The sequence below is a fragment of the Pseudomonas moorei genome (genome assembly GCF_008801475.1).
GTDB classification, from domain to species: domain Bacteria; phylum Pseudomonadota; class Gammaproteobacteria; order Pseudomonadales; family Pseudomonadaceae; genus Aquipseudomonas; species Aquipseudomonas moorei.
The window spans coordinates 286,638-401,980 of the sequence record NZ_VZPP01000005.1; the positions used below are offsets into that span (position 1 = coordinate 286,638).

At 60.4% G+C, this 115,343-nt stretch carries 94 protein-coding genes, 4 pseudogenes and 1 riboswitch (2 of these 99 cut by a window edge); of the genes and pseudogenes, 60 read left to right on the top strand and 38 right to left on the bottom strand.

Annotated features, from left to right (window positions below; genetic code table 11):
* The 11 genes from F7R06_RS11560 to F7R06_RS11610 form a co-directional block, all read right to left on the bottom strand.
* Positions 1–491, bottom strand: the 5' portion of a protein-coding gene (locus tag F7R06_RS11560; protein ID WP_090328301.1) for an outer membrane lipoprotein carrier protein LolA. The gene continues 229 nt to the left of window position 1, outside the view; 491 of the gene's 720 nt are visible here — the first part of the coding sequence; its start codon is at positions 489–491; its stop codon lies beyond the left edge, outside the window.
* Entirely contained in the window at positions 488–913 is a 426-nt protein-coding gene (locus tag F7R06_RS11565) for an acyl-CoA thioesterase (protein WP_090328303.1), read from the bottom strand. The genes F7R06_RS11560 and F7R06_RS11565 overlap by 4 nt, the downstream gene beginning before the upstream one ends.
* The gene (locus F7R06_RS11570) at positions 906–2,450 is read right to left on the bottom strand and encodes an HAL/PAL/TAL family ammonia-lyase (protein ID WP_090328304.1); all 1,545 of its coding nucleotides are present in this window, start codon (positions 2,448–2,450) and stop codon (positions 906–908) included. Before F7R06_RS11570 ends, F7R06_RS11565 begins: the two co-directional genes overlap by 8 nt.
* Complete coding sequence (locus tag F7R06_RS11575) at positions 2,431–3,372, bottom strand: lysophospholipid acyltransferase family protein (RefSeq protein WP_090328306.1); 942 nt, start codon at positions 3,370–3,372, stop codon at positions 2,431–2,433. The genes F7R06_RS11570 and F7R06_RS11575 overlap by 20 nt, the downstream gene beginning before the upstream one ends.
* Positions 3,369–4,103, bottom strand: coding sequence for a glycosyltransferase family 2 protein (locus F7R06_RS11580; protein ID WP_090328308.1), 735 nt, complete (start codon positions 4,101–4,103; stop codon positions 3,369–3,371). The genes F7R06_RS11575 and F7R06_RS11580 overlap by 4 nt, the downstream gene beginning before the upstream one ends.
* A gap of 155 nt (positions 4,104–4,258) precedes the next feature.
* On the bottom strand, positions 4,259–5,938 hold the full coding sequence (locus F7R06_RS11585; protein ID WP_090328309.1) for an acyl-CoA synthetase family protein: 1,680 nt from the start codon (positions 5,936–5,938) through the stop codon (positions 4,259–4,261).
* Complete coding sequence (locus tag F7R06_RS11590) at positions 5,935–6,480, bottom strand: COG4648 family protein (RefSeq protein ID WP_090328311.1); 546 nt, start codon at positions 6,478–6,480, stop codon at positions 5,935–5,937. Before F7R06_RS11590 ends, F7R06_RS11585 begins: the two co-directional genes overlap by 4 nt.
* On the bottom strand, positions 6,477–6,731 hold the full coding sequence (locus F7R06_RS11595; RefSeq protein ID WP_090328312.1) for an acyl carrier protein: 255 nt from the start codon (positions 6,729–6,731) through the stop codon (positions 6,477–6,479). Before F7R06_RS11595 ends, F7R06_RS11590 begins: the two co-directional genes overlap by 4 nt.
* A gap of 9 nt (positions 6,732–6,740) precedes the next feature.
* Positions 6,741–7,016, bottom strand: a complete 276-nt coding sequence (locus F7R06_RS11600) for a phosphopantetheine-binding protein (RefSeq protein ID WP_090328314.1) — start codon at positions 7,014–7,016, stop codon at positions 6,741–6,743.
* Positions 6,997–7,806, bottom strand: coding sequence for a lysophospholipid acyltransferase family protein (locus F7R06_RS11605; RefSeq protein WP_090328317.1), 810 nt, complete (start codon positions 7,804–7,806; stop codon positions 6,997–6,999). The genes F7R06_RS11600 and F7R06_RS11605 overlap by 20 nt, the downstream gene beginning before the upstream one ends.
* Positions 7,782–8,507: a beta-ketoacyl synthase chain length factor gene (locus F7R06_RS11610; RefSeq protein WP_090328319.1), complete on the bottom strand. Its 726-nt coding sequence runs from the start codon at positions 8,505–8,507 to the stop codon at positions 7,782–7,784. The genes F7R06_RS11605 and F7R06_RS11610 overlap by 25 nt, the downstream gene beginning before the upstream one ends.
* Positions 8,508–8,861: 354 nt before the next feature.
* Here F7R06_RS11610 and F7R06_RS11615 point away from each other — a divergent pair, with 354 nt between their 5' ends.
* Entirely contained in the window at positions 8,862–9,632 is a 771-nt protein-coding gene (locus F7R06_RS11615; RefSeq protein ID WP_090328322.1) for a ParA family protein, read from the top strand.
* A 130-nt stretch (positions 9,633–9,762) separates the two neighbouring features.
* Here the strand turns inward: F7R06_RS11615 and trxC are convergent, their stop codons facing one another.
* Positions 9,763–10,197: a thioredoxin TrxC gene (gene trxC, locus F7R06_RS11620; protein ID WP_090328324.1), complete on the bottom strand. Its 435-nt coding sequence runs from the start codon at positions 10,195–10,197 to the stop codon at positions 9,763–9,765.
* Between the two features lie 215 nt (positions 10,198–10,412).
* Between trxC and F7R06_RS11625 the strand changes: the two genes are divergently transcribed.
* Positions 10,413–10,811 carry a hypothetical protein gene (locus F7R06_RS11625; protein WP_090328327.1) on the top strand — a complete coding sequence of 133 codons (399 nt, stop codon included), beginning with the start codon at positions 10,413–10,415 and terminating at the stop codon, positions 10,809–10,811.
* 42 nt (positions 10,812–10,853) lie between these two features.
* Here F7R06_RS11625 and selO read toward each other — a convergent pair whose 3' ends face one another.
* The 3 genes from selO to F7R06_RS11640 are packed head-to-tail and all read right to left on the bottom strand — an operon-like array spanning position 10,854 to position 17,494.
* Positions 10,854–12,317 (bottom strand): protein adenylyltransferase SelO, encoded by a 1,464-nt coding sequence (selO, locus tag F7R06_RS11630; RefSeq protein WP_090328329.1) that lies wholly within the window; start codon positions 12,315–12,317, stop codon positions 10,854–10,856.
* Positions 12,318–12,365: 48 nt separating this feature from the next.
* Entirely contained in the window at positions 12,366–15,716 is a 3,351-nt protein-coding gene (gene mscK / locus F7R06_RS11635; protein WP_090328332.1) for a mechanosensitive channel MscK, read from the bottom strand.
* A 35-nt stretch (positions 15,717–15,751) separates the two neighbouring features.
* The gene (locus F7R06_RS11640) at positions 15,752–17,494 is read right to left on the bottom strand and encodes a potassium/proton antiporter (RefSeq protein WP_090328335.1); all 1,743 of its coding nucleotides are present in this window, start codon (positions 17,492–17,494) and stop codon (positions 15,752–15,754) included.
* 389 nt (positions 17,495–17,883) lie between these two features.
* On the opposite strand from F7R06_RS11640, the gene F7R06_RS11645 reads away from it, so the two are divergent.
* The 4 genes and pseudogenes from F7R06_RS11645 to F7R06_RS31440 all read left to right on the top strand — a co-directional run bounded on the left by F7R06_RS11645 (position 17,884) and on the right by F7R06_RS31440 (position 20,466).
* Entirely contained in the window at positions 17,884–18,114 is a 231-nt protein-coding gene (locus F7R06_RS11645) for a hypothetical protein (protein WP_090328338.1), read from the top strand.
* Positions 18,111–18,413 (top strand): cell division protein ZapA, encoded by a 303-nt coding sequence (locus F7R06_RS11650; protein WP_090328340.1) that lies wholly within the window; start codon positions 18,111–18,113, stop codon positions 18,411–18,413. The genes F7R06_RS11645 and F7R06_RS11650 overlap by 4 nt, the downstream gene beginning before the upstream one ends.
* Positions 18,414–18,558: 145 nt before the next feature.
* Positions 18,559–19,602, top strand: a pseudogene (locus tag F7R06_RS31435) (HAMP domain-containing protein); the annotation flags it as partial.
* A gap of 132 nt (positions 19,603–19,734) precedes the next feature.
* Complete coding sequence (locus tag F7R06_RS31440; RefSeq protein WP_425415245.1) at positions 19,735–20,466, top strand: methyl-accepting chemotaxis protein; 732 nt, start codon at positions 19,735–19,737, stop codon at positions 20,464–20,466.
* Between the two features lie 124 nt (positions 20,467–20,590).
* Here the strand turns inward: F7R06_RS31440 and F7R06_RS11660 are convergent, their stop codons facing one another.
* Together F7R06_RS11660 and putA are read right to left on the bottom strand one after the other, a co-directional pair.
* Complete coding sequence (locus F7R06_RS11660; protein ID WP_090328346.1) at positions 20,591–22,393, bottom strand: acyl-CoA dehydrogenase; 1,803 nt, start codon at positions 22,391–22,393, stop codon at positions 20,591–20,593.
* 253 nt (positions 22,394–22,646) lie between these two features.
* Complete coding sequence (putA, locus tag F7R06_RS11665; RefSeq protein ID WP_090328349.1) at positions 22,647–26,600, bottom strand: trifunctional transcriptional regulator/proline dehydrogenase/L-glutamate gamma-semialdehyde dehydrogenase; 3,954 nt, start codon at positions 26,598–26,600, stop codon at positions 22,647–22,649.
* A 463-nt stretch (positions 26,601–27,063) separates the two neighbouring features.
* On the opposite strand from putA, the gene putP reads away from it, so the two are divergent.
* The 5 genes and pseudogenes from putP (at position 27,064) to F7R06_RS11690 (ending at position 32,461) form a co-directional block, all read left to right on the top strand.
* Complete coding sequence (gene putP / locus F7R06_RS11670; RefSeq protein WP_090328352.1) at positions 27,064–28,548, top strand: sodium/proline symporter PutP; 1,485 nt, start codon at positions 27,064–27,066, stop codon at positions 28,546–28,548.
* Positions 28,549–28,835: 287 nt separating this feature from the next.
* Positions 28,836–30,245, top strand: a complete 1,410-nt coding sequence (locus F7R06_RS11675) for a PAAR domain-containing protein (protein ID WP_090328354.1) — start codon at positions 28,836–28,838, stop codon at positions 30,243–30,245.
* Positions 30,242–30,625, top strand: a complete 384-nt coding sequence (locus F7R06_RS11680) for a hypothetical protein (RefSeq protein ID WP_090328357.1) — start codon at positions 30,242–30,244, stop codon at positions 30,623–30,625. Before F7R06_RS11675 ends, F7R06_RS11680 begins: the two co-directional genes overlap by 4 nt.
* Before the next feature lie 481 nt (positions 30,626–31,106).
* Positions 31,107–31,429, top strand: a pseudogene (locus F7R06_RS11685) (hypothetical protein).
* A gap of 192 nt (positions 31,430–31,621) precedes the next feature.
* Complete coding sequence (locus tag F7R06_RS11690; RefSeq protein ID WP_090328359.1) at positions 31,622–32,461, top strand: 23S rRNA (adenine(2030)-N(6))-methyltransferase RlmJ; 840 nt, start codon at positions 31,622–31,624, stop codon at positions 32,459–32,461.
* A gap of 123 nt (positions 32,462–32,584) precedes the next feature.
* Here the strand turns inward: F7R06_RS11690 and msrA are convergent, their stop codons facing one another.
* From msrA to aceE, 5 genes are all read right to left on the bottom strand, one after another.
* Positions 32,585–33,232 (bottom strand): peptide-methionine (S)-S-oxide reductase MsrA, encoded by a 648-nt coding sequence (gene msrA / locus F7R06_RS11695; protein ID WP_090328361.1) that lies wholly within the window; start codon positions 33,230–33,232, stop codon positions 32,585–32,587.
* Between the two features lie 123 nt (positions 33,233–33,355).
* Positions 33,356–36,049: a putative bifunctional diguanylate cyclase/phosphodiesterase gene (locus F7R06_RS11700; protein ID WP_090328363.1), complete on the bottom strand. Its 2,694-nt coding sequence runs from the start codon at positions 36,047–36,049 to the stop codon at positions 33,356–33,358.
* Positions 36,050–36,237: 188 nt separating this feature from the next.
* Positions 36,238–37,638, bottom strand: coding sequence for an alkaline phosphatase D family protein (locus F7R06_RS11705; protein ID WP_090328366.1), 1,401 nt, complete (start codon positions 37,636–37,638; stop codon positions 36,238–36,240).
* Between the two features lie 280 nt (positions 37,639–37,918).
* Complete coding sequence (gene aceF / locus F7R06_RS11710) at positions 37,919–39,880, bottom strand: dihydrolipoyllysine-residue acetyltransferase (RefSeq protein ID WP_090328369.1); 1,962 nt, start codon at positions 39,878–39,880, stop codon at positions 37,919–37,921.
* 11 nt (positions 39,881–39,891) lie between these two features.
* Positions 39,892–42,537, bottom strand: coding sequence for a pyruvate dehydrogenase (acetyl-transferring), homodimeric type (gene aceE / locus F7R06_RS11715; RefSeq protein ID WP_090328371.1), 2,646 nt, complete (start codon positions 42,535–42,537; stop codon positions 39,892–39,894).
* A 383-nt stretch (positions 42,538–42,920) separates the two neighbouring features.
* On the opposite strand from aceE, the gene glnE reads away from it, so the two are divergent.
* The 17 genes and pseudogenes from glnE to F7R06_RS11795 all read left to right on the top strand — a co-directional run bounded on the left by glnE (position 42,921) and on the right by F7R06_RS11795 (position 61,401).
* Positions 42,921–45,854, top strand: coding sequence for a bifunctional [glutamate--ammonia ligase]-adenylyl-L-tyrosine phosphorylase/[glutamate--ammonia-ligase] adenylyltransferase (gene glnE / locus F7R06_RS11720; RefSeq protein ID WP_090328374.1), 2,934 nt, complete (start codon positions 42,921–42,923; stop codon positions 45,852–45,854).
* Positions 45,855–46,134: 280 nt separating this feature from the next.
* Positions 46,135–47,169: a lipopolysaccharide heptosyltransferase II gene (gene waaF, locus F7R06_RS11725; RefSeq protein ID WP_090328377.1), complete on the top strand. Its 1,035-nt coding sequence runs from the start codon at positions 46,135–46,137 to the stop codon at positions 47,167–47,169.
* Position 47,170: 1 nt separating this feature from the next.
* Complete coding sequence (gene waaC / locus F7R06_RS11730) at positions 47,171–48,232, top strand: lipopolysaccharide heptosyltransferase I (RefSeq protein WP_090328380.1); 1,062 nt, start codon at positions 47,171–47,173, stop codon at positions 48,230–48,232.
* Positions 48,232–49,356 (top strand): glycosyltransferase family 4 protein, encoded by a 1,125-nt coding sequence (locus F7R06_RS11735; RefSeq protein ID WP_090328383.1) that lies wholly within the window; start codon positions 48,232–48,234, stop codon positions 49,354–49,356. Before waaC ends, F7R06_RS11735 begins: the two co-directional genes overlap by 1 nt.
* Positions 49,353–50,159, top strand: coding sequence for a lipopolysaccharide core heptose(I) kinase RfaP (gene rfaP, locus F7R06_RS11740; protein WP_090328385.1), 807 nt, complete (start codon positions 49,353–49,355; stop codon positions 50,157–50,159). Before F7R06_RS11735 ends, rfaP begins: the two co-directional genes overlap by 4 nt.
* Positions 50,159–50,893 (top strand): lipopolysaccharide kinase InaA family protein, encoded by a 735-nt coding sequence (locus F7R06_RS11745; protein WP_090328388.1) that lies wholly within the window; start codon positions 50,159–50,161, stop codon positions 50,891–50,893. The genes rfaP and F7R06_RS11745 overlap by 1 nt, the downstream gene beginning before the upstream one ends.
* A pseudogene (locus F7R06_RS31445) lies at positions 50,890–50,979 on the top strand (lipopolysaccharide kinase InaA family protein); the annotation flags it as partial. The gene F7R06_RS11745 and the pseudogene F7R06_RS31445, both read left to right, overlap by 4 nt.
* Positions 50,980–50,982: 3 nt before the next feature.
* Positions 50,983–51,087: pseudogene (locus tag F7R06_RS30900) on the top strand (lipopolysaccharide kinase InaA family protein); the annotation flags it as partial.
* A gap of 20 nt (positions 51,088–51,107) precedes the next feature.
* The gene (locus F7R06_RS11755; RefSeq protein WP_090328393.1) at positions 51,108–52,559 is read left to right on the top strand and encodes a lipopolysaccharide kinase InaA family protein; all 1,452 of its coding nucleotides are present in this window, start codon (positions 51,108–51,110) and stop codon (positions 52,557–52,559) included.
* A gap of 169 nt (positions 52,560–52,728) precedes the next feature.
* Complete coding sequence (locus F7R06_RS11760) at positions 52,729–53,064, top strand: YceK/YidQ family lipoprotein (RefSeq protein WP_090328826.1); 336 nt, start codon at positions 52,729–52,731, stop codon at positions 53,062–53,064.
* Positions 53,065–53,221: 157 nt separating this feature from the next.
* The gene (locus tag F7R06_RS11765; protein WP_090328396.1) at positions 53,222–54,979 is read left to right on the top strand and encodes a carbamoyltransferase family protein; all 1,758 of its coding nucleotides are present in this window, start codon (positions 53,222–53,224) and stop codon (positions 54,977–54,979) included.
* Complete coding sequence (locus tag F7R06_RS11770; RefSeq protein WP_090328400.1) at positions 54,963–56,093, top strand: glycosyltransferase; 1,131 nt, start codon at positions 54,963–54,965, stop codon at positions 56,091–56,093. The genes F7R06_RS11765 and F7R06_RS11770 overlap by 17 nt, the downstream gene beginning before the upstream one ends.
* Positions 56,093–56,989, top strand: coding sequence for an antimicrobial resistance protein Mig-14 (locus F7R06_RS11775; protein WP_090328402.1), 897 nt, complete (start codon positions 56,093–56,095; stop codon positions 56,987–56,989). Before F7R06_RS11770 ends, F7R06_RS11775 begins: the two co-directional genes overlap by 1 nt.
* An 8-nt stretch (positions 56,990–56,997) precedes the next feature.
* Positions 56,998–58,431, top strand: coding sequence for a PIG-L deacetylase family protein (locus F7R06_RS11780; protein ID WP_090328828.1), 1,434 nt, complete (start codon positions 56,998–57,000; stop codon positions 58,429–58,431).
* Positions 58,432–58,484: 53 nt separating this feature from the next.
* On the top strand, positions 58,485–59,369 hold the full coding sequence (locus tag F7R06_RS11785; RefSeq protein ID WP_090328404.1) for a DUF6625 family protein: 885 nt from the start codon (positions 58,485–58,487) through the stop codon (positions 59,367–59,369).
* Positions 59,366–60,520, top strand: a complete 1,155-nt coding sequence (locus F7R06_RS11790) for a glycosyltransferase family 4 protein (protein ID WP_090328407.1) — start codon at positions 59,366–59,368, stop codon at positions 60,518–60,520. Before F7R06_RS11785 ends, F7R06_RS11790 begins: the two co-directional genes overlap by 4 nt.
* The gene (locus tag F7R06_RS11795) at positions 60,517–61,401 is read left to right on the top strand and encodes a glycosyltransferase (RefSeq protein WP_090328409.1); all 885 of its coding nucleotides are present in this window, start codon (positions 60,517–60,519) and stop codon (positions 61,399–61,401) included. The genes F7R06_RS11790 and F7R06_RS11795 overlap by 4 nt, the downstream gene beginning before the upstream one ends.
* A gap of 172 nt (positions 61,402–61,573) precedes the next feature.
* Here the strand turns inward: F7R06_RS11795 and F7R06_RS11800 are convergent, their stop codons facing one another.
* Complete coding sequence (locus tag F7R06_RS11800; protein WP_090328412.1) at positions 61,574–63,439, bottom strand: bifunctional O-antigen ligase/aminoglycoside phosphotransferase family protein; 1,866 nt, start codon at positions 63,437–63,439, stop codon at positions 61,574–61,576.
* 155 nt (positions 63,440–63,594) lie between these two features.
* Between F7R06_RS11800 and msbA the strand changes: the two genes are divergently transcribed.
* The 5 genes from msbA (at position 63,595) to F7R06_RS11825 (ending at position 69,776) form a co-directional block, all read left to right on the top strand.
* Positions 63,595–65,397 (top strand): lipid A export permease/ATP-binding protein MsbA, encoded by a 1,803-nt coding sequence (gene msbA / locus F7R06_RS11805; protein WP_090328414.1) that lies wholly within the window; start codon positions 63,595–63,597, stop codon positions 65,395–65,397.
* Positions 65,398–65,683: 286 nt separating this feature from the next.
* Positions 65,684–67,105: a bifunctional D-glycero-beta-D-manno-heptose-7-phosphate kinase/D-glycero-beta-D-manno-heptose 1-phosphate adenylyltransferase HldE gene (gene hldE / locus F7R06_RS11810; RefSeq protein ID WP_090328418.1), complete on the top strand. Its 1,422-nt coding sequence runs from the start codon at positions 65,684–65,686 to the stop codon at positions 67,103–67,105.
* Positions 67,106–67,234: 129 nt separating this feature from the next.
* The gene (locus tag F7R06_RS11815; RefSeq protein ID WP_090328420.1) at positions 67,235–68,209 is read left to right on the top strand and encodes a glycosyltransferase; all 975 of its coding nucleotides are present in this window, start codon (positions 67,235–67,237) and stop codon (positions 68,207–68,209) included.
* A gap of 3 nt (positions 68,210–68,212) precedes the next feature.
* Entirely contained in the window at positions 68,213–68,917 is a 705-nt protein-coding gene (locus tag F7R06_RS11820; RefSeq protein WP_174552513.1) for a hypothetical protein, read from the top strand.
* A gap of 58 nt (positions 68,918–68,975) precedes the next feature.
* On the top strand, positions 68,976–69,776 hold the full coding sequence (locus tag F7R06_RS11825) for a hypothetical protein (protein WP_090328426.1): 801 nt from the start codon (positions 68,976–68,978) through the stop codon (positions 69,774–69,776).
* Positions 69,777–69,780: 4 nt separating this feature from the next.
* Here the strand turns inward: F7R06_RS11825 and F7R06_RS11830 are convergent, their stop codons facing one another.
* The 4 genes from F7R06_RS11830 to F7R06_RS11845 all read right to left on the bottom strand — a co-directional run bounded on the left by F7R06_RS11830 (position 69,781) and on the right by F7R06_RS11845 (position 73,208).
* Positions 69,781–70,746, bottom strand: coding sequence for a metal ABC transporter ATPase (locus F7R06_RS11830; RefSeq protein ID WP_090328429.1), 966 nt, complete (start codon positions 70,744–70,746; stop codon positions 69,781–69,783).
* 32 nt (positions 70,747–70,778) lie between these two features.
* Complete coding sequence (locus tag F7R06_RS11835) at positions 70,779–71,591, bottom strand: aldo/keto reductase (RefSeq protein ID WP_090328433.1); 813 nt, start codon at positions 71,589–71,591, stop codon at positions 70,779–70,781.
* A complete protein-coding gene (locus F7R06_RS11840) occupies positions 71,588–72,763 on the bottom strand; it encodes an NAD(P)/FAD-dependent oxidoreductase (protein ID WP_090328435.1) in 1,176 nt (391 codons plus the stop codon). The genes F7R06_RS11835 and F7R06_RS11840 overlap by 4 nt, the downstream gene beginning before the upstream one ends.
* Before the next feature lie 112 nt (positions 72,764–72,875).
* Complete coding sequence (locus F7R06_RS11845; RefSeq protein WP_007902582.1) at positions 72,876–73,208, bottom strand: DMT family transporter; 333 nt, start codon at positions 73,206–73,208, stop codon at positions 72,876–72,878.
* A gap of 102 nt (positions 73,209–73,310) precedes the next feature.
* On the opposite strand from F7R06_RS11845, the gene F7R06_RS11850 reads away from it, so the two are divergent.
* Positions 73,311–74,231: a LysR family transcriptional regulator gene (locus F7R06_RS11850; protein WP_090328438.1), complete on the top strand. Its 921-nt coding sequence runs from the start codon at positions 73,311–73,313 to the stop codon at positions 74,229–74,231.
* Positions 74,224–75,504: a lipid IV(A) 3-deoxy-D-manno-octulosonic acid transferase gene (waaA, locus tag F7R06_RS11855; RefSeq protein ID WP_090328441.1), complete on the top strand. Its 1,281-nt coding sequence runs from the start codon at positions 74,224–74,226 to the stop codon at positions 75,502–75,504. Before F7R06_RS11850 ends, waaA begins: the two co-directional genes overlap by 8 nt.
* A gap of 59 nt (positions 75,505–75,563) precedes the next feature.
* On the opposite strand, the gene F7R06_RS11860 is transcribed toward waaA, so the two are convergent.
* Positions 75,564–77,000, bottom strand: coding sequence for a TolC family outer membrane protein (locus F7R06_RS11860; protein WP_090328443.1), 1,437 nt, complete (start codon positions 76,998–77,000; stop codon positions 75,564–75,566).
* 195 nt (positions 77,001–77,195) lie between these two features.
* A riboswitch (TPP riboswitch) is annotated at positions 77,196–77,301 on the top strand.
* Positions 77,302–77,465: 164 nt separating this feature from the next.
* Here F7R06_RS11860 and thiC point away from each other — a divergent pair.
* Both thiC and cytX read left to right on the top strand, forming a co-directional pair.
* Entirely contained in the window at positions 77,466–79,355 is a 1,890-nt protein-coding gene (gene thiC, locus F7R06_RS11865) for a phosphomethylpyrimidine synthase ThiC (protein WP_090328446.1), read from the top strand.
* A gap of 92 nt (positions 79,356–79,447) precedes the next feature.
* A complete protein-coding gene (gene cytX, locus F7R06_RS11870) occupies positions 79,448–80,740 on the top strand; it encodes a putative hydroxymethylpyrimidine transporter CytX (protein WP_090328449.1) in 1,293 nt (430 codons plus the stop codon).
* Here cytX and F7R06_RS11875 read toward each other — a convergent pair.
* Entirely contained in the window at positions 80,709–81,455 is a 747-nt protein-coding gene (locus F7R06_RS11875; protein ID WP_090328451.1) for an RsiV family protein, read from the bottom strand. The two genes, cytX and F7R06_RS11875, sit on opposite strands and share 32 nt — an antisense overlap.
* 206 nt (positions 81,456–81,661) lie before the next feature.
* Between F7R06_RS11875 and F7R06_RS11880 the strand changes: the two genes are divergently transcribed.
* The 9 genes from F7R06_RS11880 (at position 81,662) to F7R06_RS11920 (ending at position 91,060) form a co-directional block, all read left to right on the top strand.
* Positions 81,662–82,279 (top strand): NUDIX domain-containing protein, encoded by a 618-nt coding sequence (locus tag F7R06_RS11880; RefSeq protein ID WP_090328454.1) that lies wholly within the window; start codon positions 81,662–81,664, stop codon positions 82,277–82,279.
* Positions 82,270–82,722, top strand: a complete 453-nt coding sequence (locus tag F7R06_RS11885) for a DUF1249 domain-containing protein (RefSeq protein ID WP_008063540.1) — start codon at positions 82,270–82,272, stop codon at positions 82,720–82,722. The genes F7R06_RS11880 and F7R06_RS11885 overlap by 10 nt, the downstream gene beginning before the upstream one ends.
* Positions 82,723–82,838: 116 nt before the next feature.
* On the top strand, positions 82,839–83,654 hold the full coding sequence (gene cpdA / locus F7R06_RS11890; RefSeq protein WP_090328457.1) for a 3',5'-cyclic-AMP phosphodiesterase: 816 nt from the start codon (positions 82,839–82,841) through the stop codon (positions 83,652–83,654).
* Between the two features lie 175 nt (positions 83,655–83,829).
* A complete protein-coding gene (locus tag F7R06_RS11895) occupies positions 83,830–84,438 on the top strand; it encodes a YqiA/YcfP family alpha/beta fold hydrolase (RefSeq protein WP_090328459.1) in 609 nt (202 codons plus the stop codon).
* A 42-nt stretch (positions 84,439–84,480) separates the two neighbouring features.
* Positions 84,481–86,385, top strand: a complete 1,905-nt coding sequence (gene parE, locus F7R06_RS11900; protein ID WP_090328462.1) for a DNA topoisomerase IV subunit B — start codon at positions 84,481–84,483, stop codon at positions 86,383–86,385.
* Positions 86,385–87,374, top strand: a complete 990-nt coding sequence (locus F7R06_RS11905) for an esterase-like activity of phytase family protein (RefSeq protein WP_090328465.1) — start codon at positions 86,385–86,387, stop codon at positions 87,372–87,374. Before parE ends, F7R06_RS11905 begins: the two co-directional genes overlap by 1 nt.
* A complete protein-coding gene (locus F7R06_RS11910) occupies positions 87,371–87,892 on the top strand; it encodes a retropepsin-like aspartic protease family protein (RefSeq protein ID WP_090328467.1) in 522 nt (173 codons plus the stop codon). Before F7R06_RS11905 ends, F7R06_RS11910 begins: the two co-directional genes overlap by 4 nt.
* 10 nt (positions 87,893–87,902) lie before the next feature.
* Entirely contained in the window at positions 87,903–90,170 is a 2,268-nt protein-coding gene (gene parC / locus F7R06_RS11915) for a DNA topoisomerase IV subunit A (protein ID WP_090328470.1), read from the top strand.
* A gap of 176 nt (positions 90,171–90,346) precedes the next feature.
* The gene (locus tag F7R06_RS11920; protein WP_090328471.1) at positions 90,347–91,060 is read left to right on the top strand and encodes a PqiC family protein; all 714 of its coding nucleotides are present in this window, start codon (positions 90,347–90,349) and stop codon (positions 91,058–91,060) included.
* A gap of 224 nt (positions 91,061–91,284) precedes the next feature.
* Here F7R06_RS11920 and F7R06_RS11925 read toward each other — a convergent pair whose 3' ends face one another.
* Positions 91,285–92,805: an AhpA/YtjB family protein gene (locus F7R06_RS11925; protein ID WP_090328474.1), complete on the bottom strand. Its 1,521-nt coding sequence runs from the start codon at positions 92,803–92,805 to the stop codon at positions 91,285–91,287.
* A gap of 135 nt (positions 92,806–92,940) precedes the next feature.
* Here F7R06_RS11925 and serB point away from each other — a divergent pair, with 135 nt between their 5' ends.
* The gene (gene serB / locus F7R06_RS11930; RefSeq protein WP_034148725.1) at positions 92,941–94,155 is read left to right on the top strand and encodes a phosphoserine phosphatase SerB; all 1,215 of its coding nucleotides are present in this window, start codon (positions 92,941–92,943) and stop codon (positions 94,153–94,155) included.
* A 127-nt stretch (positions 94,156–94,282) separates the two neighbouring features.
* Here the strand turns inward: serB and asd are convergent, their stop codons facing one another.
* From asd to F7R06_RS11945, 3 genes are read right to left on the bottom strand one after another with little or no spacing between them, the layout of a single operon-like run.
* On the bottom strand, positions 94,283–95,143 hold the full coding sequence (gene asd / locus F7R06_RS11935) for an archaetidylserine decarboxylase (RefSeq protein WP_090328476.1): 861 nt from the start codon (positions 95,141–95,143) through the stop codon (positions 94,283–94,285).
* 18 nt (positions 95,144–95,161) lie between these two features.
* Positions 95,162–95,977, bottom strand: a complete 816-nt coding sequence (locus F7R06_RS11940) for a rhodanese-like domain-containing protein (RefSeq protein WP_090328479.1) — start codon at positions 95,975–95,977, stop codon at positions 95,162–95,164.
* A gap of 42 nt (positions 95,978–96,019) precedes the next feature.
* Positions 96,020–97,558 (bottom strand): HDOD domain-containing protein, encoded by a 1,539-nt coding sequence (locus F7R06_RS11945; protein ID WP_090328481.1) that lies wholly within the window; start codon positions 97,556–97,558, stop codon positions 96,020–96,022.
* A gap of 166 nt (positions 97,559–97,724) precedes the next feature.
* On the opposite strand from F7R06_RS11945, the gene motA reads away from it, so the two are divergent.
* Together motA and motB are read left to right on the top strand one after the other, a co-directional pair.
* Positions 97,725–98,576 carry a flagellar motor stator protein MotA gene (gene motA, locus F7R06_RS11950; RefSeq protein ID WP_090328484.1) on the top strand — a complete coding sequence of 284 codons (852 nt, stop codon included), beginning with the start codon at positions 97,725–97,727 and terminating at the stop codon, positions 98,574–98,576.
* A 3-nt stretch (positions 98,577–98,579) separates the two neighbouring features.
* Positions 98,580–99,656, top strand: a complete 1,077-nt coding sequence (motB, locus tag F7R06_RS11955) for a flagellar motor protein MotB (RefSeq protein WP_090328486.1) — start codon at positions 98,580–98,582, stop codon at positions 99,654–99,656.
* 49 nt (positions 99,657–99,705) lie between these two features.
* Here motB and F7R06_RS11960 read toward each other — a convergent pair whose 3' ends face one another.
* The 4 genes from F7R06_RS11960 to rsgA all read right to left on the bottom strand — a co-directional run bounded on the left by F7R06_RS11960 (position 99,706) and on the right by rsgA (position 102,809).
* Complete coding sequence (locus tag F7R06_RS11960) at positions 99,706–100,197, bottom strand: toll/interleukin-1 receptor domain-containing protein (protein ID WP_090328488.1); 492 nt, start codon at positions 100,195–100,197, stop codon at positions 99,706–99,708.
* Entirely contained in the window at positions 100,197–101,156 is a 960-nt protein-coding gene (locus tag F7R06_RS11965; RefSeq protein ID WP_090328490.1) for a caspase family protein, read from the bottom strand. The genes F7R06_RS11960 and F7R06_RS11965 overlap by 1 nt, the downstream gene beginning before the upstream one ends.
* Before the next feature lie 2 nt (positions 101,157–101,158).
* On the bottom strand, positions 101,159–101,566 hold the full coding sequence (locus F7R06_RS11970) for a TIR domain-containing protein (protein ID WP_090328492.1): 408 nt from the start codon (positions 101,564–101,566) through the stop codon (positions 101,159–101,161).
* A 211-nt stretch (positions 101,567–101,777) separates the two neighbouring features.
* A complete protein-coding gene (gene rsgA / locus F7R06_RS11975; protein ID WP_090328495.1) occupies positions 101,778–102,809 on the bottom strand; it encodes a small ribosomal subunit biogenesis GTPase RsgA in 1,032 nt (343 codons plus the stop codon).
* A 107-nt stretch (positions 102,810–102,916) separates the two neighbouring features.
* Between rsgA and orn the strand changes: the two genes are divergently transcribed.
* Positions 102,917–103,459 carry an oligoribonuclease gene (gene orn, locus F7R06_RS11980; protein WP_090328498.1) on the top strand — a complete coding sequence of 181 codons (543 nt, stop codon included), beginning with the start codon at positions 102,917–102,919 and terminating at the stop codon, positions 103,457–103,459.
* A 151-nt stretch (positions 103,460–103,610) separates the two neighbouring features.
* Entirely contained in the window at positions 103,611–104,222 is a 612-nt protein-coding gene (locus F7R06_RS11985) for a trimeric intracellular cation channel family protein (protein WP_090328500.1), read from the top strand.
* 105 nt (positions 104,223–104,327) lie between these two features.
* On the opposite strand, the gene queG is transcribed toward F7R06_RS11985, so the two are convergent.
* The gene (queG, locus tag F7R06_RS11990; protein WP_090328504.1) at positions 104,328–105,392 is read right to left on the bottom strand and encodes a tRNA epoxyqueuosine(34) reductase QueG; all 1,065 of its coding nucleotides are present in this window, start codon (positions 105,390–105,392) and stop codon (positions 104,328–104,330) included.
* A gap of 63 nt (positions 105,393–105,455) precedes the next feature.
* On the opposite strand from queG, the gene F7R06_RS11995 reads away from it, so the two are divergent.
* The 9 genes from F7R06_RS11995 to hflC all read left to right on the top strand — a co-directional run.
* Positions 105,456–106,955, top strand: coding sequence for an NAD(P)H-hydrate dehydratase (locus F7R06_RS11995; RefSeq protein ID WP_090328507.1), 1,500 nt, complete (start codon positions 105,456–105,458; stop codon positions 106,953–106,955).
* Positions 106,943–107,413, top strand: a complete 471-nt coding sequence (tsaE, locus tag F7R06_RS12000; protein ID WP_090328509.1) for a tRNA (adenosine(37)-N6)-threonylcarbamoyltransferase complex ATPase subunit type 1 TsaE — start codon at positions 106,943–106,945, stop codon at positions 107,411–107,413. The genes F7R06_RS11995 and tsaE overlap by 13 nt, the downstream gene beginning before the upstream one ends.
* Positions 107,414–108,844, top strand: coding sequence for an N-acetylmuramoyl-L-alanine amidase (locus tag F7R06_RS12005; protein WP_090328511.1), 1,431 nt, complete (start codon positions 107,414–107,416; stop codon positions 108,842–108,844). It begins immediately after the preceding gene.
* An 8-nt stretch (positions 108,845–108,852) separates the two neighbouring features.
* Positions 108,853–110,751 (top strand): DNA mismatch repair endonuclease MutL, encoded by a 1,899-nt coding sequence (gene mutL / locus F7R06_RS12010; protein ID WP_174552514.1) that lies wholly within the window; start codon positions 108,853–108,855, stop codon positions 110,749–110,751.
* Positions 110,751–111,722 (top strand): tRNA (adenosine(37)-N6)-dimethylallyltransferase MiaA, encoded by a 972-nt coding sequence (miaA, locus tag F7R06_RS12015; protein WP_090328517.1) that lies wholly within the window; start codon positions 110,751–110,753, stop codon positions 111,720–111,722. The genes mutL and miaA overlap by 1 nt, the downstream gene beginning before the upstream one ends.
* 94 nt (positions 111,723–111,816) lie before the next feature.
* Entirely contained in the window at positions 111,817–112,077 is a 261-nt protein-coding gene (gene hfq / locus F7R06_RS12020) for an RNA chaperone Hfq (protein ID WP_030128332.1), read from the top strand.
* Between the two features lie 12 nt (positions 112,078–112,089).
* Positions 112,090–113,391 (top strand): ribosome rescue GTPase HflX, encoded by a 1,302-nt coding sequence (hflX, locus tag F7R06_RS12025; RefSeq protein WP_046819838.1) that lies wholly within the window; start codon positions 112,090–112,092, stop codon positions 113,389–113,391.
* A 96-nt stretch (positions 113,392–113,487) separates the two neighbouring features.
* Positions 113,488–114,657 carry an FtsH protease activity modulator HflK gene (gene hflK, locus F7R06_RS12030; RefSeq protein ID WP_090328520.1) on the top strand — a complete coding sequence of 390 codons (1,170 nt, stop codon included), beginning with the start codon at positions 113,488–113,490 and terminating at the stop codon, positions 114,655–114,657.
* Positions 114,657–115,343, top strand: partial view of a protease modulator HflC gene (gene hflC / locus F7R06_RS12035; protein ID WP_090328522.1) — the 5' portion only. It continues 183 nt past the right edge of the window; 687 of the gene's 870 nt are visible here — the first part of the coding sequence; its start codon is at positions 114,657–114,659; its stop codon lies beyond the right edge, outside the window. The genes hflK and hflC overlap by 1 nt, the downstream gene beginning before the upstream one ends.

The window sequence follows — 115,343 nt, forward strand, 5'->3', positions numbered from 1 at the left end:
CGTTGCAGCCCGCTGCTATCGCCTTGCAGGACGGCAAGGAACAGACGGTTCTGCTCGGCCCCGGCGCTCTTGCCCGGCAACATCTGCCAGCCGCTGGGGTCGCGCCGGGCGATGCCTTGGTCGGTGATGCGGTAATCCTGCTGCAGCGGCGTTTTGAGCAGCCACAACAGACCGTGGTTTTTCGCCAGGACAAAGGTGCCTTTGCTGGTCAGTGGTTGAGGCAGTGCGCGCAGGTGTTTTTCCTGGATGAACTGGCCATGGATCACCTCCGGTTTGGCCAGTTGATCGCTGAGCTGTTGCAGGTCAAAGGCGTTGGCCAGCCCCGGAATGCCCAGCAACACGCAGAACACTGCAGGCGCGAGCTTGCTCGCGAAAAACCTGAGGGCGCGGCGGAGTGCCAGGTGCCCAGCGTTATCGTTAACGACCATCGCGACGGTGCGACGATTCGACAGGCTTGCTCCTACAGGGGAACGGGGCAGGCAGACAATCATGCCAGCATCCTCTCGACGGCGTCGGTGAACACCTTTGGCGAGGCCAGCTGCATTTCGCGGTTGTGCATGTTGACGGCCACCTGTACGGAAACGGCGCGGGTCAAGCGTTCGCCGGTTTCCAGGTCACTGATCAGGTAGTTGATCTTCAGACGGTTTTCCCACTCCACCAGATTGGCCCGCACGTTCAGCTTCTGGCCGAACACCGCGCCGCGCACGTAGCGCAGCTGCAGGTCGATCACCGGCCAGGCGTAGCCCGAGTCAGACATGGCGCTGTAGTTGTGGCCGATCTTGTCGAGCAAGGCGCAGCGGGCGACTTCCAGGTATTTGACGTAGTGGCCGTGCCAGACGACGTTCATGCTGTCGACGTCGAAGAACGGCACGAGGATTTCCGTATCGGTGTGAAGCACTCCCTTGCTACGCATGCAGCCTCCAGTGTTGTTCAGCGATACGTTGCAGGCACAGGCGCAATTCGCCTTCCAGCGCGCGGTCTTCGATGACCGGCGGGAAGTCCTTGGCCAGTGCTTCGTGCATGGCCGCCAGGGCCGGTGGCAATGGCCGGGCGTCTTCGGCCTGGGCGCGCAGCCAGACGCCCTGGTTGGCGGCCAGCAGCGTGGCGGCGGCGACCTGTTCGGTCAGTTCCAGTACGCGGATGGCATCGCGGGCGGCAATGGTGCCCATGCTCACCTTGTCCTGGTTGTGGCACTCGGTGGAGCGCGAGAACACGCTGGCCGGCATGGTGTTTTTCAAGGCTTCGGCGGTCCAGGCGCTGGTGCCGATCTGCACCGCCTTGTAGCCGTGGTTGAGCATCGCGCGGTCGGCGCTGGCGCCGGACAGGTTGCTCGGCAGGCCGTGGTTGTAACGCTCGTCCACCAGCAGCGCGAGTTGGCGATCCAGCAGGTCGGCGACGTTGGCCACGAGGTTTTTCAGGCTGTCCATGGCGAACGCGATGTGGCCGCCGTAGAAGTGACCGCCGTGCAGCACGCGCTCGGCCTCGGCATCGATGATCGGGTTGTCGTTGGCGCTGTTGAGTTCGGTCTCGATGAACGAACGCAGCCAGTTCAGGCTGTCGGCCAGCACGCCGAGGACGTGGGGCGCGCAGCGCAGGGAATAGCGGTCCTGCAGGCGATGCAGCGGCGCGGTTGGCGCGTCGATCGCCAGGTCCTTGCGCAACCACGCGGCGACTTGCATCTGCCCCGGGTGAGGCTTGGCGGCGAACAGGCGTTCGTCGAAATGCTCCGGATTGCCTTGCAGGGCGACCACGTTCAGCGCGGTGATGCGCGTGGCCAGTTGCAGCAGGTAATCGGCACGGGCGTAGGCCAGGCAAGCGAGGCCGGTCATGACGGCGGTGCCGTTCATCAGGGCCAGGGCTTCCTTGGGCCGCAGTACCAGCGGCTGCCAACCGAGTTCGCGATGCACATCGGCGGCTTGACGGCGTTCGCCGCGGAACATCACTTCGCGCTCGCCGGACAGGGTCGCGGCGACGTAGGACAACGGCGTCAGATCGCCGCTGGCGCCCACCGAGCCTTCTTCCGGAATCAGCGGCAGGATGTCGTGTTCGAGGAACGCTTGCAGGCGTTCGAGCAATTCCACCCGAACACCGGATACGCCGTGGCACAGCGACTGCAAACGCGCCGCCAGCACGGCGCGAGTGGCCTGGGCATCGAGCAGTTTGCCCAGCCCGCAGCCATGGAAGGTGTACAGATGACGCGGCAGCGCTTCGACGTGATGCAGCGGCACCGCCACCACGCAGGAGTCGCCGTAACCGGTGGTCACGCCATAGATCACGCCTTCCTTGTCCAAAAGGGAGTCAAGGAATTGCGCGCCCTTGGCGATGCGCCGACGGAACTCGGGATCGCCTTGCAACTGCGTCGGCACCTGACGGTTGGCCAGGGCCAGCACGTCTTCGATGCGCAAAGGGAGTTCGCCGAAGGTTACCGGCTCAAGCGTTGGCGTCGTCATCGGTCTTCCAGAAAGGGTAAAAGTTGAACCATTGTTGAGGTGCTTCGAGGCAATAGTGACTCAGGCGCTCGGCATAGCGGGAGGCCCACTGATGAATGACCTGCTCGCGGTCGCTGCGTTTCCAGGTGATCGACTCGGCGAACGGCTCAATCGTCAGCCGATAGTCGCCATCGGGTTTCTTCAGGCACAGCAGCAGGTTGACCGGGCATTTCAGCAGGCCCGCCAGCAGCCACGGCCCCTGAGGGAATTTCGCCGGGTGGCCGAGGAAGTCAACGGTTACGCTGCGCCCTCCGTGCAGCGGCACGCGGTCGCCAGCGATGGCCAGCCATTCGCCGCGCTCCAGGCGCTCGTGCAGTTGCAACATGATCACCGGGTCCAGCTCGCTGACCTGAATCAGGCGCAGATTGGTCGCGCCCGCTTCGCCCAGCAGGCGGTTGAATTGCTCGGCGTGCTTGGTGTGAACGAGCACGTTCATCGTGACCTTCTCGCCGATTTCCGCCAGGGCGCGGCACACTTCGAGGTTGCCCAGGTGCGCGCCCACCAGCATCTGCCCGCGAGTGCCGCGCAACTGGTTGCGCAGCAATGCCGGGTCGATGATTTCGATCTGCTCGATGCTCAGCTTGCCGTTCCACACATCGAGCTTGTCGAGCATGGAATCGGCGAACGCCATGAACTGGCCAAACACCCGCCATTGGTTCGGCCGCAATTCGGGGCGAGCGCTCCAGTCCGCCAGTCGTTGCTGGTATTGCCAGGCGCTGTGGCGGGCGCTGCGACCGAACAGGAAGAAGTACAGCACGATGCCGTACAGCAACGGGCTCAACAGGCGTCGGCCGAGCACTTTGGCGGCGAACGCGGTGAACTTCATCAGCCAGAAACTGCCTCGCTCCTCGCGGTCGGCCCAGTGTTGCTTGTCCGCGTTCATCTGCGCCACCGTCGCCAGAGGATCAGGGGCGAGCGCAGCAACATGCCGAAGAACAGCCGGGTGTGCATGCTCGAAATCAGTACGTTGTCGTGGAACATTCGGAAGTGCGAAACGCCGTCCAGTGGGTAATGGACTTTGGTTTGCAGCCACTCCATCGGCAGATTGCGCCAGGCCAGGCGCACGAGGATGTCCGAGTCGAAATCCATGCGCTTGCCGATTTTCGTCGAATCGATCAGCGCCAGCGTCGGCGGCAACGGATAGAGGCGAAAGCCGCACATGGAGTCGCGAATCTGCAACGACAGGGTGTTGATCCAGACCATGACGTGAGTCAGGTAGCGGGCATACAAACGACCCTTCGGTACGCTCTCGTCGTATTGCGGATAACCGCAGATCACGGCCTCGGGATGGGCACGGGACAGTTCGATAAAGCGTGCGACGTCCTGCAGGTCGTGCTGGCCATCGGCATCCACCTGCAAGGCATGGCTGAAACCCAGGCGTGAAGCTTCGCGCATGCCGGTCATCACTGCGCCGCCCTTGCCCTGATTGGTGGTGAGGCGGATCAGGTGAACGTCGTCGCGCAGGGCCAGTTGATCCAGGACGTCGGCGCAGGCTTTATCGCTGGCGTCGTCTACCAGAATGCACGGCAGATGACTGGCCAGCAGGGCATCGACCACGGTGGTGATCGCGGTTTCGTGGTTGTAGACCGGGATGATGGCGCAGGGTTTATGCATGCTCCGAAACCTCTGCAAGACCCTTGTGGCGAGGGAGCTTGCTCCCGCTGGGCTGCGAAGCAGACCCAAAAAAATCAATGGCGAGCGCTTCGCACTCGAGCGGGAGCAAGCTCCCTCGCCACAAAAAGCACTCCATGAAGCTCTCTTGCCAAGGGTTATGCATGCGCAGCCTCCAGCAAAATCCGCCCGCTGGAGCAGGTGGCGGTTTCATTGCGGTAGGCGAAGTACAACTTGCTGCGCACCGGATCGAAACGCAGGTGCAACTGGACTTCATCGCCGGGGCGTACCAGTTGCTGAAACTTGAGCACTTCCATGCCGGCGAATTTTTCCGGCAGGTTCATCAATTGCTGGCCGAGCTTGAGCGCCCACTCCACTTGCACCACCCCGGGCAATACCGGCGCCCGGGGGAAATGCCCGCTGAAGTAAGCGAGGTCGGGCGGCACGGCCAGTTGCAGGCTCCACTCGCCCTGGGCTTCGACTTGCTCCAGCACCTGCGGTGCTTTGGGGCGCGGTGCCAATAGCAGGGCTTCGACATCGGCCTGGGGCAGTTTGCCCTGGCTGTTCAGCGGCAGTTGTCGCAGCAGGCGCCAGCGCCGTGGCAGGGCCAGGGCTTCGCAATGCTGGCTCAGGTGCTGGCGCAATGCCTGGGTGAGGGTACGTCGGCCTTGATTGCGCAGGGCGTGCAACCCTGATTCGCTCAGGACCAGCAGCGCGCCCAGGGAGGCGCGGTTTTCCTGAACCACGCCGAGTCGCGCTTCGACGACCCACTCATGGGCCACCAAGGCCTTTTCCAGCATCGGCAGCGAGATGCGCTTTTCTTCCAGTTTGACGATCCGGTCCAGTCGTCCGAGCAGTTCGAAACGGCCATCCGCCGAAATGCGCGCAGCGTCGGCGGTGTGTTCGACATGGCCGGCCGGCAGGTAAGGCGAGGTGATCAGCAGCGCGCCGTCGTTGTCCTGGCTCAGTTTTACGTCGGCGAAGGGCTGCCAGAGATCGTGGCCCTGACGCCAGGCAATCCCGCCGGTTTCCGAACTGCCGAAGATTTCCGTCGGCCATTGATGCAAGCGTTGTTGCAGGCTTTGTGCGGCGTCTGCCGGCAGTGCGCCGCCAGAGGAAAATACCCGGCGCACCGCGCTCAAGGCCGGCCAGTCGAGGTTGTCGCCCATGCGCTTGAGCAGCGCCGGGCTGGCGACCCAGGCAAAGGCCGGGTGCTCGCGGCTGGCGCGTTGCAGGTCTTCCGGAAAGGCCAGTTGCTTGCGCACGAACGAGCGCCCGGCGCACAGCGGCCACAGCACCCGAAACAGCAGGCCGTAAATGTGTTGAGTCGCCACGCTGCCGATGATGCAGGCCGGGCCCAGGTCGGCGCCCCACAGTTGCTCCAGTGCTTCAACTTCGTTGACCAGTTGGCGCAGGGTTTTGTCGATGCGCTTGGGGTCGCCGCTGGAGCCGGAAGTGCACAGGCTCAGCGAACACTGATCCAGGTCCAGTGCCGCGGCGCTGAGGGGGGCAGCGTTGAAATCGGACAGGTGTGCGTCATCGGGCTGATCGGTCAGCCACAAATCGACTTCGCTCGACCAGCGCTGGCGGGTCTGGGCTTGCAGATCGGTCGGCAACAAGACACTGACGCCGGCACGCCAGGCACCGAGCAGGGCGACGGCCAGGTCGGCGGCGTCTTCAAGGTGCACGGCAATGCGCCGCACACCTTGGGCTTGCAGGCCGGCGGCCAGGCTCAGGGCCTGTGTGCACAGTTGTGCGTGATTCAGCGGTGGTTCGGCCGTTACGGCACGATCCGCTTCAGCCTTGAGCAACAGGTGCTCAAGTTTTATCCAATTCATGGGCGGCCTCGTACCCGTTGTCGTATTAGCCATTCAATGGCAAACATCAGGCCTATCAATCCGTAGGAAATCAGGCCGGTGTATAACATCCACCAGCTCAGCGGCGCCCACAGTGTCAGGGCGGCAGCACACAAACCGTTGCAGAGAAAGAAAACGCTCCAGGCGATGGTCACCTGGCGGGTGTAACGAACGCCTTTGGCCGGCAGGTGCGGTTCACGCAGACGGGCAATGCGTTCGACCATGGGCGGGCCGTATATCAGGCTGAGCCCGAACAGCGCCAGCATGAAACCGCTGATCAGCACCGGATACCAGCGCAACAGCACCGGGCTGTCGAACAGCGCCAGCAACAGGCAGAACACGATCGCCACCGTGGCCATCCACTGGCTGCCGGGTCGTTGCCGTCCGGTCAGTGCGCGGGCCAGCCACAGGCCGCCCAGCAGCAGTCCGAACTGCCACGGGGCGAAGTGCTCCATGCCGAAATACACCGCAAAGGGGTACAGCAGGCCCGCCAGCAGCAGGCCGAGGCCAATCAATCGGCTCATGCGGCCGGTTGAACCAGACGGTAGACCGCCTCGACCACGTCGCTGACGGTGCGCACCGATTTGAATTCTTCGGCGGCGATTTTCTTGCCGGTCTGACGTTTGATGTGATCGATCAGGTCGACCGCGTCGATGCTGTCGATTTCCAGGTCCTGGTACAGGTTGGATTCGAGGCTCACACGCTGGGGGTCCAGTTCGAACAGCTCAACCAAGGCATCGCGCAGGGTGTTGAAAATGTCGTCACGAGTTTGCATGGTCCGGTCTCAAGCTGCCTGTTTTGCAGTGACGAACGCCGCAAGGCTCGCCACGTTGCTGAAGTGATTACGAGTGTCCTTGTCATCGGCGTCTATTTTGATGCCGTATTTTTTCTGGATCGCCAGGCCGAGTTCCAGGGCGTCTACCGAGTCCAGGCCCAGGCCTTCGCCAAACAGCGTCTGGTCGTCGCCGATGTCCTGGGCGCTCATGTCCTCGAGGCCGAGGGCTTCGATGATCAGGTCCTTTATTTCCAGCACCAGGTTCTTAGTGTGCAGATCGCTCATCTTCGGCGAGCTCCTTAATGAAGTAAGAATGCAAATAGTCGTTGAGCTTGCGCGAGGCCTGTGGAGGCGGGCCCTGCGCGGCGAAGGCCTGTGGGTCTATATCGGCCCCGACACGGAAACTGAAGTGCACGCGCCGTTTGGGAATCCGATACCAGGGCTCGGCCTTGGTCAATGTGGTCGGACTGACCTTGATAACGACCGGGGTGAGGATTTTCGCACCCCGCAGCGCTATTGCCGCAGCCCCCCGATGAAAGGCCGGCGCCTGGCCCGGTTGGGTGCGGGTGCCTTCGGGAAAGATGATCAGGGTCTGGCCGTTTTTCAGTGCGTCGGCGGCGGCATCGAGCATCTCCATGCTGCCGTCGTTGCTGATGTAGTCGGTGCGGCGCAACGGGCCACGGGTGAATGGGTTTTCCCACAGGCTTTGCTTGACCACGCAGTTGCTGTGGCGCACCAGGCCGATCAGGAACACCACGTCGATCAGCGACGGGTGATTGGCAATGATCATTTGCCCCGGACGGCCGAGTTTTTCCGCGCCTTGAATGTCGTAGGTCAGCACCCCGACACGGGTCATGAACCGGACGAAGAACCAGAAGCAACGACTGACGGTTTGCCGCGCGCGCAAGCGGTGGGTCTGGGCATCGCCCGGCAGGCAGCCCAGCAGCGGGAAAATCACCAGGCGCAGGCACATGCCGCCCACCCCGAACAGGGTAAAGCTTGCGGCGGTGGCCAGCAGGCGCCAGTAGTAGGCGTCGCGGTTTTTCTCGGTCACAGGTTGCGTTGCCAGGTCCATACACGATTTTTCCAGGCATGTTGGCAGGTGGTTTGCTGGCCCAGCAGCGTGCGCAACAGATTCAGCGCATGGGGCCAGCGAGCGTTGGACAACGCAACCGCGGGGCTGTTCAGGGACAGCTGCCAGTCATTTCCGGGGGTGACCAGCAGGCCGACGGCGTAGGGGAAGGGCACATCGTCGATCCAGGTCGAGTAAGCCTGGGGCGGCTGTTCTTCGGTGATGATCACCAATACTGCGGGCGCGCCTTCCTTCAGCAGTGCCGCAGCCTCCAGCATGCCATGCTCCAGGCCATCGCCTGCCGCAGCCAGAGCCGTCATTTCGCTGGTTTCGCCGCGCATGATCGACCACAGGCCGATGATCGCGTTGTGCACGGAAAGGCTGAAATGGGTCGGCGACAGCGGCTGGTCGGTGGCCAGGTCGCTGAGAATGTCGAGGGTGCGAGGGGTTTCGCCATGACGAGAAATAAAGACCAATGGCAGGTCCTGGCGACCTTCGGCCAATGGCCAGCCGACGCTGAACGCCATGCGTGCCAGTCGGCTGAGTCGACGGCGCTGCATGGCTGGCAGAAATGACACGTCGGGGGCCGCATCGCTGACCGGCAACACAACCGGCTGTTGGCTCCAGACCTGCCAATCGTCCACGCTTTCGAGCCCCGGGGCCCACGCGCGCCACTGGGCGATGTTGAAATTGATCACAGACATTCATCCCGCCCTTGCGGGCTTGCTTGACGCAGTGACTGGCTGAAAGCCACGACTCACTTGCGTGGCGCCTGGCGCCGAGTGGCGAGCATTATCCCGGTGCGACCAACGCGTAGCAAATACTGGTTACATTTTGCTCAATGATAAGGGATCGGCAGTGCATGAAAAATCTCATGTTTGACAATGATTCACATTGTCGAGGGTCCGTCTGTCGGTTCTGTCTTCGCGCAATACGCCTTTTGCGGCTTTTTCAGCGAGAGATATCGGCTGACCGGGTGATCTCTGTCTCTGCGAGGTAGCGAAGCACTGCCGAGGACCACTACACTCGGTCATTCTTTGATACACGGAGGTTTAGACATGCGGCGCGTGGTGTTCAATCAGAAAGGTGGTGTGGGCAAATCCAGCATTGCCTGCAATCTGGCGGCGGTCAGTGCCAGCGAAGGGTACCGTACCCTGTTGGTGGATCTCGATGCCCAGGCCAACTCCACTCAGTACCTGACGGGACTCACCGGCAACGACATCCCGATGGGCATTGCCGACTTCTTCAAGCAAACCCTGTCTTCCGGGCCGTTCGCGAAAAAGAATCAGGTCGATATCTACGAAACCCCGTTCGATAACCTCCATGTCATCACCGCCACGGCCGAACTGGCAGACCTGCAGCCAAAGCTTGAGGCCAAGCACAAGATCAACAAGCTGCGTAAGTTGCTCGAAGAGCTCGATGAGGATTACGACCGAATTTACCTCGATACGCCGCCGGCGCTGAATTTTTATGCGGTTTCGGCGCTGATTGCCGCTGACCGTGTGCTGATCCCCTTCGATTGCGACAGTTTCTCGCGTCAGGCGCTCTATGGCCTGCTGGCGGAAATAGAAGAGTTGAAGGAAGACCACAACGAGGGTCTCGAAGTCGAAGGCATCGTGGTCAACCAGTTCCAGGCCCGGGCCAGCCTGCCCCAGCAAATTCTCGACGAACTGATTGCCGAAGGCTTGCCGGTATTGCCGGTGTACCTGGCCAGCTCAGTGCGCATGCGCGAATCCCATCAGGCCAATACGCCGCTGATTCATCTCGATCCACGGCACAAGCTGACGCAACAGTTTGTTGAGTTGCATAGCCTGCTGGAAAACGCCTGATTCTTTCTGATTGCAAAAAAACTGTGGGAGCGAGCCTGCTCGCGATGAGGGCTTCACATTCAACGTCTTTGTTGACTGATCCAGCGCCATCGCGAGCAGGCTCGCTCCCACATTGGGTATTCGGGGTCTTTCAGATTCCTTGACTGCGCAACCAACTCATCAGCTGCGGCAACGGGAACGCCCCGCTCTGGCGGGCGACTTCCCGGCCGTTCTTGAACAGGATCAGGCTCGGAATCGAGCGAATGCCCAACTGCGCCGACAATTGCTGGTTCGCCTCACTGTCCAGCTTGGCCAGTCGACACTTGCCCGCCAATTGCCCGGCCGCCTGCTCGAACACCGGTGCAAAGGACTTGCACGGCCCGCACCAGTCCGCCCAAACGTCCACCAGCAACGGCAGATCGCCCTTGATCTGGCTGGCGTAGTCGCCTTGTTTCAGCTCAAACGGTTTATTCAGCAGAACCTCGGACTTGCAGCGACCGCATTTGGGGTGGTCATTCAGGCGTTCGGCCGGGATACGGTTGAGGCCGTTGCAGTGGGGGCAGGGGATGAGGAGTGGGTCGGTCATGCGCGCAGCTCCGCAAAAATCTCTGAGAAGTGGGTTAAGTGGAGGCGCGCGGGTAAATATCAAGTTACCAAGAATGCAAATTGGTGGCAGGCCTGCGTTGCTAAGATGCGCGCGTTTTTCGGCCGGTACTGTCAACTAGAGGGAATTAAACTGCCCTGACCCAAACGAATGAGCCTGCTTCGGACTCCGGTGCCACGCCATACAACGATGTGAATATGAGTTGCGGTCATTGCAATTTTTCGCTCAAGCCCACCTATCAACAAGCGTCCAATCTCGTCCAGCAGCAACCCATCCGCTGCGATCAGTGCAGTTCGAATTTGTTGCTTGATGAAGCCGACCGCCAGGTGCTGGACCATAAATTCAAGAGTGGCGCTCGCATCGGAAAGTTAGCGGTGATGATTATGGGACCGTATTTCTTGCTTGGCTTGGCCACAAGCATCCACGTCATATCCGTTGGCAGTTCGCCATTCCCTGGATTCCCCGCGGTATTGGTGGGGGTCGGTTTTGCCCTTGCATACGTCCTCAAGACCGCCGCCACGGATGACGCCGAGTACGATTTCGCGTTGTTCAGGAACGGCGAGCGACCTGACGAGACTCAGGCCCCTGACCACTGACGCCGCGACCCCGGTGATCGGTAATGCGGTATGGGGTTGGCCTCACGACGAGCAACTGATCTCCAGATGCTTGCCCCATTCCGGTGGCCGTTCGGCGTAGCTATCCATCCCCGGTTGCTCCTCGAACGGCTTGCTCAGCACCGCATGCAGGCGCCGGACTTCCGAGTAATCGCCACGTTCGGCGGCATCGATAGCCTTTTGCGCCAGGTAGTTACGCAGGACGTACAGCGGGTTGACCGCATGCATCCGGGCACGGCGTTGTTCCTGATTCAGTTCGCCCTCGCGGGCTACCCGGGTGATGTACTGCTCGCCCCAGGCATCGAAACCCTTGAGGTCGACGAAGTCATCGCGCAAACGGGCGACGGCCGCTGCAGGTGATTCTTCACCCAGGCGGCGGAAGAACAGGCTGTAATCGACGCCGCTGTTTTGCATCAGTTGCAGCAGATGCTCCAGCAGTTTCTGGTCATCGTCTTCGGCCGTGGTCAGGCCGAGGCGGCGACGCATCAGGTCGAGGTAATGGGTCTGGAATAGCGGCAGGTACAGCCCCAGTGTTTCGCGCAGGGCCTCGACGCTGATGAACGGCGTCAGGGCCTGGGCCAGGGCGCTGAGGTTCCATTGGCCGATGGGCACCTGGTTGCTGAAGGAGTAACGGCCCTGGTCATCGGAGTGGTTACAGATGAAGTTGGCGTCGAAGTCGTCGAGGAAGGCGAACGGGCCGAAGTCGAAGGTTATGCCCAGGATCGACATGTTGTCGGTGTTCATCACCCCGTGGCAAAAGCCGTACGCCTGCCACTTGGCGATCAGTTCGGCGTTGCGCTCGACGATCTCGCGGAACATCGCCAGATAAGGTTCCGGTTGTTCCAGGCACTCGGGAAAGTGCATGGCGAGGATGTGATCGCCCAGTTCTTTCTGCTGCTCGGGACGCTTGGTGTAGTAGAAATATTCGAAGTGCCCGAAACGCACATGGCTCGGTGCCAGGCGCAAGACCATGGCTGCGCGTTCCTGTTTCTCGCGCCAGACCGGTGTATCGGAGCCGATCACGCACAGCGCCCGGGTGGTCGGGATGTTCAGGGCGTGCAGGGCTTCGGAGGCGAGGAATTCACGGATCGACGAACGCAGCACCGCCCGTCCGTCGCCCATGCGCGAGAAGGGCGTCTGGCCGGCGCCTTTGAGGTGCAGGTCCCAATGTTCGCCGGCCTCGTTGTACACCTCGCCCAGCAATAATCCACGACCGTCGCCCAGTTGCGGGTTGTAGGAGCCGAACTGATGACCGGAGTAGACCATCGCCCTCGGAATGGCATCGGCCCAGAGTTTGTGGCCGCTGAACAACTCGGCGAACTCCTGGGTTTCGGCGACGGCCGGGTCGAGGTCCAGTAGCGCCATGGCGGCAGGGCTGGCCACGACCAGGCGCGGGTTGTCGATGGGCTCGGGCAACACATGGGCGGAAAACGCGTCGCCCAGGCGGTCGAAGCGATTATCGAAGGTCAGTTCGTCGAGGGCTTTCAAAGGCCGTCTCCAGCAGAATGTCCGAGCATTCTGCTGGGGAATGGCCGGTTAGTCGAGTTTGGCGGCGGGCGGCTCTTGCTGCGGTTTGCCATCAACGGGCGACGCGGTGGTTTTGGTTTCCGGCTCGATCGGCACCAACTTGTATTCCTGGCCGTGGAGGTTCTTGAGGTAGACCTCCATCTGCCGGAACGAGATGTTGATGTGCTGTTTCTTGAACTCGCGGTTGATGAAGCGGTTGACTTCATCGATCACCGGGTTTCGGTCGCCGAGATCGCGCACGTGCATGCGCAACTCGTGGTCGAGGGTACTTTCACCAAAGTTCAGGAAGTACACATGCGGTTCCGGATCCTTCAGCACGCGGGGGTTATCGCGGGCCGCTTTCAACAGCAGCTCTTTGACCAGATCCAGGTCCGATCCGTAATCGACGCCAAGCTTGAGGGTGACCCGGGTGATGGTGTCGGTCAGCGACCAGTTGATCAATTGCCCGGTAATGAACGTTTTGTTCGGGACAATGATGTCCTTGCGGTCGAAGTCGGTGATGGTCGTGGCGCGGATGCGGATCTTGCTCACCGTGCCCGACAGGTTGCCGATGGTGATGGTGTCGCCAATCCGCACCGGTCGCTCGAACAGGATCATGATGCCGGAGATGAAGTTGGCGAAGATCTCCTGCATACCGAAACCGAGGCCGACCGAGAGTGCCGCCACCAGCCATTGCAACTTGTCCCAACTCACGCCAAGGGTCGACAGGGTCGAGACAAAACCGACGCCAGCGATCACATAGGACAGCAGCGTGGTGGTGGCGTAGGCGCTGCCCTGGGCCAGGTTGAGTTTCGACAGCACCAACACTTCCAGCAGGCCCGGCAAGTTACGTGCCAGGGCAAAGGTGATGCCGATGATGATCAGCGCGCCGAGCATGTCGCCGATGCTGATCGGCACCATGCTCATGTTGGCGCCGGTGCCGCTGGTGTATTCGTAGAGGGTGATGTTGTCCAGGTACGAGAACACGGTGATCAGGTCGGCCCAGACCCAATACAGTGCCGCGATGAAGCCGCCGAGCAGTGCCAGGCGGATCAGGCGCAGGGACTGTTCGTTGACCTTCTCGATGTCCATGGTCGGTTCTTCAATGACCGCTTCGCCGTCGCCGGCCTCTTTGGCGGCCTGACGTTTGGCCAGGGCGCGCTGGTAGGCCAGACGCCGGGCGGCCACGCTGAGGCCGCGTACGAAGGTGGCCTCGATCACCAGCCAGAACATCAGCAGGTACAAGGTGTTGATCAACCGGTCGCTGAGTTTCAGCGCGGTGTAGTAGTAGCCGAAGCACACGGCGACGAACAGAGCGACCGGCAGGGCAGTGAACAGAATCCCCACCGCTTTGCGGAACAGCGAAGCGTTTTCATGGGTCGGGCTGCCGATCAGCAGGCGGCTGAGCAGCAAGGTCATCAGGGCGTAGCAGATCAGCACCACCGGCATGCCGAGCACGTCATCGGCCAGCGCCGCCGGTTGCAGTTCGGCCACGGCCACGACTGTCACCAGAGCCATGACGACCATGCCCAGACGACGGATCCAGCCGCGCAGGAACTCGACCTGGGGCTTTTCCCAGCGGAAGTGCAGTTCCGCCACACCGCGCGGCGCGAGGATGCGATAGGCGGTATAGAACACCAGCCAGGCCCCGGCCATTTGCAGCAGCGCCGCGCCCATATTGGCGTTCTGCCCGCGGGCGTCGATTTGCAGCGCCAGGCCGCACAAACCCAGGCCCAGCGAAACCGGCATGGCCAGCAGGATATTGATCAGGATCGCCTGAGGCGTGTGCCACTGGCTGTCGCGCTTGAAGTGGCCGATGTCCTGGTGAACCTTGTTCAGTCGCGCATACAGGTGCTTGCGTCGCCACAGCAGGGCACCGATCAGCAGCGCCAGTGGCAGGAACAGCAGCGGCCGCTGGGTCAGGCCATCGGTCAGTTCGCTCAGGCTTGAGGCCAGCGGCAGGCTGTCGACCTGGCGTTGCAGACGCTCCGGTACGCTGCGCATCCATTCGAGGTCCAGCGGTTTGTTGCTGGGAATCCAGAACATCTGCTCATCCAGCGTCGCCCGCAGGCTTTGCGCGGTGCTGAGCAGTTGCTTCTGATTCAGTTGCAGCGTGATCGATTCATTGAGCACCGCGCTCAGCTCGCGGTTCAGGCGTTCCAGCAGGTCGGCGCGGGTCGTGGCCAGTTCCAGCAGGCTTTTGCGCAGTTGCGGGGTGACTTGCTCGGGCGTTTGGGTCGACAGCAAGTTGTCGACATAGGTGGCCGGGTTGCTGAGCAGTTCCCGTTGCTGGCTGACTTCGAATTGATACAGGCGGATGTCGGCGATCTGGTCGGCCAGGTTGCGGTCGACCCTCAGGCGCGGCAGGGCCTGTTTCTGTTTGTAGAGAATCTTCGACAGTAGCAGGCTGCCCTTGAGCACGTTGATTTGCTCGTCCAGGGCCGAATCGCTCTGGGTCAGGCTGTCCAGTTGTTGCTTGGTCTGCAGGTTCTGCTGGGTGACCTCATTGAGGCGGTCAGTGCTTTTGAGCAGGTAGTCGGAAAGCTTCAGGTTGGCCGCGCTTTCGGTGGCCAGCAGGCTGCTGCCCCCCGCCTTCTGCGCTTCGATGGATTGCTGCGTCACCGTTTCCTGGGATTGGGCCAGGCGCTTCTGGTTGATCAGGCTTTGCAGGTCCTGAATTTCCTGGTCGAGACGGTCGGAGCGTTCCGAGAGCAGGTCATGCTGGCTGTTGCCCAGATCTTGCAGTTGGGTGTTGCCGACCAGTTCCTGGCGTCGCAGCGGGATCAGGGCGTTCAGTGCCGCCTGCTCGGCATTCAACTGGTCGCGTTGCTCGGCGCTCAACGTCTTGCCGCTGTCCTTGCCGGTCTTGAGGATGTTGTTGATCTGCTGAATGCGCGTCTGGCTTGCTGAAATCTCCGCCTGGGCGCGCTCGGGGCGGGTCTGGGCGGTAATGATCAGGGTATTGGCGTCGCCCAGGGCTTTCTGCAGATCGCTTTGCTGGGTCGAACGTTCGGTCAGCATTTGCTCAAGTTGCTGAATCGACTCTTTGGAAAAGCGTTGCGCCACCGGTACCACGCTGCTGGCCTTGAGACGCGCCAGCTCGCGCTGGTTTTCGATGGTCTGTTTGGGGGCGGTGGCCAGCTGCTGCTTGAGATCGCTGAGCTTCTGCTCGTAATCACGCCGGTTGTTGAGCTGTGTCAGCGTGTTTTGCAGGACCGATTGCAGGGCCTTTTGATCGGCTTCCGGCAGTTTGCGGTCGGCGATTTTGTCCAGGCTCGCTTGCACGGCTTCGCGGGACGGCGGTTCGGCGGCTTGTAACGTACCGACGGAGAGGCTCAGGCCCAGAAGGACCATGACAAAAAAGGTGCGCAGGCTTGACATAGAGACCGATCAAAAAGCGAAACGAAGAGTGGAGTTTAGAGGAAGAGTCCCGGACCCGGGCGACTTCCTTCGGGGAATCTGACGCCCACTTTGGCGATCTTGTTCCCGTCCATGACGGCGACGGTCCAAATGGTGTTGTTCCATTCCACCTGGTCGCCGACGATGGGGGCGCCACCGACTTTCTGGGCGATGAAGTGCCCCAGGGACATGTCCGGATCGATGCCGTCGACTTTCAACCCGTACAGGGCGGCAACCGCGGCCAACTGGGCATCTCCTTCGAGTACGAAGTCGCCGAAGAAGCGCAAATCGAGACCGCGTTGCGGTGCCTGGCTGAACAGTTTTCCGAGGGCCGGAAGGTTGTGTTCATGGCCGATGACACAGAGCAAATCATCGACTTCGAGCACCGTACTACCCGACGGATGGAGCAGTTGCTGGCCACGAAACAGGGCCGCGATACGGGTGCCCTCGGGCATTTTCAGTTCGCGAAGGGGCGAGCCGATGCACCATTTCTCGGCACCGAGGCGATAAATGAACAGCTCCCACTCGCTGGTGACGTGCACTTCCAGGGCCGAGCGGGAGATCGGCGCGGGCTCCGGCGGTACGGTCACTTTCAACAGCTTCGCCACCCACGGCAGGCTGGTGCCCTGTACCAGCAGCGAAACGAGCACGATGAAGAACGCCAGATTGAAGTAGAGCTGGGCGTTGGGCAGACCGGCCATCAGCGGGAACACTGCCAGAATGATCGGCACCGCGCCGCGCAAGCCGACCCAGGAAATGAACGCCTTTTCGCGACCGTGGAACGCCTTGAACGGCAGCAGGCCGACCACCACCGACAGCGGCCGGGCAAACAGAATCATCCACAGCGCCAGGCCCAGTGCCGGCAGTGCAATCGGCAGCAGGTCATGGGGCGTGACCAGCAGTCCCAGTACCAGGAACATGCCGATCTGTGCCAGCCAGGCCATGCCGTCGAGCATGTGCAGGATGCCGTGGCGACTGCGCACCGGGCGGTTGCCGATCACCAGGCCGCACAGGTACACCGCCAGGAACCCGCTGCCATGCAGGGCGTTGGTCAGGGCAAACACCACCAGACCGCCGGCGATGACCAGGATCGGATACAGACCGGTGGCCAGATTGATGCGGTTGACCAATTGCAGCATGAGCCAGCCGCCCGCCAGGCCAATGAAGCCGCCGATGCCGAACTCGCGCACCAGGTGGGTCAGCAGGCTCCAGTGCAGGCCGGTCTGGCCGCTGGCGAGCATGTCGATCAGGGTCACGGTGAGGAACACCGCCATCGGGTCGTTGCTACCGGATTCGATTTCCAGGCTCGCCGTCACCCGTTCGTTCAGACCTTTGCCGCCCAACAGCGAAAACACCGCCGCGGCGTCGGTAGAGCCGACGATGGCGCCGATCAACAGGCCTTGAATCAGGTTCAGGTTGAACAACCAGGCGGCGGCCATCCCGGTCAGCCCGGTGGTGATCAACACGCCGATGGTCGCCAGCGATAACGCGGGCCATAACGCCACACGGAAACTCGAGACCCGGGTGCGTAACCCGCCGTCGAGCAGGATCACCGCCAACGCGAGATTGCCGACCAGATAGGCCGTCGGGTAATTGTCGAAAATAATGCCGCCGCCATCGACGCCGGCGGTCATGCCGACGGCCAGGATGATCACCAGAATCGGGATGCCGAGGCGCGACGAAAGTGAGCTCACCAGAATGCTCGCACCTACCAGCAACGCGCCGATCAAGAACAGGCTGTTGATGGTCGTCGCATTCAAAGGCAGTACTCCGGAAAGCTGAGAGGCGGGCACAAACTGACCATGCAGTCTGCGTGCCAGCGATTCTAACCTGTTGAAATGTGATGCTGTCAAAAAGCTTTTTAAACGCAGAACCCTGTAGGAGCGAGCCTGCTCGCGATGGACGTCAACGATAACGCGTACTGCCTGACTCAACGCGTCGTCATTGAAATCATCGCCATCGAGCTCGCTCCTACACAAGTTGGGGGCGGGCGACGAAGTGCAGGAACCAGATGAGCCAATCACAGTCTTTAAAACTCGCGAGGACAGTCGCCGTCAGGGAAATCAAGGCTTTGCGCCCGTATAACCCTGGCATCCACCGTGACTTTTCTTTATCGTACGCGCCCTTTGAAAAACCCCGGAAAATCAAAATGTTGGAAGCATCCCTAAGCCAATTGGAACAACTGGTCAGCGACCTGGTGCAACAGAACCAGAGCTTGCTCAGCACCAACCAGGCCCTGAGCGCAGAACTGGCCCAGGCCAAAGATGAAAACGAAAGCCTGCAACTGAGCCTGATGGAGCAGGAAGAGAAGCAGGGCGCCACCGCGGCACGCATCCAGGCCCTGGTTGAGCGCGTCAGCGCAGGCCCAGTCAGCGCATGAGTTACAACGCCGCAGGGGTAAGAGTCATCTCGATTCTGGGGGAGGACTATTCGATCAAGGCGCCAGCCGGGGAAGAGCAAACCCTGCTGGACGCTGCAATGATGCTGAAGGCTGCCCTGGCCGACACCAAAAGAAAGTACCCGACGCTGATCGGTGACCGCCTGCTGGTGCTGGCCGCGATGAATCTGTGTTCGCAGCAGATCGAAATGCAGAAGCAACACAAGCTCGAACTCGACCGTTACCAAGAGCAAGTCAGCGCCACGGTTGAAGTGATCTCCAAGACGATCAATCAGGCCTGATCGGCTTTGCGCACAACCAAAGAATAGATTGTCGATTTGTTTGTATACAATCGGCACGGCTGTTGCAGTATTTCAGCCTCTTATTCTTTGGGGGTGCACCATGCAGTTCTGGCGACGCAGTATTCAATGGCAGTTGATCCTGAGCATGGGCACCGCCCTGCTGGTCAGCATTCTGATTGTGGTTGGCATTTATACCCTCGTGGTCAACCGCCTCGCCGAGCGCTATCTGGTCGAGCAGGCGCTGCCGTCGAGCATCGAGGCGATGCGCAACGATATCGAGCGGATCCTCGTTCAACCCCTCACCGCCGCCAAGGACATCGCCAGCAACAGCATGGTGCGCGACTGGCTGGCCGGGGGTGAAAACAGTGCCCAGACCCCAGCATTCGTGAACTATCTGGAAGGCATTCGCGCCGAGCACAAAGCCTTTACCGCGCTGATTGTCGGGGGCGCTTCCAATCACTACTACACCGAGAAAGGCCTGGATCGCACCCTCAGCCGTTCCAACCCCAAGGACGCCTGGTTCTATTCGTTTCTCGATAGCAACCAGCCGCGCACCCTCAATATCGACAACGACACGGCCACCGGAGAGTTGGCGCTTTTCATTGATCTCAAGGTCGAGCAGGCCGGCAAGGTCGTGGGCGTTGCCGGGCTTGGCCTGAGCATGAAAGAGCTGTCGGAGCTGATCCACAATTTCAGCTTCGGTGAGCGCGGCAAGGTCTATCTCGTGCGTTCCGACGGTTTGATCCAGGTCCATCCCGAGGCGCAGTTCAGCGGCAAACGCACCCTGGTCGAGCAGATTGGCGCGTCAGCCGCCCAAGCAGTGATGGGTCAACTCTCTACCTCCAAAGCTGGTGCCACCCACAGCCGTTTCCAGCGTGACGGCGAAGACTTCCTCGCGTTGAGCCTGCCGCTGCGGGATCTGGGCTGGACCCTGGTGGCCGAAGTGCCACAGTCGCAGATCTATGCTGAAGCCCGTCGCGCCCTGTGGATGAGCAGCGGTATCGGCCTGGCGGTGGCGCTGGTGTGCCTGTTGCTGGTGGTGTTGCTGGCCCGTGGGCTGGTCAGACCGATTCGTCAGGTAACAGCGGCATTGGTGGCCATTGGTAGCGGCGGTGGAGATTTGACCCATCGGCTGGATGCCAGTCGCGCCGATGAGCTGGGTGATCTGGCTCGCGGCTTCAATCGCTTCCTCGACAGTCAGCGCGACATGATTGGCGAAGTGCTGACCACCAGCGACAAATTGCGCACAGCGGTCGGTCAGGTGGCACGGGTGGTGGATAACACGGCCGAGCGCTCCGGGCGTCAGCAGGAAATGACTGACATGGTCGCCACGGCGGTCCATGAAATGGGCCTGACTGTGCAGGAAATCGCACAGAACGCCGGCAACGCGGCGCTCGCCTCGCAAAATGCGCGGGATGAGGCGATGCAGGCGCGGGAAGTGGTGGGCGGGTCCATTCGGCACATCGAAAGCATGTCCGACGAAATCGGCGTTGCAGCCAGCGCGGTGGGTGAGCTGGCCGATCAGGTGGCGTCGATCGATCAGGTGCTGGCGGTGATTCGCGGGATTTCCGAGCAGACCAATTTGCTGGCGCTCAACGCCGCCATCGAAGCGGCGCGGGCCGGCGACATGGGGCGTGGATTCGCCGTGGTGGCCGATGAGGTACGCACCCTGGCGCGGCGTACGCAGACGTCGACCGACGAGATTCAGCAGATGATCGGCAGCCTCAAGCAAGGCGCGGAGAACGCGGTGTCGTCGATGCACTCCGGGCAGGCCGCGACCGGCACCGGGGTTGAGTCGAGCCAGCGCACCGGGGCGTCGTTGACTGCGATTACCGGGCAGGTCGAGCGCATCAGCGACATGAACCACCAAGTGGCGACGGCCACGGAAGAGCAGTCGGCGGTGACCGAAGAGATCAACCGCAACGTGCAAGGCATCTCCGATCTGGCGCGGGCGACGGCGGGGGAGGTCAGGGCGTGTCGGGAGGACTGTCAGACGCTGCAGCGGTTGGCGGATGATTTGGCGCGGCAGATGGGTGGGTTTCGTCTGAGCTGAAAATCGCGTTGATCGTACCGATGCCATCGCGAGCAGGCTCGCTCCCACATGGTTCGCGCAACGCGTTCAAATGTGGGAGCGAGCCTGCTCGCGAATGGATGTCAGCTACAGCACAAGGCTTGGATCAGAACCACTCATCCTGCATGCCCAGGCAAACATCATCCCGGGCCTCAAGAATCGCCAGTTCATGATGGCAAGCCGGCACTTCCCAGGTCAGGAAGTAGCGCGCCGCTTGCAGCTTGCCTTTATAGAAGCTCACATCCGCCGCATTGCCCTTGGCCAGTCCTTCCTCGGCGCGGATCGCCTGCTCCAGCCAGCGCCAGCCAATCACCGAATGCCCGAACACTTTCAGATACAGCGCCGAGTTCGCCAGGCTGCTGTTGACCTTGCCCTGGGCCAGATCGGTCAGCAAGCCGATGGTTACGGTTTGCAGGCGCGCCACCAGTTTCTCCAGCGGCTCGCGCATTGCGGTCAGCGATTCGAACGCGTGTGCTCGTTTGCCGGTATCGGCGATCAGGCGGATCAGTTGCTTGAGCCCTGCGCCGCCGTTCTGCGCCAGTTTTCGCCCCAGCAAATCCAGCGACTGAATGCCGTGGGTGCCTTCGTGGATCGGGTTCAGGCGGTTGTCGCGGTAGTACTGCTCCACCGGGTATTCGCGGGTATAGCCGTGGCCGCCGAGGATCTGGATCGCCAGTTCGTTGGCCTTCAGGCAAAACTCCGATGGCCAGGATTTGACGATGGGCGTCAGTAAATCCAGCAGCTCATGGGCCTGCTTGCGCTCGGCTTCGGTCTCCAGGGTGGTGGTGTCGTCGAACAGTCGAGCGGCGTACAGCCCGAGGTCGAACGACCCTTCGACGTAAGCCTTTTGGGTCAGCAGCATGCGTTTGACGTCGGCGTGCTGGATGATCGCCACCGGTGCGGTGTTCGGGTCCTTGCTGTCTGGCACGCGACCCTGCGGACGCTCGCGGGCGTACTCCAGCGAGTACAGGTAGCCGGCGTAACCGAGCATCACCGCGCCCATGCCGACGCCAATCCGAGCCTCGTTCATCATCTGGAACATGTAGCTCAAGCCATGGTGCGGCTTGCCCACCAGATAGCCGACACACTCGCCGTTATCGCCGAAGTTCAGTGCAGTAGAGGTGGTACCGCGCCAGCCCATCTTGTGGAACAGCCCCGCGAGCAATACGTCGTTACGCTGGCCGAGGCTGCCGTCATCGTTGACCAGGAACTTGGGCACGATAAACAGCGAAATGCCTTTCACTCCGGCCGGTGCGTCCGGCAGCTTGGCCAGCACCATGTGCACGATGTTTTCCGACAGTGGGTGATCGCCGCCGGAGATGAAAATCTTGTTGCCCTTGAGTCGATAAGTGCCGTCAGACGCGGGTTCGGCGCGGGTACGAATGTCCGACAGCGATGAGCCGGCATGGGGTTCGGTCAGGGCCATGGTGCCGAAGAAGCGGCCGTCGATCATCGGTTGCAGGAAGCGGCGCTTCTGCTCCTCGGTACCGAAGCTTTCGATCAGGTTCGCCGCGCCCATGGTCAGGAAGGGGTACGAAGTCGACGCCGCGTTGGCCGACTGGAAATGCGCGAAGCAGGCCTGGGACAGCAGTGTCGGAAGCTGCATGCCGCCCGCTTCGAAACTGCGCGCTGCATTGAGGAAGCCGGCTTCAAGAAAGGCATCCACCGCCGGTTTCACTTCCGGAATCAGAATCGCCCGACCGTCCTCGTAGCGTGGCTCGTTCTCGTCACCCTTGCGGTTATGCGGGGCGAAGAACTTCTCGGCGATGTTGCGGGCGGTGCCAAGTGCGGCATCGAAGGTTTCGCGGTTGTGCTCGGCGAAACGCTCACGCTGGGTCAGGCCCTCGGCATCGAGGACTTCATACAGCTCGAAAGCCAGATTGCGGGAACTGAGCAACGTCTCGGACATGGCGACCTACCTTTTATTGGGATGGGCCGAGTCTAGGCGGGAGAATAAAGGCTGAACAGGATGATTGATGAGCGTGATGGTGGAGCCGAGCGCCGGCTTAGCAAACACCCCAAAACAACTGTGGGAGTGAGCTTGCTCGCGAAAGCGGTGGGTCAGGCAACATTGATGTCGACTGACACTCCGTCTTCGCAAGCAGGCTCGCACAGGGGTATTGCGTACCGGGTAGCCATTGCGGCTGCCCGGTTCATCGGTATTAACCGATGGTCATCAGGCTGGCGTTACCACCCGCCGCAGCGGTGTTGACGCTCAATGCGCGCTCAATCACCAAGCGCTCCAGCGCAATGTTGGTTTCACCTTGCGACAGACCCTGCACGCCAACGATGGCACCGGCACGCTTGGCCACTTGTTGGCAGACCGCACGCAACTGATCGGAATGGCCATGATGCAGAACGGCATCAAACACCACTTCATCCTTGTTCCAGTCGGAAACCAGTTTGATGCGCGCCTGAATCTCCTTCGGCAATCGTGCGAACAAGGCCTTGGTCAGTTCAGCTTCCGGCCATACCGCCGAACCGCCTACCGCCAATACCGCCGCCAGTTGCGTCAGCAGATCGCCTTCGACTTCCGCCAGGCACAGCACGTGCTCGCGCGGCAGGATCGCATAGCTGTTGCGCTCGCCGGTCGGGCCAGCCAGTAGGCGGGTGATGCCGCTTTGCGATTGGGCGGCGAACTGCGTGCACAGGGCGCTCAGGTCGGCGAACTTGTTGCTGTCGGCCCAGGCTTTGAGGGCGGTCAGCGGCTTGCTCATGGCTTCACGCAGGCGAGCATCCGGTGCTGCGATGGCGTCGCCGCGTGCGAAGGATTGTTCGATTGCATCCGTAGGACGCGTCGACAACAAGCGGTACAGGTACAGCGGGCCACCTGCCTTCGGACCGGTACCCGACAAGCCTTCGCCGCCGAACGGCTGGACGCCGACCACGGCACCGACGATGTTGCGGTTGACGTAGACGTTACCGGCGTTGACGTTGTCGATCACCTTGGCGATGGTCTCGTCGATGCGGGTATGCACGCCCAGCGTCAGGCCGTAACCGGAAGCGTTGATCTGAGCGATCAGTTGATCGATGTCTTTGCGCTTGTAGCGAACCACGTGCAGCACCGGGCCGAAGATCTCCCGTTGCAGTTCGTCGAAGCTTTCCAGTTCGATCAGCGTTGGCATCACGAAGGTGCCGCGTTTGATTTCTTCGGCGTCGGCGATGGCCACTTGGTACACGCTGCGACCTTTGTCGCGCATGGCCTGGATGTGCTTCTCGATGCCGGCCTTGGCTTCGGCGTCGATCACCGGGCCGATGTCCACGGACAGGCGCTCGGGGTTGCCGAGGCGACTTTCAGCCATGGCGCCCTTGAGCATTTCGATGACACGGTCGGCGGAATCTTCCTGCAGGCACAGAACCCGCAGGGCCGAGCAACGCTGGCCGGCGCTGTCGAAGGCCGACGAAACGACGTCGATCACCACTTGTTCGGTCAGTGCCGATGAGTCGACGATCATCGCGTTCTGGCCACCGGTTTCGGCGATCAGCGGAATCGGACGACCCTGGTTGTCGAGGCGGCCGGCGATGTTGCGTTGCAGCAGGCGAGCGACTTCGGTGGAACCGGTGAACATCACGCCCTTGACGCGATCATCGCCCACCAGGCCGGCACCGACGGTCTCGCCGCGGCCCGGCAGCAGTTGCAGCACGCCTTCCGGAATGCCGGCTTCGAGCAGCAAACGCACGGCTTGAGCGGCGACCAGCGGGGTCTGTTCCGCAGGCTTGGCCAATACCGGGTTGCCGGCTGCCAGCGCAGCGGCGACCTGGCCGCTGAAGATCGCCAGCGGGAAGTTCCACGGGCTGATGCACACAACCGGGCCCAGCGGACGGTGCGCGTCGTTGGTGAAATCGTTGCGCGCCTGCACTGCGTAGTAACGCAGGAAGTCCACGGCTTCACGCACTTCGGCGATGGCGTTGGCGAAGGTCTTGCCGGCTTCGCGAGCCAGCAGGCCCATCAGCGGCTGGATCTCGCCTTCCATCAAGTCGGCGGCACGTTCCAGGATCGCGGCGCGCTCGGCGGGCGGGGTGGCCTGCCAGATCGGTGCGGCGTTCAGCGCGCACTGGATGGCGTTGTCGACGTCTTCGACGGTGGCTTCCTGCACGTGGCCGACCACGTCACGTAGATCGGACGGGTTCAGGACCGGCGCAGGTGTTTCAGTGCTGGAGGCACAACCGAGCATCGGCGCGGCTTTCCAGTTGTTATGCGCAGTCGCCAGCAGGGCGCAGGACAGGGAGGCCAGGCGATGTTCGTTGGCCATGTCGATGCCGCTGGAGTTGGCGCGCTCGGTGCCGTACAGGTCACGCGGCAGCGGAATGCGCGGGTGCGGCAGGCCGAAGCCGCCTTCCAGCGTTGCCATCTGCTCGATGCTGGCCACTGGATCGGCCACCAGCTCCTGAATCGAAATCGACTGGTCGGCAATGCGGTTGACGAACGAAGTGTTCGCGCCGTTTTCCAGCAGGCGACGTACCAGGTACGCCAGCAGGGTTTCGTGCGTACCGACCGGAGCGTACACGCGGCACGGACGGTTCAGCTTGCCCTCGGAGACCTTGCCTACGACCTGTTCGTACAGCGGTTCACCCATGCCGTGCAGGCACTGGAACTCGTACTGGCCCGGGTAATAGTTCTGACCGGCGATGTGATAAATGGCCGACAGGGTGTGGGCGTTGTGCGTGGCGAACTGCGGGTAGATGACTTCCGGCACCGACAGCAGTTTGCGTGCGCAAGCGATGTAGGACACGTCGGTGTACACCTTGCGGGTGTAGACCGGATAGCCTTCCAGGCCTTCGACCTGGGCGCGCTTGATTTCGCTGTCCCAGTACGCGCCTTTTACCAGGCGGATCATCAGGCGATGACGGCTGCGGCGAGCCAGGTCGATCACGTAGTCGATTACATACGGGCAGCGCTTCTGATAAGCCTGGATCACGAAGCCGATGCCGTTCCAGCCGGTCAGTTGCGGCTCGAAACACAGGCGCTCGAGCAGATCCAGCGACAGCTCGAGGCGGTCGGCTTCTTCGGCGTCGATGTTCAGGCCGATGTCGTATTGCTTGGCCAGCAGGGTCAGCGAGAGCAGGCGCGGGTACAGCTCGTCCATCACGCGCTCGTATTGCGCGCGGCTGTAGCGCGGGTGCAAGGCCGACAGCTTGATCGAGATGCCCGGGCCTTCATAAATCCCGCGACCGTGGGACGCCTTGCCGATCGAGTGGATGGCTTGTTCGTACGAGGCCAGGTACTTCTGGGCGTCGTGTTCGGTCAGCGCGGCTTCGCCGAGCATGTCGTAGGAATAACGGAAGCCCTTGGCTTCGAACTTGCTGGCGTTGGCCAGGGCTTCGGCGATGGTTTCACCGGTGACGAACTGCTCGCCCATCAGGCGCATCGCCATGTCGACGCCCTTGCGGATCATCGGCTCGCCGCTCTTGCCGATGATGCGGCTCAGGGACGAGGTCAGGCCTGTTTCGTTATGGGTAGAGACCAGTTTGCCGGTCAGCAACAGACCCCAGGTCGCGGCGTTGACGAACAGCGAAGGGCTGTTGCCCAGGTGTGGCTGCCAGTTGCCGGTGCTGATCTTGTCGCGGATCAGCGCGTCACGAGTGCCTTTGTCCGGGATGCGCAGCAGCGCTTCGGCCAGGCACATCAGCGCCACGCCTTCCTGGGACGACAGGGAAAATTCCTGCAGCAGGCCTTGAACAATACCGGCACGACCGCCAGCGCTCTTCTGATTGCGCAGTTTTTCGGCAATCGAGGCGGCGAGTTTGTTGGTGGCTTCGGCCATCGGTGCCGGCAGGCGAGCCTGCTCGATCAGCATTGGCACCACTTCCGGTTCCGGACGACGGTACGCAGCGGTGATCGAGGCGCGCAGCACCGATTGCGGCAAGATGCTTTCGGCGAATTCGAGGAAGCACTGGTGCGCGTGGTCGACATGGACTTCGCCCGTGTCGTCAGCGTCCTTGCTGGTCAAACCGTTCAGCTCGGTCAGGGTTGCACCACCCTCGAGTTTCTCCAGGTAATTGAAAATTGCCTGCTTGATCAGCCAGTGCGGCGTTCGATCAATCGAGGTCGCGGCGGCCTTGAGGCGTTCGCGGGTCGGTTCATCAAGTTTGACCCCAAGGGTGGTGGTAGCCATGTTTTTATCCTCATGTTTGCCACGACTGCGTGGCATCAGCTGGCGGCAAGATTAGCCGCGCGCCGAAAGAGGTGCAACCGGGTGCAACCCTTTTTTTGTCGGAATATTAAGCAGCTCGTCAGGAAATAAATTCTGGTACGAACGTACTGCGCCTGCTTGGTGCTTTTGCTTCTATCGCGTCGTATCTACTGCGCTAAAAGGGAGCAAAAAAGCCTGCATTTCCTGAAAATCCGATTAGGTGCAACTAATTCTCCAGAAATGGGTTGCACCTTATTTGCTTTGTTGAATAGCATTCGCGCCCCAAGGTGCAACCCGTCAAAAAAGACAGGTGCACCGGCTGATGGCTTTCCTGGGGAAACATCAGTCATAAATGCGCGGGATCCCGGATCGTCTGTCAAACGTCGTCGTTTGCGAGCGGTTCACCAGCCGCCGCTACATAAAAACAAAGCCAGGGCGTAACTTAATGAGCGTAAGCAATCCAACCCTGATCACATTCGTGATCTACATCGCAGCCATGGTGCTGATCGGCTTCATGGCCTATCGCTCCACCAACAACCTTTCTGACTACATTCTCGGCGGTCGTAGCCTGGGCAGCGTCGTTACGGCATTGTCCGCGGGCGCATCCGACATGAGCGGCTGGTTGCTGATGGGCCTGCCGGGCGCCATCTACATGTCCGGTCTGTCCGAAAGCTGGATCGCCGTCGGCCTGATCATCGGTGCCTACCTGAACTGGCTGTTCGTCGCCGGCCGTCTGCGCGTGCAGACCGAGCACAACGGCGATGCCCTGACCCTGCCGGACTACTTCGCCAGCCGTTTCGAAGATAAAAGCGGGCTGCTGCGGATCATCTCTGCGGTCGTGATCCTGGTGTTCTTCACCATCTACTGCGCCTCCGGCATCGTGGCCGGTGCCCGTCTGTTCGAAAGCACCTTCGGCATGTCCTACGAGACCGCGCTGTGGGCCGGTGCTGCGGCGACGATTGCCTACACCTTCGTGGGCGGTTTCCTGGCGGTGAGCTGGACGGACACCGTACAAGCCACCCTGATGATTTTTGCCCTGTTGCTGACGCCGATCATCGTGCTGCTGGCCACCGGTGGCGTCGATACCACGTTCCTGGCCATCGAAGCGCAAGATCCAAGCAACTTCGACATGCTCAAGGGCACGACCTTCATCGGCATCATCTCGCTGATGGGCTGGGGCCTGGGCTACTTCGGTCAGCCGCACATCCTGGCGCGTTTCATGGCGGCGGATTCGGTCAAATCGATTGCCAACGCCCGTCGCATCTCCATGACCTGGATGATCCTGTGCCTGGGCGGCACCGTCGCCGTAGGCTTCTTCGGTATCGCCTATTTCTCGGCTCACCCTGACGTGGCCGGTGCCGTGACCGAAAACCACGAGCGCGTGTTCATCGAACTGGCGAAAATCCTGTTCAACCCATGGGTGGCCGGTGTCCTGCTGTCGGCGATTCTGGCCGCGGTGATGAGCACCCTGAGCTGCCAGCTGCTGGTGTGCTCCAGCGCCCTGACCGAAGACTTCTACAAGACCTTCCTGCGTAAAAGCGCTTCTCAGGTTGAGCTGGTCTGGGTCGGCCGTGCCATGGTGCTGCTGGTTGCCCTGATCGCGATCGGTCTGGCGGCCAACCCGAGCAACCGCGTACTGGGCCTGGTGAGCTATGCCTGGGCCGGTTTCGGTGCTGCGTTCGGTCCGGTCGTGCTGATCTCGGTGATCTGGAAAGACATGACCCGCAACGGCGCACTGGCCGGTATCCTGGTCGGCGCGATCACCGTGATCGTGTGGAAACACTTCGAACTGCTGGGCCTGTACGAAATCATCCCTGGTTTCATCTTCGCCAGCCTGGCGATCTACATTGTCAGCAAGCTGGGTAATCCGACCAGCGGCATGCTTTCGCGCTTCGCTGCTGCCGAGGCCGATTTCCGTCTGAACAAGTGATAGGCGATGGGGAGAGCGCTTCCCATCTTTGATAAAAGAACGGCTCGCAGCCTAAAGGTGCGAGCCGTTTTTTTTGAGCCGAGCCCAAAAAACAGCCATTGACCTCCCTACATCCGTGGTCCTTTTCACGATTGGTTGTGAGACCTTTCCTGATTTTCTCGGCCATCTTGAGTTTCCTTTCTCTCCACGTACTTTGCGTCAGCACACTCATTCCAAGTCGGTGTAACGCATCGTTATCAGTGGCGCGCTTCCCATGACCGGGGCGCCAAGAGAAAGGGAGATCAGCAATGGCAAAGGGATACTTCATTCGCGAGCATGACAAGACGACCTGCGGTGGCAAGGTTCTGGAGGCCGATACCAACGTCATGATGTTTGGCATTGCCCATGCTCGTGTGGGGGATCGGGTTTCCTGTGGCAAGGACAACAGAACCTATGTCATTGAGGGCGGTGTTTCGTACATCGAGAGTAACGGAAGGTTGGTGGCGGGCTCGCTGGACAGCTACAGCAGCTGCCCCTGCAAAGCCGAGCTGATCCCATCGTTTTTCACGGGTACCTACGAGTCCAGCCGCAGTGCTGCGCCGCACGCCATGCGGACCGCCACACCACAAGCCACGTCAGTCACCAGCCACCCGGCGCCACGCTCATCGGGCTTCGCGCCTGCGCCAAACCCTCCTTCGTCGATGCTCGGCAACAGCGCACAGGTAGCAGAACCTGGCTTCTACATCGTGCCCAAAAGCACCACCCGCGAACAGCTCGAAGCGTCGCTGTTCACCCTGCGCGACCCGGCGGTGATGGGCAAATTCAAGCTGCTCAATCCCAACCAGCGCGACGTCAAAGCCGGCTCGATGATTGTGTTGGGCGATCCCAGCAATCATCAATGCACACGACAAGAAGCCTTGCTCATGGAGGTCGCGGCCAGGACCAACCAGATCCTTGAAGCGCTCAACCCGGAAGAGGCGGATTTCATGGTGCAACACCGTGATGCCATCCAGACCATTCTGGGCTTTGGTTCGAACGCTATTGGCATCGGGGCGAGTATTTTCAAGAACAACCTGGACAACGTAGGCAATGCCTTGAGGGATATTGAAGTTTTGCAACAGCAGACGCTCCAAAGAGACGGACACCTGCGTTCGCCGACATTTTTTGCAGAACGTCAACGGCTGCTCGCACAACTAAACAGCCATATGACGGCACTGACCCGCAAGGGCATTGGATTCCCTGACCACATTAACTTGAAAAAAATGCTTGGTATTTCCAGCCAAAGCCTGGTCCACCACTGGACCAATGCAAGTCCCGGGGGGCAAATCCCAGGTTACGCCACTCATCTTGAAGGTGTGGCGAAGGCTTCTAAATACGTTCAGTACGGCGGTTGGGTAGGGACTGCCGTCGGCGGAGGAGTATCTGCCATGAAGGTGCAGGATGTGTGTACAGCTGGAAATACCCAGGCTTGCGAGCGTGTTAGATTCACTGAGGCAGGTAGCTTTGCTGGCGGAATCATGGGAGGTGCCGTTGTAGGTGCAACGTTGTCAGTTGAGACAACCGGCAGGTTCTGTATTGCGCTCGGGGCACCTAATGGTGGTTTTGGGACCGGGATATGCACCGCAGTAGCGGTAGCAACAGGGGCTTTGGTCGGGGGAGCAGCAGGCAGCGGGTTTGGCGAGTGGATCGGTGACGTTATCTACGAGGCGACGAGATGAGTACAGTATCGATGATATTCGGTGCTCTCGGTGGCGTAATTCTCCTACTGATGTTCGTCTGGCTCGTAGTGGCACTTCATATGGCCTACACCAAGATGGATGCACTCTTTCAGTATCTGAAAAACAGCCCGGCAATTACTGTTCTCGCTTTCTGGAAGCACGCAGGGCCATCGGGGCGGTTGAGGATGATCGGCAATATTGCCCATTACGTCTCGTCACCACGTAGAGGTATCGAAAACGGCACCATCAGTGCCGAAGACATAGAAAATCTTCCAGCGCCAATCAAGCGCAAGCTGGTTATTTTGCGACGCAGCGTAGTATTACTTTCAGGGTCATTAGTGTTGCTGTGGTGCATTGCGAAAATTTTTGGCCTTAGGTAATGACATCTAGTCAGCCTGACCTCTCAACCGGATCCTGTAGCCCTGCACTGCAGTCTCTTAGCGTTACTCGCCGGCATGAACTGGTGCCGTAAGGCAGGTTGCAGAGGACGCTATGGCGCAGTGGGTATTTGTTGTGGATGGGGGTCGCTGCGAAATTTCCGGGCAAGGTCTTCGGACATTTCCTTCAACGTAACGGTTTCCGTGAACTGTTGAAGCTTCGGTTTCATGGGTAGTCTTTGGCGGTCACTGACCATTCAGTGGTGGGGTGTAGGAACCCTTCAAGACCAGTTGAAACGCTTTGGCGTCGACACCTGATTTGCGGCCACTAACGTGCGTCCGTAAGATCTGTTGCGGCGGCTGTGCGCGGGCACGCTTCGGCGTGGTCGAGTTCTCTGGTCTCGATATTCCTACCCCGCGTATGGCTGCCACCCAAGCCCGTAGGAAGGCCGATGGTAGCCCCGCTTCTACCAGAGGTTAAAAAATGAAAACCATACATCCCGACCCCCCTACGAAAAACCGACCGCCCATCCCGACAGCCGCTTCATGGCATTGACCAGCAACTGCAGCGACATGCCCACCCTGTTCGTCGACACCCACGCGCCACTCGATGTTTTGTATGACGCGGCCAATCACCGCATTCGCGCCGTCACCCAGGTGCTTGAAAACCTGTCCATGCGCGGTTCGATCGAGTGCGAGTCGTTCATCCTCAGCGACTTCGCCTTGCTCTGCGCCATTTCGTTGCGCGATGGTTGCGATGTGCTGGATGTGGTTGGGAGGCGGTTGCGGGCTCGGCCTGCGCAGTAGCATCGAGCACGGTTCGGTGGCGAGGGAGCGTGCGGTGTGTCAGTTGAAACACGATTGGCAGGTCTTGGGGCTGCTTCGCAACCCAGCGGGAGCCAGCTCCTTCGCCACAGTGGTTGGGTGAACCACTCTGTCGCCAACCCCTGACTTGCCGGCCGGTAAAAGGTAAACTTCCCGGCCTTCGCAGGAGCAGCCATGAATTATCGTCACGCCTTCCATGCCGGCAATCACGCCGATGTGTTCAAACACCTGACCTTGACCCGCCTCATCGCCCTGATGTCGCGCAAGGAGCAGCCGTTTGCCTATCTCGACACCCACGCCGGCATTGGTCTGTATGACCTTCAGGGCGATCAGGCCAGTCGTACCGGTGAGTACCTGGAGGGCATTGCGCGTTTGTGGGATCAGCCGGATCTGCCGATCCTGACCGCCGATTACATGCAGGTGCTGCACGAAATGAACCCGGATGGGCAGTTGCGCTATTACCCGGGCTCGCCGGAGCTGGCGCGGCGTCTGACCCGTCCGCAGGATCGCGTGCTGCTCAATGAGAAGCACCCGGAAGACGGCGTACTGCTCAAGGACAACATGGCCGGTGATCGTCGGGTCAAAGTACACCTGGGCGAAGGCTGGCATGTGCCGCGTGCGATGTTGCCGGTGCAAGAGAAGCGAGCGGTGATGTTGATTGATCCGCCGTTCGAGAAGCTCGATGAGATGCAGCGCTGCGCCGCGTCCTTGAAAGAGGCGATTGGCCGGATGCGGCAAACCGTGGCGGCGATCTGGTACCCGGTGAAGGATCAGCGTGCGTTGCGCCGTTTCTATCAGGACCTGGCCGGTACGGGCGCGCCGAAGTTGCTGCGGGTGGAGCTGCTGGTGCATCCGTTGGATACGCCCAACAGCCTGAACGGTTCCGGGCTGGCGATTGCCAATCCGCCGTGGGGGCTGGAGGAAGAGTTGCGTGAGTTGCTGCCGTGGTTGTCCGAGAAGCTTGGGCAGACCCAGGGCGGGTGGCGCATGGATTGGTTGATTGCCGAGAGTTGATTCTGTACCTGTAGGAGCGAGCTTGCTCGCGAAGGTCGTGAACGATAACGCGTAAACCCGGATGCTTCGCGGTGCACCCGGGTTTTTCGCGAGCAGGCTCGCTCCTACAGGTTTGTTGGCCGATTAAATCGGGCAGGTCACGCCCGTACCGCCAATCCCGCAATAGCCCTCAGGGTTTTTCGCCAGGTATTGCTGGTGATACGCCTCGGCGTAGTAGAAGGTCGGGGCCTCATCGATTTCAGTGGTGATAGTGCCTTTGCCGGCCTTGGTCAGTTCGGCCTGGAATATTTGAGCGCTCTTCTTCGCCGCTTCCAGTTGCTCTGGTTTGGTGGCGTAGATCACCGAGCGGTACTGGGTGCCGATGTCGTTGCCCTGGCGCATGCCCTGGGTCGGGTTGTGCAATTCCCAGAACATCTTCAGCAGCTCTTCGTAGCTGACTTTTTCCGGCTCGTAGACCACGAGCACGACTTCGCTGTGGCCGGTCAGGCCCGAGCAGACTTCTTCGTAGGTCGGGTTCGGCGTGAAACCGCCGGCATAACCCACGGCGGTGCTGTACACGCCTTCACGCTGCCAGAACCGACGCTCCGCGCCCCAGAAGCAGCCCAGGCCGAAGATGGCGAATTCGACGTTGCCGGGGAACGGACCCAGCAGCGGGTTGTGGTTGACGAAGTGTTCGTCCGGCACCTTGATCGGGGTTTCGCGGCCGGGCAGAGCTTGTTCTTTAGTAGGGAGCACGTTTTTGTCCACCAGAATTTCCGAGCGCAGAACCATTATCAGTCCTCTCAGTCAGGTTGAGATGTAAATAATCAGATCGCCAGTGTGCCCAATACCGGCCATTTACGCACTAACCCTGTAGGAGCGAGCTCGCGCCTACAGGTCCATGGGGGCCGCAGGTCAGGCGATCGGGCCGCGCGGGTAGCGTTTGAGCTTTTCGATCAGCTCGCAGCCCGGGATTGGTCTGTCGAACAGGTAGCCCTGGCCAACATCGCAACGATGGCGGCGCAGGAAGGCCAACTGCTGGGCCGTCTCGATGCCTTCAGCCACGACCTTGATTTTCAGGTTGTGGGCCATGGCGATCACCGCGGAGGTGATTTCCATGTCGTCCTGGTTGTCCGGGATTTCGTGGATGAAGCTTCGATCAATCTTAATGATGTCGATCGGGAATTTTTTCAAGTAACTAAGCGACGAATAACCGGTGCCGAAGTCGTCCATGGCCAGGGTCAGGCCCAGGCGCTTGAGCTGGTCGAGTTGCAGGTGGGTGTCTTCGGTGGCTTCCAGCAGCAAGCCTTCGGTCAGTTCCAGCTCCAGCAGGTGCGCGGGCAGGGCTTCTTCCTTGAGGATATTGGCGATGGAAGCCACCAGGTCCGGGTCGGAGAACTGTTTGGGCGACAGGTTGATCGCCACTTGAAGATTGCCCAGCCCCGCAGCCGTCAGTTCCTTGCTCTTGCGGCAGGCCTGGCGGGCGATCCATTTGCCGATGGGAATGATCAGGCCGGTTTCTTCGGCGACGCTGATGAACTGGTCCGGGCGGATCATGCCTTTTTCCGGGTGATCCCAGCGCAGCAGCGCTTCCATCCCCAGCAGGCGGCCGCTGCGCAGGCACAGCTTGGGCTGGTAGAACACGTCGAGTTCGTTCTGGGTCAGGGCGCGACGCAGGTTGTTTTCGACAAACAGCTTGTAGCTGGCCTCGGCGTTCAGGGCTTCGGTGAACACTTGCACCTGATGCTTGCCGTTGGCCTTGGCCTTGTGCAGCGCCAGGCCGGCGTTACGCATCAGGGTTTGCGGGTCGCGCCCGTGCAGCGGTGCACAGGCCAGGCCCACGGAGCCGGTCACGCTGATCAACTGGTTGTCGACGAACATCGGCTTGTCGAGGGTCGCCAGCAGTTGATTGGCCACTTGCTGGCCCACCGAGAGGTCGCTGTTGTCCAGCAGCACGGCGAATTCGTTACTGGCAAAACGCGCCAGGCTGCCGCTTGGAATAAGGCTGTTGCGCAGGCGTCGGGCCAGGCTGATCAGCAGTTTGTCGCCTGTCTGGTGGCCGAGGCTGTCGTTGATCCGCTTGAAGTTGTCGATGTCCACCAGCAACAGGCTGATCGGGGTATCGGTGTCGCGGGCGAAGCGTTCGTCGAGGTTGCGGATAAACGCCGGACGATTGCCCAGGTTGGTCAGGTTGTCGGTGTAGGCCAGGCGCTCGATGCGTTGCTGGGCGAGCTTGGTCTGGGTGATGTCTTCGTAGATGCCGATGTAATGGGTCAGCTCGCGGTTGTCGCCATAGACCTTGGAAATCGACAACTGGCCCCAGTAGGGTTCGAGGTTTTTGCGCCGGCTCTTGAATTCGCCCTGCCAACTGTTGCTCTTGGCCAGCGCCGAGGGCGCGTCGAACAGCAGTTCGCTGAGGTTTTCCAGGGCCGGCAGTTCCGACAGCCGCTGTCCATGGACTTCTTCGGTGCTGTATTGGGTGATCGCGGTGAAGCTCGGGTTGACGTACTCGACCACGCCGTCGCAATTGACCAGCAAAAAGGCGTTGGCACTTTGCTCGACCGCGCGCTGGAACAGGTGCAGGGCGCTGGTGGCGGCGCGCCGGTTGTGATTGCTGATGACCTGGGCGAACTGATCGGCCAGTTCGCCGGCAAAGGCGATTTCGTCCGACTGCCAGGCACGGGTGGCACCGGTTTGCTCCAGGCACAGCACGCCGACCACCTGGCCATCGACGCGGATGCTGGCATCGAGCATCGCATTGACATTGCGCGGGCGCAGGCTTTCGGCCATCTCCCGGGTGCGCGGGTCGTGAATGGCGTTGTGGGCATCGATGGCGCGGCCGGTGTGCAAGGCTTCGAGGTAGTCGGGGAAGTGGCTGACGTCGATGGGCGCCGGCAGCAGGTATTCCCCGCTGATGCGGTGATAGGCCGAGATGGGCACCAGCATCGAGCCTTCGAGGTTCCACAGGCTGGCGCAGTCGATTTCGTAGATGTCACAGGCACTGCGCGTAATCAGCTCGGCGGCTTCTTTCAGGGAGTTGTTGCTGCTGTAGCGCTGGCGGGTCAGCAGCAGGATCAGGTCCTGCTGGGCACGTGCCCGTTCCAGATGCTGCAGTTGTTCCTGCTGGGCGCGCTGGTTGAGTTCCAGGGCAATTTGCAGGCGCGAGTTCTGGGTTTCCAGATCCAGCGCCGGCAGCAGGGGATCGTCTTCGAACAAGCCTTCGACCACCAGCAGGTAACCGCGCAGCAGGTGTCGATTGTGTTGTTTGAAGGGCTCACCCATTTCCAGCAGGCTCAGCGAGCCGGTGGCGGTGTGCAGGGTGTAGCGGATCAGGTAATGCGAGTGTTCGCTCAGTTGTTGCTGGATGGCATCGTGCAGTTGATAGCGCGCTTCCGGCTCCATCAGGCTGGCATAGGGCGAGCCGACCAGAGCGCACAGCTCCATGGCCGGCAGGCCGAACTGGCGTTCGCAATTGGGATCAAGAAACAGCAGCGCCCAGCTTGGCTCATTCAGCCGTTCGAAACGCAGCATGCCGAGCCGCGAGGGCACAGGCAACTGCGTCACTACCTCGGCCACCATACGGCTGGCGGCATCGGGTTGGCTTTTCATTGAGGGAAACTCGCTTCGAATTTGCTGAACGCGCCGGGCTCTCGCCCCTTTACTGTTGCCTGCGGCAAGGTTGCATCATTGCGACACCGACTGACAAGAGACATGAAGGCCAAGTGCTATAAGAATATCTCGGCAGAGGCGCGGATTTCTTCAGTTAATAGCGCAAAAAGTCATCCTGCTTGCCGCTTTCAGCCCTGATGCAATTCAATGCCGGTCGATTGCAGCAGGTTGCCATCCCGATCGTGATAACGCACCTGAATCTGTTCGGTATCGACGATCACATGCGCGAAGTTATCCTGGCTGATCACCTCGCCCGTCAATTCATGCTGATAATCGCCCGCTGCGGTTCGGGCCAGGGGTTGATCGAGGATGAAGGTGGAGGCCTTGGCGTAAGGCAGCATTTTGCTGTTGCACAGCGGTGACGAAACGATGGTGTGGACTTCGAAGTCCGGGTCTTCGCTGTGGGTCAGGCGGCTGGTCAGCGAGCCGTGGACGTCACCGGAAACGAAAATCACATTCTTGATGCGGTGCGTGCGAATCGTCTCCAGCAGTCGCAGCCGTTGCTCGGGAAAGGCTTGCCAGGCGTCATCGTCCGAGCGCTTGCAGTCAGGGTAGAACATCACACTGGTGACCACGAATTTGACGCGGGCCGGGCTGTTGATCAGCCATGTGCACAGCGCGTGTTCCTGCTCGACATCCAGAATGCGTCGGTCGGCGGCCGAAAGATTGCGTCGGGTTCTGCTGTCGGTGACAAACCATTCGATATCGCCTTCCGTGAACTGATACCAATACTTGTGCAGTTCCCTGTTTATTTGACCGGTGGAAGAAAGTTCGTGGGCCGGACTATGGCTGGCTTGATAGAGCTCATAGGCCTTCATTGCATTGGCATATAACAACTCATCGTGTTTGTTTTTGTTGGCTGGCCAGTTGTCTTCGATCTCATGATCATCAAGGATCATGTAAGTGGGCAGTCCTGACATTAACGTTGCAATGTTCGGCTGCGAGAACGCCACGCGATACTTGTGAAGAATGTCCTTGAGTTCCCGGTCGGGGGCAACGAAGTTCAGGTCATCGACGTAGATCTGATCACCCGTCATTAACATCGCGCTGACGGGCGGCTCGGCCTGTTCCAGCAAATTGGATATCGAGGCAAAAATCCTGTCGCCCACATGAGGCGCGGAGGCGATGCCCGCGGTGATGCGCAGATAACGGCAAGACCCCACTATGTAGGCCCTGGGCAGGGTCTGCTGGCTGGAGCGGGTGCGGAAGCGGTGGATCTGTCGCGGCCATTGCAGCGGCAGCTCCTGAACTGTTTCTACGGTGTGCACCGGGTTCATGGGGCTGAACCAGCCGGCCTGATATTCATGGTCGGTGTCGGCGGCAAGATCGTTGAGGGTCATCACTTCGGACATGTCGCGCGTGCTGTCGAGCTTGGCGAAAATGCCTTTTGACCAGTGTTCTTCGCCAAGCCGCCGATAGCGAATTCCGGCAAATACCGGCGCATCCTTTTGTTTATCTGCGCGCAAGAATATGCGTACGTGATTGGTCGTGGTGTGGCCAATAATGGGGCCAACTGTTGGTTTGAACATGTTCGAGTCCGTTCGGCTTTACGCTGATTGATTCAATAAGGTTTTAGTTGGGTGTATTCAGTAATTTCCCAACTAAGACTAGTTATTGGACCTTAAAAAATATCGCGCCGAAATGGACTCAACTTGTGGGCGGTATCAGCCACAAATGTAGGAAGGCATTCTTTTCGATTAAAAATCGCAGGCAAAAAAAGCCCCGCCAAATTGGCGGGGTTGAGGTACGAGCGTGGCGCTCGGAAAACGAAACGCGGCTGGCCCTCCGGGAAAGGAGGGCCGTCCGGTGTTACAGCAGGATGGTACGGATGTCCGCCAGCAGATCGCTCAGACGCTTGGTGAAGCGTGCTGCCGCGGCGCCGTTGATCACACGGTGATCGTAGGACAGCGACAGCGGCAGCATCAGCTTCGGCTGGAAGGCTTTGCCATCCCAGACGGGCTGGATGGTCGCCTTGGAAACACCGAGGATCGCCACTTCCGGCGCGTTGACGATCGGCGTGAAGCCGGTGCCGCCAATGTGGCCGAGGCTGGAAATGGTGAAGCAGGCGCCTTGCATCTCGTCCGACGAGAGCTTCTTGGTCCGGGCTTTTTCAGCCAGGGAAGCGGCCTCGGCGGCCAGTTGCAGCAGGCTCTTCTGGTCAACGTTCTTGATGACCGGTACCAGCAGGCCATCCGGGGTGTCGACGGCGAAGCCGATGTTCACGTACTTCTTGCGGATGATCGCCTTGCCGCTTGGAGCCAGCGAACTGTTGAAGTCCGGCAGTTCCTTGAGCAGGTGCGCGCAGGACTTGAGCAGCAGCGGCAGGATGGTCAGCTTGACGCCGGCCTTCTCTGCAACGGCTTTCTGAGCGTTACGGAACGCTTCGAGTTCGGTGATATCCGCCGAGTCGAATTGCGTCACGTGTGGCACGTTCAGCCAGCTGCGGTGCAGGTTGGCGGCGCCGACCTGCATCAGGCGGGTCATCGGCACTTCTTCGATTTCACCGAAGCGGCTGAAGTCCACGACCGGAATCGGCGGGATGCCCGCGCCACCGGTTGCGCCGGCAGCAGCGGCCGGTGCTTCCTTGGCCTTCTGCATCATGGCTTTGACGTAGACCTGCACGTCTTCCTTGAGGATACGACCGTGCGGACCGCTGGCGCCCACGGCGCTCAGCTCGACACCGAACTCACGGGCCAGTTGGCGCACGGCCGGGCCGGCGTGAACCTTGGCGCCAGGCTTGGCTGGAGCCGCGGCCGGGGCAGCAACCGGTGCGGCGGCGGCAGGAGCGGGAGCAGCGGCTGGAGCTGGAGCGCTCGGTGCAGCTGCGGCCGGTGCCGGAGCAGCGGCCGGGGCGGCGCCTTTGACTTTCAGCTTCAGGATCAGGTCGCCGGTACCGACTTCATCGTCCAGCTTGATCGAAACGCTTTCCACCACGCCAGCGGCAGGCGACGGGATTTCCATGCTCGCCTTGTCGGATTCAAGGGTGATCAGCGACTGGTCGGCTTCAACGCTGTCGCCGGCCTTGACCAGGACTTCGATGATCTTGGCCTTGCCCGACGAACCGATGTCCGGCACGTGGATGTCCTGAACGCTATCGGCCACCGGTGCGGCCGGAGCAGCAGCGGCTGGCGCTGGAGCTGCGGCGGCAGGTGCAGCTGCCTGGGCTGGAGCGGCCGCAGCCGGTGCCGCAGCACCCGCCACTTCCAGGTCCAGAATCAGGTCGCCAGTGCCGACTTCGTCGTTGAGCTTGACGCTGATGGCCTTGACCACGCCCGCGGCAGGCGACGGGATTTCCATGCTCGCCTTGTCGGATTCCAGGGTGATCAGTGACTGATCAGCCTCGACGGTGTCGCCGACCTTGACCTGGATCTCGATGATCTGGGCCTTGCCCGACGAACCGATGTCCGGCACATGCACTTGCTGAACCGAAGCGGCAGCAGGTGCTGCGGCTGGCGCTGGAGCAGCGGCGGCAGGCGCCGGTGCAGCTGGCGCTTTTGCAGCAGGCGCGGCGGCAGCCGCAGGGGCCGCAGCAGCGGCACCTTCGACTTCCAGCTCCAGCAACTCGTCGCCTTCTTTCAGGCGATCGCCCAGCTTCACTTTCAGGCTCTTGATGATACCGGCCTTGGGAGCAGGGACTTCCATGCTCGCCTTGTCCGATTCCAGCGTCAGGATGCTCTGATCGGCTTCGATACGGTCGCCGACCTTCACAAACAGTTCAATTACTTCACCTTCACCGCTGCCGATGTCAGGTACGCGAATGAGTTCGCTCACAGAATCTCTCCTCAGCAGTCCAGTGGGTTGCGTTTTTCCGGGTTGATACCGAACTTGGCGATGGCCTCGGCCACCACTTTAGGTTCGATGTCACCACGGTCAGCCAGTGCTTCCAGGGCTGCCAACACCACGAAATGACGGTCGACTTCGAAGAAATGACGCAGTTTCTTGCGGCTGTCGCTGCGGCCGAAACCGTCGGTGCCCAGGACTTTGAATTCCTTGGACGGTACCCACTGACGGATCTGCTCGGCGAACAGTTTCATGTAGTCGGTAGAGGCGATGACCGGACCTTTACGGCCGTTCAGGCACTCTTCCACATAGCTCAGCTTAGGCTTCTGGCCAGGGTGCAGACGGTTGCTGCGCTCAACGGCCAGGCCATCGCGACGCAGTTCGTTGAAGCTGGTAACGCTCCACACGTCGGCGCCGACGTTGAACTCTTCACGCAGGATCTTCGCGGCTTCGCGGACTTCACGCAGGATGGTGCCGGAGCCCATCAGCTGAACGTGGTGCGCCGCTTCGCGGGTGTCTTCTTCGAGCAGGTACATGCCTTTCTTGATGCCTTCTTCGGCACCGGCCGGCATGGCTGGCTGCTGGTACGACTCGTTCATCACGGTGATGTAGTAGAAGACGTCCTGTTGCTCTTCGGTCATCTTCTTCATGCCGTCCTGGATGATCACCGCCAGCTCGTAGCCGTAGGTTGGATCGTAGGTGCGGCAGTTCGGGATGGTGGCAGCCAGCAGGTGGCTGTGACCGTCTTCGTGTTGCAGGCCTTCACCGTTCAGCGTGGTACGGCCGGCGGTGCCGCCGATCAGGAAGCCACGGGTGCGGCTGTCGCCAGCGGCCCAGGCCAGGTCGCCGATACGCTGGAAGCCGAACATCGAATAGAAGATGTAGAACGGCAGCATTGGCTGGTTATGGCTGGAGTACGAAGTACCGGCAGCGATGAAGGAGCTCATGGCGCCCGCTTCGTTGATGCCTTCTTCGAGGATCTGGCCCTTCTTGTCTTCCTTGTAGAACATCACCTGGTCTTTATCGACTGGCTCGTAGAGCTGGCCAACGGACGAGTAGATGCCCAACTGACGGAACATGCCTTCCATACCGAAGGTACGGGCTTCGTCCGGGATGATCGGAACGATGCGCGGGCCGATTTCCTTGTCCTTGACCAGTTGCGCCAGGATGCGCACGAAGGCCATGGTGGTGGAAATTTCACGGTCGCCCGAGCCGTCGAGGATGGCCTTGAGGGTGTCGAGGGACGGCGTCGGTACGCTGAAGCTTTGCGCGCGGCGCTGTGGCACGAAACCGCCCAGTGCGGCACGGCGCTCGCTCAGGTAACGGGCTTCGGCGCTGTTTGGCTCCGGCTTGAAGAACGGCAGGTTTTCCAGCTCTTCGTCCTTGACCGGAATGTCGAAGCGGTCGCGGAACAACTTCAGGCTGTCGACATCGACTTTCTTGGTGTTGTGCGCGGTGTTCTTCGCTTCGCCGGCACCGGTGCCATAACCCTTGATGGTCTTGGCCAGGATGACGGTCGGTTGTTCTTTGTGGTTGACCGCCTGGTGGTACGCCGCATAGACCTTGTACGGGTCGTGGCCGCCACGGTTGAGTTTCCAGATCTCGTCGTCGGACAGGTCTGCAACCATCGCCTTGAGTTCTGGCGAGTTGAAGAAGTGTTCACGCACGAATGCGCCGTCTTTGGCTTTGTAGTTCTGGTACTCGCCGTCGATGACTTCGTCCATGCGACGTTGCAGGATGCCGTCGACGTCCTTGGCCAGCAGCGGGTCCCAGAAACGGCCCCAGATGACTTTGCTCACGTTCCACTGAGCACCGCGGAACACGCCTTCGAGTTCCTGGATGATCTTGCCGTTGCCGCGAACCGGGCCGTCGAGGCGCTGCAGGTTGCAGTTGATGACGAAGATCAGGTTGTCGAGCTTTTCGCGGCCAGCCAGCGAGATCGCGCCCAGGGATTCCGGCTCGTCACACTCGCCGTCGCCCAGGAAGCACCAGACTTTTTGCTTGCCGGCAGGAATGAAGCCGCGGGCTTCCAGGTACTTCATGAAGCGTGCCTGGTAGATCGCCTGGATCGGGCCCAGACCCATGGATACGGTCGGGAACTGCCAGAAGTCAGGCATCAGCCAAGGGTGCGGGTAGGACGACAGGCCCTGACCGTCGACTTCCTGGCGGAAGTTGTTCATCTGGTCTTCGGTGATGCGGCCTTCCATGAAGGCACGGGCGTAAACGCCTGGCGAGGTGTGGCCCTGGAAGTAGATCAGGTCGCCGCCGTGTTCGTCGGTCGGGGCCTGGAAGAAGTAGTTGAAGCCGATGTCATACAGGGTCGCACTGGAAGCGAAGCTGGAGATGTGACCGCCGAGGTCAGAATCTTTCAGGTTCGTACGCATTACCATGGCCATCGCGTTCCAGCGCACCAGCGAGCGAATGCGGCGTTCCATGAACAGGTCGCCAGGCATGCGTGCTTCGTGGGTAACGGGGATCGTGTTGCGGTAAGGCGTGGTGATGGCGTAAGGCAACTGCGAACCGCTGCGGGTCGCGAGTTCACCCATACGAGTCATCAGATAGTGAGCACGGTCTTCGCCTTCTTTGTCGAGAACCGATTCCAGGGCGTCCAGCCATTCCTGGGTTTCGACGGGATCGAGGTCTTGCATGGCTTGCTCCAGGGCGGAAAGGCTACCAGAATCGGTTGCCTGAGTTAGCGACTGGCCTTGTGGGCAGACGTTATGAATTCTTGGATTGCCGATAGGTTGTTCCGGCGGTGTGTAGTTTTACTACAAATCTTCCGGCATTTCAGCCTTGCTAATGTATATACGAGTAGTAAAACTACAGATGAGCGGCTTGTGGCCCCCGGCTGCGTTGTGAGAATAATCGTTAAGGTTGGTCTTTTTCCAATCGTAAAAGGTGAAAGCTTGATGCTGGATGCCAAAAAAATAGAATTTTCAGCTATTTCTAACTTTTGTTCGACAGTCCTCCAGGTAGTGTGTTTGCAAGATTCACTACATGCAGCCCAATACACGCCGATCAAGGATAGACCATGAGCCTCCCTCCGCTCGCCGAACTGCCCTCCGTTCTGCTGCCGTTTGTCACCCGTGCCGAGCAGTCGTTCCGTACCGCCGTCGGTACTTTGGATGATGACCATGGCCTCTCCACCTGGACTCCGGATCGCTGGGCACAGTTTGCCCGCGTGACCGCCGCCAGCGATTTCGTGATTGAACAGAGTGTTCGTGACCCTTTGATGTTGCTGGATCTGGTGCAGTCCGGCGAACTCGACCGCCACTTCGCTCCCGGCGAGTTGTGCGCGCAGATTGCGGCAGCGGTGAGCGCCGCCGAGACCGAAGAGCAGCTCGGTCGCGCGTTGCGCCGTCAACGTGCCCGTCATCAGGTACGGATTATCTGGCGTGACCTGACCCGCCAGGCCGATCTGGTGCAGACCTGCCGCGACCTGTCGGACATGGCCGACGCCAGCATCGACCAGGCCTATCAGTGGCTGTACTCGCGCCATTGCCAGCAGTTCGGCGTACCTACCGGTCGACGCAGTGGCCAGCCGCAGCAAATGGTTGTCCTGGGCATGGGCAAGCTCGGTGCGGTGGAACTCAACCTTTCGTCGGACATCGACCTGATTTTCGCTTACCCCGAGGGCGGCGAAACCGTCGGCGTGAAACGTCCGCTGGATAACCAGGAATTCTTCATCCGCCTTGGGCAGCGCCTGATCAAGGCCCTGGACCCGATGACCGTCGACGGTTTTGTGTTCCGTGTCGACATGCGCCTGCGGCCTTACGGTTCGGCGGGCGCGCTGGTCCTGAGTTTCAACGCGCTGGAGCAGTACTATCAGGATCAGGGTCGCGACTGGGAACGCTACGCGATGATCAAGTCGCGGGTGGTGGCGGGCGATCAAGTGGCCGGCGCGCAACTGCAAGAGATGCTGCGACCCTTCGTATACCGGCGTTATCTGGACTTCTCGGCCATCGAAGCGCTGCGCACCATGAAGCAACTGATCCAGCAGGAAGTGCGGCGCAAGGGCATGGCCGACAACATCAAGCTGGGCTCCGGTGGCATCCGGGAAGTCGAGTTCATCGCCCAGGCTTTCCAGTTGATTCACGGTGGCCGCGACCTGAGCCTGCAGCAACGTCCACTATTAAAGGTACTGAGCACGCTGGAAGGTCAGGGTTACTTGCCGCCGGCGGTGATCAGCGAGCTGCGCGAAGGCTACGAATTCCTCCGTTACACCGAACATGCGATCCAGGCGATTGCCGACCGCCAGACGCAGATGCTGCCCGATGGCGAGCAGGATCAGGCGCGCATTGCCTTTATGTTGGGGTTCGCCGATTGGGCGGCTTTTCATGAGCAACTGATGTACTGGCGCGGCCGCATTGCCTGGCACTTCGCCCAGGTGATCGCCGATCCCGACGAAGACGATGCCGAAAGCGAAGTGGTGGTCGGTGGTGAATGGCTACCCCTCTGGGAAGAGGCTCAGGATGAAGAGGCGGCCTGTCGCCAGTTGCAGGAGGGTGGTTTCAGCGATGCGCCCAAGGCGCTGAAAGCCCTGGCCAGCCTGCGTGGCAGTCCTCAGCTGCGGGCCATGCAGCGATTGGGGCGCGAGCGCCTCGATGCATTTATCCCGCGGTTGTTGGCTCAGGCCGTGGAGCACGCGAACCCGGATCTGGTGCTGGAGCGGGTGCTGCCACTGGTGGAAGCCGTGGCTCGCCGCTCGGCCTATCTGGTGCTGTTGACCGAAAACCCCGGTGCCTTGCGGCGCCTGCTGACCTTGTGCGCAGCGAGCCCGTGGATCGCCGAACAGATCACCCGCTTTCCGTTGCTGCTCGACGAACTGCTCAACGAAGGCCGGCTGTTCAAACCGCCCCTGGCGCCGGAATTGGCCGCCGAATTGCGCGAGCGCCTGACGCGAATCCCCGAGGACGACCTCGAACAGCAAATGGAAGCCTTGCGCCATTTCAAACTGGCGCACCGCTTGCGGGTTGCTGCATCGGAAATCGCCGGCAGCCTGCCACTGATGAAAGTCAGCGATTACCTGACCTGGCTCGCCGAAGCGATTCTGGAGCAAGTGCTGGCCCTGGCCTGGCGTCAGACCGTGGCCAAGTACGGTACGCCACTGCGCAGCGACGGCACGTTGTGCGATCCCGGCTTCATCATTGTCGGTTATGGAAAGGTCGGCGGCCTGGAATTGGGGCATGGTTCGGACCTGGATCTGGTGTTCATCCACGATGGCGATCCGCAAGCGGAGACCGATGGGCCGAAGCCTATCGATGGGGCGCAATTCTTTACCCGCCTGGGGCAACGGATCATTCACTTGCTGACGGCCCAGACCAACTCCGGTCAACTCTATGAAGTGGATATGCGCCTTCGACCGTCAGGTGCGGCGGGGTTGCTGGTGAGTTCGCTGGGGGCTTTTGCCCGCTATCAGGAAAATGAAGCCTGGACCTGGGAGCATCAGGCATTGGTGCGGGCCCGGGTGTTGGTGGGCAGCGAGGATGTTGGCCGCGCATTCGAACAGGTTCGCGCGGCGATCCTGGGCAAAACGCGTGATTTGCCGACCCTGCGCCAGGAGGTCAGCGAGATGCGCGCCAAGATGCGCGACAACCTCGGCAGCAAGAGCACCGCCGCCGGCACCGGGGCAAATGCCTTCGAGGCCACGGCGCCGTTCGATCTCAAGCAGGACGCCGGAGGTATCGTCGATATTGAATTTATGGTGCAATACGCGGCCCTGGCGTGGTCCGAAACACATCCGGCATTGCTGCGCTGGACGGACAATATCCGGATTCTGGAAGAGCTGGAGCACGAAGGCCTGATGCCCGCCGAAGATACCAGCCTGTTGCGTGAAGCCTATAAGGCGTACCGCTCCGCCGCCCACCGGCAGGCCTTGCAGAAGGACCCGGGGGTGATTCCCGGCGACCAGTTCGCGGACGAACGGCGACAGGTCATGCGGATCTGGAAAGAGCTGGGGTTGTAGAAGCGAGCTTGCTCGCGATGGTGGTTAACGATGACTCGGCTAACCTGATACCCCGCGCAGTCCTCAGGTTCATCGCGAGCAGGCTCGCTCCCACAGGGATTAGTGGTGATGTGTAGATTGAGGCACCCATACCCAATGTGGGAGCGAGCCTGCTCGCGATAGCGGAGTGACAGTCGACAGCAATGTTGAAAGTGATGACCCATCGCAAGCATGCGTTGCCCCTGCAGAGATTCTCGAGGCGGGGAGGCGTAAAGCCTCCCCGGATCGTTTTGGAAACCACATGAAAATTCTGATCGTTGGGCCCAGTTGGGTCGGTGACATGGTGATGGCGCAGACACTGTTTCAGTGTCTCAAGCAACGCCACCCGCAATGCGAAATCGACGTGCTGGCCCCCGAGTGGAGCCGGCCGATTCTTGAGCGCATGCCCGAAGTCCGCCAGGCCCTGAGCTTTCCGCTCGGTCACGGCGTGCTGGAGCTGGCGACGCGTCGGCGTATCGGCAAATCCCTGGCCGGTCAGTACGACCAGGCGATCCTGTTGCCCAATTCCCTGAAGTCGGCGCTGGTGCCGTTCTTCGCCGGCATCCCCAAACGCACCGGTTGGCGCGGCGAATTCCGTTACGGCCTGCTCAATGATGTGCGCACGCTGGACAAGGAACGTTACCCGCTGATGATCGAGCGCTTCATGGCCCTGGCGTACGAGCCGGGTGTCGAATTGCCCAAACCTTACCCGCGACCGAGCCTGCAGATCGACCCGGTGACCCGCGAAGCGGCACTGGCCAAGTTCGGTCTGGCTCTCGATCGTCCGGTGCTGGCGCTGTGTCCGGGCGCCGAGTTTGGCGAATCCAAGCGCTGGCCGTCGGAGCACTACGCCAAGGTTGCCGAAGCGAAAATCCGCGAGGGTTGGCAAGTCTGGCTGTTCGGTTCGAAAAACGATCATGCCGTGGGCGAAGACATTCGTTCGCGCCTGATTCCCGGTTTGCGTGAAGAGTCGGTGAACCTCAGTGGCGGCACTTCGCTGGCCGAGGCGATCGATCTGCTGTCCTGCGCCGACTCGGTGGTGTCCAACGATTCCGGCCTGATGCACGTCGCCGCCGCACTGAACCGGCCGCTGGTGGCAGTCTACGGTTCGACTTCGCCGGGTTTTACGCCGCCGCTGGCCGAGCACGTCGAAATCGTGCGCCTGGGCATCGAATGCAGCCCTTGCTTCGATCGCACCTGCCGATTCGGCCATTACAACTGCCTGCGCCAGCTCATGCCGCAGGCAGTGAACGAAGCCTTGCAGCGGTTGCAGGGCACTGTGGTCGAGGTTCAATAGTTTGCGGGTACTGCTGATCAAGACTTCATCGCTGGGCGACGTGATTCACGCGTTGCCGGCGTTGACCGATGCGGCGCGGGCGATTCCCGGCATCAAATTCGACTGGGTGGTGGAGGAGGGGTTCGCCGAGATCCCGACCTGGCACCCGGCGGTGGGCAAGGTGATTCCGGTGGCGATCCGTCGCTGGCGCAAGAACATCTGGCAAACCATCAAGAGTGGCGAGTGGAAGCGCTTCAAGCAAAGCGTTCGTGCGACCCGGTACGACCTGGTCATTGATGCCCAGGGTCTGCTGAAAAGTGCCTGGCTGACCCGTTACGTCAAGGCGCCGGTGGCCGGCCTGGACAAGAGCTCGGCACGCGAGCCGATCGCTGCGCGTTTCTATGATCGGCGCCTGGCGGTTGCCCGTGGCCAGCATGCGGTGGAGCGAGTTCGCCAGTTGTTCGCCATCGCCCTCGGCTACGACCTGCCCAAGGGCTTGGGCGATTACGGCCTGAGCGTCGAGCGCCTCGTGGAGTTGCCGCGCAAGAACCCCTACGTGCTGTTTCTACACGGCACCACTTGGGACACCAAGCACTGGCCCGAAGCCTACTGGCGCGAGCTGGCCGAACGTGTCGGTTATCTGGGCGTCGGGGTGAAGTTGCCCTGGGGCAATGCCATCGAGAAGGCCCGCGCCGAGCGCATTGCCAAAGACATGAAGCACGTCGAAGTGCTGCCCAAACTGAATCTGGCCGGTGTCGGCAAAGTGCTGGCCGGCGCACAGGCCTGCGTGGCAGTGGACACCGGCCTGGGGCACCTGGCCGCTGCACTGGACGTGCCGACGCTGTCATTGTTCGGCCCGACCAATCCTGGCCTGACCGGAGCCTATGGCAAGTCGCAGATCCACATCGCCAGCGACTTCCCTTGCGCGCCTTGCCTGCAAAAAAAATGCACCTATCAACCGACGGCCGAAGACGCCCGTCGGTTTGACCTGAAACGCGAGTGGCCGCTGTGCTTCACGCGTCTGAATCCCGAGCGTGTCGCGAGCCGACTGAGCACGTTGTTACTGGCTGAGGAGCTGCGCTGATGCAATTGGCATTTGTCCTGTACAAATATTTTCCCTTTGGCGGCTTGCAGCGCGACTTCATGCGCATTGCCCTGGAGTGCCAAAAGCGTGGCCACCAGATTCGCGTCTACACGTTGATCTGGGAAGGCGACGTGCCGCCGGGCTTCGAAGTGCTGGTAGCGCCGGTCAAGGCTTTGTTCAACCATCGGCGCAACGAAAAACTCAGCGCGTGGATGGAGGCGGACCTGGCCAAGCGTCCGGTCGACCGTTTGATCGGCTTCAACAAAATGCCGGGCCTGGATGTCTACTACGCCGCCGACGGCTGCTTCGAAGACAAGGCGCAGAATCTGCGTAATTCGCTGTACCGGCGCTGGGGGCGTTACCGCCACTTTGCCGAGTACGAACGCGCGGTGTTCGCCAGGGATGCCAAGACCGAAATCCTGATGATTTCCGAAGTGCAGCAGCCGTTGTTCATCAAGCACTACGACACGCCGCTCAAGCGCTTCCATCTGCTGCCACCGGGCATTGCCCAGGACCGGCGGCGCCCGGCCGATGCGGACGACATCCGCGCCGGCTTCCGAGCCGAATTCAGCTTGAAGGATGATGAGTTGCTGTTGGTCCAGATCGGTTCCGGTTTCAAGACCAAGGGTGTGGATCGCAGCCTCAAGGCCCTGGCCGCATTGCCCGCTGATCTGAAGAAACGCACCCGGCTGTTTGTAATCGGCCAGGACGACCCCAAGTTATTCCAGATGCAAAGTGCCACGCTGGGACTCGGCGACAACGTGACGTTCCTCAAGGGGCGCAGCGATATTCCGCGTTTCCTGCTCGGTGCCGATCTGTTGATCCACCCGGCGTACAACGAAAACACCGGCACCGTGCTGCTTGAGGCGCTGGTGGCCGGGTTGCCGGTGCTGGTGAGTGCGGTATGCGGTTACGCCCACTACATTGCCGAGGCCGATGCCGGCCTGGTGCTGGATGAGCCGTTCGATCAATCGCAGTTGAACCAGTACCTGACCGGCATGCTGAATGACGCTCAGGCACGGGCGGCCTGGAGCCGCAATGGTGTGGCCTTCGCCGAGACGGCCGACCTCTATAGCATGCCGCAGCACGCGGCTGATGTGATTCTGGCGGAGCACGCTGAATGAAGTTGATGCTGGCTGAACCGTTCAAGAGCCTCTGGGCCGGACGCGACCCGTTCGCCGAAGTCGAGGGGCTGCAGGGCGAGGTGTACCGCGAACTGGAAGCTCGCCGCACCCTGCGCACTGAAGTGGACGGCAACGGGTTCTTCGTGAAAATTCACCGTGGCATCGGCTGGGGCGAAATCTTCAAGAACTTGCTCACCGCCAAATTACCGGTGCTCGGCGCGGGCCAGGAGTGGAAAGCCATCCAGCGTCTGCAGGAAGTCGGGGTCCCGACCATGACCGCTGTGGCTTACGGCGAAAAGGGCAGCAACCCGGCAGACCAGCACTCGTTCATCGTCACCGAAGAACTGGCACCGACTGTCAGTCTCGAAGATTTCAGCCTCGATTGGGTCAAGCAGCCGCCCGAGCCACGGCTCAAGCGCGCGCTGATCGCCGAAGTGGCGCGTATGACCGGCATGATGCACCGCGCCGGGGTCAACCATCGCGACTGCTACATCTGTCACTTCCTGCTGCACACCGACAAACCGGTGACCGCGGATGACTTCAAGCTCTCGGTGATCGACCTGCACCGCGCCCAGACCCGACCGGCGATCACCCGGCGCTGGCGCGACAAGGATCTGGCGGCGCTGTATTTCTCGGCGCTGGACATCGGATTGACCCGGCGCGACAAACTGCGCTTCCTCAAAGGTTATTTCCAGCGACCGCTGCGCCAGATCCTGGCGGAAGAAGGCCCGCTGCTGGCGTGGCTTGAAGGCAAGGCCAACAAGCTTTACGAGCGTAAACAGCGCTACGGGGATGCGCTCTGATGTCGGGCTGGAAACTGGAACCGGCTTACAGCGACCTGGCAGATGACTTCGGTAGTCTTGATGCTGTGTTTGCGCTCAAAGGCGAGCAGCTGACCCTCGATCCGCTGTCCGAGGTCATTCGCATTCGGCGCAATGGCGTCAACTATTACGTCAAGCGCTATGTCGGTGCAGGCAAAGGCCTGCGTCGCTACCTCGGCAAGCCGAGGGTGAAGATGGAGTGGCAGAACCTCAAGCGCTTCGCCAAGTGGGGCATTCCCACTGCCGAGGTGGTGGCGTGGGGGCTGGAGCGACGCGGCGCGGCCTATGATCGTGGGGCAATGATCACCCGTGAATTGCCCCATACCGAAGACCTGTCGGTATTGGCCAACCGGCGCGATCCGAAGCTTGCGGACCGTGCCTGGGTCGAAGCGGTCAGTCGTCAATTGGCCGACTACACCCGGACCATGCACGATCACCGGTTCACCCATAACGATCTGAAGTGGCGCAACCTGCTGATCGACGATCAGGCCAGACTGTTTCTGATCGACTGCCCCAATGGGGATTTCTGGCGCGGTTTCTGGCTCAAGTACCGTATTACCAAGGACCTGGCGTGTCTCGACAAGGTTGCCAAGTATCACCTGTCGGCGACCCAGCGCCTGCGCTTTTACCTGCAATACAGGCAAAGGACCCGCCTCACCGCTGCGGATAAAAAGCGGATCCGGCATGTGGTGAGATTTTTCGAGGGGCGTGAATGACTGATTTTCTGGCCGCTGAAGACCATGCGCAGCTTGAGCGTCATGGCCTTGGCTCTTTCGACGCGCTCTGGACCCTGCAGCTTGATGACGACTTGAAAAAGCCCCGGCCTTTGTTATTGGGCCAGCGCGACCGGATCAAGGATCCGGAGCCGTTACTGCGTCGGGCGTCCGAGTGGAGCGAATATCACATGCGCGGCCAGAAGGAGAAGTGTTGATGCGATTGTCCGAGCTGAAAAACGCCGGTCGCAGCCCGAGCCTGCCGCTGAGCATTCCGCTGGCCGATGCTGCCGGGCCTGCGCAGCTGCAGTTGTTGAGCCTGTTGCGGGTGTTGCCGGGGCAGCGTTATGTCGGTGCGGGCATCTGGCGCGGTCGCCCGGTGTTGGCCAAATTGCTGGTTGGTAGCAAGGCCGCCCGGCATTTTCAGCGGGAGCTGGAAGGCGTTCGTCTTCTCGCCGCGCAAGGCCTGACCACGCCATTGTTGTTGGCCGATGGCCTCAAGGAAGGTGAGGGTGGTTGGTTGCTGTTTGATTTTCTCGAGAACGCCGAAAGCCTCGATGAGGCCTGGAAACGGGTCGAACACCTGCCCGTGCTGGCCGATGAACAAGCAGCTGTTCTGGCTGAAGCGCTGGGTGCGATCGGTCAAATGCACCGCAAGGGCCTGTGGCAGGAAGACCTGCATCTGGACAACCTGCTGCGCCAGGGCAATCGCCTTTATTTGATCGATGGCGCCGGGATCTGTAGCGAAACGCCAGGCCAGCCGCTGTCACGGCAGAAAGTGCTGGAAAACCTCGGGGTGTTTTTTGCCCAGTTGCCCAAGTCGCTGGAGCCATTCACCGAAGAGTTGCTGGTGTACTACCTGCTGAGCAACGGTGAGCATGCCTTGCCCATGGAAGCCTTGCAGAAGCAGATCGACAAGGTCCGCAGTTGGCGCCTGAAGGACTTCCTGAACAAGGTCGGTCGTGAGTGCACGCTGTTCAGCGTGCAGCGCGGCGCGTTCGGTTTGCGGGCGATTCGCCGCGAGGAAGAGGCTGCGATGTTGCCGGTTCTGGCGCAGGCCGATGCGTTGCTCGATCAGGGCCGCTTGTACAAGACCGGCGGCGCGGCGAGCGTTGGCAAGGTCGAGGTGGGCGGTCGTGCGCTGGTCATCAAGCGTTACAATATCAAGGGTTTCGCTCATTGGCTCAAACGCTTCTGGCGTCCGAGCCGTGCCTGGCATTCCTGGCGCGAAGGCAATCGCCTGGCGTTCCTCGGCATCGCCACGCCCAAACCGCTGGCGTTGCTGGAGAAGCGTTTTCTCTGGTTGCGCGGTCGCGCCTACCTGGTCACCGAGCACTTGCCGGGGCCGGACATCATCGAGCGCTTTGCGCCTTACGTCGAACGCGGCAATGCACCCGAAGCGGAGTTGGCGGCGCTGGATCACCTGTTTGCCGAATTGATCCGATTGCGCATCAGTCACGGCGATTTCAAGGGGCACAACCTGTTCTGGCAGCAGGATCGCTGGGCGCTGATCGATCTGGATTCGATGTGTCAGCACGGCTCGCTCGGCAGCTTCGCCCCGGCCTATGTACGGGACCGGGCGCGGTTCATGCGTAACTGGCCTGAAAACAGCGCGCTTTATCAGGTCATCGATCAGCGCCTGCCCAAGGATGCTTCCAGCGCTGCCTGAAACGGACTGTCGGTCCTGTCGCGAGTCAGCTCGCGATCGGGCCGGATCAGTTGCCCGAGATCTGGGGGACAGGTTTTTATGAACGGTCCTACACGATCTTGAGAAGCCATGAACTGTGGCCTGAATAACCTCGATGCTAATTTGCCTGACGTTTTTCGGAGGGCAGACTTTGACGATAAAAATGGCGGTTGCATCGAGTGCCATCTCACTGACCCTGGCCGGTTGCGGAACCGCCTCGACCGTGCTGCAGGGCGACGAGGATGCGGCTCGGGGACTTCGAAGGCAAAAAACCTATTGTCAGTCCATTCCCCGGGTCTATAGCGGCCTGGCCTACGATTTCTGCGTAATGAATGCGCCGCCCGATCCTACCGGAGTGCTCGTGCCGCTGGTATTGCTGGACCTCGCCCTGTCCGGCGCACTGGATACCGTTGCCTTGCCATACACGATTGTCCGGCAGGGCATGGATGGCAACATCCGCATTTACTGGCGCCCGGCGCGTGGCTGAGTGCGCGGTGCGTCTTTACGAGGCTGATAACCGTAGGGTCATTCCCGGCATGTTTAAGCTATAATCCCGCCCTTTAGCTGTCTCTCGCCGCTTGCGAGGGCACATTAATTTTTGAGGCGCGTTGCGCCTGCATGCAGACTAAAGAGGCTAGACCCCTGTGGCATTGACGATTCTTGGCCTGTCCGGCGCCCTTAGCCATGATCCTTCCGCAGCCTTGTACATCGACGGCAAGCTGGTCGCGGCGGCTGAAGAAGAGCGCTTTGTGCGCGATAAACATGCAAAGAACCGCATGCCTTACGAATCGGCGAAGTTCTGCCTGGAACAGGCCGGCATCAAGCCTTCCGACGTTGATGTGGTAGCAATTCCGTTCGCACCGATCAGCCTGTTCGGCAAGGCGCGCTGGCATTACGCCAAGCGTTACTGGTACGCCCCGGACCGCGCCCTCGACGCGATCCTGATGGGTAACCGTCGCTACAAGCGCTATCGCAACAAGATTGTCTGGTGCCTGGAGCAACTGGGCTTCGACCCGAAGAAAATCAAGATCGAGCCGGTCGAACACCACTTGGCCCACGCCTCCAGCGCTTACCATTGCTCCGGTTTCAAGGAGAAGACCGCGATCCTCGGGATCGATGGCAAGGGCGAATACGCCACGACCTTCTTCGGTTACGGTGAAAACGGCAAGATCCACAAGATCAAGGAATTCTTCGACCCTGACTCCCTCGGCGGCCTGTATGGCGCGATCACCGAGTTCCTCGGTTTCGAGATGCTTGACGGTGAGTTCAAGGTCATGGGCATGGCGCCGTATGGCGATGCCAGCAAGTATGATTTCTCGCGCCTGGCCTCGTTCGAAAACGGCGAGCTGGTGATCAACACCGACTACGCCAACGTCATCGGCCTGCGTCGCTATAAAGAGAAGGGCAAGGGTTTCTACTTCTCGCCGAAATTGATCGAGTGGCTGGGGCCAAAGCGCGAAGGCGACATTGCCGACGAGCCTTACATCCACTACGCCGCGAGCATGCAGGCGCTGTTCGAAAAAATCGCGCTGCAGATGATCGACTACTACCTGGGCGACGTCCTCAAGCAGACCGGCAAGCTTGCCTTCGCTGGCGGCTGCGCGCTGAACGTCAAGCTGAACCAGAAGATCATCGCCCGCGACGACATCAAGGAGCTGTTCGTGCAGCCTGCGTCCGGCGATGCCGGCACCGCGGTTGGCGCCGCAGCCTATGTGTCCCACGCACGTGGCGTTCCGGTCGAGAAGATGGAGCACGTCTACCTCGGCCCGTCGTACAGCAATGAAGATGTGATCGCCGCGTGCGCCCGTCACGAGAACAAGCCGAAATGGCGCAAGCTCGAAAACATGCCGGAGCAGATCGCCAAAATCATGGTCGATGGCAACCCGGTGGCCTGGTTCCAGGGCCGCATGGAGTTCGGTCCGCGTGCCTTGGGCGGTCGTTCGATCATCGGTTGCCCGAGCGTGGCCGGTGTGGCGGATCGCATCAACCATCAGATCAAGTTCCGCGAGCGCTGGAGGCCTTTCTGCCCGTCGATGCTCGACACCGTGGCACCTCAAATGATCAAGATCGATCACCCTGCGCCGTTCATGACCTTCACCTTCGAAGTGGCTGAAGAGTGGAAAACCCGCGTGCCTGAAGTCGTCCATGAGGACGGTACTTCCCGTGCCCAGGTGCTCAAGCGCGAATACAACCCGCGCTATTACGACATGATGAAGGCGCTGGAAGTCCTGACGGGTAACGGTGTGTCGCTGAACACTTCGCTCAACCGTCGCGGCGAACCGATGATCTGCTCGCCGACGGATGCCTTGAACATGTTCTTCGGTTCCGATCTACAGTACTTGATCATGGAAGACATTCTAGTGGTCAAAGAGGGCGCCAACGCTTATGACACGCTCGGCTGAACGCCATGTGCTGCAGTTCTGTCACGGCTATGACGGCCCGTTTCTGGACTGCGCCCGGCAGTACGCCAGCCTGTTCGCGGGGACCGGTTATCGTGTGACCACGGTGTTTCTGACCGGGGTTGCCGACGCCGAAGTCGCCACGGCTTGCGCATCCGATGAAGTGTTGTTCATGGAATACAGCTCCAGGGCCATTCGTGGCCTGAAGCTGGGCGCCATCGGCGATCTGCGCAAGATCGCCGCCTCGCGCAACTTCAGTTTCTGCATTGCCCATCGCTTCAAGCCGATTTATATCGCCTTGCTTGGCACTTCTTTGCCAGTGATTGGCGTGCATCACGCGTTTGGCGATTACAAGCGCGGCAGCCGTAAACTCTTCGCACGCATTTTCAGCAAGCGCCTGAGCCTGCTCGGGGTATCCGATGCGGTCCGCGATGACATGCGTGAGTGCTTGCCCAAGTGGCCTGCGGCGCGGATTCAGACGCTCTACAACCGCATTGACGTGCCGGCCTTGCAGGCCAGCCAGCTGTCGGCCCGTGAGGCGCGGGAAACCCTGGGCCTGTCGGTCGATGCCTGGATTGTCGGCAACGTCGGACGGCTGCACCCGGACAAGGATCAAGCCACATTGCTGGAAGGTTTTGCCATGGCGTTGCCGGGTTTGCCGGCCAACAGTCAGCTGGTGATCCTCGGCAAAGGTCGTCTTGAGGAAGACCTCAAGGCCCAGGCGCGCGAGCTGGGCATTGGCGACCGTGTCCTGTTTCTCGGCCAGGTACCCGAGGCGCGGCGTTATTTTCGCGCCTTCGATGTGTTTGCCCTGAGCTCCGATCGCGAGCCCTTCGGCATGGTGCTGCTCGAAGCCATGGCCGCCGGCGTGCCGTTGCTCGCCACGGCGTTTGCCGGGGCGAAGGAAGTGGTCGAGGACGTGGGTATTCTGTTCCCGGTGGGCGATGCCCAACACCTGGCCCAAGGGCTGCGACATCTGGCGGCAATGGACGAACAGCAACGTCACCAGTGCGCCGAGCTGATGCTCGATCGCCTGCATGAACGCTTCTCCGACCGTGCGGTACGCGAGGCTTTCTGGCATTTGCCACACGTTATCGAACTGGCACCGAGGGGCTGATGCTCAACCGATTTCAAGGCTGGCGCGAACGTGGCTGGTCGGTAGCTGATGCTTCGACCTATGCCCAGGCCTGGCAGCGTTATGGCGGCAGCGTCGCCACTCATCCAATGGTGGTCGAACGGCTGGCGCAGTTGGCTGATATACCGGTTCGCTACCTGGCCTGGGAGCAAAACGGCGACGTCAAAGCGGCGATTCCGACCTGGGGGCGTGACATCGCCCTGTCCAAGGATGTGCTCAAAAGCAAGGGCAAAAAGGGTCTGTTCGATCTCGGCAATGCCGAGATCATTCTGCCGGCCGCCGATGATGCCCAGGTCCCCTTGCGTCATCGCGCTCGTTATTTGTCGGCACTGAACGAGAGCCGTTTTAGCGGAATCAAGTTGCAGGCCGAACAACTGGCCATGGCCCGTACCCCTGAAGAGTTGTCGAAGAAATTTCGCTACAACCAGCGTCGTGAACTCCGGTTGCTGGAAGAGGCGGGCGGGGTCGTGCGAGCGGTTTCCGAGTTTTCCAGTGGTGAGCTGGCGGCGATCTACTGCGACCTGTTCCAGCGCCGCTGGGGCTTTGCGGCGACCGGCGCGGAACGTATGGCCGAGGTCATCGAGTTGTTGCGTGAGCTGTTGATCGGTTCGGTGATTTTCCTCAACGATGCACCGATCGCGATTCAGTTGGTGTATCGCGTCGAGACGCCGCAGTGGATCAGCGTCGAGTACATCAATGGTGGCGTTGACCCTGAAACCCGCGAATTCAGCCCCGGCAGCGTACTGAGTTTCCTCAATACCCAGAGTGCCTGGGAGCATGCCCGCGCGCTGGACAAACCCTTGCGTTTCTCCTTCGGCCGCGCCGACCGGGAATACAAGGAGCGCTGGTGCAACCCAGTGCCGGTCTTCACCGTATGAGTCAACCCATGAGCCGCAAACAGCAACTGCTCAAGCGCCATCGGCGCAATAAACGTATCGGTCTGCTCATTGCCCTGGCGCTGTTGATCTCCAGCGGCGTCATGCTGACCTGGTGGTTGCCGCCGGTGCTCGCGGTGTTGGGCTGGATTGCCCACGAGGCCTGGTTTGCCGACCATCTGTTCTATTCGCCCAAAGATGATTACCAATACAACTTCCCGCCTTACACCCCGCAGCCCAAGGTTCATTTGACCGGGGAGCGCTTACGGCTGGATGACGGTGTCATGCTGGTCGACGACGCGACGCTGGTGTTGGCGCTTCGGGTCAAGAGCACGTGGCTGGGGCGCTTTATCGATCCGGTGGTCGAGTTGTCGGGCGGCGATCACCCTGACCGGCAAACGTTCGAACGCGGGGTCAACGGCCTGCGCTATCTCAACTTGAGTGGGCAGGCGCAAGCATTGTCGCGAGGTGAATTGCGTCTGCGTGGGCGTTTCTGCCGGCTGCTCGGCGAACCCGTGCTATGGGCCTTCGAACATCCGGATTATCGCCGCCAACGGGTGATGGTGATTGCGCCCCATGCCGATGATGCCGAGCTGGCCGCCTACGGTTTGTACAGCCAAGCCGACGAGACCTGGATCGTCACGCTCACCGCCGGTGAAATAGAAGCCGAGCACTATCAGCAGATCGGTCTGAACAAGGTCGAGGCGGCGCGACTGAAAGGTCGGTTGCGGGCCTGGGACAGTATCGCCGTACCTCGTTGGGCCGGCGTGCCCGAAGCCCATTGCGTGCAACTGGGTTACTTCTGTCTGCAACTGGCGACCATGCAAGCTTCACCGGCTCAACCGGTGGGTTCACGGGACGCGGATATTGACGACACCCGATTGTTCCGCCATCTGAACCCCTTTGCCCTGCCTGGCGATGTGGACGGTTCGCCGACCTGGAACAATCTGCTGGCCGACCTGCGCGAACTGCTGCTGCGGGCGCGCCCTGAAGTCCTCGTCCTGCCGCACCCGACCCTCGATCCACACCCGGACCACATCTGCGCCCGGGAAGCTGTACTCGAAACGCTGCGAGGGCTGGAGTGGCAGCCGACCACTGTGCTCGGTTACGCCAACCACCTGCACGACAACGATCGTTGGCCAATGGGTGATGCCGGTCACGGCATCGCACTGCCACCTTTTTTCGATTCGTCGGTGCCAATGCAGCCTTACTGTTTGCCGATGTCACTGGAGCGGCAGCGTGACAAAGCCATGGCATTGGGGATGATGCATGATTTGCAGCCGCCGATGCCGTTAAAGCGACGCGTACGGCGGTTGATACAGTGGCTCCTGGCCAGTAGAGTTCCGCCCCTCTATGGCGAGAATGAGTTCTTTCGCAAGGCGGTCAGACGCCAAGAATTATTCTGGTTACTGCAGCATGTTGAAGCATCCGTGAAGCAGAATTGACGTAGCACGCGGCCTGACATGGCGGCATTTCAAGCATTGACAGGTGAGTTTTTGTGATTAACCCATGCCCGCGTATTTTGTTCCTGATGCCTTATTTCGGGCGTTGGCCATCCTGGATGCCGTTTTTTCTGGAGAGCTGCCGTCGTAATCCCGACATCGACTGGTTGTTTTTCAGCGACTGCGGGATTCCTGAAAATTTACCGCCTAACGTCACCGTCGAGAACATGATGTTGAGCGACTATTGCGGGATCGTGTCTGAGCGCCTGGGCATCGACTTTGCGCCAAAACAGGCTTACAAGCTGTGCGACATCCGGCCGGCGTTTGGGCTTATTCATGCTGACCGCCTGCAGGGCTATGATTTCTGGGGTTATGGCGATATTGATCTGGTATACGGCGATCTGCGCAGTTACTTCACTGCGGATCGGCTTGCCTCCTACGATCTGTTTTCCACCCACGAGCGGCGTGTCGCCGGCCATCTTTGCCTGATCAGGAACACCGCCCTCAAGCGTGAGTTGTTCAGGCAGATCAAGGACTGGAAAGCGCGGTTCGAAGATCAGAAGCATCATGCGCTGGACGAGGGAGCATTCAGTCGCATCTTCCTCTGGCGCAAAAATTTCCCCAAGCCGTTGTTCAACCTGGTGGGCAAGTTCAACCCGTTGCGCCGACGCAGCGAATTCACCGAGGCATTCAGTACGCCCGGTGGTTGCATCAAGTGGCACGACGGCACGGAAAACTTTCCGCGCAAATGGTATTGGCGCGATGGCTGTGTGAGTAATGATCGCGATGGCGATCGCCGGTTTCCGTATTTCCACTTTGTCTGCTGGAAGCGCAACGAATGGTCATCGTTGCCTGAACCCGATCCGGCCGAGGTCAAGCGCCTCGCCGCTGAATCCGCCTGGGTTATCGATGCGACTGGTTTTCACCGGGGAGAGTTATGAGCCAACGGTCAAAGGTTCTGCAATTGCAGCCGGACTACAACGTCAAGGCTCATGATTTTGCTGACCTCGCAGAGCAGATCGTCAAGGCTCTGCCGAGCGATCGCTATGAAGTGACAGCGGCGTTTTTGAGGGGCAAGCCCGGGCCGGGTGAGGCGGTGAGCCGTGCCGACCGGTCAGTGTATTTCGAGTTTTCCGACAAGGCGCTCAAAGGCATGCGCCTGCGGGCCATGTGGCGGCTGTATCAGTTCTGCCGCAAAGAAAAATTCGACGTGGTGATCTGCAACCGTTTCAAGCCCGTGAACATGATGCTGGCACTCAATCGTTGGTTGAAGGTGCCATTGTGCATTGGCATCTCCCACGGATTTGGCGAGTACGACCGTTTCTATCGACGCCGCCAGACCCAGCGGCTGATTGATCGGCACTGGCGCTTTGTCGGCGTGTCACCGGCGGTCAAGCAGTATCTGCTCGACTGTGACTGCGGCTTCACTGACCAGAACACCTACGCCATTACCAATGCCATCGACATCAAGCAGGCAGAAGGCTTGCAGCACAGCCGTGAGCGCGCGCGCGAACTGTTGAGTATCGATCCATCGGTGCGATTGATTGGTGCGCTGGGGCGGTTGGTGCCCGTCAAGGGGCACACGTATCTTCTGCAAGCGTTTGCTGCCCTCAAGGACAAGTACCCGACCACTCAGTTGGCGATCATTGGTGCCGGGCGCGAACAGGCGCGCCTGGCCGCCGAGATCGAGCGCCTGGGCTTGAGCGGTCGCGCGCATTTGCTCGGGTTCAAGGAAAACGCCTTACAGTACGTTCGCGCGTTTGACATCTGGACCATGCCGTCCCTGGCAGAGGGCCTGGGTCTGGCGCTGCTCGAAGGCATGAGCGGGCATCTGCCGGTGATTGCTTCGAACGTGCCGGCCATGCTGCCGTTGATCCAGGGTGCAGGCGGCCTGGCCATTACGCCGGCCGATGTGCCAACCCTGGTCGCGGCGCTGGATAATTACCTCGGACTGTCGGACGAAGCGCTCAAGGCCAAGGGTGAACAAGCTTATCGTTATCTCCAGGAACAACATGACATCGAGGTGTTCCGCCAGGAGTACCTGAATCTGATCGACTCTGGTTTGAGCCAGGCCCGGAAGGATCAGCCATGAGCGACGCTCAACCTCTCGTAACGGTCATCATTGCCTCGTATAACCACGGTCGCTATATCGAGGACAGCATCCTCAGCGTCCTCAATCAGAGCTACAAGAACATTGAGCTGTTGGTGGTCGATGATGGCTCTACCGATGACAGTGTCGAGCGTATCCAGGCTCTGCACGCACAATACGGGTTCGATTTCCGGGTCCAGAAAAATCAGGGGCTGACCAATACCTTGAATGGCGCGATTGCCCGCTCACGGGGCAGCCTGATCGTGCCGTTCGGTTCCGATGACATCATGTTGCCCGAGCGCATCGCGATTCAGGTCGAGTACATGGAAGGCAAGCCTGAAGTCGGGATTTGCGCCGGCAATATCGAGTTGATCGACGGTGACGGCAACCTCTACCCGGAGAAGCGTCAGCGTCGTGATGTGCCGTTCCGCCGTCTGGACTTCGATGACATGTTCCTGGAGCGCAAGCCCTATCCCCCGGCGCCGACCCTGATGATTCGTCGCGAAGCGCTGGACAAGGTCGGCGGATTTGATCCGAACATTCGCCTGGAGGACTTGTTGATCGAGCTGAAGGTGACCCATGCGGGTTACTTCATCGATGGTTTGAGCGTGGTGATGGCGCGCTATCGCAAGCACGCCACCAACTCCTACAAGAATAACCGTTTCATGATCGACAACATCCTGCGTACCTACGCGCTCTTTAGCGATCATCCGTTGTACGACGAAGTGCGCTATAAATTCCTGAGTTCCATGTTCCTGAAAACCGCCAGCCGTGATCGCAAGCTGGCCCGTGAGCTGCTGGCCCAGATTCCGTTCAGGGCCTGGAACAAGAAAACCTGGCGTGGTCTGGGCCGCTTGTATTTCTCACCGCTGGAAAAAGACTGAGCCTCGGGTTGGGCTCGATCACTTTGAAGCGATGGCATTCAGGTATTGATTGAGGGGTGGATGAACCCACCCCGATGTCAGATATCCGCGCAAGCCATCAGTGCTGGAACGGCGGCTGTTGCCCGCATGTTCCATGCGGCGCGCAGCACAGGTGTCGCGCTCGTGATTTCATTTATTGTTGAGCCCGGACCGGGGAGTTTCCGGTCAGCACTTGTTTGTGCAGATTATCTGCGTCGGCTTGTGATGCCGTCGCAGCGTATCCCTTGAGCAGGTCTTCGAAATGCTCTTCGAACAACCAGCGCCGATCGACGGTGTAACGCTGCATATGGCGCAAATTGCGCTGACGCAGGGACGAGCTCAATGAGGAAGGGTAGATGCGCATATCGGCCAGATCGATCAGGCCGAATTCACCGTCATCCATGACCAGCACATTGCCCAGGTGAAGAGAACGGAAATAGACACCTTGCTCGTGCAGTTGCGCCATGAATTTGCCAAAACGTTCCACCAGTGCCTGGCGTACTGCCGGGGCGGTGATACCTTGCAAGACCTGGCGCAGCGTGTGCCCGGGCAAGGGGGTGTAGTGCACGGCGGTGCTGCCGTCTTCGAGCCGGTAAAGATCGAGGATTGGCGGTGTTGGAATGCCCATGGTGCGCAGTTGCACACTGTTGATGGCAAATCGTTGGGAATACGGGTTGAAACTGCCCGAGGTATACCAGCGGCGGCGCCGGAACAGTTTGAGGAAGCTACCGTCGATCAGGCGCAGGACCTTTGGACCCAAACCATCTTCTTCGATGACTTGCGCATTGGCGGTGAGCTTTTGCAGGGCGTCCGCTGTCAACGTGTTGATCGGCATGGCCAACAAGCGTCTGGCCCGCTGGTTGATGCTCAAGGCGGCAATCAGGGCCAGGGGAATCCACAACAGGAACCAGTGCTCTTTTGGCCGGGAAATAATCCCTCCGCCTTCGGTCAGGCCTGCACCTATGCCGAATACCAGCCAGGTTGAAGCGATGATGAATAGCGGTTGCAGCCGGTAGCGCCAGCTGCACAGCAGGCCTTGAGCCTGGAAGAACAGCCAGGGTAACAAGCCGATAATGCCGACGTAGTAAAGCACGCCCAGGGCAAAGCTATGGGGCTCCGATAGGTTGTATCCGATGCCGGGGTCGAGGCTCAGGTCGGCGTTGAAGCCATGACCGATCCACGGGTGATCGGCAATTTTTTGCAGGGACAATTGCCAGATTTCGAAGCGGTAGGAGTCGCCCCGTGCATTGATTATTTGCGAAAACATCACGACAACGGCGGCACCGGTGACGAAGAGCGCGCCAAGCAAGGCAACGGAGCGCCGATTCCAGCAGATGAAACTCAGCCAGAGCGCAGCCAGTGTCACCGCGACCAGAGGGGTCCTGGAGCCGGTCGCCATCACTGCGGCGAACATGACCGCCATTGCCGGGATGCTCAGCCACAGGATCTGATGACGCTTGCAAGTCATGCTCAAACTGAGCCAGTAGGTGCAGAAAAAGCCGAATATATGAGAGCTGAGCAGTGGGTTGTCGAAGGCGCCCCCGCCAATCAGGCGCATGCCTGGTTCATAGGTGCGGGCAAACATGTAAAGGTTGTAGACCGATGCGATCAACGCCACCATTGCTGCGCAGAACAGCAAAGGACGGATAATTTCGCTGCGAAAACGCACCAGCAGGTAGCACCCGGCGAACAGCATCAATGTGTGCAAGGGTGGTTTGAACTCACCGCCGATATTTTCTTCGCTCGGGCCCCAGCACAGGCTGAGCAGCGCCCAGGCCACGAATAGCAGTGCCGCGATGAAGATCGGCTCATTCAGCAGTTCTTTACCCGCCCGCGGGCGCAAGCACAGAGCTATCAGCGTTGGAATGCTGAACAGGCCATAAAAAAGTTTGTGGAGCACATTGCGCCCTGGGAGAAAAAACAGCGCGCAAAGCAGCAGTAAAAAACCGAGCGGCAGGATCCACAGGCAAATGAAATCGAAGACACGATTGGACGTTTTGTTCAGGCCGTTTAATTGCATGCTGAGTGATTCATTCCTGAGTTGAACGACCATTTTAAGGCTGAGGGGGCTGGGTAAGGGTTTCGGGGCGTCACAATACCAGTCTTTACGCGATTGCCAGAACCCTGAAGAAGCTGTGCTAAAGTCAGCGTCCTTTTTATCGACATTCGCGTGATATGACCGACTCCAGTCTCTCCGCAAGCCCATCGAGCTTGAAAATCTACTTCCGACTGCTCGGCTATGTCAGGCCGTACATCAGTCTTTTCCTGATCAGCATTGTTGGATTTCTGATTTTCGCTTCGACGCAGCCAATGCTGGGCTACATCCTCAAGTACTTCGTCGATGGCCTGTCCAACCCGGAAGCTGCGCTGTTCCCGACCGTGCCTTACCTGCGTGACCTGCAGCTGCTGCAGGCGGTGCCGTTGCTGATCATCCTGATCGCGGCGTGGCAGGGTTTGGGGTCTTATCTGGGCAACTACTTCCTGGCCAAGGTTTCCCTCGGGCTGGTCCATGACCTGCGAGTGCAGTTGTTCAACAACCTGCTGGTGCTGCCTAACCGGTACTTCGACAAGCATAACTCGGGTCATCTGATTTCACGTATCACCTTCAACGTAACCATGGTCACGGGGGCGGCTACAGATGCGATCAAGGTCGTAATCCGTGAGGGCATGACGGTCATCTTCCTGTTTGCCTCTTTGCTGTTCATGAACTGGCGCTTGACCCTGGTCATGGTCGCCATCCTGCCGCTGATCGCGGTGATGGTGCGTACGGCGAGCAAGAAATTCCGTAAACAGAGCAAGAAGATCCAGTTGGCCATGGGCGATGTGACGCACGTGGCCTCGGAAACCATCCAGGGCTATCGCGTTGTTCGCAGTTTCGGTGGCGAGGTTTACGAGCAAAAGCGTTTCTTCGAAGCCAGCCAGGGCAACACCGACAAGCAGCTGCGCATGACCCGAACCGGCGCCATCTATACGCCATTGCTGCAACTGGTGATCTACACCGCCATGGCGTCGCTGATGTTCCTGGTGCTGTTACTGCGTGGCGATGCGTCCGCCGGTGACATGGTTGCCTATATCACGCTGGCTGGCCTTCTGCCCAAACCCATCCGTCAATTGTCCGAAGTCAGTTCGACCATCCAGAAGGGTGTGGCAGGTGCCGAGAGCATCTTCGAACAACTGGATGTCGAGCCCGAAGTCGACACCGGCACCATTGAGCGTGATGTTGTCAGCGGTCGTCTGGACGTGCGTAACCTCAGCTTCACCTACCCGGACACCGAGCGTCAGGTGCTCGATGACATCAGTTTCTCGGTAGAGCCGGGACAAATGGTGGCGCTGGTAGGACGTTCCGGCAGTGGCAAGTCGACGCTGGCCAACCTGATCCCGCGTTTCTATCACCACGACAAGGGTCAAATCCTCATCGACGGCGTTGAGGTGGAAGAATACAAACTGCTGAACTTGCGCAAGCACATCGCCCAGGTGACACAGCATGTGACGCTGTTCAGCGACACCGTGGCCAACAACATTGCCTATGGCGATTTGGCCGGCGCGCCTCGTGAAGATATCGAGAAAGCCGCGAGAGACGCCTACGCGATGGATTTCATCCAGCAGTTGCCCGAGGGGCTTGATACCCAGGTTGGCGAAAACGGCGTATTGCTGTCCGGTGGCCAGCGGCAGCGTCTGGCGATTGCGCGGGCACTGTTGAAGAATGCACCTTTGCTGATTCTCGATGAGGCTACGTCGGCACTTGATACCGAGTCCGAGCGCCATATTCAGGCCGCGCTGGATCAAGTGATGAAAGGCCGTACCACGCTGGTGATCGCTCACCGGTTGTCGACCATCGAGAAGGCTGACCTGATCCTGGTCATGGATCAGGGGAAAATCGTCGAGCGTGGCACCCATGCGCAACTGCTGGCGCAAAATGGCTACTACTCGCGCCTGAATGCCCTGGGCCTCGATGCCCCGGCGCAAGACATCGCTTGATACCGGCAAGAGGGTGAGCAAGGCTCACCCTCTTGCACATCGGGCGCGCAATGCACCCGGTACCATGTATCCAAAGCTTTACGTTACTTGACCAAGCCGGAATAAATCTCGACAACGCATTTGTTAAGGTTCCTGAACGATGGACGCCTGCAAGCGCCCATTAAAGATTTTGCTCAAAAAATGAGCAAAGGAACCTGCTACATGATCCGGTTGCAGCCGCCGCACAAGCCCATGCCCACCCTGTGTTAATATCGCCCCCCTGTTCATTTTGTATGTGGGTTGCTCCATGAAGTTGTCCATGCCGCGATTCGATCAAGCCCCTGTCTTGGTGGTCGGCGATGTCATGCTCGACCGTTACTGGCATGGTGGTACCTCACGGATTTCCCCTGAGGCACCCGTACCGGTCGTCAAGGTCGAGCACATCGAGGACCGCCCGGGCGGTGCCGCCAACGTTGCGTTGAACATTGCCGCCCTCGGCGCGCCGGCCTCGCTGGTTGGCGTGACGGGCGACGATGAAGCCGCCGACAGCCTGGTCAATAGCCTCAAGGGAGCAGGCGTGCGCGCGCTGTTCCAGCGCATCGCGCACCAGCCGACCATCGTCAAGCTGCGGGTCATGAGCCGTCACCAGCAATTGTTGCGTATCGACTTCGAAGAACCGTTTGCCACCGACGCCATGGCGCTGGCGGTGCAAGTCGACGAATTGCTCGAAGGCATCAAGGTGCTGGTGCTGTCCGACTACGGCAAAGGCGCGCTGAAGAACCATCAGGTGCTGATCCAGGCGGCCCGTGCCCGCGGCATTCCGGTGCTGGCGGATCCCAAGGGCAAGGATTTCTCGATCTACCGCGGGGCGAGTCTGATCACGCCAAACCTCAGCGAGTTCGAAACCATCGTCGGCGGCTGCGCCGATGAGCACGAGTTGGTGAGCAAGGGCGGGAAGTTGATGCACGATCTCGAACTCGGCGCCTTGCTGGTGACCCGTGGCGAACACGGCATGACCCTGCTGCGTCCGGATCATCCGGCGTTGCACTTGCCGGCCCGGGCCCGTGAAGTGTTCGACGTGACCGGTGCCGGCGATACGGTAATTTCCACCCTGGCCGCGGCGATTGCCGCTGGCGAAGAGCTTCCGCATGCGGTCGGCCTGGCCAACCTGGCGGCGGGTATCGTGGTCGGAAAACTCGGTACGGCAGCCATCAGTGCCCCGGAACTGCGTCGCGCCATCCAGCGTGAGGAGGGCTCGGAGCGAGGTGTGCTCGGCCTCGAGCAACTGCTGCTGGCGGTCGACGATGCCCGTGCTCACAACGAAAAGATCGTGTTTACCAATGGCTGCTTCGACATCCTGCATGCCGGCCATGTGACCTACCTGGAACAGGCGCGGGCGCAGGGCGATCGCCTGATCGTGGCAGTCAACGACGATGCGTCGGTCAGCCGCCTGAAAGGGCCGGGCCGTCCGATCAACAGTGTCGACCGGCGCATGGCTGTGCTGGCCGGGTTGGGGGCAGTGGACTGGGTGATCAGCTTCCCTGAAGGCACGCCGGAAAACCTGCTGCGCGAGGTCAAGCCGGATGTACTGGTAAAGGGCGGGGACTATGGGATCGACCAGGTGGTCGGTGCGGACATCGTGACTGCTTACGGCGGCGCCGTGAAAGTGCTTGGGCTTGTGGAAAACAGCTCCACTACCGCGATTGTCGAAAAAATCCGCAGTCGTTGATGAAATGAATGCCTATCGTTATGTTCTGCGTGTAAGCGGATTTTGCCTTGGGGAGCTGAATGTTTCCGTTGATGTGGCAGGTTTGAACCGAATGCGCTTGCCTGCCTACATCGTGTGGTCAAAAAACCTATGAAAGTAATGCTTCTGGTGATGGGCGAGCAGCGAGTCATTCTCGACCGGCTCTACGACATCGTGCAGCAAAACTGTGATGAATGTTTCATCTACCGGTTGAGCAAGCAGCAACAGATGAACCTGGGGGCGTTTCTGGCCTCGGTCAATTACCAGACATTCGATCGCGTGGTGATCTTTTCCCGGGTCAAGCGCCTGGCTCCGCAACTGCGGGTGCTCAAGTGCATTTCCGGGTTGGTCTTTCTTGAGCATGACGCCTACCAGAATTACATGCCCGAAAGTAAATACCGTGGCGTGTATTCGCGTCTCTACAGCCGTCTCCCGAGTTGTCGGGCGCTGGTGTCCGGTGCTGTGGTCGCTCGCAAGATGCTGGCTGAGGGCATCGATACGGTGTTTGTCTCCAAGGGGTACGACGAGCAGATGCTGCGCAACACTGGAGCCGTGCGGGACATTCCCATCGGTTTTCTCGGCAGCCTGAAAAGTACTGAATACTCGCGGCGCAAAGCGCTGCTTGAGTCGCTTTCGCAGCGCACCGGCATGTTGGTGGCGCGCACGAAATCGGGTTCGGAATATCTGGAAACGCTCAATCGCATCAAGATCTTCGTCAGTGCCGATATCGGCATGAACGAGTTCATGATCAAGAACTTTGAAGCCATGGCCTGCGGTTGCGTGCTGTTGGCATGGAGCCAGGGCGAAGAAGACCAGTTGCTCGGCTTCGAAGATATGCACAACACCGTGTTTTATCGTAGCGAAGACGAGGCGGTGGAAAAGATCAAAATGCTGCAGGATGACCCGCAACTGGCGGAGCGTATCGCACGCAATGGTCAGGAATTTGCGCAAAGCCGCTATTCCTTTGCCCGCGTTGGCCAGGCACTCGCCACTGAAATCCAGCGCGAGATGCGCCCTTGGCAGCCGCCTTCGGCGTTCACACGGTTCTGGGTAAGGCTGCGTTACGGAATGAAGGTACCAGTCTGAATGATGGAGCATGAGTCGCCGCAAACCATCGAACAAATGGCACTGGATGCGCTGCCTGGCGGTGACCAGTCGGTTCTGGGCGCGTTGCCTGAGGGGTTCCGGGAGTGCCTTGGCCGCGCGGCTCGGGTCGTACTGATTGCCAACAACCCGGCCATCAGCGCGGCGGATTTTCAGGCACTGAACATTGGCGTCGATGACGTTGTCGTCAGCTTCAATACCTGCATCAAGGCGTCGCTGCTCAATGAGCAGAGCGTGAATGTCTTCGTACATGGCTACAACGCGCCGGATGCCTATTTTTTCGGTCTGCCCTGCGCAGCGGACGTGCAACGACTGTTCGAGCAGACGAACGAGCGCTGTTTCAGCATGCTGGTTGGGTGTGCTGCACCGATGTGTCCGTTGCCACGGGTGGCCATGTACCGGGATCGCATTCCACTGCCGCCGCTTTGGAATTACCCGGTCGACCGGCCGGGTGGCAAGCGTTACGTCGGGCCCTCCACCGGTTTCAACGCGCTGGTGCTGTTCGACTGGTTGCGCTGCCACGCCGGTTATACCTATCAGCTCATGACCCTGGGTTTTTCCAACGAAGCAGGAAATCTTTGGGGGGGGCACGCCTGGGATTATGAGCGCGACTGGTTGCAGAAGTCAGACGTCATTGTGGTGCCTCTGCAACCCCGTCGCTGGTGGCAGGCGCTGTTCCGGCGAAGATGAGTGACACCGCCATTCCGATTGCAAACGGGCCACAAATACTTTCAAAAGGTGCTGTTGAGTGTTGAAAATTGCAGTGGCTTTTTTCGGGATCCCGAGAAATTCGCAGATTTGCTTCCCTTCCATCGAGCAGTGCGTGCTGAAGCAGTTGCCTGCTGGCAGCGACATAAAGTGCTTTTATCACTTATACAAAATCGATGAAGTACAGAACGCGCGGTCCGGCGAGAAAGGCGAGCTGGCAGCGGACAACTACCAGCCGTTCGAGCCGATGACCGGAGAGCTTACTTCCACTGAAGGCGTGCTGGAGCGCTGGAATTTCGAGCAGGTCAAGGCAATGGGCGATACCTGGGCCGATGATTATGCGTCGCTGCGCAATCTGATCTATCAGCTTCACTCACTGCACGCCGTCACCACGATGATCGAATCCTTCAATCCGGATTTCGTTGTGTTCGTGCGACCGGACAATTTCTTCCACACCGAGCTGCCTGGCTATGTGTTCAATCATCCGCAGGCCCGGCGGCACAATGCCTACATTCCGGACTGGCAGTGGTGGGGTGGGGTGAACGACCGCTTCGCCATTTGCGGACGCGACACTTATGTCGCGTACGGCAAGCGGATCGAGCGCATCTTCGATTTCTGCAAGGCAACGGGAAGGAAGTTGCATTCCGAGCGCTTGCTCAAATTTGCACTGCAACAGGCCGGCGCCAAGGTTTGCACACTGAAGACCCAGGCTTCTCGCGTTCGAATCACCGGCGTATTCGCCGAAGAATCGTTCTCTCCCAAGCGCGGCATGGGCAAGCGCGAAAACCGTTACTTCCATGTCTTCGCCACCTTGCGCACGTGGATGGATCGCAGGCGTTAGTCCGCTATTTGCTCACGCGCTCCTTTCCCAGTCCGACCAGCCGCAGCGCCTTGAGACTTAATTGCTTGAGACCTGGGCGAGGGGGCTTCGCCGGTTGTAATCCCTGTTGCACTAACCAGTCCTTCCAGCGAATCCGCTCTTCACGTACGACCCAGCCCTCCTGGGTCGCAAAGCTTTCAGCGAGGTAAAGTCCCCGGGTGCTGGCCGGCAGGAGTTTGTCACGCTTGAGGGTGTACAGTTCGGCAAGTGGTGCACCATCCTTGAGCGGCATCAAGTACAGGTCGGGGCGTTTACGGTCGAGCCGCGCAATCAGATGATTACCTTCCAGGCGTTCATCGACGTGGAACAGGCTCAGGGATTTTGCTTCCTTGGGTACGTCCAGTCGCAGGTCGTAGATCAATTGCAGCGACGCAGTCGGCAAATGCACATAGGCTCGCGGACGTTCCAGCAATTGCAGATTGGCGCAACGCACCGGTCGCGCCGAGCCGGACAAAGGCGTCAGGCGAAATGGCAGGGCCTCGCGATAATGCAGTGCCGAGGAGTAGGGCGCCGGCAGCCAGGTATCATTGAAGCGCCCGCCTAGCCAGCCTTCCGGGGTCTCCAGCAAACACTCTTCGGCGATCTCTTGAATGGCCGTGTGGAGCGGGATATTCAGTTCATGGGCGGGTACGTACCCGGAAATCAACTTGAGTACCACATCACCGCGATCTTGCCGACGCTGGCGTACCAGAACCCAATAATCGCGATTCTGCCAATGCAGGGTAAGGCGCACTGACACTCCAAGGTTCGCCAGCTCCAGCGAAAAGCGCTCGGCCTCCGCCACGCTGACCGGTTTGCGACGTTGCAAGGTCTGCGCGAAGTTCAGAGGCATGCCGACACTCTGGTAGGTCAGGCCTTCGGGAGTCGCTTCGACGAATAACGGCAGGGTCTTGAAGTTGCTCGGGTTCTTTCTTATGAGCGTACGCGGCATGTCGGCTCCTGCTTAAGGCCGCGTGGGCGGCATCAGTTGCTACGTAGGACCTGGGCAACGGTCGCGACGTTGTGGGCGAGGTGCAGCGGATTGATGGTCCCGACAATAGCACTGGCAACACCCGGATGTTCAAACAGCAATTCGAAACTGGCGCGCACCGGGTCCACGCCCGGGCTCAGGCATACGTGACCGCTTGCGAGGGCTTTTTTGACCAGAATGGCTTTGCCGTGAGCAGCAGCATAGTCAATGACGGCTTTTTCGCTTTGCTCGTTCAGATTGTAGGTGACCATCGCGCAATCACCTTGCTCCAGGGCCTTCAAGCCGCCGTCGACGGTTTTGCCGGAAAAGCCGAACCCGCGAATCTTGCCCTCGGCCTTGAGAGCGGCGAGGGTTGCATAGACTTCGCAGTCGTTGAGGATTGCCAGGTCATGGCCGTCGGAGTGCACCAGCACCAGGTCGATAAAATCGGTTTCCAGACGCTGCAGGCTACGTTCTACCGAGAACCGGGTGTGCGCGGCGCTGAAGTCGTGGCGCGACAGGCCGTCGGCAAATTCTTCGCCCACCTTGCTGACAATCACCCAATCCTGACGCTGGCCGCGCAGCAAAGGGCCGAGACGCTCCTCGCTGCGGCCATAAGCCGGAGCGGTGTCGATCAGGTTGATGCCCAGGTCCCGGGTCAGCTTGAGCAGCATGCGCGCTTCGTCGTCGTCAGGAATCTGGAAGCCGTTGGGGTATTTCACCCCTTGATCGCGGCCCAGTTTCACCGTACCCAGGCCCAGCGGCGACACCAGCAGGCCGGTGCTGCCCAGGGGGCGATGCAGGTCATGCAGGGTGGGTTGGCTCATGGCAGCAGTTGCTCCCACGCCGGAACGCCTATTGGCGGCTTTGGCAATTCAGGTAGTGGCGCCACCGGGCCCGGTTGAATGCCATCGCGGGCAAGGCTTGCCAGTACCCGGTCGGCAAAGTCCGGCGCCAGCGCCAGCTTGGTAGGCCAGCCCACCAGCAGCCGGCCCTCTTCGGCGAGAAACGCGTTGTCAGGGCGGGTCAGTCCCGATTGCAGCGGTTCGGCGCGATCCACGCGCAAGGTTGCCCATTGCACGGTGCTCAGGTCGATCCATGGCAGCAACTGGCCGAGTTCTTTCTGCGCGGTGGCGATCTGCTCCGCAGGCTCACGGTTGACGCCCTCGGTTTCGGCGATATCACCGCCCAGATACCAGACCCATTGGCCATCGGCGGCCGGGTGTGTGGTGACGGTAATGCGCGGCTTGGTGCCACCGCCCAGGCAGTGGGCGTACAGCGGTTTGAGGCTCGGACCCTTGGCGATGATCATGTGCAAGGGCCGCCGCTGCATGGCAGGCTGGCTCAGGCCCAGCACTTCGAGCAGGGCTGCGGTCCCGGCGCCGGCGCTCAGGACAATGCGTTGGGCGCGGATCTCGCGCTCGTCCACCTTCAGGCCAACCAACACACCCGCTTCAAGCAGCGGCTCGATCTTCTGGCCGGCGAGCAAGCCATCGCCCGCCAGATCAGCCAGGCGCTGGATCAAGCTCGGCACATCGATCACCAGTTCCGCCAGGCGATAGACTTTGCCCTTGAAGCGCTTGTCCTGAAGGGCGGGTGGCAGTTGGTCGCCCCTGACCTGATCGACACGACCGCGCACGGCTTTGCTGGCGAAGAAGCTGGTGAGGTTGCCGGCGATCGTGCCCGGAGACCACAGGTAGTGCGCTTCGGACAGCAGGCGCACGCCGGACAAGTCCAGTTCGCCGTCGCCGGCCAGAGCCTCACGCCAGCGGCGCGGCATGTCGGCGATGGCTTCCGAAGCACCGGTCAGCGCGCCATGCAGTGCGTACTTGGCGCCGCCGTGGATGATGCCCTGGGACTTCACGCTTTGCCCGCCACCGAGACTGGCGCTTTCCACCAGTACGGTCGAAAAACCCTGGCGGCGCAGGCGCGCATTCAGCCAGAGGCCGGCGACACCGGCGCCGACAATCAGAACGTCGGTGGAAATAACGGATGGCATGCGGCGACCTCAGTGTTCAAGACGAGGGCGCAGTATACAGGCTCAAAGATTGGAGGGGCTGATGCACCTGTGTGGGAGCTTGCTCGCTCCCACTGTGGATTGTGCGCGGATTTTAATGCCCGGCAGTCTTGGAGAAGAGCTGGATGACAACAACGCCCAATACGATCAATGCCATCCCCAGCATCGCCGGCACATCCAGCTTCTGCCCATAGATAAACAGCGCCGCCACGCTGACCATCACGATCCCCATGCCGGCCCAGACCGCGTACGCGACACCCACCGGCACGCTACGGACCACCAGGGTCAGCATCCAGAAGGCAATTCCGTAACCGACGATCACCAGCAACAGTGGCAATGGGGTGCTGATGCCTTTGACCGCTTTCATCGAAACGGTGGCAATCACTTCGGCGCAGATGGCAATGGCCAGGTAGTAGTAAGCGGTCATGGGTCGATCCTCGTATGAAGTGTTGCTTTGTGAGGTGGCATTCTAGAGATTCGTCAGATGCGGTAAAGTCATTACCTATCTGCTGTGGAGATGGGTTGAAGCATGAGCATGCAATGGAATCTGGAGCAGCTGCGTTTGTTCGTGAGCGTAGCGGAGCAACGTTCGTTTTCTGCCGTGGCCCGGGATCAGCGCAAGGCGCAGTCGGCGGTCAGCAGTTCGATCGCGTTGCTGGAGGAAGACCTGGGCGTCAGCCTGTTCGACCGCAGCAGTGGCCGACAGCCCAAACTCACCGAAGCCGGCAATGCCTTGCTGGAAGAAGCGCGGGAAGTGTTGCGTCAGTGTGAGCGCCTCAATGGCCGGGCACTGGCGATGATGCGTGGGCAGGAGGCGCGTCTGCGGCTGGCTCAGGATGAGGCCATGCCTTATCAGCCGGTCATCGAAAGCTTCGAAGCGCTGGCTGAGCGCTTTCCCAGTCTGGAAGTGCAATTGACCAGTGCGGCCCAGGGCGAGGTGGCGCGCAAATTGGTGGAGCGTCGCGCCGATCTGGGCTTGTTGTTCTTTCACGACCAGATCCCCGAAGCGCTGGAACGCCGAGTGCTCGGTAGCGTGGAAATGGTCACCGTATGCGGCGTCGACCATCCGCTGGCGAAGCAGGCCCAGGTTGATTGCCAGGCGCTGGCACAGCATCGCCAATTGCTGATGTCGACTCAGTCCAGCGTCTACCCCGGCAGTGAGCCGGCCAGCCCGCAAGTCTGGCGGGCCGACAGTTTTTACGTGATGGCTGAATGGCTGGTGCGTGGCCTCGGCTGGGCCTGGTTGCCGCGCCACGTGGTGCAGTACCCGACCTATCAGGGGCAAATGGTCGAGTTGAGCAGCGAGTGGACCCCGCCGGCGCTGGTGGTGGAACTGGTCTGGCGCCGCGATGAACCCCTCGGACCGGCGGCGCGCTGGCTGGCGGAACGTTTTGCCGTGCACTTGCAGGCGATCGGCGAAAAACCCGATAAACTCCGCCGCCATGAATAGAACTCTGTATACCGCGCTGTTTTATCTGGGGCTGCCAGTGGTAGCGATTCGGCTATGGCTGCGTGCGCGCAAGGCGCCAGCCTATGCCAAACGCATCGGTGAGCGATTCTCCTATGGGATGCCGACGATGCAGCCGGGTGGCCTCTGGGTGCATTCGGTGTCTGTGGGCGAGAGCATTGCCGCCGCGCCGATGATTCGCGCGCTGCTGCAGCGTTATCCACAACTGCCGATGACCGTCACCTGCATGACCCCTACCGGCTCGGAGCGCATCCAGGCGATGTTTGCCAATGAGCCGCGCATCCAGCACTGCTATTTGCCCTATGACTTGCCGTGCGCCGCCCGGCGCTTCCTTGATCGGGTCCAGCCAAGACTGGCGGTGATCATGGAGACAGAACTGTGGCCCAACCATATCCATGAATGCGCCAAACGCGGTATTCCCGTGGCGTTGGCCAATGCACGCCTGTCTGAGCGCTCGGCGAAAGGCTATGGCCGCTTTGCCAGACTGACCGGCCCGATGCTTGCCGAAATGAGCCTGTTCGCGGTGCAGACCGAAGCCGAGGCCCAGCGTTTCCGCGATCTGGGGGCTAGGGCGCAGACCGTTGAAGTCACCGGCTCAATCAAGTTCGACCTGACCATCGACCCGCAACTGTTACAGCGCGCTGCCGAACTGCGCGCTCAATGGCAGGCGCAGGAGCGCCCGGTGTGGATCGCGGCGAGTACCCACGAGGGTGAAGACGAGGTGGTGCTGGCGGCCCATCGTCAGTTGCTCGCGAGCCATCCCGACGCTTTGCTGATTCTGGTGCCGCGCCATCCCGAGCGTTTCAACGCGGTGTTCGAGTTGTGCCGACAGCAGGGATTTGCCACGGTCCGCCGCTCCACGGGCGAGCCGATCACCGCCGCGACGTCGGTGTTGCTGGGCGACACCATGGGCGAGTTGCTGTTTCTCTATGCCTTGGCCGACAGTGCCTTTGTCGGTGGCAGCCTGGTGCCCAGTGGCGGGCACAACCTGCTGGAACCGGCGGCGCTGGCCAAGCCAGTGTTGAGTGGTCCGCACCTGTTCAACTTCCTCGACATCGCCGCGCAGTTACGCAGTGCCGGGGCGTTGCAGGAAGTGGAGGATGCCGAAGGCTTGGCGCTGGCGGTGCAGCGTCTGTTCGAATTGCCCAGGGATGCGCAGCGGATGGCGGAGGCGGGGTTGAAGGTGATGCGCACCAATCAGGGCGCATTGCAGCGGTTGCTGGATGGGTTGGGGCGGTTGATCGAGCGATCCTGAGACTGCCAATGATCCAGTGTGGCGAGGGAACAAGCTCCCTCTCCACAGTTCAACCAATCTTACTGACCCGGTCTTGCCTTCAACTGCTCAGCCGCAGCCTTGGCCAGATCCGGCGGCAAGAAGTCCTTGTCCGGGTTGTAGTCAGGCTTGAGCCAGCGTGCCAGATCCTGCAAATCCCCCGGGTTCAATGTGCCGGCCTGTTGCTTGAGGCGCAGGTTGTCGAGGATGTAGTCGTAGCGGGTGTTGTTGTAGTCGCGCACTGAAGTGTAGAGCGAGCGCTGCGCATCCAGCACGTCAACGATGTTGCGCGTCCCCACCTGATAACCGATTTCGGTCGCTTCCACTGCACTCTGGTTGGAGATGATCGACTGCTTGCGCGCCTGCACCTGTTCGACGTCGGTATTCACCGCGCGGTGCAGGTCTCGGGTATTTTCGACGATTTGCCGGCGCAGGGATTCGCGTTGCTGCTCGGTCTGATCCAGTTGCGCATAAGACTGGCGCACCTGGGAGTTGATCAGGCCACCACTGTAGATCGGAATGTTCAGCTGCAGGCCCACTGAAGTTTGCTCGACGTTGCCACCGTAGGGTTGGGGGAAGCCGTTCGGGTTGCTGAAGCCCAGGGCATCGTTATCGCCTTTTTCATATTTCGCCACGGCGTCGAGGGTGGGTGCGTGGCCGGCCTTTCGCTGCTTGAGGGTTTGCTCGGCAGCACTGACGGCGTAGTTGCTGGCCAACAGATTGAGGTTCTGCCTGGCGGCCGTTTCGACCCAGGCCTTGGCATCGTTCGGCGTTGGCGGCAGGATCGGCAGGTTGTGGCTGATGCCCTGGATCGAGTTGTACTGACGGTTGGTCAGGGTGATCAGTGCTTCGAACGCATCATCCACCTGGCGCTGCGCAACGATTCGGTTGGCGCGCGCCGTGTCGTAGCTGGCTTGTGAATTGAGCACGTCTGTCTTGTCCGAGAGGCCGACATCGAAGCGCTCATTGGACTGATCGAGCTGGCGTTTGAACGCGGCTTCCTCGGCCTTGGTCGAGGCCAGGTTGTCCTGGCTGCGCAATACATTGAAATAGCTGTTGGCGGTTTGCAGGATCAGGTTTTGCTCGGTCGCCGAGAGTTGCAGCGCGGCCTGTTCATTGACGTCCTTGGCGGCCTGGAACTGGAACCAGCGATCGGCACGGAACAACGGCTGTGCCAGGGTGGCCTGGTACGAATGAGCATCGCGGTTGACGGTACTCGACGGCTGATCGAGCGAGGTGCGCACGCTGGACACTTGCGCGCCACCCGAGAGATTGGGCAGCAGTCCGGCGCGGGCCTGGGGCACGACTTCCTTCTGGGCTCCGTATTGGGCGACGGCGGCGGCGAGGTCGGCGTTGTTGTTCACCGCTTCCTGGTAGACGCTGACCAGATCGGTTTTGTTGGATAAGGGCGCTTCTGCCCAGGCCATTCCATTGGACGCACAAGACACGGCCAGGGCCAGTGAGAGTTTGCGCAGCATAGGCGTTCCCTAGAATTAATATTACACAAGTAATTTGAGCGCCAAGGCTAAGGCGCGACACGTGCAGCGTCAATGCGCGCGACGGCGTAGCGAGTGTAGTTGCGCATCAGGGCGCCAACAATCCTGCAATTGCGCCATTCATCATGGTTATTGCCTCAGTGTTGGCGTTCTTTGCCAGTTGTGTCTAGACTGATTGGGTTCTTGTCGGGGTGCCTTGCTATGAGGCTGAGATCGAATAATTTCGGATCCCGTTGAACCTGATCAGGTTAGCGCCTGCGTAGGGAACAAGATTTCTCGTCACCCGGCGAGTCCTCTTGTGCTTCGTCCGGGATGTTGTTCGACAATCGAACACCCCTCGAGCACTGAGCACAGCACTGCTGGAACTCCCAGCGCCCGTGCGTCCATTCGTTTACAGGTTCGCTCCGACATAATTCCACTGCCTGGATGCTGTCTGGAGAGCCCGTGATGACGACAAAAGCAAAAAACGCCACCCACCTGAGTGAATCGGCCAAGGTCGATGAGCAATCGGTACAGCCGTTTACCCGCTCGCAAAAAATTTATGTCCAGGGCTCTCGCCCGGACATTCGCGTGCCAATGCGCGAGATCAGCCTGGACGTGACCCCTACCGATTTCGGTGGCGAAATCAACGCCCCGGTCACCGTCTATGACACTTCAGGCCCGTACACCGACCCCAACGTCATCATCGACGTGCGCAAGGGCCTGGGTGATGTGCGCTCGGCGTGGATCGACGACCGTGGTGATACCGAGCGCTTGTCTGGCCTGAGCTCGCACTTCGGCCAGGAGCGCCTGGCCGATCCCGAACTGACCAAGCTGCGCTTCGCTCACGTCAACAACCCGCGCCGCGCCAAGGCCGGGGCCAATGTCAGCCAGATGCACTACGCGCGCAAAGGCATCATCACCGCCGAGATGGAATACGTCGCCATCCGCGAAAACATGAAGCTGCAAGAAGCCCGCGCTGCCGGCCTGATGAAGCAGCAGCACGCCGGTCACAGCTTCGGCGCCAGCATCCCGAAGGAAATCACGCCGGAGTTCGTCCGCGAAGAAATCGCCCGCGGCCGCGCAATCATTCCAGCCAACATCAACCACACCGAACTGGAACCGATGATCATCGGCCGTAACTTCCTGGTGAAGATCAACGGCAACATCGGCAATAGCGCCCTGGGTTCTTCCATCGAAGAAGAAGTGGCGAAACTGACCTGGGGTATTCGCTGGGGTTCGGACACGGTCATGGACCTGTCCACCGGCAAGCACATCCACGAAACCCGCGAGTGGATCATCCGCAACTCGCCGGTGCCGATCGGTACCGTGCCGATCTACCAGGCGCTGGAGAAGGTCAATGGCGTCGCTGAAGACCTGACCTGGGAGCTGTTCCGCGACACCCTGATCGAGCAGGCCGAGCAAGGCGTCGACTATTTCACCATCCACGCCGGCGTGCTGTTGCGCTATGTGCCGATGACCGCCAAGCGGGTGACCGGCATCGTGTCCCGTGGCGGTTCGATCATGGCCAAGTGGTGCCTGGCGCACCACAAGGAAAACTTCCTCTACACCCATTTCGACGAAATCTGCGAAATCATGAAGGCCTACGACGTCAGCTTCTCGCTGGGCGATGGCCTGCGTCCGGGTTCGATCGCCGACGCCAACGACGAAGCGCAGTTCGGCGAGCTGGAAACCCTGGGCGAGCTGACCAAGATCGCCTGGAAGCACGACGTTCAATGCATGATCGAAGGCCCGGGCCATGTGCCGATGCAGTTGATCAAAGAGAACATGGACAAGCAGCTTGAGTGCTGCGACGAGGCGCCGTTCTACACCCTAGGCCCGCTGACCACCGACATCGCGCCCGGCTACGACCACATCACCTCCGGTATCGGGGCGGCCATGATCGGCTGGTTCGGTTGCGCCATGCTCTGCTACGTGACACCGAAGGAGCATTTGGGGCTGCCGAACAAGGATGACGTGAAGACCGGGATCATCACCTACAAGATCGCCGCTCATGCCGCCGACCTTGCGAAAGGGCATCCGGGCGCGCAGATTCGTGACAATGCCTTGAGCAAGGCGCGCTTCGAATTCCGTTGGGAAGACCAGTTCAACCTCGGCCTCGATCCGGACACGGCTCGCTCGTATCACGATGAAACCCTGCCGAAGGATTCGGCCAAGGTCGCGCATTTCTGCTCAATGTGCGGACCGAAGTTCTGCTCGATGAAAATCACCCAGGAAGTGCGCGAGTACGCCGCCAACCAGCGGATCGAAGCGGTCGACGTGGACGTCGCCCAAGGCATGGCCGAGCAGGCCGAGCGCTTCAAGAAAGAAGGCAGCCAGCTGTACAAGAAAGTTTGATTCAGCCCTGATAACCCTTGTGGCGAGGGAGCAAGCTCCCTCGCCACAAGGGGTGGTTTACACAACAACAATGTCCCTCCGAGATAACACCCTTGAGCATTCAACCCAGCACTTACTCCCCCGATATCGCGGTACCGTCTGACAGGCGTGTGTTCGGCGGCCGTGATCTGTTTTCCCTGTGGTTCTCCCTCGGCATCGGCCTGATGGTGTTGCAGACCGGCGCACTGTTGGCGCCAGGCCTGGGGCTGTCCGGCTCGTTGCTGGCGATTTTTCTTGGCACGCTGGTTGGCGTTCTGCTGCTGGCCGCCGTTGGCGTGATCGGTAGCGATACCGGCCTGTCGTCGATGGCTGCGCTCAAACTCAGCCTCGGTAGCAAAGGCGCGAGCCTGCCGGCGGTGCTGAACCTGCTGCAACTGATCGGTTGGGGCGCGTTCGAAATCATCGTCATGCGCGATGCCGCCAGCCTGTTGGGCGCGCGTGCCTTCAGCGAAGGCAGTCTGCTGTCCAGTCCGATGCTGTGGACGCTGGTCTTCGGCGCACTGGCGACCTTGCTGGCGGTCAGCGGTCCGTTGACGTTCGTGCGCAAGATCCTGCGCAAGTGGGGCATCTGGCTGCTGTTGGCCGCGTGCACCTGGCTGACCTGGAACCTGTTCGCCAAGGCTGATCTGGCGGGCTTGTGGGCGCAGGCCGGTGACGGTTCGATGCCGTTTGCCGTGGGCTTCGACATCGCGATTGCCATGCCGCTGTCGTGGCTGCCGCTGATTGCCGATTACTCGCGTTTCGGCAAGCGGGCGAAAAATGTATTCGGTGGCACCGCGATCGGTTTCTTTATCGGCAACTTCTGGCTGATGAGCCTGGGCGTGGCCTACACCCTGGCGTTCGCGCCGAGCGGTGAGGTCAATGCCTTGCTGTTGGCCCTGGCGGGTGCCGGTCTGGGTATTCCGTTGCTGCTGATTCTGCTGGATGAATCGGAAAACGCCTTCGCCGACATTCACTCGGCGGCGGTGTCCAGCGGGATTCTGTTGCGCTGGAAGGTCGAGCACCTGGCGTTGGCCATTGGCGTGGTCTGCACCCTGATCGCCCTGCTGGCGCCATTGGCCCAGTACCAAAACTTCCTGCTATTGATCGGTTCTGTGTTTGCCCCGCTGTTCGGCGTGGTGCTGGTGGATCACTTCATCCTGCGTAAACGCAGTGGCCAGGTGGCGTCAGCCGCATTGCGCTGGCCGGCGCTGTTGGCCTGGCTGGGCGGGATCAGCACCTACCATCTGCTGGCCAATCTGTATCCGGACATCGGTGCAACCCTGCCGGCGCTGGTGCTGGCAGGGCTGTTGCAACTCGTGCTGGGCCGGGCTTTCAGTTACGGCCGGGAAACAGCTCGGGCTTGATGATGCCGTTCAGGCGAGGGTAGGGGATCTTCAGTTCGACATGGCCCAGCGCGTAAGGCGCGATGGTGCTGGTGTCGTACTTGAGGATCACACCGCCATAGGTCAGCGCCACGTTCCGGGTTTTCTGGAACGGCCAGCTCTTCACGAACTCCGGTTCCTGATCGAGCCTGGTGCTGATCAGCCAGCTGTTGTGCGCCACCTGCGCGGCTTTCCAGAACGCCTCTTCCTGCCCCGGCACCAGCATGTCCGACAGCGTCAGTACTTTATGTTGTTGGCGTGAGTAGTTGATGAAGCCCCGGCCCGGCGTCCCATGGTCGCCGCCGGTGTCCAGGTAGCTGGACATTTCGACAATCACCAAGCCGTCATGCTGCTCGCGTACTTTCGATTGCAAATAACTGCTGTTGCGTGGGCCGGCGGTGCGCAAAAACTGTTCGCGATACGCGGCCAGTGTCGGCGCCACGGGGGCATCGGGTGAGGTGCGGGTCATTTGCAGCAGGCGTTTTTCGATGATGCTGTCCAGCTCGGGCTCGGTCGGGAAGTGCACGATATCAATGTTCACCAGCGGGCAATCCTGATCCTTGCAGCCGGGCTTGAGCTGTTCAGAGGCGTCGCGAGTGGTTTCCAGCGGCGCCCGATAGTTGGGCTGGAACAGGCTCTGGCAGGCACCCAGGGTCAGGGCGATAGCGGCCACGGAGGCGATTTTAAAAAGCGACATGGTTGTCCTTCATAAAACAGGGAAAGGCGAAAAGTTACCCGCTTCGACTGTCAACGAAGCAGTCAGTTCGCCACTAAGCTAATTAGAGTGGGTTTCGCCCTCACCGTCTATCCCGCTGACGGGAAAGGGGCTGCATCAAAGGTCTGCGGCGCGTTAGGATGGCGCGAAGTCGAGGCTGGAGCCTCGTTGTCGTTACGAGGATAGTCATGACTGATTTTGCCACCGCCATTCCGACCGCCGTTGATATCGTTCGGCGCGAAAAGTGCTATCAGGGCTTCTACAAGCTCGATCGCGTGCACTTGCGCCACGAGCTGTTCGCTGGTGGCATGAGCCGCGAGATCAATCGTGAAGTGTTCGTGCGCCACGATGCGGTGTGCGTGCTGCCTTACGATCCGCAGCGCGACGAAGTGGTGCTGATCGAGCAGTTCCGCGTCGGCGCCATGGGCAAGACCGACAATCCCTGGTTGATCGAACTGGTCGCTGGTCTGATCGACAAGGAAGAAATACCGGAAGAAGTTGCTCACCGCGAAGGGCAGGAGGAAGCTGGGCTTGTATTCGGGGCGCTGTGGCCGATGACCAAATATTTTCCATCGCCGGGCGGCAGCAATGAATTCGTGCATTTGTACCTGGGGCGTTGCGAGACAACCGGGGTCGGCGGCCTGCATGGGCTGGAGGAAGAAGCAGAAGATATCCGCGTTTCGGTCTGGGCCTTTGAAGATGCCCTGCAAGCCGTGCGCGACGGACGTATTGCCAACGCACCAAGCATCATTGCCTTGCAATGGCTGGCTTTGAATCGCGTTGAAGTGAGGGGGTTATGGTTGTAAACAAGCTGCGCGATCGCTATCGGGTGGATCTGGTGGGGCTGCAAGCGTCCTGCGAGGCGAACTACGCGCGCCTGATGCGACTGCTGCCGGACATGCGCAGCGAGCCTGCCGCGCGACGCATCGCCGTGACCCATGGCGACCAGATGCTCGGGGTGCTGGCGCTGGAAGTGCTGCAAGTCTGCCCGTACACCACGACCCTGCAAGTTCGCCAGGAACACAGCCTGCCGTGGCTGCCGGTGCCGCAACTGGAAGTGCAGGTCTATCACGACGCGTGCATGGCCGAAGTGGTCAGCGCCGAACATGCGCGACGCTTTCGTGGCATCTATCCTTACCCGAATGCCTCGATGCACCAGCCGGATGAAAAGGCCCAGCTGAACATGTTTCTGGGCGAGTGGTTGAGCCATTGCCTGGCGTTGGGGCACGAGTACGAAGTCGTGCGTTAGTTAATTGTGAGCCGCAGTTGTGAACTGTGTCAGGTTCGCGGATTTCCCCTTTCGATCGTCCCCCAGCATAATTGCGCCATTCATCCAATCCCGTGATCACGCCCTGGGAGAACACCTTGCCGAGCGTATCCACATTGAGTGCCGCCGATACGGCGTTGCTGGTGCAACTTTCCGACAGTCATCTGTTCGCCGAGGCGGAGGGCACGCTGCTGGGCATGAACACCCGCGACAGCCTGCAGAAAGTCATCGAGCTGGTACGCGAGCAGCAGCCGCAGATCGACCTGATCCTGGCCACGGGTGATCTGTCTCAGGACGGCACGCTGGAGTCTTACCAGCAGTTTCGCGACTTGACCCGGCAGCTCGATGCGCCAGCGCGCTGGATTCCCGGCAATCATGACGAGCCGCTGATCATGGCTGAAGCGGCGGTGCAGAGCGCGTTGCTGGAAGCGGTGGTCGACATCGGCAACTGGCGGGTCACGCTGCTCGACTCAGCGGTGCCGGGCTCGGTGCCGGGGTATTTGCAGGACGAGCAGTTGCAGTTGCTGGCGCAATCCTTGAGTGAAGCGCCGGAGCGCCATCACCTGGTGTGTTTCCACCACCATCCGGTATCGATCGATTGTGCGTGGATGGAGCCGATCGGGCTGCGTAATCCCGAGGCTTTGTTTGCTGTGCTGGATCGTTTTCCACAGGTACGCGCCGTGCTGTGGGGGCATGTGCATCAGGAAGTCGATCAATGGCGCAACGATGTGCGTTTGATTGCTTCGCCCTCGACCTGCATTCAGTTCGAACCGGGCAGCGATGATTTCAAGGTCACAGAGCAAGCGCCGGGGTATCGTTGGTTGCGGTTATTGCCGGATGGCCAGCTCGAAACCGCTGTGGAACGGGTTACCGGTTTCGACTTCCAGATTGATTACGGCTCCAACGGCTATTGAGGCACCTTGCAGGGGCTGGCTTGCTGGCGAAAGCGCACTGTCAAACGACATGGATGTTGAAGGTGACGGCCTCTTCGCTGGCAAGCCAGCTCCCACAAGGATCGCATTCATCGGCACCCAACGTGCCCAAGTCCCTGTAAACTGCGCCTCTTTACCCGACGCACAGGGAGTTCAAATGTCCGGCTCGATCCTTTATATCCACGGGTTCAACAGCGCGCCTGCGTCGAAAAAGGCCACTCAGTTGAGCGAAGTGATGGAGCGTCTGGGCTTGAGTGACCAACTGCGCGTGCCGGCCTTGCATCACCATCCCCGTGAAGCCATCGGTCAGCTGGAACAAGCGATTGAGGCGCTGGGACGGCCACTGCTGGTCGGCAGCTCACTCGGCGGCTACTATGCGACTCACTTGGCCGAACGCCATGGCCTCAAAGCCCTGTTGATCAACCCTGCCGTCAGTCCGCACCGGATGTTCGACGGGTTTCTGGGGCCGCAGAAAAACCTGTATACCGATGAGACCTGGGAACTGACCCACGACCATGTGACGGCCCTGGTCGAGCTGGAAGTGCCCGCCCCGCAGGATCCGCAGCGCTATCAGGTATGGTTGCAGACCGGTGACGAAACGCTGGACTATCGCCTCGCCCAGCAGTATTACCGAGCCTGTGCCTTGCGTATCCAGGCGGGCGGCGACCATGGTTTCCAGGGTTTTGCCGAGCAACTTCCGGCCATGCTGAGCTTTGCCGGCATAGGCGCAGATTTGTACCAGGCGATTGATTTCAGCGCACTGTGAACCGTTGCCCCTTTTTCATTGAATCACTGACGACGAGACCCTATGGCCACTCCCAGCGCTAGCTCTTATAACGCAGACGCCATCGAAGTCCTCTCGGGCCTCGACCCGGTGCGCAAGCGCCCCGGCATGTACACCGACACCACTCGGCCAAACCACCTCGCCCAGGAAGTCATCGACAACAGCGTCGACGAAGCCTTGGCCGGGCATGCCAAATCGGTGCAGGTCATCCTGCACGCCGATCACTCGCTGGAAGTCAGCGATGACGGCCGCGGCATGCCGGTGGACATTCACCCGGAAGAAGGCGTTTCCGGCGTCGAGTTGATCCTCACCAAACTCCACGCGGGCGGCAAGTTTTCCAACAAGAACTATCAGTTCTCCGGCGGTCTGCACGGGGTGGGTATTTCGGTGGTCAACGCCTTGTCGACCGAAGTCCGGGTACGTGTAAAGCGTGACGGCAACGAATACCAGATGACCTTCGCCGACGGTTACAAGAAAACCGAGCTGGAAATCATCGGGACGGTGGGCAAGCGCAACACCGGCACCAGCGTGTTCTTCGCCCCCGACCCGAAATACTTCGATTCACCGAAATTCTCCATCAGCCGCCTCAAGCACGTGCTCAAGGCCAAGGCCGTTCTGTGCCCGGGGTTGCTGGTCAGTTTTGAAGACAAGGCCACCGGCGAGAAAGTCGAATGGCATTACGAAGATGGCCTGCGCTCCTACCTGGTCGATGCGGTCAGCGAATTCGAACGCCTGCCAGACGAACCCTTCTGCGGCAGCCTGGCCGGTAACAAGGAAGCGGTGGACTGGGCGCTGCTGTGGTTGCCCGAGGGTGGCGACGCGGTACAGGAAAGCTACGTCAACCTGATCCCGACCGCTCAGGGCGGTACCCACGTCAACGGCCTGCGCCAGGGCCTGCTCGATGCCATGCGCGAGTTCTGCGAATTCCGCAGCCTGTTGCCGCGCGGGGTAAAGCTGGCGCCGGAAGACGTCTGGGAACGCATCGCTTTCGTACTGTCGATGAAAATGCAGGAGCCGCAATTCTCCGGCCAGACCAAGGAGCGTCTGTCGTCCCGTGAAGCGGCGGCGTTCGTTTCCGGTGTGGTCAAGGATGCGTTCAGCCTGTGGCTCAATGCCAACCCGGAAACCGGGATGCTCCTGGCGGAACTGGCGATCAACAACGCCGGTCGTCGCCTGAAGGCCAGCAAGAAAGTCGAGCGCAAGCGCATCACCCAGGGGCCGGCCCTGCCGGGCAAGCTCGCCGACTGCGCCGGGCAGGACCCGATGCGTTCCGAGCTATTCCTCGTGGAAGGTGATTCCGCCGGTGGCTCGGCCAAGCAGGCGCGGGACAAAGAGTTCCAGGCGATCCTGCCGTTGCGCGGCAAAATCCTCAACACCTGGGAAGTGGACGGCAGCGAAGTGCTGGCCAGCCAGGAAGTGCACAACATTGCCGTGGCCATCGGCGTCGATCCTGGCGCGGCGGACATGAGCCAGCTGCGCTACGGCAAGATCTGCATCCTCGCCGACGCCGACTCCGACGGTCTGCACATCGCGACCCTGCTGTGTGCGCTGTTCGTCCAGCACTTCCGGGCGCTGGTCGATGCTGGCCACGTCTACGTCGCCATGCCGCCGCTGTACCGAATCGACCTGGGCAAAGAGATTTATTACGCCCTGGATGAAGCCGAACGCGACGGGATTCTCGATCGCCTGGTGGCGGAGAAGAAACGTGGCAAGCCGCAGGTCACCCGATTCAAAGGCCTGGGTGAAATGAACCCGCCGCAGTTGCGCGAAACCACCATGGACCCGAACACCCGGCGCCTGGTGCAACTGACGCTGGATGATTTCGAAGCGACATCGGAAATCATGGACATGCTGCTGGCGAAGAAACGCGCCGGCGATCGCAAGACCTGGCTGGAATCCAAAGGCAACCTGGCCGAGGTGCTGGGCTGATGCGTCTGGGCTTTGCCCTGGCGTGTGCGTTGCTGCTGACCTCGATCACGGTGTCTGCCGAGCCGGCACCTCAGTTGCGTCTGCTGTCCGAGCATGCCGTCGAAGGCATGCGCGGTGGCAACCTGTCCGGGCTGGCCCAGTGCGGCAAGGAGCTGTGGGCAGTCTCCGATCGCGATGATGATCAGATCTACCGGCTCAATACCCAAGGCAGTGTCTGGCACGCCGAAGCCGTGCGTATCGATGTGCCCGTGGTGCCGGACAACGGCTTGCCGTGGGGATTGCGTTCGCGGACCTGGGCGGCGTCGTTCGTGCGAGGCGGGGACCTGGATTTCGAAGGCATCACCTGCGACAGCGCCGGCAATCGCTACATTGTCAGCGAAGGCCATGCGGCTGTGCTGCAGGTTCCGCCAACGGGGCCTGCTACCTGGCTGAAAATCTCGCCGCTGCTGATTCGCGAAGCGCGGGCCAGCGGCATGCTGTTGCAGTTCAATGCGTTGTTCGAAGGCTTGGCGATCAATCCGGCGGGTGATCAGATGTGGCTCGCTGCCGAGCGCCAAAGCCGCGGATTGCTGCTGATCAAGCGCAAACAGATGGTGTGGGACTGCGACGGAGGTTGTGTGTTGCTGAGCGAAGGGGGCAAGGAGATGCAGCCGCCGCAGTTTCCAAAGGCCAAAGCGGTTCCCCGGGACTTTTCCGACCTGTCGTTGTTCAACGGCAAGCTGTTTACCCTGGAACGCAATGCTTATCAGATCTGCCGGCGCGACCCGCAGACGGCCAGGGTCGAACGCTGCTGGTCGTATGCTGACGAGCTGTTGCAGGAAAATCGTCGTTATCCACAGGACTACGGGCTGGAAGAGGCATTGATCGTGGACGCGGACGGTGCCTGGATCGGTGTCGACAACAACTTCGGTGCCCGCGCCGATGGCGAGTTACGGCCGATCGTCTGGCGCTTTGCTGCGCCTGAAGGTGGCTGGAGTGCCCAGCCATGAACCGGCAGCCACCGGGCAAGCGCGCCGGTCGGGTGTTGATGGTCCTGGCCTGGTGCGCCGCACTGTTTCTGGCGACGCGGTTTTTTGGCCAGTGGGAAGCGCGCCAGCAAAACCCGAATGTGGCGGTGAACTCGGAGCAGGGCGAAGGTTTTATCGAAGTGAAACTGGTCAGCAATGGCCAGGGGCATTTCGTCGCCAGCGGCCATATCAATGGTCAGCCGGTGGATTTCATGCTCGACACCGGGGCGACCGACGTGTCGATCCCGGCCAGCCTGGCCGAGCGGCTGAAGCTGGAGAAAGGCTTCGGGGTGACCCTGAGCACGGCCAACGGTCTGAGCGAGGGTTATCGAACCCGCATCGACCGGCTGCAACTGGGCGACATCGTGTTGCGTGATGTGCGCGCACTGGTCGCGCCAGGCCTGCATGGCGATCAAGTGCTGCTCGGCATGAGCGCACTGAACAAACTTGAATTTACCCAGCGCGGTGGCACCATGCTGCTGCGCCAGACAACGAATTGATGAGGCCCGCATGAGCGATATCCTTGCAGACAGCTTGGACGGCGTAGAACGCCGTTCGCTGGCTGACTTCACTGAAAATGCCTACCTCAACTACTCCATGTACGTGATCATGGACCGTGCCTTGCCGCATATCGGCGACGGCCTGAAGCCGGTCCAGCGGCGCATCATCTACGCCATGAGCGAGTTGGGACTGGACGCCGACGCCAAGCACAAGAAATCGGCGCGTACCGTCGGTGACGTGCTCGGCAAATTCCACCCTCACGGCGACTCGGCCTGCTACGAAGCCATGGTCCTGATGGCCCAGCCGTTCAGCTACCGCTACACGCTGGTGGACGGTCAGGGTAACTGGGGTGCGCCGGACGATCCCAAGTCCTTCGCCGCCATGCGTTACACCGAGGCCCGGTTATCGCGTTACTCCGAAGTGCTACTCAGCGAACTGGGCCAGGGCACTGCGGACTGGGGGCCGAACTTCGACGGTACTCTCGACGAGCCGCTGGTGTTGCCGGCACGTTTGCCGAATATCCTGCTCAACGGCACCACCGGTATTGCCGTGGGCATGGCCACTGACGTTCCGCCACACAACCTGCGCGAAGTCGCCAGTGCCTGCGTACGTTTGCTCGATGAGCCCAAGGCCACGGTGGAACAGCTCTGCGAGCACATCCAGGGCCCGGACTATCCGACCGAAGCGGAAATCATCACGCCGCGTGCCGACCTGCTGAAAATCTACGAAACCGGTCGCGGTTCCGTGCGCATGCGCGCCGTGTACCACATCGAAGACGGCGACATCATCGTCACCGCGCTACCGCATCAGGTTTCCGGCGCCAAGGTGCTGGAGCAGATCGCCGCGATGATGCAGGCCAAGCCGTCCAAGGCTCCGCAGATCGCCGATCTGCGTGATGAATCCGACCATGAGAACCCGTGCCGGATCGTGATCATTCCGGGCACCCGCAAAAACTTTGATCACGATGCATTGATGCAGCACCTGTTCGCCAGCACCGAGCTGGAGTCGAGCTACCGGGTCAACATCAACATCATCGGGCTGGACGGCAAGCCGCAGCTGAAAAACCTGCGGGCCTTGCTGGTCGAATGGCTGGAATTCCGCGTTCAGACCGTGCGTCGTCGCCTGCAATTCCGACTCGACAAGGTCGAGCGTCGCCTGCACCTGTTGGACGGTTTGCTGATTGCCTACCTCAATCTGGATGAAGTGATTCATATCATCCGCACCGAGGAACATCCGAAAGCCGCACTGATCGAGCGTTTCGCCCTGAGCGAAATCCAGGCCGACTACATTCTCGATACCCGTTTGCGTCAGTTGGCGCGACTGGAGGAAATGAAGTTGCGTGCCGAGCAAGATGAGCTGCTCAAGGAGCAAGCCAAGCTGCAAGCCTTGCTGAGCAGTGAAGCCAAGCTGAAAAAGCTGGTGCGCACCGAGTTGATCAAGGACGCCGAAACCTACGGCGACGACCGTCGCTCGCCAATCGTCGAGCGCGCCGAAGCCAAGGCCCTGACCGAACACGATCTGCTGCCGAACGAGAAAGTCACCGTCGTGCTGTCGGAAAAAGGCTGGGTTCGTTCCGCCAAGGGGCACGAAATCGACGCCACCGGGCTTTCCTACAAGGCTGGGGATGGCTTCAAGGCCCTGGCGGCGGGGCGTTCCAACCAGTTTGCGGTGTTTATCGACTCCACCGGTCGCAGTTATTCGGTGGCGGCGCACACGTTGCCGTCGGCCCGCGGCCAGGGCGAGCCGCTGACCGGCCGTCTGACACCGCCGCCGGGGGCCAGTTTTGAATGCGTGCTGATGCCCGAGGATGATGCGCTGTATGTCATTGCCTCGGACGCCGGCTACGGCTTCGTGGTCAAGGGTGAAGACCTGCAGGCCAAGAACAAGGCCGGCAAGGCCCTGTTGAGCCTGCCGAACAACGCCAAGGTGATCCTGCCGCGTCCTGTGGCTGATCGTGAGCAGAACTGGCTGGCTTCGGTGACCACCGAAGGTCGCCTGCTGATCTTCAAAATCAGCGATCTGCCACAATTAGGTAAGGGCAAAGGCAACAAGATCATCGGGATTTCCGGTGAGCGAGTGGCCAGTCGCGAAGAGTATGTGACGGACATCGCCGTTCTGCCGGAGGGCGCCACCCTGGTGCTGCAGGCCGGAAAACGTACCTTGTCACTGAAAGCGGACGACCTCGAACACTACAAAGGTGAGCGTGGGCGTCGTGGTAACAAATTGCCACGTGGCTTCCAGCGGGTAGATGCGCTGCTCGTCGAAAACCTCAATTAGGCGTGCTAGAGGCTCCGATCTACGATTTAACCCGTAGATCGGCGCTTTCGCGCTGGAGTCGGGACGCATATTCACGGATGATATGGCCTTTCAAGCGCCGGCGTGGCCGAGCGTTCTTCATATTTATTGAGTATTTTCACTGTGGTCAGCCTTGTGGCGATCACCTGGATGGGACGATGACTGCTCTGCGCCTTCCTTTTATTTTGATGCTCGCTGGCGTTCTTGGCCTGGCGGGTTGCAGCGTTCACCAGCCGGTGTCGCTGTATCAACTGGACAGCGGAAGCCCGGTTCAGCCTGCGCAAAGCGCGGGCATGGCGGTTTTGCTGGGTCCGGTAACCGTTGCTGACTACCTGCAACGCGAAACCCTGTTGCAGCGTCAGCCCGACGGCAGCTTGCAAGCCTCGCTCGATGGTCGCTGGGCCGGTAGCCTGTCTTCTGATATTGACCAGCTGTTGCTGCGTCAGGTCTCTGGGCGCCTGGACAGTCAGCGTGTCGTGCTGGCACCCGCCAACGCGGGTTTCACGCCGGATGTTCAGGTGTTGCTGACCATCACGCGCCTGGACTCGGGTGAAAAGCAACCGGCGATTCTGGATGCGCAATGGCGTCTGATCGATCGCCGTGGTCAAGTGCGCGATAACCGCATCATTCACCTGCAGGAGCAGCATGCCGGCACCACGGCGGCCCAGGTCCAGGCTCAGGGCGTTTTGCTGCAGCGACTGGCAGAACAGCTGTCTGTCGCGCTCAAGCCGTTGGCCAACCAGCCACCGATTGCCGAAGCGCCAAAAAAACCGGCGGCCAAGCCTGCGGCGCCAGCGGCAGAACAGGATAAACAGCCGAAGATTCCGATGGCTGCGCCGATCCGGACAGATATGGAAGTGTTCCGCTTCTAAGCCCGGATGGAATCTGAACAAGGCCCGCGTTGATGCGGGCCTTGTTGTTTCTGCTGGTTGGAGAACTTTGCACTCAGTGCTGCCCTCATCGCGAGCAAGCTCGCTCCTGCATTGGATCGAAGTCCCCTGTGGAGCGAGCCTGCTCGCGATGAGGCCGCAACAGACAACAAAAAAGCCCGCAGACGAGTGATCATCTGCGGGCTTTTTCACAGCGGGCTTAAGGGTTATGCGCGGCGTTCATGCATCCGCGCCAGCTGCCGCTCAAGCATCGACGGATAAGGCTCCATCAAACGCTCCACGCAGCAAGCCCCTTCAGGGCTGGCAATCGGGCGGATCCGCGCGCGCTGGCGAATCAGTGCGTCGTCGCCGATCTTGCGCTCGACCAGCAGCAGATTGCGGCTGTGTTGCGACAAGGCCAAGGCGTCCTGGGCGGTGTCGGTCAGCAGCAGGTCGATCTGGCTCAGGCCGAACAGGTCGTCACCCAGGGTCAGGCCCAATTGCAATTGCAGGGTGATACCGCTGTCGGCGACTTCGATCTGCAACTGATGGCCCAGCGCCCGCAGCAACTCACCACAGCAAATGGCATTGGTCAGGTAGTCGTCGCCACTGTCCTCGCTATGGAACAGCATCAGCGTGCTGCCGTCGTTCAGGGTGTGCAGTTCGCTCTCATAGAGCGAGGCAGCCTGGTCGAGACAGTCACGGTAACGCTTGAGCAGTTCTTCCAGGCGGGTGCGAGGCAGGCGCCGCAATTGCTCCTGGGAGCCCAGTTGCACCGCCAGTACGGCGCTGTGCTGCGGCACGTTCGAAACGACAGGTCGCGCGGCCGGAATCGGTGCACTGTCTGTCGAGTCATCGAGCAAATCGGCGAAAGCATCTTCGTCATCGTCTTCGACGGTGCTGATAGTGCGTCGTGGCGCCGCTTTCATTGCAGCCATCGGGCGGCTTTCATCAAAGCTTGGGTCCCGCAGGTTGCGTACTTCGAAGCCCGGCTCTGCGTCGTCGATGTCATCCATTTCCGGCTCAGGCTCCGGCACGGGCTCCGGCTCGGCAGGTTCCGGCGCGAAATTGGCGTGCAACTGACGAGCCAGATCACCGATCTCATCCTGACGTTCGGTGGCCGGTGTGTATTCGTCGATATTGCGCAGCCACACCCGCAATTGCAGGAGTGGTGTGGAGATATGCCGACCCAGGCGCAGGCTCAACGCCAGGGACAGGGCCAGTAGAATCGCGCTCAGGATGCCCATGCTTTGCAGGCTGATGGTCATCGGCTGCTGGAACTGATCCATGTCCAGGCTGATGCGCAGCTGACCGGCGGTCACATCCTGGAAAGTGATTTTGCTCTGGTACATGCCTTCGGCTTCGCCCAGCAGGCCGTGCTTGGGGCGCTGACCGGCTTCGGCGAGGATGCGGTTATCCACGCTATAGATAGCGGCGTGGGCCACCAGTTTGTTCTTGGTCAGGTTGTTGAGCAGCACGTTAAGGCTGAGGATGTCGTTGGACACCAATAGCTCGGTGGCCGAGGTGGCCGTCTGCGTGGTCAGGCTTTCGCCCAGCGCGTCTGCCTGCTCGTGCATGGCCTGCTTGAACTGCAAACCCATCACGCAGGCATAGATCACCAGGGCCAGAGCGACCAGGATCACGTTATGGCTGGCGATGCGCAATGCAATCGGTACACGGCGGTGGCGCAGTGCACGGAAGATCAGCAGGAAGAAGTTGTCGGTTTTTACTGGCGTGGGCCGGTTCACTTGAGCTCGGCTCTTTTATCCGTGAAGTTGACGCGCAGTATAGCGACAGGGTCTAGACCGGCAAAGCGCTCACGGTGCCCGATGGTCACTGAAAGTGGGTAGAATGCGGTTTTTTTCCACTTGCGGGGGTGCGCCTTGCGCGAAATCGTCCTGATAAACATCACGGGAGTCGACCGTCCCGGTCTGACTGCGGCCATTACCGGCGTTCTGGCCCAGGGTGGTGTGAACATTCTCGACATCGGTCAGGCGGTGATCCACGACACCCTGTCGTTCGGCATCCTGGTTGAAATTCCTGACACTGAGCAAGGCAAGTCGGTGCTCAAGGACATCCTGTTCAAGGGCTACGAGCTCGATCAACAAGTACGTTTCACACCGGTGTCCGAAGAGGATTACCAGCAGTGGGTCGGTAACCAGGGCAAAAAGCGCCACATCGTGACGCTGCTGACCCGCAAAGTGACAGCCGGGCAACTGCAGGCCGTGAGTTCGATCACCGCCAAATATGGCCTGAACATCGACCACATCGATCGGTTGTCGGGGCGCATGCCTTTGGATACACCGGCGGATAAAGGCAAGGGCTGCATCGAGTTTTCCGTACGTGGCGAAGCGGCCGATCCGCAGGCGCTGCGTGCCGAATTCCTCAGCGTCGCCCAGGAGCTGAACGTCGACATCGCGTTCCAGGAGGATTCGCTGTTCCGTCGCAACCGTCGCCTGGCGGTGTTCGACATGGACTCGACCCTGATCGAAGCCGAAGTGATCGACGAACTGGCCAAGGCTGCCGGTGTGGGCGACAAGGTCTCGGAAATTACCGAACGGGCGATGGCCGGTGAGCTGGACTTCCGCGCCAGCTTCAAAGAGCGTCTGGCGTTGCTCAAAGGTCTGGATGTTGGCGTACTCGATTCCATCGGTGCGTCCCTGCGCCTGACCGAAGGCGCTGAAACCCTGTTCGCCGAACTCAAGCGACTGGGTTACAAAACCGCCATCCTGTCGGGAGGTTTCACCTACTTCGCCAAGCAATTGCAGGCCAAGCTGGGCATTGACTACGTGTTTGCCAATGAGCTGGAAGTGGTGGATGGCAAGGTGACCGGCGTGGCGATCGAGCCGATTGTCGATGCGCAGCGCAAGGCTGATCTGCTGAAAGAGCTGGCGCACAAGGAAGGTTTGCGTCTGGAGCAGACCATTGCGGTCGGCGACGGCGCCAACGACTTGCCGATGCTGGCGATTGCCGGATTGGGCGTGGCGTTCCGCGCCAAGCCGCTGGTCAAACAGTCGGCGAAGCAGGCGATTTCCACCCTGGGACTCGATGGTGTGTTGTATCTGCTGGGCTTCCGCGATCGCGACGGCCAGCTGTAACACTGCAAAACACTTGTAGGAGCGAGCTTGCTCGCGATGGACGTTAACGATGACGCGGGCATTCTGAATGTCCGCGGCGCCCTCACGTTCTTCGCGAGCAGGCTCGCTCCTACACGGGTGGTGTCTATCAGGCTTTCGGTGCACCCATTCCCTGGCCCATCTGCACCGGCGAACCTGCCGCCAGTTCTTCAGCCCACTTCACTTGATCCGGCCCGAACAGCACGATAGCGGTCGAACCCAGCTTGAAGCGGCCCAGTTCCGCACCCTTTTCCAGATGGATCGGCGCACGAGCGGCTTCGTCGTAACGGAAAGTTTTCAGCTCGCGCTTCGGCGGCGTCACCAGGCCGGCCCATACGGTTTCGATCGATGCCACGATCATCGCGCCCACCAGCACGACGGCCATGGGCCCGCGCTCGGTGTCGAAGATGCACGCCACACGCTCGTTGCGGGCGAACAGCTCCGGGACGTTTTCGGCGGTGGTCTGGTTGACCGAGAAGATTCGGCCCGGGATGTAGACCATTTCGCGCAGGGTGCCGGCCAGCGGCATGTGCACACGGTGGTAGTCCTTCGGCGACAGGTAGATGGTTGCGAAATCACCGCCCATGAACGGCGCGGCGTTGGCCGCATCGCCCCCCAGCAATTCCAGCACGCTGAAGCTGTGGCCCTTGGCCTGGAACACTCGACCGTGCTCGATCGGACCCAGTTGGCTGACCGCGCCGTCGGCCGGGCTGAGGATCGCGCCCGGAGTCTGGTCCAGGGGGCGTGCACCGTCTTTCAGGGCGCGGGTGAAGAAGGCGTTGAAGTGCTCATAGGCCGTCAGGTCTTCGACCAGCGCCTGGGACATGTCCACCTGATAACGCTTGGCGAACCATGCGGTGAACGCATTCTTGAACCAGCGCACGCGGCATTCGGCGATGCAGCCGGCCAGTCGCGAGAGCAAGTGGTGGGGCAGCAGGTACTGGCTGAGGATAAACAGACGCTTGTTCATTAACTGTCCTTAAAAACCTTAAATCTCTACAGGGGTGTCGGGATGGTTGCCCCATTCGCCCCAGGAGCCGGCGTAGCCTTTGACCCGCGGATAACCGAGGGACTTGGCCACCAGATAGGTGAAGCCAGAACGGTGGTGAGTCTGGCAGTGGGTAATCACTTCTTTATCTTTGCTGATCCCGAGTTGTTCGAGGATCTGCGGCATGTCGGTGCGGATACGCAGGTTGCGGGCTTTGTCCATGCCGGCGGTCCATTCGAAATTGACCGCGCCAGGAATGTGTCCGCCCTTGGCCGCCAGGACTTTCTCGCCGGAGTACTCCAGCGGCCCGCGCGCGTCCCAGATCGCCAGATCGGCAGCGCCGAGGCGGCATTGCAGGTATTCGCGGGTCGCGGTGGGTTCGTCATGCAGGGTCAATGCAACCGGGCCGCCCGCAGGAGCGGGAACCTGGATCGACATGGGCAAGCCTTCTGCCAGCCAGGCCGTCAGGCCGCCGTCGATATAGTGGTATTTGCTGTGGCCGATGACATCCAGAAGCCAGATAAAACGCCCGGCCCAACCGCCGCCTTCGTCGTCATAAACCACGTAGACCGCGTCGGGATTGTGCCCCAGTTCACCGAACAACGCTTCGAGTGCCGCTTGCGGCGGCATCAGCCCGGGCGCCGGCGGCTGCCCGAGCTGTGTGCGTTTTGGATCGACAAACCGTGCACCGGGAATATGCCCTTCGGTGTAGCGGGCGCTGCTGGTCAGGTCCACCAGGATCAGATCACGGGCGTCGAGGCGAGGGAGCAAGTCGCTCGGTTCGATCACCAGCGGCAAGCCAGAGAAGTCAGACATGTGAGGTCTCCAGGGCACAAAAGGGAGGATTGTAGCGCAGCGCTATTGGCCGCGGCGGCTAAAGTTATGCAGCGCTTTCTCGATGCACTGCGCTGTTTTGCCGAAGGCTTGCACGGTGATTTCCGAAAACGGCCCGCCGCCCTGATCGGCCACGACAATCATGATCACCCGACCATTGTTGACCAGCGAGCGCAGCAGAAGGTGTTCGCCGCTGAACTGCGCGCGCAGGCCATTGGGCAGCCGGGCTGAAAATTGCGCGTTGTTGGTCGGGTTGATTCGTACCTGGGCCTGTTGCGAAAGCAGGCGTTGCAACACGGTACTCTGGCTGACTGCGAAATTCATCGCCGCCACTTCCTTGGGCAACCCCGCCGTTTGGTGCACTCGCAGGTTGGCGTGGGTGCGATCGGCCATCAGGATCATGACGCGACGCATGCCGCACGCGACCAAGGCGTCCCGGGCAGCGATGGTCAAGTGCATGGCATTGGTGAAACGACTGGGCTCGAACAGCAGCTCGGCACATTGTTTACGCCATTTCGCCAGGTCTTCGGCGGTGGGGGCCGCCGCAGGCAACAAGCTGGCGTGGATGCGATTCATGCCCCACGGCCAGATCAGGGCTTCGGCGGGGTGCCAAAGGTCCGGCATGGCGTGATGGCGCGCGCTGTTGGCTGCCTGTTGGTGCAGTTGCTGTTGCACTTCGTCCATCGGTATCTGCAGGTAAAGGCTGGTCAGATACTGCCACCGCTCACTGTGCGGACTGTCCCAGGCCTGTTGCGCCGACAGCGCCAGGCCGTTGGACAGCAACACGGTGTTGGCCGGTTGATTGAGCCAGCGGCGCAGGGTCGGATCGTCATCGAGGCGGTTCTGTTGCCGCAATGGATGCTCGCTGTCGCGGGCAATGCGCAAAACCTTCACCAGCTCCCGTTGCTCGGTGAGCAGCAGGCGGTAGCCCTGCTGCACCCAGATCGGCAGGCGCCAGATGTCCGCCAGGGCCTGGCCGATTTCCAGCAGGCGTACGCCAAACAATTGCTTTTCGACTTTGCGCGCCGACTCGCCTTTATGGATGACCCGCAGTTCCCAGTCTTCAAGCAATTGCGGATGCGTGAGCGCCAATGGCCATAGCGGCGACAGAAACAGCAGGCTGCCCCAATGGATGTCCTGCCACAGGCGCGCCAGGCGACTGGCAAAAAAACCGTTGGCCTGTTGCGTGGCGTGCTGGCTGATCATCTGCAACTGACGCAGTGCTTTCGGAATATCGGCCTGAGGCAGTACAGGCAACCGGTCGAGCAGTTCTTCGGTGCGTTTGAGGCCGAGGCGATTGATCGCGACCTCAAGGTTTTCCGCCGGCTCGGTCATGCTGCCATGGGTGTGTCGGTTGGCTTCGCGAATCACGCTCAAGGCCAGGGCCGGGCTTTCCTGCATCAATTCGGCGATGTCGCGCAACGAGCTGCGTTGGTCGCGAATGGCCCGCCAGACACGGTCGTGACTGGCTTGTGGAACCGGCAGGCGCACGCCATCGAGAAGCTTGACCCAGCCTTCGAGAGTGATCGGTTTTGGAGTTGGAACGTTCGTTTCGTTAGGCATGTCGGGAGGCGATCATCGTCAGCGTTAACTGTGCCCGGAGCGGGTCAAATTGGCTTTTCGCCTGAACTGGCTATAGTCTGGCGCAGTTTTGCCGATAAGTAGAAGAAGAGATTTTTTAACTTCCGAATATGACCTTGAACCCGACTCAGTAAGTGCTCTCCTACCTATGGCTAAAATTATCGGCATCATCGTCGTATTCGCGAGCGTGCTCGGCGGATACGTGCTCTCCCACGGCAAAATTGCAGCCCTGATCCAGCCTTTCGAGGTGATGATCATCGGCGGCGCGGCCCTCGGTGCGTTCCTGCAGGCCAACCCAGGCTACATGACGATGCACGTGCTCAAGAAGTCCCTGAGCATGTTCAGTTCGCGTTTCAACCACGGCTTCTACCTTGAAGTGCTGGGCCTGATCTACGAGATCCTCAACAAGAGCCGCCGTGAAGGCATGATGGCGATCGAAGGTGACATCGAAGATGCCGCCGCGAGCCCGATCTTCGCCAAGTACCCGGCGGTCCTCAAGGATGAACGCATGACCGCGTTCATCTGCGATTACCTGCGCATCATGTCTTCCGGCAACATGGCTCCCCACGAGCTTGAAGGCCTGTTCGACATGGAACTGTTCAGCCTCAAGGAAGACCTGGAGCATCCGTCCCACGCGGTGAACGGCATCGCCGACGCCATGCCCGGTTTCGGTATCGTCGCGGCGGTACTGGGTATCGTGGTGACCATGGCGTCCCTGGGTGAAGGTGACCAGAAGTCCATCGGCCTGCACGTGGGTGCGGCACTGGTCGGTACCTTCTTCGGTATTCTCGCCGCCTACGGCTTCTTCGGCCCGCTGGCCCATTCCCTGGCCCACGATGCCAAGGAAGAACTGAACGTCTACGAAGCCATCAAGGCCTCGCTGGTCGCCTCGGCTTCCGGCATGCCGCCATCGCTGGCCGTGGAGTTCGGACGCAAGGTTCTGTACCCGGCGCACCGTCCTAGCTTCGCCGAGCTGGAACAAGCGGTTCGCGGTCGCTAAGTCATGGAGAACAATCAGCCGATAATCATCAAGCGCGTCAAGCGCTACGCCGGTGGGCATCACGGGGGCGCCTGGAAAATCGCCTTCGCCGACTTCGCCACGGCGATGATGGCGTTCTTCCTGGTGTTGTGGCTGTTGTCCACGGCAACACCGGAGCAGAAGATCGCCATCGCCGGTTACTTCAAGGACCCGATCGGCTTCTCCGAAAGCGGCACGCCATACATCATCGATCTGGGCGGCACGCCGACCCTGGCGCCGGAAAAAACCCTCAACCCCGAGGTGAAGTCCCAGCCGCAGCCGGACAAAATCACTGTCGATACCGATCAGGTCGAAGGCATGGCCGAGATGGTCGAGAAGGAACGTCTCGAACTGTTGCTGCAAGAGCTGCAGAACAAGGTCGAAGAGAATCCGCAGCTGCAGAAATTCAAAGACCAGATCATGTTCGAGATCACCCCGGACGGTTTGCGCATCCAGATCGTGGATGCCGAAAACCGGCCGATGTTCGACTCGGGCTCAGCCCGTCTGAAGCCGTATTTCGAAGATATCCTGCTGGCCATGGCTGACACGATCAAAGCGGTACCGAACAAGATCAGCATCAGCGGCCACACCGATGCCAAGCCGTACACCGGCACCGGCGATTTCGGTAACTGGGAGCTCTCGGCCAACCGTGCCAACGCCGCTCGCCGTGCGCTGGTCGCGGGCAGCTATCCGGATCAGCAAGTGGCGCGTGTCGTGGGTTACGCCTCATCGGCGCTGTTTGATCGTGAACATCCGTTCAACCCGGTCAATCGCCGTATCGACATCATCGTGCTGACCAAGAAAGCCCAGCGTGCCATCGAAGGCTCGCAAGGTGCCGAGCCTGCACCTGATGCGCCGCAAGGTTCGACGGCACCCGACGCCGCACCGGCCACGCCAACCGACCCGAATGCGTTGCCGGCGGACAAGGAACCGCTCCCGGCGCATGAGCTTCGCCAGCGACTGAACCTGTTTGATGATCCGGCGCCGAAACCGCCGGTGCCCGGGAGTGCGGCACCAGCCTCTGCCCCCGCCATTGCGCCGGCCCCCGCGCCGAAGCAGTGACCCAAAAAAAAGGCCGACATCACAGTCGGCCTTTTTTGTGGGCGTGATTTCAGAAGCCGCGGGAGATTCTGGATTTGAGGTCACTGTGGAAACGGTCGGCGTTCGCCCTGTTGGCATTGCGCATGGAATCGCTGCCAGTGACCGAATCCAGCGCCATCGAGCGTTTGAGTGTCACTTCATTGCGATAGGCATCAATGAAAAAGTCGATGTCCTGTTCACGCGTCAGTTTCGGCCATTTATCGAGGTACAGCGGCAGTTCTGTCGGTCCGGTCTTGAACGAGCAGATACGCCGGTTGGTAATAGTCGCCTCGCCGATTTCGAACGGCACCCACCATGACAACGCCGTCTTTTCCGACACCACCGCCAGCAGGTGCGTGCACTCACTGATGTTGCGAGTGATCACTCCGGTAATGTCATCGGTGGTCTGGGATTCTGGGTCCAGTACATCGAGGTAGGTCTTGATATTGGCCTGCATCAGACGGCTGTTGATGTTCATCGCATAGGGGCGGTCCATATGGCGGTAGCTGATAAACACAGGCATCAGAAGTGTCCTTTGATCGCGAGTTCACGGTAATAGGCGCCGAGGGCGGTGAGGCGACAGCCGGTGGAGTGAATGGCGGCGTAATACATGTGTTCGGCGTCCACCGGTTCGATCAGGCTGTGGCGGTTGCACTTTTGCAGTTGGGCGAAGACTTCGCCGTGCTCTGGATTGAATTCAGGCTCGGTGGGCTCGAAGCTGGGGGCGAGGGGGTAGACCGACTCCGCCTCGGGGAACCACTCGGGCAGTTTGCGCAGTATTTCCTTGGGGATCAGTGGCGAAACTTCGCGCAATGAAATGAACTGCGAGACATTGGTCTTGAACACAGGCCGCTGCTCCCAGGCGTCGAGGGCGTTGTCGACGAATGAATAGAGGCTGCCGGGGGTTATTTTGCCGAGGATGTTCGCGGCACCGCCATGTAATGCCTGAAGCAGCAAACCGGTGAAGACTCCGTGACCGGCGCCTTCCATCGCCGGCTGTTCCTTTTTGCATGCCGTCAGAATGGTCATGCCCTCGCCAATCACGCTGCCTTCGCTGCGCAATACGCGTGTTTCGCCGGCCGACCCGCCCTGGCAGCAGTCGAGAATGATCATCTTGTTTTTGATTTTCGTGGCTTTGCTCGCCCAGTTCAGGATGTCGCTGATCCGGATGCCGTCCTTCGCGGATTTGTAATCCTGAGGAATCAGCATGCCTTCGTCGGTATCGAGGTCGAAACTGCCGTGGCCGGCGAAATACAGCAGCGCGACATTGCAGTCACCGGAGAACAGTTCGCGGATCTGGTCTTCGAGCTTTTCGCGACTCAAGTAGTCTTCGGCGGAGGTGAGCACGATGTTCTTGAAGTTCGGATCTCCATTGGCGTCGGTCTTCAACACCGAGGCCATGGCCATGGCGTCGTTGTTGCAGCCACTCAGCTGGGACACATGGGTGTAGTTGTTAATGCCGATAAACAGTCCCTTGCGCATGGTTACACCGCCGTGTGCTGGCGAATGGCACTGACGATGCTGTTGGTGTTCCACGCACACTCGGCATGTGCGGCGTCCCGTACCACCGTCGAAATACGCTCGGCGCCGAAGGGTTTGATCGCGATGATCACCTTGCCCATGCGCTTGGCGATTTCGATCTCTTTGTTGATCCACTTGCTATAGGCCGAATACATCCCGGCCATGATCAGCACCGCCGAACAAGGGCGGATTTTGTTTTCAATGGCCAGCTCAAGTTGCTTGTCGGTTTGTGCGCCAACGATTGGGTTGTGTGGGGGGACTGAAAAGTTCTTGAAGGTGAAGGTCGGGTGCGCGGTGAGCAGTTTTATCAGTCTGTCGTGGGCATCGGAGTAGTTCCACGAATGGCTGATGAACAGGTGGTAGGTTTGCATGGGTGTCCCTCGGTGTCGCCTGAATGCGAAGAGGGCTCGAATGTATGCAATTGAGGAGCGCTAACAAGGCTTGCGCGGCGAATCAGAAATGTCCTGCAAGTGCTTGGATGGGCGTCTTACAGAGGCGTCTGACGTGTAAGGCGAATGGGTATTTGTAGGCGGGAACGAGCGACCGCCCACCCCTCGTGGGGGCAGGGCGGTCGACGTCTGTTTAGTAGCCGTTTTCCGGCAGGCTGGCGATGATCGAGCGGTAGCTGTTCATTCGTTGTTGCTGCACGCGGCCATCTTCCAGGGCCTTGAGCAGGGCGCATCCCGGCTCGCGGTCGTGCTTGCAGTCTCGGAAGCGGCAGGTGCCGAGCAGGTCGTTGAACTCGATGAAACCGGCTTCGACATCGGCACGGCTGACATGGCCAAGGCCGAATTCACGGATGCCGGGGGAGTCGATCAACTCACCGCCACCGGGGAAGTGGAACAGTCGAGCGGTAGTGGTGGTGTGCGTGCCCTGGCCGGACAGCTCGGACAGCGGGCCGACGCGGGTTTCGACGTTGGGCAGCAGGCTGTTGACCAGCGATGACTTGCCGACACCGGACTGGCCGACGAACACGCTGATGCGACCGTCCAATTGCTGCTGAAGTTGTTCCATGCCGTTGCCATGGTGCGCCGACACTTCCAGTACCGGGTAACCCAGCGTGCGGTAAACCGCGAGCAAGGCGTTCAGCGCCGGGGCGTTGTGCTCGTCGATCAGGTCGAATTTGTTCAACAACAGCAGCGGCTTGATGCCGGCATGCTCGGCCGCGACCAGATAGCGGTCGATCAGATTGGCATGGGGCTCGGGCAGCGGAGCGAAGACGATCACGATCATGTCGACGTTGGCGGCGACCGGCTTGAGCTGGCCACGGCTGTCCGGACGGCAGAGTTCGGTGTTGCGTGGCAATTGCGCCACGATCACGCCGATGCCCTGATTGCCGGCACGCCAGACCACTCGGTCGCCGGTCACCAGCGCCGGCAGGTTGGCGCGCAGGTGGCAACGGAAAACCTCACCGGCCTGTTCGCCATCCACAGCCTCGACTTCGACTTGCACGCCGAAGTGCGCGATCACCAGGCCGTGCTGTTCCGGGCCCAGATCGCCGCCCTCAAGTGCCTCGACAGCCGAGGACTCGCGTTTGGCGGCGCGGGCAGCGCGTTCGCCCTGAATCTTTTCGATGCGCCAGTTTTGACGACGATTGAGTTGGCGTTTGGCCATGGGTGTTCCGTATCAATAATGCAGCGATTAGGTAAAACGGCCGCGAGTTTAGCACGCCCGGCCACCGGCCTAGGCTAAACTGCGCAGCATTGCCTAGGAGCCGACACATGCAAAACCCGCAGAATCTGATCTGGATCGACCTGGAAATGACCGGTCTGAACCCTGATACCGACGTCATCATCGAAATGGCCACCATCGTCACCGACAGTGATCTGAACACGCTGGCTGAAGGTCCGGTGATCGCCATCCATCACAGCGACGAAGTCCTCGCCTGCATGGACGAGTGGAACACCCGTCAACACGGCGGTTCCGGGCTGACCCAGCGCGTGCGCGAGAGCCGCATCAGCATGGCCGAAGCCGAAGCCGAAACCATCGCGTTCCTCGAGAAGTGGGTGCCGAAAGGCAAGTCGCCGATCTGCGGCAACAGCATCTGCCAGGACCGTCGCTTCCTTTATACCCACATGAAATCCCTGGAAAGCTATTTCCATTACCGCAACCTCGACGTGTCCACGCTCAAAGAGCTGGCCGCGCGCTGGGCGCCGGACGTGCGTGACAGCTTCAAGAAAGGCAGCACCCACCTGGCCCTGGACGATATTCGCGAGTCCATCGCCGAGTTGCAGCACTACCGCAAGCATTTCATCAAGGCCTGAGCCTTAAACCCGATCTATAGGAGCTGGCTTGCCAGTGAGGGGCCCTTGAGGACGCCTTCGCCGGCAAGCCGGCTCCTACAGAGAGTTGCGCCCTCTTTTGGTGCTTGGGTGAAGTCAGTAGACTGCGCGCCTTTCTGCAAGGACCGCCACCATGTTGTTGATGCTCTACCTGATTGCCATCACCGCCGAAGCCATGACTGGCGCTCTGTCCGCGGGGCGTCGCGGCATGGACTGGTTTGGCGTGGTGCTGATCGCGTGCGTCACGGCGCTGGGCGGGGGATCGGTGCGTGATGTGTTGCTGGGGCATTACCCGCTGACCTGGGTCAAGCACCCGGAATACCTGGTGCTGACCTCCATCGCGGCGATGTTCACGGTGTTCACGGCGCGCTGGATGCGTCACTTGCGTTCGCTGTTTCTGGTGCTCGATGCCGTCGGACTGGTGGCGTTCACCCTGATCGGCTGCATGACCGCCCTGGAAATGGGCCACGGCATGCTGGTCGCATCGGTCAGCGGGGTGATCACCGGGGTATTCGGCGGCATCCTGCGGGATATTTTCTGCAACGATATTCCGCTGATCTTCCGCCGCGAGCTCTACGCCAGCGTCTCGTTCGCTGCGGCGTGGTGCTACATGCTCTGCCTTTATCTGAATTTACCCGGAGAGCAGTCGATTCTGATCACCCTGTTCGGCGGTTTCCTGCTGCGCTTGTTGGCGATCCGTTTTCACTGGGAAATGCCCAAGTTCGTCTACAACGACGAGCCCTGAGGCGATCCCCTGTAGGAGCGAGCTCGCTCGCGATGGTCGTTAACGATAACGCCATAAACCCGACACCCCATGGCGTGCTCAAGTTTTTCGCGAGCAGGCTCGCTCCTACAGGAGGCCGTGTTGTTTCAACGCCCACTCGACATGCTCGCGGACCAATTCAGACGGGTGATCTCGCCGTGCTTTCAGCGCCTCCAGCACCGGAATCGTTGAAGGTGCGTTGCCCAGGCCCACCGCCAGGTTACGCAGCCAGTTTTCGTAACCGGTGCGGCGCAAGGGTGAGCCTTCGGTGCTGCTCAGGAATTTATCCTCGTCCCACATGAACAGGTCGGCCAATTGGGCGTTGTCCAGGTTGTGTCGCGGCTTGAAGTCGCTTTCGCCGGACGGCCGGGCAAAGCGGTTCCACGGACAGACGATCTGACAGTCATCGCAACCGAACACTCGATTGCCGATCAGCGGTCGCAGGTCTTCGGGGATTGCGCCTTTGAGTTCGATGGTCAGGTAGGAAATGCAGCGTCGGGCGTCCAGCACATAGGGGCCGACGAAGGCGTTGGTCGGACAGATGTCGAGACAGGCGCTGCAACGCCCGCAATGTTCGGTGGCGTGAGGCGGGTCTACCGGCAGCGGCAAATCGACGAACAGCTCTGCGAGGAAGAAATAACTGCCGGCCTTGCGATTCAAGACCAGAGTGTTCTTGCCGATCCAGCCCAGGCCGGCTTGTTCAGCGATGGCTTTTTCCAGAACGGGCGCACTGTCGACAAAGGCGCGAAAGCCGAACGGGCCGATTTCAGCTTGAATCCTTTCCGCCAGTTGTTGCACGCGTTTGCGGATCAATTTGTGGTAATCGCGGCCCAAGGCATAACGCGAGACGTAGGCTTTTTCCGGTTGGGCGAGCATTTGCGCCATTTGCGTGTCGCCTGCCAGGTAATCCATGCGCAGGGAAACGACTCTCAATGTGCCCGGCACCAGTTCTTCCGGGTGCGAGCGTTTGCTGCCGTGGGCGCCCATGTAGTCCATTTCGCCGTGGTAGCCGGCCTCGAGCCAGCGCTCCAGATGCTGCTCATGCTCGCCCAGGTCGAGGCCGCTGATGCCGACTTGCTGAAAGCCCAGCTCGCGACCCCAGTCCTTGATGGATTGGGCGAGAGCGGGCAGATCTGTAGTAATAGCGGGCATGAGGCGAGAGAAACCGGAGCTGAGGTGCGTATAATTCTGCCAGACATCGGAGCCTGAAGACGCATGCCGCACACTAAAGATGATTTACCCGACGCGCTGTACAGCGCCGCGCAGGTCCGAGGGCTTGATGCGAGCCTGATCGCGGCCGGCACGCCCGGCTTCGAATTGATGCAGCGCGCGGCGCGTGCGACCTGGCGAGCGCTGGTGCGACAGTGGCCATCGGCGAACGAATTGAGCGTGTTGGCGGGGCAGGGCAACAATGCCGGTGATGGCTATCTGGCGGCGGTGCTGGCCCGGCGCGCCGGATGGACGGTACGTGTATTGGCAGTGGGCGATCCGCAACGGTTGCAAGGCGATGCCGGCCTGGCCCATGCCGAGGCCGTGTCTGAAAAAGTCTCCATTGAAGCATGGAGCGCGCAGTCCGAATTGCGCGGTGTCGTACTCGACGCCTTGCTCGGCACGGGGCTGAGCGGCGACGTGCGTGAGCCGTATGCCAGTGCCATTGCTGCGATCAATGCCAGCGGTCTGCCCGTGGCCGCGGTGGATATCCCTTCCGGGCTGAGCGCCGATACCGGGCGCATCCTCGCTCATGCGGTACGTGCCGACCTGACCGTAACGTTCATCGGTTTGAAAGTGGGTTTGTTCACCGGTGATGCGGCGGATGTGGTGGGCGAACTCGTGTTCAACGACTTGCATGCCGATCCGCAGCTGCTTGGGGGCGCGCCGATCAGTGCGCGTCGTCTGAATGCCGGCAACCTGCCGCGCCTGGCTTGGCGTCCGCCTGCTTCTCATAAAGGCAAATTCGGCCATGTGCTGCTGATTGGCGGCGATCGCGGTTTCGGCGGCGCGATCCTGCTCAGTGCGCAAAGTGCATTGCGCAGCGGTGCCGGCATGGTGTCAGTGGCCACTCGCAGCGAACACGTGCCTGCAGCATTGGCCAGGATCCCCGAGGCGATGGTCGTGGGCGCTTCGTCAGCCAGTCAGTTGATGGGATTACTTCAAAAGGTTTCCGTGTTGGTGGTCGGCCCCGGACTGGGCCAGGCGGCTTGGGGACGCAGTCTCTTGTCGGCTGCCGCCAACGCGCCGTTGCCGCAAGTCTGGGATGCCGACGCGCTGAACATGCTGGCCGAGGAACAGGTGAGTTTGCCCGGGGATTGTGTGATCACCCCGCACCCGGGCGAAGCTGCTCGCTTGTTAGGCATCAGCACGGCGCAAGTTCAGGCAGATCGGCCGGCTGCCGCCCATGCGCTGAGCAAAAAATATACAGCGGTCGTGGTGCTCAAAGGCGCCGGCAGTTTGATCGCCAGTCCTGACGGGCGGTTGGCGGTATGTCACCAGGGGCATCCGGCGATGGCCGCCGCCGGATTGGGCGATGTGCTGGCCGGTTTGGTCGGTGCATTGATCGCTCAGGGCATGGAAGCGTTCGATGCTGCGTGCCTGGCGGTCTGGCTGCATGCCAACGCCGGTGAGCAACAAGGTAAATTCGGCCGTGGGCTGGCGGCCAGTGATTTGATACCAGCCATTCGTCAGTTGTTGGAGGAGCAAGCACCGTGTCTGAAGTAACCCTGTACCTGGCTGATGAAGAGGCGATGACTGCGTTTGGCACGCGCATCGCCCAAACCACACAAGGGCACGGTCTGATCTTTCTCGAGGGGGATCTGGGGGCGGGAAAAACCACGTTGTCCCGGGGCATCATCCGTGGCCTGGGGCATGTCGGGGCGGTAAAAAGTCCGACCTTCACTTTGGTTGAACCCTACGAGATCGGCGATATTCGTGCCTTTCATTTCGACCTGTATCGCCTGGTCGATCCGGAAGAGCTGGAGTTCCTCGGTATCCGCGACTATTTCGAAGATGACGCGCTGTGCCTGATCGAATGGCCAGACAAGGGTGCAGGCTTTTTGCCAAAGCCCGACCTGACCATTACCATTAGCCCGCATGACAGCGGGCGTTCGCTGAAAATTTTGCCCCAAGGCTCGCGTGGCGAGTCCTGGTGTGCCGCTTTGGCATTGGAATCCAAATAAATGATGGGGTTAGGTATGCGCTTTCGCGCGTTGGTTGCTGCCGTTGGGGTGTTGTTTTTGGCGGTAACCGTCGACGCTGTGGCCGACACGAAGGTCAACAGTGTTCGCCTGTGGCGGGCGCCGGACAACACGCGACTGGTGTTTGACCTGACAGGCCCGGTGCAGCACAGTGTCTTTACCCTGACAGCCCCGGATCGGCTGGTGATTGACATCAATGGTGCGACCCTCGGTGCGCCGTTGAACGTCAACACCTCCAATACCCCTATTACCGCCATGCGCTCGGCCCAACGCACGCCGACCGACCTGCGGGTGGTCATCGACCTGAAAAAGGCTGTCACCCCGAAAAGCTTCTCCCTCGCGCCGAACGCCCAGTATGGCAACCGGTTGGTGGTCGATCTGTTCGATAATCCGTCCGACGCCGCGCCACCTCCAGCGCCGACGCCTTCGGTCGCGACCGTTCCGGCAGTACCAGTGACTCCTGCGGAACCTGCAATCAAGTTGCCGCCAGCGCCGGCCGGCAAGCGCGACATTATTGTGGTGATCGACGCCGGCCACGGTGGCGAAGACCCGGGTGCCTCGGGCTCTCGCGGTCAGCACGAAAAAGACGTAGTGCTGGCCATCGCCCGCGAACTGCAACGCCAGGTCAGCGGCATGAAAGGTTTCCGCGCCGAACTCACCCGCACCGGTGACTACTTCATTCCCTTGCGCGGCCGTACCGAAATCGCCCGCAAGAAAGGCGCTGACCTGTTCGTTTCGATCCACGCCGATGCCGCGCCTTCAGCTGCCGCATTCGGGGCCTCGGTGTTCGCCCTGTCTGATCGCGGCGCCACTTCGGAAACTGCGCGCTGGCTGGCTGACAGTGAAAACCGTTCCGACTTGATCGGTGGTGCGGGCAACGTCAGCCTCGACGACAAGGACCGCATGCTCGCTGGCGTGTTGCTCGACCTGTCGATGACGGCGTCGCTGACCTCCAGCCTGAACGTCGGTCAGAAAGTCCTGACCAACATTGGCCGGGTCACACCGCTGCACAAGCAGCGAGTGGAACAGGCCGGGTTCATGGTGCTGAAATCGCCGGACATTCCGTCGATCCTGGTGGAAACCGGGTTCATCTCCAACGCCAACGAAGCCTCGAAACTCGCAGCATCGAGCCATCAACAGGCATTGGCACGCTCTATCAGCGCCGGCGTGCGCCAGTTCTTCCAGCAAAACCCGCCGCCTGGCACTTACATCGCCTGGTTGCGTGACTCGGGCAAAATCGCCCAAGGCCCGCGTGACCACCGAGTTAGCCCGGGCGAGACATTGGCGATGATTGCAGTGCGTTACCAAGTGTCGCCGGCCACGCTGCGCAGCGCCAACAACCTGTCGAGCGACGAACTCAAGGTCGGTCAGCATTTGACCATTCCTGGCACTGAGCTGGCGGCTAAAGAATGAACGAGGTGCTGACCAACGCTGCCCGCATCGAGCTGCTCAGCCCGCGACTGGCAAACCAGATTGCCGCCGGTGAGGTGGTTGAACGCCCGGCTTCGGTAATCAAGGAGTTGCTGGAAAACAGCCTCGACTCCGGCGCCAAACGCATTGATGTCGATGTGGAGCAGGGCGGTGTCAAACTGCTGCGGGTGCGTGATGATGGCAGTGGCATTTCTGCCGATGACCTGCCGCTGGCGCTGGCCCGTCACGCCACCAGCAAGATCCGTAATCTGGAAGACCTTGAGCAGGTCATGAGCCTGGGTTTCCGTGGTGAGGCACTGGCATCGATCAGTTCCGTGGCGCGCCTGACCTTGACGTCGCGCACCCGTGATGCCGACCAGGCCTGGCAGGTCGAGACCGAGGGCCGTGACATGGCGGCCCGCGTGCAGCCTGCGGCCCATCCGGTGGGTACCTCGGTGGAAGTCCGCGACCTGTTTTTCAACACGCCGGCGCGGCGCAAATTTCTCAAGACCGAAAAAACAGAATTCGATCATCTGCAAGAAGTGATCAAGCGTCTGGCCTTGGCGCGCTTCGACGTGGCGTTCCATCTGCGCCACAACGGCAAGACGATTCTCAGCCTGCACGAGGCCCATGATGATGCGGCCCGTGCCCGCCGAGTGGCAGCGATCTGCGGTCCGGGTTTCCTGGAACAGGCGCTGCCGATTGAAATCGAACGCAATGGCCTGCATCTATGGGGCTGGGTTGGGTTGCCGACATTCAACCGTAGTCAGGCGGATTTGCAGTATTTCTTCGTCAACGGCCGTGCCGTACGCGACAAGCTGGTGGCCCACGCGGTGCGCCAGGCTTATCGCGACGTGCTGTTCAATGGCCGGCATCCGACCTTCGTGCTGTTCTTCGAAGTCGATCCGGCGGGCGTCGACGTCAACGTGCACCCGACTAAACACGAAGTGCGCTTCCGTGACGGGCGCATGGTCCACGACTTCCTCTACGGTACGTTGCACCGTGCCCTGGGGGATGTGCGTCCGGAAGATCAACTGGCTGCACCGGTGGCGACGGCCATTGTCCGTCCTACCGGGCTTGAAGCAGGTGAGTTCGGTCCGCAGGGCGAAATGCGCCTGGCAGCCAATGCGCTGCTGGAGCAGCCTCAGGCGCAGCCATCGTTCAATACACCGTCCGGCTCGGGTTCGGGCGCCAGTTATCAGTACCAATACACCCCGCGACCTCAGTCCACCGTTCCAGCCGCAGAGGCCCAGGCCGCCTATCGTGAATTCTTTGCGCCCTTGCCCGAAGCCAACGCTGTGGCGCTGCCTGCCGGCCAGGACGATATCCCGCCGTTGGGTTACGCGCTGGCCCAACTCAAGGGTATCTACATTCTTTCGGAGAACGCCCAGGGACTGGTGCTGGTGGACATGCACGCCGCTCACGAGCGGATCATGTACGAGCGCCTGAAAGTCGCCATGGCCAGCGAAGGCCTGAGCGGGCAACCGCTACTGGTGCCGGAGTCCCTGGCAGTCAGTCAGCGCGAGGCCGATTGCGCCGAAGAGCATGTCTCCTGGTTCCAGCGCCTGGGTTTCGAGCTTCAGCGGCTGGGCCCTGAAACACTGGCCATCCGGCAGATTCCGGCCTTGCTCAAGCAGGCTGAAGCCAATCGCCTGGTCGGCGATGTGTTAGCCGACCTGATGGAATACGGCACCAGCGACCGGATTCAGGCGCACCTGAACGAACTACTCGGGACCATGGCCTGCCACGGCGCGATCCGTGCCAACCGGCGTCTGGCCTTGGCGGAAATGAACGGTCTGCTGCGCGATATGGAAAGCACCGAGCGCAGCGGTCAATGCAACCATGGCCGACCGACCTGGACCCAGTTGGGCCTGGACGATCTGGATAAACTGTTCTTGCGCGGTCGTTGATGAGCCAGCTCCCACCTGCGATTTTCCTTATGGGCCCGACTGCCGCCGGCAAGACCGACCTGGCCATCGAACTTACCAAAGTCCTGCCTTGCGAACTGATCAGTGTCGATTCGGCTCTGGTTTACCGTGGCATGGACATCGGTACGGCCAAGCCGTCGAAAGAACTTTTGACGCAGTATCCCCACCGTTTGATCGATATTCTCGACCCTGCCGAGAGCTATTCCGCCGCGGATTTTCGCCGGGATGCCCTCGAGGCCATGGCCGAGATCACCGCACGCGGAAAAATTCCGCTGTTGGTAGGCGGCACAATGCTCTACTACAAGGCTTTGCTCGAAGGCCTGGCGGATATGCCGGCCGCCGATCCGGATGTTCGCGCGCAGATCGAAGAAGAGGCTGCACGCCTTGGCTGGCAAGCCTTGCACGAACAGCTGGCGGTCATCGATCCGGTTTCTGCGGCGCGGATTCATCCGAACGATCCGCAGAGACTTAGTCGAGCGCTGGAAGTTTATCGCGTCAGTGGTCAAAGCATGACTGAGCTGCGCTTGCAACAATCTGCGCAAAGTACTGAAGCAGCCGCTTCGGGACGGCAACAATTGCCCTATACTGTCGCGAACTTGGCCATTGCTCCGGCAAATCGCCAGGTATTGCACGAACGAATTAAACAAAGATTCACTTTGATGTTGGAACAGGGATTCATCGACGAGGTCGTAGCCCTGCGTAAGCGAAGTGACCTGCACGCCGGGTTGCCGTCTATACGTGCGGTAGGCTACCGACAAGTCTGGGACTACCTGGATGGCAAGCTGACGTCAGCCGAGATGCAGGAGCGTGGAATCATCGCCACGCGCCAATTGGCAAAGCGCCAGTTCACCTGGCTGCGCAGTTGGGCCGATTTGCATTGGCTGGACAGCCTGGATCGCGACAATCTGCCGCGCGCCTTGAAATACCTGGGGACCATCTCCATATTGAGCTGAGTCCTTGCAATTGCCGTCTATCCTTGGGGGTGTGGCGGCCACAAGCCATCTGTTTACCTATTTTTTATATTGAATCCTTAAAGGAGTGCGGCACATGTCAAAAGGGCATTCGCTACAAGACCCTTACTTGAATACTTTACGTAAAGAGAAAGTTGGGGTGTCCATCTACCTGGTCAACGGTATCAAACTGCAAGGCACGATCGAGTCTTTCGACCAGTTCGTCATCCTGCTGAAAAACACCGTAAGCCAAATGGTCTACAAACACGCTATCTCTACAGTAGTGCCGGTTCGTCCAATTCGTCTGCCTAGCGCAACCGAATCCGAAACAGGTGATGCTGAGCCAGGTAACGCCTGATAGGAGTCTCCTTTGTTCTTTGAGCGCCACGGTGGTGGTGAACGAGTCATCCTCGTTCACTTGGATGGACAGGACCCTGAGGCGCGCGAAGACCCGCAGGAGTTTCAGGAATTGGCTAATTCGGCCGGCGCCGAGACCGTTGCGTTCTTTAACGTGCCGCGTCATCGGCCAACCGCCAAATTCCTGATTGGCAGCGGCAAGGTCGAGGAACTGCGCGACCTGGTCAAGGCCGAAGAGGCCGATCTGGTGATCTTCAATCACGTCCTCACGCCCAGTCAGGAACGTAACCTCGAACGTGTTTTCGAGTGTCGCGTGATCGACCGTACCGGTCTGATTCTCGATATTTTCGCCCAGCGCGCCCGTACCCATGAAGGCAAGCTCCAGGTAGAACTGGCCCAGCTTGATCACATGAGCACGCGGCTGGTTCGTGGCTGGACTCACCTTGAACGCCAGGGTGGCGGTATCGGCATGCGTGGCCCGGGAGAAACCCAACTGGAAACCGACCGCCGTTTGCTGCGGGTTCGGCTGCGACAGATCAAGGGCCGGCTGGAGAAGGTGCGCAGCCAGCGCGAACAGTCGCGGCGTGGTCGTTCGCGTGCGGATATCCCCACCGTGTCGCTGGTGGGCTATACCAACGCCGGTAAATCCACGCTGTTCAATAACGTGACGAAATCCGACGTCTACGCGGCTGACCAATTGTTTGCCACGCTGGACCCGACCCTGCGTCGTCTGGATCTGGACGATCTGGGGCCGATTGTCCTGGCGGACACTGTAGGTTTCATTCGTCACTTGCCCCACAAGCTGGTCGAGGCATTTCGGTCTACCCTCGAAGAGTCGAGCAACTCCGACCTGTTGTTGCACGTGATCGATGCGGCCGAACCCGATCGCATGTTGCAGATCGAGCAGGTGATGGTGGTGCTGGGCGAGATTGGTGCCCAGGACTTGCCGATCCTCGAGGTCTATAACAAACTCGATTTGCTTGAAGGCGTTGAGCCACAAATTCAGCGCGACGAAAACGGCAAACCCCAGCGGGTCTGGTTGTCGGCGCGTGATGGCACTGGTCTGGAATTGCTTGAGCAAGCCATTGCCGAATTACTTGGCAGTGATTTGTTTATCGGTACCCTGCGTTTGCCGCAACGATTCGCTCGACTGCGTGCGCAGTTTTTCGAACTCGGTGCGGTGCAAAAAGAAGAACACGACGAAGAAGGCATCAGTTTGCTGGCCGTTCGTTTGCCCCGGGTCGAGCTGAATCGACTGGTAAGCCGCGAAGGATTGCAGCCGATGGAATTCATCGAGCAACACACTTTGCAATAAAAGCCTGAGAAAGCGGTTGTGCCGTGGTGACAGGCATTCTGTAGCATTGGTCGGCGCGCCGTGGGTGCGTCTTTGCTTTATCAGATGGAGAGCGCTATGGCTTGGAATGAGCCGGGTGGCAACTCGAATAATCAGGATCCTTGGGGTGGCAAGCGTCGCAACAATGGCGACCGCAAGGGACCACCGGATCTCGACGAGGCCTTCCGAAAGCTGCAGGAAAGCCTGAACGGGTTGTTCGGTGGTGGTAAAAAACGTGGGGATGACGGCGGTGGGCCGGGCAAGAGTGGCGGCTTCGGCGGCCTGCTCGGCATTGGCCTGGTCGTGCTGGCAGCCGTGTGGTTGTACAGCGCGGTCTATGTTGTGGACGAGCAGGAGCAGGCTGTTGTGCTGCGCTTCGGCAAGTACTACGAAACCGTCGGCCCGGGTCTGAATATCTATTTCCCGCCGATCGACAAGAAGTACCTGGAAAACGTCACGCGTGAGCGTGCGTATACCAAGCAGGGTCAAATGCTGACTGAAGACGAAAACATCGTCGAAGTGCCGCTGACCGTGCAGTACAAGATCAGCAACCTGCAGGATTTCGTGCTGAGCGTCGATCAGCCGGAAATCAGTTTGCAGCAAGCGACTGACAGCGCCTTGCGCCATGTGGTGGGTTCCACCGCGATGGACCAGGTGCTGACTGAAGGTCGTGAATTAATGGCCAGCGAAATCAAGGAGCGGCTGCAGCGCTTCATGGATACCTATCGCACCGGTATCACCGTGACCCAGGTCAACGTACAGAGCGCAGCGGCACCGCGCGAAGTCCAGGAAGCCTTCGACGACGTGATCCGTGCCCGTGAAGACGAGCAGCGTTCGCGCAACCAGGCTGAAACCTACGCCAATGGCGTAGTGCCGGAAGCGCGGGGTCAGGCCCAGCGCATCCTTGAGAATGCCAACGGTTACCGTGACGAAACGGTATCGCGCGCCAAGGGTGAGGCGGATCGCTTCACCAAATTGGTGGCCGAGTACCGCAAGGCCCCTGAAGTCACCCGTCAGCGTTTATACCTGGACACTATGCAGGAAGTCTTCACCAACACCAGCAAGGTGCTCGTGACCGGCAACAAGAATGGCCAGAGCAATCTGCTGTACTTGCCGCTGGACAAGATGATTCAGAGCGGCTCTGGTGGTAATGCGCCGGTAGCCGGTTCCGCCGCTGCCAGTAGCAGCACGGATGTTGCGCCGCATCTCACTGACCCGCCGCAAACGCGTACAAGGGAGACCCGCTGATGAGCAATAAATCGCTGATCGCCCTGATTGTTGGCGTCGTTGTGGTACTGGTTGGCTGGAACTGCTTCTACATCGTCGCTCAGACCGAGCGTGCGGTGTTGCTGCAGTTCGGTCGCGTGGTCCAGGCCGATGTACAGCCTGGCCTGCATGTGAAAGTGCCTTACGTTAACCAGGTGCGTAAATTTGACGCACGCCTGATGACGCTGGATGCACCGACGCAACGCTTCCTGACGCTGGAAAAGAAAGCCGTGATGGTCGATGCCTACGCCAAGTGGCGGGTGAAGGACGCAGAGCGTTTCTACACCGCGACGTCCGGTCTCAAGCAAATCGCTGACGAGCGCCTATCCCGTCGTTTGGAGTCAGGCCTGCGTGACCAGTTCGGCAAGCGCACCTTGCACGAAGTAGTGTCGGGTGAGCGTGACGCGCTGATGGCGGATATCACCGCTTCGCTGAACAAGATGGCTGAAAAAGAGCTGGGCATCGAAGTTGTCGATGTTCGGGTCAAGACCATCGACCTGCCGAAGGAAGTGAACCGTAGCGTATTCGAGCGTATGAGCACCGAGCGTGAGCGTGAAGCTCGCGAGCACCGCGCCAAGGGTAACGAGCTGGCTGAAGGCATCCGCGCCGACGCCGATCGTCAACGCCGCGTGTTGCTGGCTGAAGCCTATCGTGAATCCGAAGAGATT

Coding starts and splice junctions, on each gene's coding strand:
- glnE (WP_090328374.1), top strand. CDS start 42,921: ATGAGCCTCCCTCCGCTCGCCGAACTGCCCTCCGTTCTGCTGCCGTTT.
- orn (WP_090328498.1), top strand. CDS start 102,917: ATGCAAAACCCGCAGAATCTGATCTGGATCGACCTGGAAATGACCGGT.
- waaF (WP_090328377.1), top strand. CDS start 46,135: ATGAAAATTCTGATCGTTGGGCCCAGTTGGGTCGGTGACATGGTGATG.
- F7R06_RS11815 (WP_090328420.1), top strand. CDS start 67,235: ATGAAAGTAATGCTTCTGGTGATGGGCGAGCAGCGAGTCATTCTCGAC.
- F7R06_RS11780 (WP_090328828.1), top strand. CDS start 56,998: ATGAGCCGCAAACAGCAACTGCTCAAGCGCCATCGGCGCAATAAACGT.
- F7R06_RS11795 (WP_090328409.1), top strand. CDS start 60,517: ATGAGCGACGCTCAACCTCTCGTAACGGTCATCATTGCCTCGTATAAC.
- F7R06_RS11775 (WP_090328402.1), top strand. CDS start 56,093: ATGCTCAACCGATTTCAAGGCTGGCGCGAACGTGGCTGGTCGGTAGCT.
- motB (WP_090328486.1), top strand. CDS start 98,580: ATGGAGAACAATCAGCCGATAATCATCAAGCGCGTCAAGCGCTACGCC.
- F7R06_RS11970 (WP_090328492.1), bottom strand. CDS start 101,566: ATGCAAACCTACCACCTGTTCATCAGCCATTCGTGGAACTACTCCGAT.
- F7R06_RS11680 (WP_090328357.1), top strand. CDS start 30,242: ATGAGTACAGTATCGATGATATTCGGTGCTCTCGGTGGCGTAATTCTC.
- F7R06_RS11690 (WP_090328359.1), top strand. CDS start 31,622: ATGAATTATCGTCACGCCTTCCATGCCGGCAATCACGCCGATGTGTTC.
- rsgA (WP_090328495.1), bottom strand. CDS start 102,809: ATGGCCAAACGCCAACTCAATCGTCGTCAAAACTGGCGCATCGAAAAG.
- mscK (WP_090328332.1), bottom strand. CDS start 15,716: ATGTCAAGCCTGCGCACCTTTTTTGTCATGGTCCTTCTGGGCCTGAGC.
- F7R06_RS11735 (WP_090328383.1), top strand. CDS start 48,232: ATGCAATTGGCATTTGTCCTGTACAAATATTTTCCCTTTGGCGGCTTG.
- thiC (WP_090328446.1), top strand. CDS start 77,466: ATGACGACAAAAGCAAAAAACGCCACCCACCTGAGTGAATCGGCCAAG.
- F7R06_RS11830 (WP_090328429.1), bottom strand. CDS start 70,746: ATGCCGCGTACGCTCATAAGAAAGAACCCGAGCAACTTCAAGACCCTG.
- F7R06_RS11845 (WP_007902582.1), bottom strand. CDS start 73,208: ATGACCGCTTACTACTACCTGGCCATTGCCATCTGCGCCGAAGTGATT.
- F7R06_RS11610 (WP_090328319.1), bottom strand. CDS start 8,507: ATGTCTGTGATCAATTTCAACATCGCCCAGTGGCGCGCGTGGGCCCCG.
- F7R06_RS11645 (WP_090328338.1), top strand. CDS start 17,884: ATGTTGGAAGCATCCCTAAGCCAATTGGAACAACTGGTCAGCGACCTG.
- asd (WP_090328476.1), bottom strand. CDS start 95,143: ATGAACAAGCGTCTGTTTATCCTCAGCCAGTACCTGCTGCCCCACCAC.
- F7R06_RS11565 (WP_090328303.1), bottom strand. CDS start 913: ATGCGTAGCAAGGGAGTGCTTCACACCGATACGGAAATCCTCGTGCCG.
- F7R06_RS11995 (WP_090328507.1), top strand. CDS start 105,456: ATGCCGCACACTAAAGATGATTTACCCGACGCGCTGTACAGCGCCGCG.
- F7R06_RS11985 (WP_090328500.1), top strand. CDS start 103,611: ATGTTGTTGATGCTCTACCTGATTGCCATCACCGCCGAAGCCATGACT.
- msbA (WP_090328414.1), top strand. CDS start 63,595: ATGACCGACTCCAGTCTCTCCGCAAGCCCATCGAGCTTGAAAATCTAC.
- F7R06_RS11625 (WP_090328327.1), top strand. CDS start 10,413: ATGAGTTGCGGTCATTGCAATTTTTCGCTCAAGCCCACCTATCAACAA.
- trxC (WP_090328324.1), bottom strand. CDS start 10,197: ATGACCGACCCACTCCTCATCCCCTGCCCCCACTGCAACGGCCTCAAC.
- F7R06_RS11910 (WP_090328467.1), top strand. CDS start 87,371: ATGAACCGGCAGCCACCGGGCAAGCGCGCCGGTCGGGTGTTGATGGTC.
- F7R06_RS11860 (WP_090328443.1), bottom strand. CDS start 77,000: ATGCTGCGCAAACTCTCACTGGCCCTGGCCGTGTCTTGTGCGTCCAAT.
- F7R06_RS11840 (WP_090328435.1), bottom strand. CDS start 72,763: ATGCCATCCGTTATTTCCACCGACGTTCTGATTGTCGGCGCCGGTGTC.
- F7R06_RS11660 (WP_090328346.1), bottom strand. CDS start 22,393: ATGTCCGAGACGTTGCTCAGTTCCCGCAATCTGGCTTTCGAGCTGTAT.
- F7R06_RS11650 (WP_090328340.1), top strand. CDS start 18,111: ATGAGTTACAACGCCGCAGGGGTAAGAGTCATCTCGATTCTGGGGGAG.
- F7R06_RS11965 (WP_090328490.1), bottom strand. CDS start 101,156: ATGCGCAAGGGACTGTTTATCGGCATTAACAACTACACCCATGTGTCC.
- motA (WP_090328484.1), top strand. CDS start 97,725: ATGGCTAAAATTATCGGCATCATCGTCGTATTCGCGAGCGTGCTCGGC.
- F7R06_RS11605 (WP_090328317.1), bottom strand. CDS start 7,806: ATGGACCTGGCAACGCAACCTGTGACCGAGAAAAACCGCGACGCCTAC.
- rfaP (WP_090328385.1), top strand. CDS start 49,353: ATGAAGTTGATGCTGGCTGAACCGTTCAAGAGCCTCTGGGCCGGACGC.
- F7R06_RS11575 (WP_090328306.1), bottom strand. CDS start 3,372: ATGAACGCGGACAAGCAACACTGGGCCGACCGCGAGGAGCGAGGCAGT.
- F7R06_RS11880 (WP_090328454.1), top strand. CDS start 81,662: ATGACTGATTTTGCCACCGCCATTCCGACCGCCGTTGATATCGTTCGG.
- putP (WP_090328352.1), top strand. CDS start 27,064: ATGAGCGTAAGCAATCCAACCCTGATCACATTCGTGATCTACATCGCA.
- hflK (WP_090328520.1), top strand. CDS start 113,488: ATGGCTTGGAATGAGCCGGGTGGCAACTCGAATAATCAGGATCCTTGG.
- F7R06_RS11820 (WP_174552513.1), top strand. CDS start 68,213: ATGGAGCATGAGTCGCCGCAAACCATCGAACAAATGGCACTGGATGCG.
- F7R06_RS11770 (WP_090328400.1), top strand. CDS start 54,963: ATGACACGCTCGGCTGAACGCCATGTGCTGCAGTTCTGTCACGGCTAT.
- F7R06_RS11920 (WP_090328471.1), top strand. CDS start 90,347: ATGACTGCTCTGCGCCTTCCTTTTATTTTGATGCTCGCTGGCGTTCTT.
- F7R06_RS11595 (WP_090328312.1), bottom strand. CDS start 6,731: ATGCAAACTCGTGACGACATTTTCAACACCCTGCGCGATGCCTTGGTT.
- F7R06_RS11800 (WP_090328412.1), bottom strand. CDS start 63,439: ATGCAATTAAACGGCCTGAACAAAACGTCCAATCGTGTCTTCGATTTC.
- hldE (WP_090328418.1), top strand. CDS start 65,684: ATGAAGTTGTCCATGCCGCGATTCGATCAAGCCCCTGTCTTGGTGGTC.
- waaA (WP_090328441.1), top strand. CDS start 74,224: ATGAATAGAACTCTGTATACCGCGCTGTTTTATCTGGGGCTGCCAGTG.
- F7R06_RS11745 (WP_090328388.1), top strand. CDS start 50,159: ATGTCGGGCTGGAAACTGGAACCGGCTTACAGCGACCTGGCAGATGAC.
- F7R06_RS11895 (WP_090328459.1), top strand. CDS start 83,830: ATGTCCGGCTCGATCCTTTATATCCACGGGTTCAACAGCGCGCCTGCG.
- F7R06_RS11675 (WP_090328354.1), top strand. CDS start 28,836: ATGGCAAAGGGATACTTCATTCGCGAGCATGACAAGACGACCTGCGGT.
- F7R06_RS11590 (WP_090328311.1), bottom strand. CDS start 6,480: ATGAGCCGATTGATTGGCCTCGGCCTGCTGCTGGCGGGCCTGCTGTAC.
- putA (WP_090328349.1), bottom strand. CDS start 26,600: ATGGCTACCACCACCCTTGGGGTCAAACTTGATGAACCGACCCGCGAA.
- F7R06_RS12005 (WP_090328511.1), top strand. CDS start 107,414: ATGATGGGGTTAGGTATGCGCTTTCGCGCGTTGGTTGCTGCCGTTGGG.
- aceE (WP_090328371.1), bottom strand. CDS start 42,537: ATGCAAGACCTCGATCCCGTCGAAACCCAGGAATGGCTGGACGCCCTG.
- F7R06_RS11905 (WP_090328465.1), top strand. CDS start 86,385: ATGCGTCTGGGCTTTGCCCTGGCGTGTGCGTTGCTGCTGACCTCGATC.
- parC (WP_090328470.1), top strand. CDS start 87,903: ATGAGCGATATCCTTGCAGACAGCTTGGACGGCGTAGAACGCCGTTCG.
- F7R06_RS11885 (WP_008063540.1), top strand. CDS start 82,270: ATGGTTGTAAACAAGCTGCGCGATCGCTATCGGGTGGATCTGGTGGGG.
- F7R06_RS11940 (WP_090328479.1), bottom strand. CDS start 95,977: ATGTCTGACTTCTCTGGCTTGCCGCTGGTGATCGAACCGAGCGACTTG.
- F7R06_RS11945 (WP_090328481.1), bottom strand. CDS start 97,558: ATGCCTAACGAAACGAACGTTCCAACTCCAAAACCGATCACTCTCGAA.
- F7R06_RS11875 (WP_090328451.1), bottom strand. CDS start 81,455: ATGTCGCTTTTTAAAATCGCCTCCGTGGCCGCTATCGCCCTGACCCTG.
- miaA (WP_090328517.1), top strand. CDS start 110,751: ATGAGCCAGCTCCCACCTGCGATTTTCCTTATGGGCCCGACTGCCGCC.
- F7R06_RS11700 (WP_090328363.1), bottom strand. CDS start 36,049: ATGAAAAGCCAACCCGATGCCGCCAGCCGTATGGTGGCCGAGGTAGTG.
- F7R06_RS11790 (WP_090328407.1), top strand. CDS start 59,366: ATGAGCCAACGGTCAAAGGTTCTGCAATTGCAGCCGGACTACAACGTC.
- F7R06_RS11585 (WP_090328309.1), bottom strand. CDS start 5,938: ATGAATTGGATAAAACTTGAGCACCTGTTGCTCAAGGCTGAAGCGGAT.
- F7R06_RS11835 (WP_090328433.1), bottom strand. CDS start 71,591: ATGAGCCAACCCACCCTGCATGACCTGCATCGCCCCCTGGGCAGCACC.
- F7R06_RS11580 (WP_090328308.1), bottom strand. CDS start 4,103: ATGCATAAACCCTGCGCCATCATCCCGGTCTACAACCACGAAACCGCG.
- queG (WP_090328504.1), bottom strand. CDS start 105,392: ATGCCCGCTATTACTACAGATCTGCCCGCTCTCGCCCAATCCATCAAG.
- F7R06_RS11600 (WP_090328314.1), bottom strand. CDS start 7,016: ATGAGCGATCTGCACACTAAGAACCTGGTGCTGGAAATAAAGGACCTG.
- F7R06_RS11570 (WP_090328304.1), bottom strand. CDS start 2,450: ATGACGACGCCAACGCTTGAGCCGGTAACCTTCGGCGAACTCCCTTTG.
- F7R06_RS11960 (WP_090328488.1), bottom strand. CDS start 100,197: ATGCCTGTGTTTATCAGCTACCGCCATATGGACCGCCCCTATGCGATG.
- F7R06_RS11615 (WP_090328322.1), top strand. CDS start 8,862: ATGCGGCGCGTGGTGTTCAATCAGAAAGGTGGTGTGGGCAAATCCAGC.
- F7R06_RS11850 (WP_090328438.1), top strand. CDS start 73,311: ATGAGCATGCAATGGAATCTGGAGCAGCTGCGTTTGTTCGTGAGCGTA.
- F7R06_RS31440 (WP_425415245.1), top strand. CDS start 19,735: ATGGTCGCCACGGCGGTCCATGAAATGGGCCTGACTGTGCAGGAAATC.
- parE (WP_090328462.1), top strand. CDS start 84,481: ATGGCCACTCCCAGCGCTAGCTCTTATAACGCAGACGCCATCGAAGTC.
- F7R06_RS11705 (WP_090328366.1), bottom strand. CDS start 37,638: ATGTTCAAACCAACAGTTGGCCCCATTATTGGCCACACCACGACCAAT.
- msrA (WP_090328361.1), bottom strand. CDS start 33,232: ATGGTTCTGCGCTCGGAAATTCTGGTGGACAAAAACGTGCTCCCTACT.
- F7R06_RS11755 (WP_090328393.1), top strand. CDS start 51,108: ATGCGATTGTCCGAGCTGAAAAACGCCGGTCGCAGCCCGAGCCTGCCG.
- hfq (WP_030128332.1), top strand. CDS start 111,817: ATGTCAAAAGGGCATTCGCTACAAGACCCTTACTTGAATACTTTACGT.